94 protein-coding genes (2 of these 94 cut by a window edge) are annotated in these 115,343 nt (G+C 72.8%); 34 read left to right on the top strand and 60 right to left on the bottom strand.

Going from position 1 to position 115,343, the window contains the following annotated elements; genetic code table 11:
- A protein-coding gene (locus ABZ783_RS08995) for a multicopper oxidase domain-containing protein (RefSeq protein ID WP_357435568.1) crosses the window boundary here: on the top strand, positions 1–1,256 show its 3' portion. It extends 4 nt beyond the left edge of the window; only the last 1,256 of its 1,260 coding nucleotides appear in the window; its start codon lies off the left edge, out of view; its stop codon occupies positions 1,254–1,256.
- Positions 1,257–1,451: 195 nt separating this feature from the next.
- Positions 1,452–5,510 carry a ThuA domain-containing protein gene (locus ABZ783_RS08990; protein ID WP_357435566.1) on the top strand — a complete coding sequence of 1,353 codons (4,059 nt, stop codon included), beginning with the start codon at positions 1,452–1,454 and terminating at the stop codon, positions 5,508–5,510.
- Between the two features lie 412 nt (positions 5,511–5,922).
- Here ABZ783_RS08990 and ABZ783_RS08985 read toward each other — a convergent pair whose 3' ends face one another.
- Both ABZ783_RS08985 and ABZ783_RS08980 read right to left on the bottom strand, forming a co-directional pair.
- A complete protein-coding gene (locus ABZ783_RS08985) occupies positions 5,923–6,504 on the bottom strand; it encodes an HD domain-containing protein (RefSeq protein WP_357435564.1) in 582 nt (193 codons plus the stop codon).
- A complete protein-coding gene (locus ABZ783_RS08980; protein ID WP_357435562.1) occupies positions 6,501–7,631 on the bottom strand; it encodes a helix-turn-helix transcriptional regulator in 1,131 nt (376 codons plus the stop codon). Before ABZ783_RS08980 ends, ABZ783_RS08985 begins: the two co-directional genes overlap by 4 nt.
- 200 nt (positions 7,632–7,831) lie before the next feature.
- Between ABZ783_RS08980 and ABZ783_RS08975 the strand changes: the two genes are divergently transcribed.
- The 3 genes from ABZ783_RS08975 to ABZ783_RS08965 all read left to right on the top strand — a co-directional run bounded on the left by ABZ783_RS08975 (position 7,832) and on the right by ABZ783_RS08965 (position 8,599).
- Positions 7,832–8,038: a hypothetical protein gene (locus ABZ783_RS08975; RefSeq protein ID WP_357435560.1), complete on the top strand. Its 207-nt coding sequence runs from the start codon at positions 7,832–7,834 to the stop codon at positions 8,036–8,038.
- The gene (locus ABZ783_RS08970) at positions 8,035–8,214 is read left to right on the top strand and encodes a hypothetical protein (protein ID WP_357435558.1); all 180 of its coding nucleotides are present in this window, start codon (positions 8,035–8,037) and stop codon (positions 8,212–8,214) included. Before ABZ783_RS08975 ends, ABZ783_RS08970 begins: the two co-directional genes overlap by 4 nt.
- A 211-nt stretch (positions 8,215–8,425) precedes the next feature.
- A complete protein-coding gene (locus tag ABZ783_RS08965; protein WP_357435556.1) occupies positions 8,426–8,599 on the top strand; it encodes a hypothetical protein in 174 nt (57 codons plus the stop codon).
- Between the two features lie 81 nt (positions 8,600–8,680).
- On the opposite strand, the gene ABZ783_RS08960 is transcribed toward ABZ783_RS08965, so the two are convergent.
- Positions 8,681–11,107: a M14 family metallopeptidase gene (locus ABZ783_RS08960; protein WP_357435555.1), complete on the bottom strand. Its 2,427-nt coding sequence runs from the start codon at positions 11,105–11,107 to the stop codon at positions 8,681–8,683.
- A 450-nt stretch (positions 11,108–11,557) separates the two neighbouring features.
- On the opposite strand from ABZ783_RS08960, the gene ABZ783_RS08955 reads away from it, so the two are divergent.
- Positions 11,558–13,474, top strand: coding sequence for a Xaa-Pro dipeptidyl-peptidase (locus ABZ783_RS08955; RefSeq protein ID WP_357435553.1), 1,917 nt, complete (start codon positions 11,558–11,560; stop codon positions 13,472–13,474).
- 45 nt (positions 13,475–13,519) lie between these two features.
- On the opposite strand, the gene ABZ783_RS08950 is transcribed toward ABZ783_RS08955, so the two are convergent.
- Positions 13,520–14,752, bottom strand: a complete 1,233-nt coding sequence (locus ABZ783_RS08950; RefSeq protein WP_357435552.1) for a helix-turn-helix domain-containing protein — start codon at positions 14,750–14,752, stop codon at positions 13,520–13,522.
- A 290-nt stretch (positions 14,753–15,042) separates the two neighbouring features.
- Here ABZ783_RS08950 and ABZ783_RS08945 point away from each other — a divergent pair, with 290 nt between their 5' ends.
- The 4 genes from ABZ783_RS08945 (at position 15,043) to ABZ783_RS08930 (ending at position 19,330) form a co-directional block, all read left to right on the top strand.
- On the top strand, positions 15,043–15,933 hold the full coding sequence (locus ABZ783_RS08945; protein ID WP_357435550.1) for a dihydrodipicolinate synthase family protein: 891 nt from the start codon (positions 15,043–15,045) through the stop codon (positions 15,931–15,933).
- Positions 15,934–16,177: 244 nt separating this feature from the next.
- The gene (locus tag ABZ783_RS08940; protein ID WP_357435549.1) at positions 16,178–18,235 is read left to right on the top strand and encodes a M6 family metalloprotease domain-containing protein; all 2,058 of its coding nucleotides are present in this window, start codon (positions 16,178–16,180) and stop codon (positions 18,233–18,235) included.
- A gap of 67 nt (positions 18,236–18,302) precedes the next feature.
- The gene (locus ABZ783_RS08935; protein WP_357435547.1) at positions 18,303–18,734 is read left to right on the top strand and encodes a hypothetical protein; all 432 of its coding nucleotides are present in this window, start codon (positions 18,303–18,305) and stop codon (positions 18,732–18,734) included.
- Complete coding sequence (locus ABZ783_RS08930; RefSeq protein WP_357435545.1) at positions 18,731–19,330, top strand: TlpA disulfide reductase family protein; 600 nt, start codon at positions 18,731–18,733, stop codon at positions 19,328–19,330. Before ABZ783_RS08935 ends, ABZ783_RS08930 begins: the two co-directional genes overlap by 4 nt.
- A 14-nt stretch (positions 19,331–19,344) precedes the next feature.
- On the opposite strand, the gene ABZ783_RS08925 is transcribed toward ABZ783_RS08930, so the two are convergent.
- The 5 genes from ABZ783_RS08925 to ABZ783_RS08905 form a co-directional block, all read right to left on the bottom strand.
- Positions 19,345–20,013 (bottom strand): HAD family hydrolase, encoded by a 669-nt coding sequence (locus ABZ783_RS08925; protein ID WP_357435543.1) that lies wholly within the window; start codon positions 20,011–20,013, stop codon positions 19,345–19,347.
- Between the two features lie 27 nt (positions 20,014–20,040).
- On the bottom strand, positions 20,041–20,640 hold the full coding sequence (locus tag ABZ783_RS08920) for a YdeI/OmpD-associated family protein (RefSeq protein WP_357435541.1): 600 nt from the start codon (positions 20,638–20,640) through the stop codon (positions 20,041–20,043).
- Positions 20,637–22,970: a transglycosylase domain-containing protein gene (locus ABZ783_RS08915; protein ID WP_357435970.1), complete on the bottom strand. Its 2,334-nt coding sequence runs from the start codon at positions 22,968–22,970 to the stop codon at positions 20,637–20,639. The genes ABZ783_RS08920 and ABZ783_RS08915 overlap by 4 nt, the downstream gene beginning before the upstream one ends.
- A gap of 228 nt (positions 22,971–23,198) precedes the next feature.
- Positions 23,199–23,879, bottom strand: a complete 681-nt coding sequence (locus ABZ783_RS08910; protein WP_357435540.1) for a hypothetical protein — start codon at positions 23,877–23,879, stop codon at positions 23,199–23,201.
- Positions 23,880–24,028: 149 nt separating this feature from the next.
- A complete protein-coding gene (locus ABZ783_RS08905; protein ID WP_357435537.1) occupies positions 24,029–25,282 on the bottom strand; it encodes a hypothetical protein in 1,254 nt (417 codons plus the stop codon).
- A gap of 154 nt (positions 25,283–25,436) precedes the next feature.
- Here ABZ783_RS08905 and ABZ783_RS08900 point away from each other — a divergent pair, with 154 nt between their 5' ends.
- The 4 genes from ABZ783_RS08900 (at position 25,437) to ABZ783_RS08885 (ending at position 29,287) form a co-directional block, all read left to right on the top strand.
- Complete coding sequence (locus tag ABZ783_RS08900) at positions 25,437–26,372, top strand: diacylglycerol kinase family protein (RefSeq protein WP_357435535.1); 936 nt, start codon at positions 25,437–25,439, stop codon at positions 26,370–26,372.
- A gap of 42 nt (positions 26,373–26,414) precedes the next feature.
- Positions 26,415–27,218 (top strand): nucleotidyltransferase domain-containing protein, encoded by an 804-nt coding sequence (locus ABZ783_RS08895; protein WP_357435534.1) that lies wholly within the window; start codon positions 26,415–26,417, stop codon positions 27,216–27,218.
- A 54-nt stretch (positions 27,219–27,272) separates the two neighbouring features.
- Positions 27,273–28,376: a hypothetical protein gene (locus tag ABZ783_RS08890; RefSeq protein ID WP_357435533.1), complete on the top strand. Its 1,104-nt coding sequence runs from the start codon at positions 27,273–27,275 to the stop codon at positions 28,374–28,376.
- 98 nt (positions 28,377–28,474) lie between these two features.
- Positions 28,475–29,287, top strand: a complete 813-nt coding sequence (locus ABZ783_RS08885) for an SAM-dependent methyltransferase (RefSeq protein WP_357435531.1) — start codon at positions 28,475–28,477, stop codon at positions 29,285–29,287.
- Positions 29,288–29,394: 107 nt separating this feature from the next.
- Here the strand turns inward: ABZ783_RS08885 and ABZ783_RS08880 are convergent, their stop codons facing one another.
- Complete coding sequence (locus tag ABZ783_RS08880) at positions 29,395–30,252, bottom strand: peptidoglycan-binding protein (RefSeq protein ID WP_357435529.1); 858 nt, start codon at positions 30,250–30,252, stop codon at positions 29,395–29,397.
- 543 nt (positions 30,253–30,795) lie between these two features.
- Positions 30,796–31,617 carry a hypothetical protein gene (locus ABZ783_RS08875; protein ID WP_357435527.1) on the bottom strand — a complete coding sequence of 274 codons (822 nt, stop codon included), beginning with the start codon at positions 31,615–31,617 and terminating at the stop codon, positions 30,796–30,798.
- Between the two features lie 649 nt (positions 31,618–32,266).
- On the opposite strand from ABZ783_RS08875, the gene ABZ783_RS08870 reads away from it, so the two are divergent.
- Complete coding sequence (locus ABZ783_RS08870; protein ID WP_357435526.1) at positions 32,267–33,445, top strand: substrate-binding domain-containing protein; 1,179 nt, start codon at positions 32,267–32,269, stop codon at positions 33,443–33,445.
- Between the two features lie 59 nt (positions 33,446–33,504).
- Here the strand turns inward: ABZ783_RS08870 and ABZ783_RS08865 are convergent, their stop codons facing one another.
- Complete coding sequence (locus ABZ783_RS08865) at positions 33,505–34,359, bottom strand: S1 family peptidase (RefSeq protein ID WP_357435524.1); 855 nt, start codon at positions 34,357–34,359, stop codon at positions 33,505–33,507.
- Between the two features lie 185 nt (positions 34,360–34,544).
- Here ABZ783_RS08865 and ABZ783_RS08860 point away from each other — a divergent pair, with 185 nt between their 5' ends.
- From ABZ783_RS08860 to ABZ783_RS08850, 3 genes are all read left to right on the top strand, one after another.
- Entirely contained in the window at positions 34,545–37,340 is a 2,796-nt protein-coding gene (locus tag ABZ783_RS08860; RefSeq protein WP_357435523.1) for an FAD-binding and (Fe-S)-binding domain-containing protein, read from the top strand.
- A gap of 84 nt (positions 37,341–37,424) precedes the next feature.
- Positions 37,425–37,829, top strand: a complete 405-nt coding sequence (locus ABZ783_RS08855; RefSeq protein WP_357435521.1) for a glutaredoxin domain-containing protein — start codon at positions 37,425–37,427, stop codon at positions 37,827–37,829.
- Positions 37,830–38,043: 214 nt separating this feature from the next.
- The gene (locus ABZ783_RS08850) at positions 38,044–39,576 is read left to right on the top strand and encodes a hypothetical protein (protein WP_357435520.1); all 1,533 of its coding nucleotides are present in this window, start codon (positions 38,044–38,046) and stop codon (positions 39,574–39,576) included.
- Between the two features lie 49 nt (positions 39,577–39,625).
- On the opposite strand, the gene ABZ783_RS08845 is transcribed toward ABZ783_RS08850, so the two are convergent.
- The 7 genes from ABZ783_RS08845 to ABZ783_RS08815 all read right to left on the bottom strand — a co-directional run bounded on the left by ABZ783_RS08845 (position 39,626) and on the right by ABZ783_RS08815 (position 46,607).
- The gene (locus ABZ783_RS08845) at positions 39,626–40,843 is read right to left on the bottom strand and encodes an MFS transporter (protein ID WP_357435519.1); all 1,218 of its coding nucleotides are present in this window, start codon (positions 40,841–40,843) and stop codon (positions 39,626–39,628) included.
- A gap of 181 nt (positions 40,844–41,024) precedes the next feature.
- Positions 41,025–42,449 (bottom strand): M1 family metallopeptidase, encoded by a 1,425-nt coding sequence (locus ABZ783_RS08840; protein WP_357435518.1) that lies wholly within the window; start codon positions 42,447–42,449, stop codon positions 41,025–41,027.
- 338 nt (positions 42,450–42,787) lie between these two features.
- Positions 42,788–44,026, bottom strand: coding sequence for a styrene monooxygenase/indole monooxygenase family protein (locus ABZ783_RS08835; RefSeq protein WP_357435517.1), 1,239 nt, complete (start codon positions 44,024–44,026; stop codon positions 42,788–42,790).
- A 17-nt stretch (positions 44,027–44,043) separates the two neighbouring features.
- Positions 44,044–44,649, bottom strand: coding sequence for an ATP/GTP-binding protein (locus tag ABZ783_RS08830; protein ID WP_357435516.1), 606 nt, complete (start codon positions 44,647–44,649; stop codon positions 44,044–44,046).
- Positions 44,627–44,962 carry a DUF742 domain-containing protein gene (locus ABZ783_RS08825; protein ID WP_198940564.1) on the bottom strand — a complete coding sequence of 112 codons (336 nt, stop codon included), beginning with the start codon at positions 44,960–44,962 and terminating at the stop codon, positions 44,627–44,629. The genes ABZ783_RS08830 and ABZ783_RS08825 overlap by 23 nt, the downstream gene beginning before the upstream one ends.
- Before the next feature lie 23 nt (positions 44,963–44,985).
- A complete protein-coding gene (locus ABZ783_RS08820; RefSeq protein WP_357435514.1) occupies positions 44,986–45,444 on the bottom strand; it encodes a roadblock/LC7 domain-containing protein in 459 nt (152 codons plus the stop codon).
- The gene (locus tag ABZ783_RS08815) at positions 45,441–46,607 is read right to left on the bottom strand and encodes an ATP-binding protein (protein WP_357435512.1); all 1,167 of its coding nucleotides are present in this window, start codon (positions 46,605–46,607) and stop codon (positions 45,441–45,443) included. The genes ABZ783_RS08820 and ABZ783_RS08815 overlap by 4 nt, the downstream gene beginning before the upstream one ends.
- Before the next feature lie 342 nt (positions 46,608–46,949).
- On the opposite strand from ABZ783_RS08815, the gene ABZ783_RS08810 reads away from it, so the two are divergent.
- Positions 46,950–47,576: an SGNH/GDSL hydrolase family protein gene (locus tag ABZ783_RS08810; protein WP_357435510.1), complete on the top strand. Its 627-nt coding sequence runs from the start codon at positions 46,950–46,952 to the stop codon at positions 47,574–47,576.
- A 25-nt stretch (positions 47,577–47,601) separates the two neighbouring features.
- On the opposite strand, the gene ABZ783_RS08805 is transcribed toward ABZ783_RS08810, so the two are convergent.
- The 9 genes from ABZ783_RS08805 to ABZ783_RS08765 all read right to left on the bottom strand — a co-directional run bounded on the left by ABZ783_RS08805 (position 47,602) and on the right by ABZ783_RS08765 (position 58,891).
- Positions 47,602–50,382: a hypothetical protein gene (locus tag ABZ783_RS08805; RefSeq protein WP_357435508.1), complete on the bottom strand. Its 2,781-nt coding sequence runs from the start codon at positions 50,380–50,382 to the stop codon at positions 47,602–47,604.
- A complete protein-coding gene (locus ABZ783_RS08800) occupies positions 50,382–51,512 on the bottom strand; it encodes a Gfo/Idh/MocA family oxidoreductase (RefSeq protein WP_357435506.1) in 1,131 nt (376 codons plus the stop codon). Before ABZ783_RS08800 ends, ABZ783_RS08805 begins: the two co-directional genes overlap by 1 nt.
- On the bottom strand, positions 51,509–52,420 hold the full coding sequence (locus ABZ783_RS08795) for a sugar phosphate isomerase/epimerase (RefSeq protein ID WP_357435504.1): 912 nt from the start codon (positions 52,418–52,420) through the stop codon (positions 51,509–51,511). Before ABZ783_RS08795 ends, ABZ783_RS08800 begins: the two co-directional genes overlap by 4 nt.
- On the bottom strand, positions 52,411–53,619 hold the full coding sequence (locus tag ABZ783_RS08790) for a CehA/McbA family metallohydrolase (RefSeq protein WP_357435502.1): 1,209 nt from the start codon (positions 53,617–53,619) through the stop codon (positions 52,411–52,413). The genes ABZ783_RS08795 and ABZ783_RS08790 overlap by 10 nt, the downstream gene beginning before the upstream one ends.
- 1 nt (position 53,620) lies before the next feature.
- Positions 53,621–54,757, bottom strand: a complete 1,137-nt coding sequence (locus ABZ783_RS08785) for an ABC transporter ATP-binding protein (RefSeq protein WP_357435500.1) — start codon at positions 54,755–54,757, stop codon at positions 53,621–53,623.
- On the bottom strand, positions 54,757–55,626 hold the full coding sequence (locus ABZ783_RS08780) for a carbohydrate ABC transporter permease (protein ID WP_357435499.1): 870 nt from the start codon (positions 55,624–55,626) through the stop codon (positions 54,757–54,759). The genes ABZ783_RS08785 and ABZ783_RS08780 overlap by 1 nt, the downstream gene beginning before the upstream one ends.
- A gap of 55 nt (positions 55,627–55,681) precedes the next feature.
- Positions 55,682–56,629 (bottom strand): sugar ABC transporter permease, encoded by a 948-nt coding sequence (locus ABZ783_RS08775; RefSeq protein WP_357435497.1) that lies wholly within the window; start codon positions 56,627–56,629, stop codon positions 55,682–55,684.
- Positions 56,604–58,001, bottom strand: a complete 1,398-nt coding sequence (locus ABZ783_RS08770) for an extracellular solute-binding protein (protein WP_357435495.1) — start codon at positions 57,999–58,001, stop codon at positions 56,604–56,606. The genes ABZ783_RS08775 and ABZ783_RS08770 overlap by 26 nt, the downstream gene beginning before the upstream one ends.
- A gap of 152 nt (positions 58,002–58,153) precedes the next feature.
- On the bottom strand, positions 58,154–58,891 hold the full coding sequence (locus ABZ783_RS08765) for a GntR family transcriptional regulator (protein ID WP_357435493.1): 738 nt from the start codon (positions 58,889–58,891) through the stop codon (positions 58,154–58,156).
- 196 nt (positions 58,892–59,087) lie between these two features.
- Here ABZ783_RS08765 and ABZ783_RS08760 point away from each other — a divergent pair, with 196 nt between their 5' ends.
- Positions 59,088–59,624 (top strand): alpha/beta hydrolase, encoded by a 537-nt coding sequence (locus tag ABZ783_RS08760; RefSeq protein ID WP_357435491.1) that lies wholly within the window; start codon positions 59,088–59,090, stop codon positions 59,622–59,624.
- Positions 59,625–59,657: 33 nt separating this feature from the next.
- Here ABZ783_RS08760 and ABZ783_RS08755 read toward each other — a convergent pair whose 3' ends face one another.
- Complete coding sequence (locus tag ABZ783_RS08755; protein ID WP_357435489.1) at positions 59,658–59,999, bottom strand: hypothetical protein; 342 nt, start codon at positions 59,997–59,999, stop codon at positions 59,658–59,660.
- Positions 60,000–60,127: 128 nt separating this feature from the next.
- Here ABZ783_RS08755 and ABZ783_RS08750 point away from each other — a divergent pair, with 128 nt between their 5' ends.
- Positions 60,128–60,748: an L-threonylcarbamoyladenylate synthase gene (locus tag ABZ783_RS08750; RefSeq protein ID WP_357435487.1), complete on the top strand. Its 621-nt coding sequence runs from the start codon at positions 60,128–60,130 to the stop codon at positions 60,746–60,748.
- A gap of 124 nt (positions 60,749–60,872) precedes the next feature.
- Complete coding sequence (locus tag ABZ783_RS08745) at positions 60,873–62,447, top strand: Na+/H+ antiporter (protein ID WP_357435485.1); 1,575 nt, start codon at positions 60,873–60,875, stop codon at positions 62,445–62,447.
- A 7-nt stretch (positions 62,448–62,454) separates the two neighbouring features.
- Here ABZ783_RS08745 and ABZ783_RS08740 read toward each other — a convergent pair whose 3' ends face one another.
- From ABZ783_RS08740 to ABZ783_RS08730, 3 genes are all read right to left on the bottom strand, one after another.
- A complete protein-coding gene (locus ABZ783_RS08740) occupies positions 62,455–62,787 on the bottom strand; it encodes a putative quinol monooxygenase (RefSeq protein ID WP_357435484.1) in 333 nt (110 codons plus the stop codon).
- 64 nt (positions 62,788–62,851) lie between these two features.
- Entirely contained in the window at positions 62,852–64,081 is a 1,230-nt protein-coding gene (locus ABZ783_RS08735) for a M23 family metallopeptidase (protein ID WP_357435482.1), read from the bottom strand.
- A 32-nt stretch (positions 64,082–64,113) separates the two neighbouring features.
- Positions 64,114–64,779: a hypothetical protein gene (locus ABZ783_RS08730; protein WP_357435479.1), complete on the bottom strand. Its 666-nt coding sequence runs from the start codon at positions 64,777–64,779 to the stop codon at positions 64,114–64,116.
- A 207-nt stretch (positions 64,780–64,986) separates the two neighbouring features.
- Here ABZ783_RS08730 and ABZ783_RS08725 point away from each other — a divergent pair, with 207 nt between their 5' ends.
- From ABZ783_RS08725 to ABZ783_RS08710, 4 genes are all read left to right on the top strand, one after another.
- The gene (locus ABZ783_RS08725; RefSeq protein ID WP_357435478.1) at positions 64,987–66,327 is read left to right on the top strand and encodes a nicotinate phosphoribosyltransferase; all 1,341 of its coding nucleotides are present in this window, start codon (positions 64,987–64,989) and stop codon (positions 66,325–66,327) included.
- A 30-nt stretch (positions 66,328–66,357) separates the two neighbouring features.
- Positions 66,358–66,840 (top strand): SRPBCC family protein, encoded by a 483-nt coding sequence (locus ABZ783_RS08720; RefSeq protein WP_357435476.1) that lies wholly within the window; start codon positions 66,358–66,360, stop codon positions 66,838–66,840.
- Positions 66,830–67,399, top strand: a complete 570-nt coding sequence (locus ABZ783_RS08715; RefSeq protein WP_357435474.1) for a TetR/AcrR family transcriptional regulator — start codon at positions 66,830–66,832, stop codon at positions 67,397–67,399. Before ABZ783_RS08720 ends, ABZ783_RS08715 begins: the two co-directional genes overlap by 11 nt.
- Before the next feature lie 69 nt (positions 67,400–67,468).
- Complete coding sequence (locus ABZ783_RS08710) at positions 67,469–69,028, top strand: FAD-dependent monooxygenase (RefSeq protein ID WP_357435473.1); 1,560 nt, start codon at positions 67,469–67,471, stop codon at positions 69,026–69,028.
- A gap of 20 nt (positions 69,029–69,048) precedes the next feature.
- Here the strand turns inward: ABZ783_RS08710 and ABZ783_RS08705 are convergent, their stop codons facing one another.
- From ABZ783_RS08705 to ABZ783_RS08680, 6 genes are all read right to left on the bottom strand, one after another.
- Positions 69,049–71,883 carry a DUF5682 family protein gene (locus tag ABZ783_RS08705; protein WP_357435472.1) on the bottom strand — a complete coding sequence of 945 codons (2,835 nt, stop codon included), beginning with the start codon at positions 71,881–71,883 and terminating at the stop codon, positions 69,049–69,051.
- Positions 71,880–72,992 carry an AAA family ATPase gene (locus ABZ783_RS08700; protein ID WP_357435470.1) on the bottom strand — a complete coding sequence of 371 codons (1,113 nt, stop codon included), beginning with the start codon at positions 72,990–72,992 and terminating at the stop codon, positions 71,880–71,882. Before ABZ783_RS08700 ends, ABZ783_RS08705 begins: the two co-directional genes overlap by 4 nt.
- A 13-nt stretch (positions 72,993–73,005) precedes the next feature.
- Positions 73,006–74,346 (bottom strand): VWA domain-containing protein, encoded by a 1,341-nt coding sequence (locus tag ABZ783_RS08695; protein ID WP_357435469.1) that lies wholly within the window; start codon positions 74,344–74,346, stop codon positions 73,006–73,008.
- Positions 74,343–75,749, bottom strand: a complete 1,407-nt coding sequence (locus ABZ783_RS08690) for a hypothetical protein (RefSeq protein WP_357435468.1) — start codon at positions 75,747–75,749, stop codon at positions 74,343–74,345. The genes ABZ783_RS08695 and ABZ783_RS08690 overlap by 4 nt, the downstream gene beginning before the upstream one ends.
- Positions 75,749–76,255: a hypothetical protein gene (locus ABZ783_RS08685; RefSeq protein WP_357435466.1), complete on the bottom strand. Its 507-nt coding sequence runs from the start codon at positions 76,253–76,255 to the stop codon at positions 75,749–75,751. The genes ABZ783_RS08690 and ABZ783_RS08685 overlap by 1 nt, the downstream gene beginning before the upstream one ends.
- Before the next feature lie 124 nt (positions 76,256–76,379).
- Entirely contained in the window at positions 76,380–77,048 is a 669-nt protein-coding gene (locus ABZ783_RS08680) for a spermidine synthase (RefSeq protein WP_357435464.1), read from the bottom strand.
- Between the two features lie 112 nt (positions 77,049–77,160).
- Between ABZ783_RS08680 and ABZ783_RS08675 the strand changes: the two genes are divergently transcribed.
- Positions 77,161–79,629, top strand: a complete 2,469-nt coding sequence (locus ABZ783_RS08675; protein ID WP_357435462.1) for a glycosyl hydrolase family 65 protein — start codon at positions 77,161–77,163, stop codon at positions 79,627–79,629.
- A 39-nt stretch (positions 79,630–79,668) separates the two neighbouring features.
- Positions 79,669–80,001 (top strand): nuclear transport factor 2 family protein, encoded by a 333-nt coding sequence (locus ABZ783_RS08670; protein ID WP_148798803.1) that lies wholly within the window; start codon positions 79,669–79,671, stop codon positions 79,999–80,001.
- A gap of 103 nt (positions 80,002–80,104) precedes the next feature.
- Here ABZ783_RS08670 and ABZ783_RS08665 read toward each other — a convergent pair whose 3' ends face one another.
- The 4 genes from ABZ783_RS08665 to ABZ783_RS08650 all read right to left on the bottom strand — a co-directional run bounded on the left by ABZ783_RS08665 (position 80,105) and on the right by ABZ783_RS08650 (position 83,645).
- Positions 80,105–80,851 carry an N-acetyltransferase gene (locus ABZ783_RS08665; protein WP_357435461.1) on the bottom strand — a complete coding sequence of 249 codons (747 nt, stop codon included), beginning with the start codon at positions 80,849–80,851 and terminating at the stop codon, positions 80,105–80,107.
- Between the two features lie 77 nt (positions 80,852–80,928).
- Positions 80,929–81,804, bottom strand: a complete 876-nt coding sequence (locus tag ABZ783_RS08660) for a DMT family transporter (RefSeq protein ID WP_357435459.1) — start codon at positions 81,802–81,804, stop codon at positions 80,929–80,931.
- A complete protein-coding gene (locus ABZ783_RS08655) occupies positions 81,798–82,613 on the bottom strand; it encodes a phosphatase PAP2 family protein (RefSeq protein ID WP_357435457.1) in 816 nt (271 codons plus the stop codon). Before ABZ783_RS08655 ends, ABZ783_RS08660 begins: the two co-directional genes overlap by 7 nt.
- A 156-nt stretch (positions 82,614–82,769) precedes the next feature.
- Positions 82,770–83,645, bottom strand: a complete 876-nt coding sequence (locus ABZ783_RS08650; protein WP_357435455.1) for a hypothetical protein — start codon at positions 83,643–83,645, stop codon at positions 82,770–82,772.
- A 110-nt stretch (positions 83,646–83,755) separates the two neighbouring features.
- Between ABZ783_RS08650 and ABZ783_RS08645 the strand changes: the two genes are divergently transcribed.
- Together ABZ783_RS08645 and ABZ783_RS08640 are read left to right on the top strand one after the other, a co-directional pair.
- Entirely contained in the window at positions 83,756–86,386 is a 2,631-nt protein-coding gene (locus tag ABZ783_RS08645) for a wax ester/triacylglycerol synthase domain-containing protein (protein ID WP_357435453.1), read from the top strand.
- Positions 86,377–87,126: an SDR family NAD(P)-dependent oxidoreductase gene (locus tag ABZ783_RS08640; RefSeq protein WP_357435451.1), complete on the top strand. Its 750-nt coding sequence runs from the start codon at positions 86,377–86,379 to the stop codon at positions 87,124–87,126. Before ABZ783_RS08645 ends, ABZ783_RS08640 begins: the two co-directional genes overlap by 10 nt.
- 20 nt (positions 87,127–87,146) lie before the next feature.
- Here ABZ783_RS08640 and hpnH read toward each other — a convergent pair whose 3' ends face one another.
- From hpnH to ABZ783_RS08585, 11 genes are all read right to left on the bottom strand, one after another.
- The gene (gene hpnH, locus ABZ783_RS08635) at positions 87,147–88,145 is read right to left on the bottom strand and encodes an adenosyl-hopene transferase HpnH (RefSeq protein WP_357435968.1); all 999 of its coding nucleotides are present in this window, start codon (positions 88,143–88,145) and stop codon (positions 87,147–87,149) included.
- A gap of 2 nt (positions 88,146–88,147) precedes the next feature.
- Entirely contained in the window at positions 88,148–89,710 is a 1,563-nt protein-coding gene (ispH, locus tag ABZ783_RS08630) for a 4-hydroxy-3-methylbut-2-enyl diphosphate reductase (RefSeq protein WP_357435450.1), read from the bottom strand.
- A complete protein-coding gene (gene shc / locus ABZ783_RS08625; RefSeq protein WP_357435448.1) occupies positions 89,707–91,656 on the bottom strand; it encodes a squalene--hopene cyclase in 1,950 nt (649 codons plus the stop codon). The genes ispH and shc overlap by 4 nt, the downstream gene beginning before the upstream one ends.
- Positions 91,656–92,663, bottom strand: coding sequence for a polyprenyl synthetase family protein (locus ABZ783_RS08620; RefSeq protein ID WP_357435446.1), 1,008 nt, complete (start codon positions 92,661–92,663; stop codon positions 91,656–91,658). Before ABZ783_RS08620 ends, shc begins: the two co-directional genes overlap by 1 nt.
- Positions 92,660–94,039, bottom strand: a complete 1,380-nt coding sequence (gene hpnE, locus ABZ783_RS08615) for a hydroxysqualene dehydroxylase HpnE (protein WP_357435444.1) — start codon at positions 94,037–94,039, stop codon at positions 92,660–92,662. Before hpnE ends, ABZ783_RS08620 begins: the two co-directional genes overlap by 4 nt.
- A complete protein-coding gene (gene hpnD / locus ABZ783_RS08610) occupies positions 94,036–94,908 on the bottom strand; it encodes a presqualene diphosphate synthase HpnD (RefSeq protein ID WP_357435442.1) in 873 nt (290 codons plus the stop codon). The genes hpnE and hpnD overlap by 4 nt, the downstream gene beginning before the upstream one ends.
- Complete coding sequence (gene hpnC / locus ABZ783_RS08605; RefSeq protein ID WP_357435440.1) at positions 94,905–95,762, bottom strand: squalene synthase HpnC; 858 nt, start codon at positions 95,760–95,762, stop codon at positions 94,905–94,907. The genes hpnD and hpnC overlap by 4 nt, the downstream gene beginning before the upstream one ends.
- Positions 95,763–95,802: 40 nt before the next feature.
- The gene (locus ABZ783_RS08600; protein ID WP_357435439.1) at positions 95,803–97,656 is read right to left on the bottom strand and encodes a 1-deoxy-D-xylulose-5-phosphate synthase; all 1,854 of its coding nucleotides are present in this window, start codon (positions 97,654–97,656) and stop codon (positions 95,803–95,805) included.
- 274 nt (positions 97,657–97,930) lie between these two features.
- Positions 97,931–99,394 carry an MFS transporter gene (locus tag ABZ783_RS08595; protein ID WP_357435437.1) on the bottom strand — a complete coding sequence of 488 codons (1,464 nt, stop codon included), beginning with the start codon at positions 99,392–99,394 and terminating at the stop codon, positions 97,931–97,933.
- A 169-nt stretch (positions 99,395–99,563) separates the two neighbouring features.
- Complete coding sequence (locus tag ABZ783_RS08590) at positions 99,564–100,313, bottom strand: hypothetical protein (RefSeq protein WP_357435435.1); 750 nt, start codon at positions 100,311–100,313, stop codon at positions 99,564–99,566.
- Between the two features lie 158 nt (positions 100,314–100,471).
- Positions 100,472–102,913 carry a hypothetical protein gene (locus ABZ783_RS08585; protein ID WP_357435434.1) on the bottom strand — a complete coding sequence of 814 codons (2,442 nt, stop codon included), beginning with the start codon at positions 102,911–102,913 and terminating at the stop codon, positions 100,472–100,474.
- An 821-nt stretch (positions 102,914–103,734) separates the two neighbouring features.
- Between ABZ783_RS08585 and ABZ783_RS08580 the strand changes: the two genes are divergently transcribed.
- Together ABZ783_RS08580 and ABZ783_RS08575 are read left to right on the top strand one after the other, a co-directional pair.
- Entirely contained in the window at positions 103,735–104,808 is a 1,074-nt protein-coding gene (locus tag ABZ783_RS08580; protein ID WP_357435433.1) for a sporulation protein, read from the top strand.
- 133 nt (positions 104,809–104,941) lie between these two features.
- A complete protein-coding gene (locus tag ABZ783_RS08575; protein ID WP_357435966.1) occupies positions 104,942–105,208 on the top strand; it encodes a GlsB/YeaQ/YmgE family stress response membrane protein in 267 nt (88 codons plus the stop codon).
- A gap of 89 nt (positions 105,209–105,297) precedes the next feature.
- Here ABZ783_RS08575 and ABZ783_RS08570 read toward each other — a convergent pair whose 3' ends face one another.
- Together ABZ783_RS08570 and ABZ783_RS08565 are read right to left on the bottom strand one after the other, a co-directional pair.
- On the bottom strand, positions 105,298–105,639 hold the full coding sequence (locus ABZ783_RS08570) for a hypothetical protein (protein ID WP_357435431.1): 342 nt from the start codon (positions 105,637–105,639) through the stop codon (positions 105,298–105,300).
- A 97-nt stretch (positions 105,640–105,736) separates the two neighbouring features.
- Positions 105,737–110,077, bottom strand: a complete 4,341-nt coding sequence (locus ABZ783_RS08565; protein ID WP_357435430.1) for an ExeM/NucH family extracellular endonuclease — start codon at positions 110,075–110,077, stop codon at positions 105,737–105,739.
- A 289-nt stretch (positions 110,078–110,366) separates the two neighbouring features.
- Between ABZ783_RS08565 and ABZ783_RS08560 the strand changes: the two genes are divergently transcribed.
- Positions 110,367–110,555 (top strand): hypothetical protein, encoded by a 189-nt coding sequence (locus ABZ783_RS08560; RefSeq protein WP_357435429.1) that lies wholly within the window; start codon positions 110,367–110,369, stop codon positions 110,553–110,555.
- 8 nt (positions 110,556–110,563) lie between these two features.
- Here ABZ783_RS08560 and ABZ783_RS08555 read toward each other — a convergent pair whose 3' ends face one another.
- Positions 110,564–111,127 (bottom strand): histidine phosphatase family protein, encoded by a 564-nt coding sequence (locus ABZ783_RS08555; RefSeq protein ID WP_357435427.1) that lies wholly within the window; start codon positions 111,125–111,127, stop codon positions 110,564–110,566.
- 101 nt (positions 111,128–111,228) lie between these two features.
- Between ABZ783_RS08555 and ABZ783_RS08550 the strand changes: the two genes are divergently transcribed.
- Positions 111,229–112,248 (top strand): ornithine cyclodeaminase family protein, encoded by a 1,020-nt coding sequence (locus tag ABZ783_RS08550; protein WP_357435426.1) that lies wholly within the window; start codon positions 111,229–111,231, stop codon positions 112,246–112,248.
- Positions 112,249–112,331: 83 nt separating this feature from the next.
- Here ABZ783_RS08550 and ABZ783_RS08545 read toward each other — a convergent pair whose 3' ends face one another.
- The 4 genes from ABZ783_RS08545 to ABZ783_RS08530 form a co-directional block, all read right to left on the bottom strand.
- Positions 112,332–113,198 (bottom strand): MauE/DoxX family redox-associated membrane protein, encoded by an 867-nt coding sequence (locus ABZ783_RS08545; RefSeq protein WP_357435424.1) that lies wholly within the window; start codon positions 113,196–113,198, stop codon positions 112,332–112,334.
- A 74-nt stretch (positions 113,199–113,272) separates the two neighbouring features.
- Positions 113,273–113,869 (bottom strand): cell wall protein, encoded by a 597-nt coding sequence (locus tag ABZ783_RS08540; protein ID WP_357435423.1) that lies wholly within the window; start codon positions 113,867–113,869, stop codon positions 113,273–113,275.
- Between the two features lie 16 nt (positions 113,870–113,885).
- Positions 113,886–114,296, bottom strand: a complete 411-nt coding sequence (locus tag ABZ783_RS08535) for a hypothetical protein (RefSeq protein WP_357435421.1) — start codon at positions 114,294–114,296, stop codon at positions 113,886–113,888.
- 122 nt (positions 114,297–114,418) lie between these two features.
- Positions 114,419–115,343 carry the end of an SDR family oxidoreductase gene (locus ABZ783_RS08530; RefSeq protein WP_357435419.1) on the bottom strand. It continues 1,658 nt past the right edge of the window, so the window shows 925 of its 2,583 coding nt (coding positions 1,659–2,583); its start codon lies off the right edge, out of view; the stop codon is at positions 114,419–114,421.

The raw sequence follows: 115,343 nt of genomic DNA, 5'->3' as shown, positions 1-115,343 counted from the left end.
GCGCCTGGCGGCTGGTCGAGGACGGCAACCCGGCACCCGAGCCGGAGCCGGCCGCCGATCCGACGAGCGAGGCCACCGGGCCGCTGGGCGGCCGGACCGAGCGCCCGCGTAGCGGGGCCCGGCGGATGCTGGTGGTCGCGGCCGTCGTACTGCTCACCCTCGTCGGCGCCGGCGGGCTGGCCGCGGCCGGCACCGGGATGTTCGCCGAGAAGCCGGAGGGCTGCGGCAAGCCCGACCGCAGCATCCAGCTGTACGCGGTGGAGCTGCCCAAGGACGGCACGCAGATCCGGCTCGGCTACGGGCTCACTCCGCAGACGGCCTCCTACCCGGGCCCGCTCATGGAGATGATGGAGGGGGAGTGCCTTGCCATCACCCTGCACAACCAGGTGTCTGCCGAGACCCTGGCGGCGTTGCGCACCGACCCGGCCCACCCGCTGGGCGTCTCGCTGCACGTGCACGGGGTCAAGTACACCCAGCAGTCCGACGGCACGGTGCAGAGCGCGTCGTACGTCCCGCCGGGTGAATCGCGCACCTACACCTGGTACGCCCAGCCGCGCAACAACCGGACCGGGGCGCAGGGCACGGCCGGCTACTGGTGGTACCACGACCACGTGGTGGGCGGCCCGCACGGCACCCAGGGGCTCTCGTCCGGTCTCTTCGGCGGCCTGGTCGTCCGGCGTCCCGGCGACCCGAAGCCGGACCGGACCTACACGGTGGTCTTCGGTGACCGGCAGAGCATCAACCTACGCCGCGGCGCCGCCACGGACACCTGCACCGAGGTGAACCCGCAGCCGGGCCCGAGCTGCCTGGTCGCCCGCAAGGGCGAGCGGGTGGAGTTCGTCGTGGTCGGTATCGGCAACGACATGCACACCTTCCACCTGCACGGGCACTCCTGGGCGGACACCCGCACCGGGGTGATCAGCAACAACGGGCAGCCGTTCGTCGACTCCATACCGATCATCGACAACAAGACGCTCGGCCCCGGTGACTCCTTCGGCGTCCAGGTGGTGGCCGGCGACTCGGTCGGACCGGGGCACTGGATGCTGCACTGCCACATGCAGTTCCACTCCGACGCCGGCATGTCGACGATGCTGCACGTCCTCGACGAGAACGGGAACATGCCGCCCGGCATGGGCCACCAGCACGGCGCGGCCGGCGCCACCGGCACCACTGGCACGGCCGGCGCCACCAGCACCACTGGCGCCGCCGGCGCCGCCGCGGCGCCTGCCGACGGCGGCCAGCACCAGCACAAGTGACGGATCCGGGGGCTGCTGACCGCCGTCGGTCGGCCAGCAGCCCCCGGACCGGCACCACCACCAGCGACCCGCCGCACCGGCCGCCCGATCCGGGTGGCGCCGGCGGTCGCGCACCCAGTGCTCCGGTGAGCGCCTCACCTCACCGGCAGATGGACGACCCGGAAGAACCTGTCCCTCAAACCAGGAGGAGTCGAGATGGCCGACAGACGCCATTTCCGGTTCTCCCGATGGGTCGGACGCTCCCGCGCCGACTCGACGGGATCCACCACCACACCCACACCATTCACCCCGGCTGCAGCACGTCGTACCCGCGGGCGCCGGATCGGCGCCCTGGCGTCGAGCGCCGCCCTGGCGCTCGGTGTGCTGGCCCTGCCCGCCCAGGCGGTCACCCCCGCGGCGGCCGCCGCCGAGGCCGCCGCGGCGGTCAAGGTGCTGGTCTTCCATGGCCCGGTGGACAAGCAGGACGACCCGGTCGCCCGGGCCACCGCCACCATCCGTGAGCTGGGCGAGCAGCAGGGCTTCAGCGTCGACGACTCCGCCGACCCGGCGGTGTTCACCTTCGGCAACCTGGCCCGCTACCGCGCGGTGGTCTTCCTCTCCGCCAACGGCGTCACCCTCAACGAGGCCCAGGAGGCCGCCTTCCAGGCGTACGTGAAGGGCGGCGGCGGTTTCGTCGGCGTCCACGACGCGGCGCGCGCCCAGCCGGAGTCCTCCTGGTTCACCGGCCTGATCGGCACCCGCCCGGCCGCCAGCCTGCCGAACGCCGAGAAGCCCGTCTCGGCCACCGCGAGCGCGGAGAACCCGCCGAACGAGACCGCCGCGAAGGCCATCGACGGCTCGACCGGCACCAAGTGGCTGACGTTCAACCCGACTGGCTGGCTGGCGGCGAAGCTGGCCAAGCCGGTGGTGGTGAGCCGGTACGCGCTCACCTCGGCCAACGACTTCCCCGGCCGCGACCCGAAGAACTGGACCCTGCAGGGCTCGAACGACGGCTCCACCTGGACCGACCTGGACAGCCGCAGCAACGAGACCTTCCCGCAGCGGTTCCAGACCAAGCAGTACAGCTTCACCAACACGACGGCCTACCAGCACTACCGGCTGAACGTCACGGCGAACAGCGGCGAGCCGCTGGTGCAGCTGGCCGAGCTGTGGCTGATCGGGCCGGACGCCGGGCCCGCGCCGGACAGCACGGTGCAGAAGGCCACCATCGACCTCACCGACCGGCAGCACCCGGCCAACAAGGACCTGCCGCTGACCTGGACCCGCTCCGACCAGTGGATCAACTGGGACCCCAGCCCGATCGGCAAGGTCCACACCATCGCCCAGGTCGAGGAGAACACCTACAACCCGGGCCTGAGCGGTAACGGCGCCTTCCACCCGATCTCCTGGTGCCAGGACTACGAGGGTGGCCGGTCGTTCTACACCGGGATGGGCCGGACCGAGGCGAGCTGGACCAGCGACAAGCAGTTCCAGGGCCACCTGGCCGGGGCCATCAAGTGGTCGGCGGGCCTGGTCCGCGGCGACTGCCAGGCCACCATCGCCTCGAACTACCGGATCGAGCGGCTCACCACCACCAACCAGTCGGGGCAGCTCGACCAGATCGGTGAGCCGCACGGCCTCACCATCGCCCCCGACGGCAAGGTCTTCTACATCGGCAAGGCCGCCTGCCCGAGCGGGCCGATCGTCAGCTGGGACGACCCCAAGGTCGGTCTGGGCTGCGGCACCATCCACCAGTGGGACCCGAAGACCAAGCAGGTCAAGCTGCTGACCACCCTCGCCGTGATGGGCAACCGGGGCAGCGGCAGCGAGCTGGTGAAGAACGAGGAGGGCCTGGTCGGCATCACCCTGGACCCGAAGTTCGCCCAGAACGGCTGGGTCTACGTCTACTGGATGCCGCACGAGTCCATCGACCGGGACAAGCGGATCGGCAAGCGGACCGTCTCCCGGTTCACCTACGACGCCGCAAACCAGACGCTCGACCAGAGCACCCGCAAGGACCTGATCAGCTGGGACACCCAGATCCACAGCTGCTGCCACGCCGGTGGCGGGATGACGTTCGACGAGAGCGGCAACCTCTACATCGGCTCCGGTGACAGCAACTCCTCCGGCGGCTCCAGCGGCTACTCCGGCAACAACTGGACCCAGGACTACAAGGGCACCTCGTTCCAGGACGCCCGGCGTACCTCGGGCAACACCAACGACCTCAACGGCAAGATCATCCGGATCCACCCGGAGCCGGACGGCACCTACACCATCCCGGCCGGGAACCTGTTCACCGGCAAGGAGGAGGGCGGCGGCAAGACCCGCCCGGAGATCTACGTGATGGGCGTGCGCAACATCGCCCGGATCGCCTGGGACCCGGTCAACCACTGGCTGACCGCGGCCTGGGTCGGCCCGGACGCCGGCGCCCCGGACCCGCAGCTCGGCCCGGCGAAGTACGAGACCGCCACGATCATCACGTCGGCGGGCAACCAGGGCTGGCCGTACTGCATGGGTAACCGGCAGCCCTACCGGGACCGCAGCAACAGCGACGCCAACGTGCTGACCGGCTGGTACGACTGCGACAACCTGAAGAACGAGTCGCCGCGCAACACTGGCCTGGTCAACATCCCGCCCGCCCGGGACAACATGATCTGGTACTCGCCGCAGGGCGGTGGCCCGGTCTACCCGAAGCGGACCGACGGCAGCGGGCTGCCCTCGTACGTGGTGGGCGAGGAGACCTTCACCCAGCCGTACCTCAAGGGCGGCGGTCAGGCCATCATGGACGGCCCGACCTACCACCGGTCGAAGGTCGACACCGACAGCGGCGTCGCCTGGCCGGCGTACTGGGACAACAAGTGGTTCATCGGTGACGAGTCCAACGCCAACAACCGGATCGCCGTCACGGTCGACCCGGCCAAGGTCGCCAGCGCCGGCCCGCCGGCGTTCGCCGAGGACCTGCGCCAGATCATCCGCTCCGGCAGCGGCGGCACCCAGCTCCAGTCCTGGATGGACGCCAAGTTCGGCCCGGACGGGGCGCTGTACATGCTCGACTACGCCGGTGGTTTCTTCAGCCTCCACTCCAACCAGAAGCTGATCCGGATCGTGTACACCGGTGGCGAGGCGACGCCGCGGCCGAGCGACGCCACCTGGCGGGCGGTCACGCCGAGCCAGCCGAAGACGATCGCGTTCTCGTCGGCCCGGGCCGGCGGCGTGGCGTGGGAGTGGAACTTCGGTGACGGCAGCGCGCCGTCGCGGGAGGCCAACCCGACCCACACCTACGCGGGTTACGGCACCTACGAGGCCACCCTCAAGGTGACGTACGCCGACGGCCAGGTGTCCACCGCGAAGATCACCGTCACCACGGGCTGCCCCGCGCCGGACACCCGCAAGACGGTACAGCTGCTGGACACCGACACCGGCGTGGCCAACCACGTGGCCGGCGGCGGCTGCACGATCAACGACCTGATCGACGACGAGCGGAACTGGACGAACCACGGCCAGTTCGTCAGCCACGTCGCCGACGTGGTCAACGACCTGCGGGCCGGCAGCATCGTGGACAACAAGGAGGCGCAGAAGCTGCAGACCTCCGCGGCCCAGTCGAAGATCGGCAAGGTCGCCGGGTACCAGTCGCTCTTCGACGGCACCGCGGCGTCGCTCGCCGACTGGCGGCAGGCGCCCAGCGGATCGTTCACCCTCCAGCGAGACGGGACCATCCGCAGCTCGGGCGGGCTCGGCATGCTCTGGTACGCCAAGGACGAGTTCGCCGACTTCTCGCTTCGGCTGAAGTTCCGGGACGTGTCCGCCGGCACCACGTACGCCAACAGCGGGGTATTCACCCGCTTCCCGGACCCGCGGATCCCGCTGGACCAGCGGCCGGCCGGCAGTTGCGGCACGGTCGGCTCGGCCCGGAGCTCGCAGGCCTGGGTGGCGATCTACTGCGGCCATGAGATCCAGATCTACGACGGGCCGACCGGCGAGGTGCAAAAGACCGGGTCGATCTACAACTTCGACCCGCAGGGTCTGGACAAGGCCGGGGCGACCCCGAAGGGCCAATGGAACGACTACGAGGTCCGGGTGGTCGGGCAGCACTACACGATCATCCGGAACGGCGTGGTGATCAACGAGTTCGACAACACGCCCGGCAAGGCGTCGTCCCGTGCGGGTGACCCGCCGACCGACCTGCGGCAGTTCCTAAGCGGGTTCGTCGGGTTGCAGAACCACGGTACGAACGACCTGATCGAGTTCCGCGACGTGCGAGTCCGCTCGCTGTAGTCCAGTCGGCGCCGGGCACGGGTTCCACCCGTGCCCGGCGCCCTCGCCACGCGACTCTTCATGGATTCGTCGTCGATGTCGGCGCTGGCGGGCATCATGCGTCTCAGCGGATTTGAGCAAGCAGGAGATCCTCCGCTGCCTCAAGCGCTACATCGTCCGAGAGGTCTGCACCGCCCTATGCGCCGACTCGTCGCCCCCACCCCTTGACATGCAGTCGCCAGTGCGCTAACCCTCCCCATGCACTTGAGGGCAGTCCCGTTTCGCGTTCCGGAGAAACTGCTGGTACCTCTCAAACCGCTCGAACGCTGGCCTCAAAGCTTCGTGTGGCACGCCCAACTCTGCCAGCAGTCGAGCGGTCATAAGCCACACATGCCGATCAGCCGGTTGCAGTTCAACGCATAGTGAGGTGGGGCTACTCCGGCGACTCGGGTGGGTTGAGCCAGGCGAGGGGTTGTCCGTTGAGGGCGGCGTCGGCGAGGCGTTGGGCGGATGTGGTCTTGAGCGCCGCGCGTGAGCTGTCGATCCAACGTTGGACGTTGTCGATGCCTTGGTGGCGGTATTCGACAGCTTGGACGAGGCATTCGAGCTTGTCGGCGTCGCGGGCGACGGTGGCTTCGAGGGTCTCGCCGGCTTCGTATTCGGCGACGGCGGCGGTGATGACGTCGGCGACGGCCGGTGGGCAGTTGGCGACCTGGTCGGCGGTGACGGTGGTGTTGGGTGCGGCGGTGAGGTAGCGCTTGGCGATGTGGGGGATGTCGGTGATCCGGGTTTCCTGGGTGTCGTGCAGAACGCAGAGCATGGACACCCGGGCGGGATCGGCGCCCTCCATGGCGGCGAGCATCATGCCGATGAGCGCAGTCCGGAAGGAGTGTTCGGCGATGGATTCGGGGTGCTTGACGCCGGCGAACCACCAGCCGGTGCGCGCTGCGCGTTTGAGTACGCCCGCTTCGAAGATGAAGGTCATCGCTCCGGCGGCGTCATGGTCGTCGCTCATCTGCCCGTCCCTGTGCCGGTGAGTCCGTCTGCTCGCAGGCTGTAGACGATAGACGTTAGTTCCCGGCGGGACTGCGCGGAGATTCGGTCACTGTCCAGGAGCGTGGCGCTGCGGTCAACGAGGGCCCGCCCGGCGCCGGGATCGTCGAGCGCGAGGCCGCGTCGTACGGTGAGCAGGGCCCAGAGGTTGTGGATGTTGAGGTCCACGAACGGGTGCCCTGGCTCCAGGCGCTGGACCAGGTGCCTGAAGAGCAGAAAGCCACGCCAGTCGCGGAGGGTGGCAGGCATGAAGGAGTCGTCGCGCTGGCGATACGGGATCTCGCCGACCCAGTAGGCGGAGTAGTTGAGGGCCGCTCGTTCGCAGGCGTCGTCCGGGTGCGCGCGGGCGATGAAGTCTCGCAGGGGTTCCGGGTCGCCCTGGTTGGCCAGCGAGGTGACCACTGAGCGGGCGTCGGGCCACAACGGCGACCAGGTGTGGAAAGCGGTTGTCCGGCGGGCTGTTCGGGAGTTGCTCTGCGCGAGCCAGGCTGCGGAGGCCCCGGTGGGGTCCATCCCGGCGAGGAAGCAGGCTTGCCGGTGCAGCAGGACGTTCGGGTGACGCTCGGCGGCGCACCGGTCAGCGAGCACGTGAAGGTGGCCGAAGAAGATGGGTCGCTGGTCGGCGGGCAGGAGCGGCGCAGTGGCCACCGGGCCCCGTCGGTGGTGGGGTGTGGGGAGGTTCCTGAGGAAGGTGGGGGTCTGCCCGAGGACGGCCCAGAGGATCAGGTCGGCTAGGCGGTGCGTGAGCACAGACCAGCCGAGAGGCTGCTCGGCAACGTTTGTGCGCTCCACGTGGTCGTCGAGGACTGCGGTGAGGATGAAGTCTGCTTCGGCTGCGTCGTCGAGAGCCGCGAGCATGGCCGTGTTCGCGCCGAGCCGTCCGAGCCTTTGGCGGATCGCGATCGCCTGTCCGAACGACACGGCGGTGAAGGGTCGCCGTCCTGACTCCCAGCTCTGCACGGTCGCGCGGTCGAGGCCCAGTTCAACGGCGAGTTGCTCCTGGGTGAGCGGGATGGACTCGCGGATCAGCTTCAGCAGATAACCCGTTACCTCGCCGCGCTGGCGCCCTGATCGCCCGCGACCTGACATCTGGCATCCCTACGTTGACCGGTGGTCGACGTTCCCGCCTGAACCACCCTCGTGGCGGGAATCATGGCCTGCTCACTCGTACCGCTGGTGAGTCCAACCATCGTCGCCGTGATCGTAGCGTCGCAGTTACCGAACGTTCCACAGCCGGTCCCGTGGTGCGGGTCGGTCCTGTCGCGATGCCTGGCGAAGGGAAGACAGCGATGCGGTACAGAACACCGCCGTGGCGGCGGGTCACCTACGACCAGTACCTCAGCGCGGTCGCCATGACGCTGGCGCGGCGGCACCGACCGGCCTGGTCCTGGCGGAGGTGGAAGTGGGTCTGCCGATGTGGAGCGGATCTGCCGTGCCGCAGCCAGCACCGTATCCCGATCAACCGCGGCCACTGGCCCGCGGAGGAGGAGCAGTGAGCAACGACGATGAGCGGCGGATCCTGGCCGCACATCTGCCGGGGACCGACGGCCTGTGCACCGGGTGCCGCGCGTGGTGGGCGCGGCTCACTCCGTACCCGTGCTGGCAGGTCGAGTGGGCGACCAGCCGGCAGGCGCGGCACCTGACGGTGACGGTGCTCGGAGGCCAGGGGTGACCACGCACGGTCCTGTCCTCCCGATCTGGAGCTGCGGCGGCTGCGACGCGCCCTGGCCGTGTCGCACGCGGCAGCGGGAACTGCGCGCGGAGTTCGAAGGGGCGCCGGTGTCCCTGGCCCTTTATCTGGGTGCCCACTTGATCCGTGCCTCGGAGGATCTGGCCTGGCTCCCGGCGGGAGTGCTGCATCGACGCTTTCTCGGCTGGATCAGGTGAGCATCCTGCGGCCGGGTGATGAGAAGTTCCACTACAGCGACGGCTCCCACCGGTGGATCCCGCCCGACCCGGACTACGACCAGGAGGTCTGGCACGAGCAGGTCCGCCAGCATAAGCAAGCCCACCTGAGAAACAAGCGCCCAGAGGTTCGCATCCAACGGCTGGCCTGATGCCAGCAGCGATGTACGGCAACGGCCGGTTGCCGGGTACGGGGCGTGCGCCGCCGTACCCGGCACCCGGGTCGGTTTCCGTTAGCTGGTGGGCAGCACCGCGCTGCCCTTCAGGAAGTTCTTGCCCGTGCCGTCAGCGCGGTAGTTGTTCTCCACGTTGCCGGCCGCGTCCACCGAGAACCAATGGATCTTCGTACCGACGGGCAGGGTCAGCGTCTCTCCGCCTTCCCGGATCCCCGCCGACGCGTAGAGCTTGGACGCGTAGGTCGGTGCGCTGCCGTCGACGGTGTAGAACACCGCGGCCGGCTCGCTCACCGTGAACGTCACGTCCACCATGCCGGCCGTGGCGCTGGGCTTCACCGACAGGCCGCTCTTCGGCCGCTGGTAGTCGGTGTCGAAGTCCCGGGCCACCCGCATCAGCTCGACGAGGCCGTTGGAGAACTCCATCGTCTCCTGGTGCGCCTCGTCCCACCCTGGCTGGAACGACGTGCCGACCTCGAAGTTCCAGGCGTAGATGCCGTACTTGTACCAGAGCATGTCGCCGGAGTTGCCGGCCGCCGAGTACAGCACGTCGGAGATCGGGCCCGTCCGGGCCGGCGTCACCGCCATGTTGCGCTGCCGCTTGATCGCGGTGAGGATCCGCGACGAGGCCCCCCAGAAGAACGACTCCTCGGCGAGGGTCGGGCGGGGCGCCGAGATCCGGCCCGGGGTGGCGTACGCCCCCGGCGACCACATGAAGTAGTTGCCGGAGGAGTGCAGGTTCATCGAGAACTTGATGTTCTTGTGCTGGGCCAGCCAGTCGACGTTCTTGTCCTCCGGCTCGGACAGCTCACTCGGGCCGGCGTAGGTGTCGCTGGTGCAACTGCTGGACGCGCCCGAGTAGCCGTCGAAGAGGCTGTACTCGGTGTAGTTGCGGTTGTTGTCCACGCCCCACGAGTTGCGGGCCAGCGCGTCGGCCGACCCGGTCAACGGGCAGTGGTTGGTCATGTTCCGACGCTGCGAGTTGAAGTCGTAGAACGAGTAGTGCCCGCCGTCCGGGTTGACCGACGGGGCGATCCAGATGTCCAGGTTGTTGAGCAGCTGCTTGGTGTGGCCGTCGTGGCCGTAGTTGCGCAGCAGCCGCTCGGCGGTCTCGACGGCGACCAGCGGCGGCACCCACTCGCGGGCGTGCTCCTGGGCGTACGCGAGGACACCCGTCTTGGACCCGTCGCGGACCTTGCCGATCCGGATCGCGTACACCGGGTGAGGATCGCGGGAGACGCTGGCCGGCGCCTTCAGGTTGTCGGTGAGCACCGTCTTGGCGGCGGCCGCGACCACACCGGCACCGGCGTCACCGCGGTAGGTGTACGCCCGGACCAACGACCCGGCGTTGGCGTTCAACGCCGCGGCGACCTGGGCCGCCGTGCTGGTCAGTGCGCCGCTGGCGTTGGTCGCCAGGCTGACCCTGATGTCCTTGCCGGTCACGCTCACCGACAGCGGGCGGCTGGCGGCACCCGGGTTGACCAGTTCGACCGAGATGCCATTGCCGCCCTCGTGTCCCCAGGCCAGCGAGTCGACGGCCACCCGGTTGGCGTTCGTGGTGCCGAGCACCACCTGCGCCTTGCGGCGGTAGCCGTTCGTCTTGTACGGCAGCTCGACGATCTCGGCCAGGTCGGGGAACTCGGCGGCGAGCTGGTGGATCCGTGCGTACAGCTCGGTCGGGGTCAGGTAGCTGGTGACGAAGTCCTTCTGGTAGCCGGGGCCCTCCGGGTTGTCGGCCGGGATGGGCAGCCACTCCTTGACCTGGGCGATGGCGACCCCACCGGTCGGGCTGGTGATCCGGATCCGGTCCGGCCGGGTGGTCACCGTCGATGCGCCCCGGTGGTACAGGTAGACGCCGGCGTCCACGAAGCGGGAGATGGTCTGGCTGCCGCCCGAGCCGAGCTCCGTGCCGGGGCCGCTGTCCCGGACGACCGTGAGCGTGCTGGTCGAGGTCTGGCCCTGAGCCCACTTCGCCTCGACCGACAGGATCTGGTTGGTCCCCGAGGTGTAGTAGTCGGCGCGGATGATCTTGACGTCCGAGGTCTCGGAGGTCTGCAGGGCCGCGGTGAACGCACGGTTCTCGGCGACGTGCGCGGCGATGGTCGCTTCGCGTTCCTCGACGCGGTCCGCCGAGTCGCTGGGCCGGAGGAGGGTCTCGCCGAGCCGGTAGCCCCGGGCGCGGAGGGCCGCGGCCTCGGTCGAGGTGACCACCGCGTGGACGACGATGCCCTGTTCGCTCTGTTCGACGTGGTGGTCGAGGTCGACGCCGGTGGCGACGAGTTCGTCCAGCTCGTCGCGGTCGGCGAGCAGGACCTCCACCACGCTGGCCGCCTCGTCGGGCAGCCGGTTCAGTTCGGTGCTCGCGCCGGCGTCGTCGGCCGGTGGCGTGACGGCCGAGGCCGGGCTGACCAGGAGCACGGCCGAAACGGCCGCGATCGCGACGACCGGTGCTCGCCAGCGGCGGTCACCGGAGTTCGGCATTCGCATAGTTGCCCTTTCTGTCGTGGGTACGGAACTGCGAGCGACGGTCGGTGGAATCGGGGTCCCACGTGCTGCTGCGGAGGTTCGGCACGACCGACGGATGAGGGCCGGCGGAAATCGCCTACCGGCGCCGGTGCGGCAAGGCGGACCAGCGCCGGAAATTGAAACCGGACAGGTGTCCGGGGTGGACGATCGACCGGCGGGTGGGGCCAATCCTCAACTCACGTCACGCGCTGTGTCAATGACTGTTCGTCACGAAACGATGAATGCCGGAAGTCGTGCTTCCGCCCTGCGACAGGCGTAGGAGCCGAGGGCGGCCATCTTCCACAGGTGTCCGATGACCTGCGCATGCGGCGATCCGTAGGTTCGGTGCGACCGTCGGGGCGGTGGCGGGTGCCCGCCGAACGGAGGGGTTCAAAGCCGCTGGTCGACGGCACTGTGGGAGGAGGAGCACGGATGCAAAGAGGAAGACGCGCCTGGCGGGCGTCGGTGGTGGCCCTGGCGGTCGTGGCCACCGGCCTGCCGGCGAGCGGCGCACTGGCCCAACCGGGCGCCGACGAGCGCGCTGAGTTGGTGATTTCCAACGGCGTCACCCAACCGGCCTTCGGTTATGCCGACGCCATTCGGGAACGGATTTTCGTCACTTCTGATGTCGACACGGACGGCGACGGCAAGCTCGATGTCGTGGCCATGGACATCATGCGACCGAAGGCCAGTGAGAACGGGCTCAAGGTCCCGGTGGTGATGGACGCCAGCCCGTACTACTCGACGGTCTGCCGGGGCAACGAAAGCGAGTGCAAGGCTGACGTCGACGGGGACGGGCTGAACGACAAATGGCCCCTCTTCTACGACAACTACTTCGTCCCGCGCGGCTACGCGATGGTCCTGCTGGACATGATCGGCACGAACAACTCGACCGGCTGCCCGGTCACCGGTGGTCGGGCCGACAACATCAGCGCGCCGACGGCGATCGACTGGCTCAACGGGCGCCGGCCCGGGTACGACGCCGCCGGGCGGGAGGTCGTCGCCGACTGGCACAACGGCCGGACCGGCATGATCGGCAAGTCGTACGACGGCACCCTGGCCAACGCCGCCGCAGCGAGCGGGGTGGACGGGCTGACCACGATCGTGCCGATCTCGGCCATCTCGAGCTGGTACGACTACTCGCGCAGCAACGGCCTGGTCACCCGGGCGAACAACTACTCGGGCAGCCTCGCCAACACGGTCACCAACCCGGCCCGCCGGGCGTACTGCGCGCCGGTGCGGACGGCCCTCGGCCAGGGCGGCGACGACGTCACCGGGGACTACAACGACTTCTGGGCGGAGCGCGACTACGTGCCGCACGCCGACCGGGTCAAGGCCAGCGTATTCGTCGTGCACGGGATCAACGACGACAACGTCCGGCCGGACCACTTCAGCAAGTGGTGGGAGGCGCTCGGCGCGCAGGGCGTGCCGCGCAAGCTCTGGATGACCGGCACCGGCCACGTCGACCCGTTCGACTTCCGCCGGACGCAGTGGGTCGACACCCTGCACCGCTGGTTCGACTTCTGGCTGCAGGGCATCGACAACGGGATCATGCGGGAGCCGGCCGTCGACATCGAGCGGCTGCCGGACGTGTGGGAGACGGCCGCCACCTGGCCGCTGCCGAACACCCAGCCGACCCAGGTGTTCCTGCAGGCGCCGACCGCCGGTAACGCCGGCGGGCTGTCCGTCAAGTCCGGTCCGGGCAACGCGAAGGCGACCTTCCAGGACACGCCCACGATGAGCCAGACCAACGCGATCCGCCACCCGTCGGACCCGGCGGCGAACACCGAGAACCGGCTGGTGTTCCTCTCCGCGCCGCTGAAGGCGCCGCTGCACATCTCGGGCACCCCGATCGTCAAGATCAACGCCACCGTCGACGGCGAGGACACCAGCTTCGCCGGGCTGCTCGTCGACTACGGCACCCGCCAGCGCTTCAGCACCGCCGGCGACGGCGTCCGGACGCTGACGGAGGAGGACTGCTGGGGTGAGACGGCGACCTGGGGCGGCTTCGCCGAGGACGCCTGCTACAAGAAGGTGGAGAAGAACATCGCCACCAACCCGCAGGAGCTGGTGACCAAGGGCATCATCGACGGCCTCAACCTCGCCTCGCCGTCGGTGTCGACGCCGCTGGTGCCCGGCCAGAAGACCGAGGTCGACCTGAACCTGCTGCCCGAGGACTACGTCTTCGACGCCGGCCACCAGATCGGGGTGGTCCTGCTCGGGTCGTACTCCGGCTACAGCAGCCGGGCCAAGCAGAACCGGGCCCACATCACCGTCCACTTCGACCGCAGCCGGATCACCCTGCCGGTGGTCGGCGGTCGGACGGCGGCGGTGGCCGCCGGCCTGTAAGGATCGCGGGGCGGGGCACCGGGCAACCGGCGCCCCGCCCCGACGTCATCCACCCGGCTGGTACTGGCCGGTCAGCCGGCCCAGCTTCAGGGCCAGGTGCAGGCAGAGCCGTTCGTTGCCGTCCTTGAGGTCGGCCTCGGCGAGCAGTTCCACCCGCTGCAGCCGGTAGTAGAGCGTCGTCCGGTGCAGCCGCAGCCGTTCCGCCGTGGCATGCGCGTTGCCGGCCAGGTCGAGGTAGGTCTCCAGGGTCTCCAGCAGCACCTGGTGGGCCTCGTCGCCCAGCAGCCGGCCCAGCCCCGGATGCACTCGCGCGACGTCCAGATGGCGGGCATCCATGCCGGACAGCAGCCGGTAGATGCCCAGTTCGGGCCACGGCACCACCGGACCCAGGGCCGGCAGCTGGACACCCACCCGGGCCGCCTGGAACGCCTCCTGGTACGACAGCACGCTGTCGTACAGACGCGGTCGGGCGTCGCCGATCCCGAGGACCGTCCGGGCCACCGACGCCAGTCCCCGAATGGCCCCGCGCAACGCCTGGTCCAGGTGCGCCGCGGCGTCCTGTGCCGCCAGGCGGCCGGTGTTCCGCCCCCCGCACAGCAGCAGCACCCCGTGGTCGTGCCGGACCAGGTGCAGCGTCTCGCGCGACCCGACCCAGTGCCGGGTGGCGACGAGGGCGTGCTCCAGGGCGATCCGGGCGGTGTCGTCGAGCATCTCGTCCTCGGCCACGACCAGCTGGGCGACCAGTGCGGTGACCTGACCGTCGCTGGTGACCACGCCGTCGGTCAGCAGCGACCGGACAGCCTCCCGCCGGGCCTCCGGGGACTCCACCAGCAGCGTCCGGGTCGCCTCCGCCTCCCGCTGCGAGGCCAGCTCGCCGAGCAGGTTCTCCCGGTAGAGGGCCAGCGACAGGTCCGGCATCGCCTCGGCCACCGCCGAGATGTCCTCGTCGGTCATCCCCGTGTTCTCGTCGATGAACCACACGAAGCCCAGCAGCAGGTCCTGGTGCCGTATCGGCACGCACACCCGGGGCAGGAGATCCAGTTCGGGGCAGGCCGGGGTGCGGACCGGCTCCCGGGCGTCCATGATCCCGATCTCCCGGGCCCAGGCGATCACCTCCGGCGTGGTGTGCCGACGCAGGATCGAACTCCGGCGTACCCCGTCGAGCACCCCGGAGTGCTCGCTGTAGACGACCACCCGCTGACGCCGATCCTCGATCAGAGCCGGCCGCTTGACCCGCGCCGCGACCCGGTCGACGATGCGTTGCAGCTCCATGCGCATGCGCTTCCCCCGGCCAGCCCGAGGCCCGCGGTGTTGCCGCTCGGCTCCGGCTGGCTGTTGTGCTGGTAGGACCGTTGGCCTACCTTCCGATGATGTTGGCCGGCGCGCAATCCCCCGTGCCGGCAGCGCGACACCCGTATCCGGTACCGCCCGAGCAGTTTCGGCATCTGTCGGAAGACCGGCGGCCGGTGATGTACCTAACGTGTGCGTTTGCCGGCCCGACGGGGGCCAGGGCGGGCCGTCCTGCCGACTGGGTACGGCTGCGGAGTGTCCGAGAAGGGAACACCGTCGTGGCCAAGACCAGGCCCTGGCAGGGCGTCATCGTCGCCATTCCCACCCTGTTCCGGGCTGATCTGTCGGTCGACTACGACCGGCTTCAGGAGCACGTGCGGTGGCTCGCCGACGAGGGCTGCCAGGGGGTGACGCCGTGCGGCTCGCTGGGGGAGTACCGGGCCCTGTCCGACGGCGAGCGCACTGACGTGGTCCGCGCCGTCGTCGAGGCGGCACCGGCCGGCTGCGCGGTGGTGCCGGGCGTCGGCGGGTACGGCAGCCGGCAGTCCCGGCGCTGGGCCGAGCAGGCGCGGGCCGCGGGTGCGCAGGCGGTGCTCGCCCCACCACCGGTCGATTACCCGGCCGGTGCCGCCGAGGTCGTCGCCCACTACCGCGAGGTGGCCGCGGTCGGGCTGCCGGTGGTGGTGTCCGACGATCCGGTCGACGCGCGAACGGACCTGACGCCGGAACTGCTGGCCCGCGTCGCCGAGATCGACGGCGTGGTGGCCGTGCGGGAGTGCGACGTACGCCGGCTGCACCGCGTCCGTGACCTGTGCCCCCACCTCGACGTGTTGGCCGGCGCGGACGACGTGCTGCTGGAACTGACCGTGTGCGGGGCGACCGGGTGGATCGGGCACTGCGCGAACGCCCTGCCCCGGCTCAGCCGGCGCCTGCACCGGCTGTGCGCCGCCCGCGACCTAGCGGCGGCGCTGCCGCTGTACGCGCAGCTGCACCCCCTGCTCAGCTGGGGCTCCCGGCCGGAGGTGGTCCAGGCCGTGAAGCTGGCGATGCGGCTGGTCGGGCGGTACGGCGGGCCGTGCCGGCCGCCCCGCGGCGGGCTGTCGCCCGAGACCGAGACGCAGTTGTGCCGGGACGTGCGGCGGGCGCTGCGGGTCGATGCCGACGGGTAGCCGCGACGGGCATGCCCGCGATGCCGTCCTGCACGTGTCGGAAGTGGTCGGTCCACCTGCCGACATCTGCACGGTGACCGGTGCGCCGGCCGGCTCCTAGATTCGGATCGGGTGTGATCATGCGGGACGGCGACCCCGTCCGTCTCGCGACAACTCCGGCTCGGGCGCGTCTGACGCCGCCCGCGATCCGGAGCCGTCGCCCGATCGCCCCGCCGATTAAGCCCTCGACCTGAAAGGTGACCCGATGCACCTTCTACCCCCCAGGCGTGCGGTGTGGCGTTCGGTGCTGGCCGCCGCGGTCGCGTCCGTCGTGGTCGCGTCCGGCGCCACCGGGCCGGCCTCCGCCGCACCGGACGTGTCGCCGGACGGGCCAGGCCCGTTCCAGGCGATCGACGCACAGAACTGGCAGAACCCCGACAAGATGACCTGGGACGACTACGTCCAGGTGCCGAACAAGAACTGGAACGACCCCGCCGTGCGGGGGTCGATCCGCAACTTCAAGATCGCGCTGGTCACGCTCGACTACCCGGACCAGCCGTTCGTCGTCACCCAGCCGGCCAAGTCCTCGGTCTTCGGCAACCCCCAGGCGAGCGCCTCGAACATCCCGCGGGACCAGGTCCCGCAGTTCTACAGCGACTTCCTGAACAAGCCGAACGAGCTGAACCGCGGACACACCCTGCACGAGTACTGGATGCAGGACTCCAACGGCCGCTACGGCGTGGACCTCACCGGGTTCGGGCCGTACAAGATGCCGTCGAAGTCGTACCAGTACGGCATCGACAACGGCTTCAACCCCGGCGCCTGCCCGTCGGGGGACACGTGCGCCAAGAACATCCGCACCGACGGGCTGGGCGCCTGGCGCGCGGCGGTCGGTGACGAGGTGGCCAACAGCTACGAGCTGGTCTTCATCCTCTCCGCCGGTCAGGACGAGTCCTCGACCTGGCAGGAGTTCGGCCAGATGATGTTCCAGAACAAGGAGGACGTGCCGGACGCGTGGGGCCCGCCGGACCCCAACCTGCCCAACTACGCCAAGACCCGGTACGTCGACTGGACGTCCTGGAAGGCGGCCGCCACCATCTGGCCGAACGCCGGCGGTGGCTCGTCGACCCAGGCGGAGAGCTCGGGCATGGGCACGTACGCGCACGAGCTGAGCCACCTGCTGAGCATCGGCGACAACTACAACAACCCGTACGGCGTGCCGTTGCGCCGCGCGTACACCGGCATCTGGAGCATGATGTCGCGCGGCTCCTTCAACGGTCCGGGCGGCCCGCACACCCGCTGGCAGATCCCGCCGGTCAACGGCGGCGCGATGGGGTCGCTGCACACGCTGCGGGACAAGCTGAAGATCGGGCTGCTCGGTGAGGAGCACGCGCTGCGGCTGTCCCGGGAGGGGCTCGCCTCCTCCGGCCTGGTCGTCGCCGACGTCACCGCCCGCGCGGTGGACGCTGGCGAGGGCGGCCTGACCGGCATCAACATCGCCATGAACCAGGACCGCTCCCCGGCGTGCAGCACCACGACCGACCCGCTCTGCGACGGCGGCCGCTACAACAACTACACCGTCGAGGTCGTCCAGCGGATGGGTGCGGACTCGTTCACCCCGGACAACGGCGTGCTGATCAGCAAGACCAAGAACACCGACAGCGCGCCGTTCGTGTGGGTCGTCGACGCGAACCCGCAGGACATCGACATGGTGGACTTCTACCAGCCGAACGGCACCCCGCAGAAGATCACCATGGGCGACTACCGGCAGCTGTCCGACGCGCTGTTCCACGCCGGCGCCAACTCCGGCAGCGAGTACGAGTACTTGGACGAGGCCAACCGGCTGCACTTCTACGTGCTCAACCTCCGCCGGGACGCCGACGGGGTGCTGTCGTACACGGTGGCGGTCCAGTCGCTGGACGGCGCCGGCCCGAGCGAGCACGGCGTGGCCCTGTCCAAGGGCTCCCTGATCACCCGGGGCAAGCCGACCGACAAGGGCGCGTTCTGCACGTTCGACCTGACCAACACGGGCAAGTACGTGGCCGGCGAGCAGCAGCACCCGGAGGACGCCAGCAAGTACCTGCAGTCGGACGTGTACCGTCTCTCGGCGAGCGTGCCCGGCAAGGGCTGGCAGGTGGAGCTGCCGAACGAGCTGGCCACGGCCAAGTTCGGCGCCACCACCGGGGTCAACGTCTCGGTCGGCGCCACCGCCGACGCGGCCGCGACCACCCTGGTGACGCTCACCGCGACGTCGGTGAGTGACCCGAGCAAGACCGTGACCAGCCAGTGCCGGGTCGAACGACCCCGGGCGCTGATCAGCTGACCCACGAACGGCCCGGGGCGGTGGGCGTGTCCCGCCGCCCCGGGCCCCCCGACCGTCTGGAGGACAGATGCGGCGCCTGCTGGCAGCGCTGTTGCTGCCGTCGCTGCTCACCGGCGCAGTGGCCGGGTGCGGCGGGGCTGAGGAGGCCCGATCGGCGATGACCGTGCGGGTGCTGGTGCGGGACATCAACATCCGGCCGGTGGGCGTGGAGTGCGCGGGCACCGGCCCCTACACCCACTTCCACAACCGGGCGCCGTTCCAGGTGATCGACGCCGCCGGGCGGACCCTGGCCGAGGGCTCCCTGTCGTCCGGCACGTCCGTGGCCACGTTCGAGGAGGACCTGGAAGTGGAGCGCGTCCCGACGTACTGCGAGTTCTCGGTGCCGGTCAACCTGGCCGCCCGGGACGCCTACCGGCTCGTCGTCGACGGCCGCCCCCCGATCGATCTTACCCGGAACACCAGCGAGGGGCCGGCGCTGGTCGCCGTGGTGCCCTCGTGACCCGCACGTACGCCGTCCGGCTGGCGGCCGTCGCGCTCGCGTTCGGGGTGGTGTTGTCCTCGGCCGCCTGCTCGGGCGGCGACGAGGCGCCGGCGCGCACCGAGCCGGTTGTCGGTGGGGCGGCGGCGCTGCCCGGCCCGGTGCCGGCGGGTCTGGCGCTGCGCCCGGTCCCGTCCGGCGTGCCGGGCGCCCCGGCCGTTACCGGCCGGCTCACCGACGGCAGTCGGCTCGCCTTCGCCGACCTGTGGGCCGACCGCCCGGTCGTGCTGGTCTTCTTCAGCTCGTGGTGCAGCCTCTGCGCACAGCGGCAGGACGCCCTGAGCGAGCTGGCCCGCACCCACCGGGACAAGGTCGTCTTCGTCGGGGTGGCCACCGAGGACAAACCGGAGGACCTGCAGCGCTACCTGCGGGAGCACCGGGTGGAGTATCCGGTCGTGGTCGACGACGACGGTGCGATCTGGCGGTCGTACGCGGTCCGCGAGCCGCCGACCGTGGTGGTGGTCGCGAAGGGCGGTGCGCTGCTGCGGGGCTGGCCGGGCGGCGTGGACGGGCCGGCCCTCGACGGCAAGCTGCGCGAGCTGGTGCTGGCCCCCTGACCCGGGGCCCGTATTCAGGGGCGTCGCGCCGCGAGCCGCGCCACGGCGTCCACCACCTCGGGGAACGCCTCGATGAACAGGTCGACGTGGCGGGGCTCGAAATCCTCGCGCCGCCGTACGCCGCTCTGCAGGCAGCCGACGAAGGACAGCCCCGCCTTCCCGGCGGCCTCGGCGTCACCCGGCGAGTCGCCCACGTACACGCACTCGTGCGGGGCGAGCCCGGTGCGGGCGAGCAACTCGTCGAAAGCCCGAGGATCGGGTTTGCGGTACCGGGTGTTGCCGGCGTGGAAGACGGCACTGACCCGCTCGGCCAGGACGTGGTCCGGCGCGAGCAGGTGCGCCATCTCCGACTCGGTCCGCGAGGTCAGAAGCATCACCGTCCGCCCCGCCGCCACCAGCCGGTCCAACGCGTGCAGGTTCTCCGCCGGGATCACGTCGAGCCGGCCGGCCGCGACGTAGCGGCGCAGCACACCCGCGTACGCCGCCGCGAACTGGTCCAGGTCCACGCCGGGCGAGCGCTGCCGCATCGCCTCCAGCAGCGGCTGCCCCCAGGTCGCCAGGTGCACGGCGCGCGGCATCGGTGCGCGGCCGATGCGGCTCAGCACCTCGTTCTCGAGCTCGAAGCACGCCGCCTCGGTGAGGCACAGCGTGTCGTCCACGTCGACCACGACAGCCCGGATCACCCGACCAGGGTAGAGCGGTGGGGTCCGCTATTCGGCGAGTGTCCGGCGCTGCGGGTAGACGGTCTCGCCCCGGGCCAGCATGGCGACGAACTGGGCGATGCGGCGTTCGCGGGTGTCGGCGCGTTTGGCGCCGGTGAGGCGGTGGAGGATGGCGTACCGGTTCTGGGCGGTGAGGATGTCGAACATCGCGCGGGCCCGGGGCTCCGCGGCCAGCGCGGCGGCGAGGTCGGAAGGGACCTCCGCGGTGGCCGGCCCCGGGTACGCGGCGTCCCAGCGGCCGTCGGCCTTGGCCCGATCCACCTCGGCGATCCCGGCCGGGTGCATCCGCCCCTCGGCCAGCAGCCGGGCCACGATGCCGACGTTCCGGGCCGACCATGAGCTACGCGCCCGCCGCGGGGTGAACCGCTGCCGGTAGGTGCTCTCGTCGCGCCCCTTGACTTGGCCGTCGATCCAGCCGTGGCAGAGCGCCTCCTCGAGCGCCTGGTCGTAGCTGAGAGTGGTCGGCCGCTGGCTGTCACGTTTGGCCAGCACCAGCCACACCCCGGCGGGGTCGGCGTGGTGTTCGCCGAGCCACCGCCGCCAGGCGGCGGCATCCGGGACGATCAGCTCCGGCAGCTCACCCGTCACGCGGTACCTCCCGGTTTTCGGCTCTTCGACGGCGACAGGGTGGGCAGCGGGGGCAGCGACGGCGACCCCGTCGGATCCGGTGTCGGCGGCTCGGTCGGGCTGGGGCTGGCGTCCGAGGGCGTCGCGCTCGGCGTCGGGCGCACCGTCGGCCGGGGCGCGGAGGTGGTCGGCGCCGGCTGTGCCGGGCCGGTGGTCGACGGGGCGTCGTCCGGGAACTTCGGGTCCTCGAACCGGTACTTGTCCGGGTCGAGCTTGAGGGACGCGGTCGCCTGTGCCATGAACTGCCGCCAGATCGGCCCGGGGCCGCTGGAGCCGTACACCTCGTAGCTGCCGTCCTTCGTCCGTAGCGGCTTGCCGTCAGTGGTGCCGAGCCAGACGGCGGCCGCGAGGGGCCCGGTCCAGCCGACCATCCAGGTGTGCACGTTCTGCGTGGTGCTCTGCCCGGCCTGCCAGGTGCCGGTCTTGCCGGCGGAGTCCCAACCGTTGTCCAACTTGGCCGCCTTGACCCGGCGCAACGTCCAGTCGAGTTGGTTGAGCGCCTCCTCGTCCAGCCCGAGGTCCGTCGTCCTCAGCTGCTCGCTGTAGATCTTGTCCTCGCCCTTGGTCACCGACCGGACGAAGTGCGCCTCGGCGCGCTTGCCGCGGGCCGCGAAGGTGGCCATCCCGTTGGCGTGGTCCTGCACCGTGATGCCGTACTGGCCGATGCCGACCTCGGTGGAGAAGCGCTTCGCGACCTCGTCGGTCGGCTCGTCGCGCAGGTCCACCCGTTGCGGTTGCGGGTTGCCCTTCACCGTCTCCCACATCGAGTCGACGCCGGCGCGCTTGGCCATGTCCATGACCTTCGCGATGCCCAGCTTCTCGGTCAGCTCGAAGTAGGTGACGTTCAGCGACGCGACGGTGGCCTCCCAGAGGGCGCAGTTCGGCTGGCAGGGCGCGTGCTCGGCGTTGCGGATCGGGCCGGCCGGGCTGTCCTTGGTCCGCCCCGACTCGGGGAACTCCTTGGTGTCCGGCGAGTCGAAGTGCTGCTTCACGGAGATCTTGTTCTCGACGGCGGCAGCCAGGTCGTACACCTTGAACGACGAGCCCGGGGGGTGCTGGCCGAAGCCCCGCGCCTGCCCCTTCTCGTCGTAGTACCAGCCGGCGTAGTCGGCGCCGCCGGAGCCTCCGTTGCCGCCGTAGTAGCCGAGCACCCGGCCGCTGCCCGGCTCCACCGCGACGAGCGCGGCCTGCCAGTTCTTCGGCTGGTCGCGGACCGCCTCCGGGGCGGTGCCGCGGCGGATGTCGGCGGCCGCCTCGGCGGCGTCCTGGACCCGCTTGTCGATGGTGGTGACGATCTTGTAGCCGCCGTCGCGGATGACCTCGTCGCTCTTGCCCCGGAACTGCTCGGTCTGGCGCAACTCGCTGAGCACGTGCTCGACCACCAGGCCGGTCGGCCGGTCCAGCCCGGACTGGCCGGCGTTCGGGTCGATCGGCTTCACGTCGTCCGGGTACGCCAGGTTCGCCGCCTCGTCCCGGGTCAGGTAGCCGAGCTTCACCATGCCGTCGCGGATGTAGTTCCAGCGGTCCATCGAGTTCTGCCGGGCCTTCGCGTTGCGCCGCGGGTCGTAGCCGGGGGAGCCCTCGGGGTCGTTCGGGTCCGCCTCGGGTTGCTTCACCATCGCGCAGAGCACCATCGCCTCCGCCTGGGTGAGCTGCTGGGAGGCCGGCGCGTCGCGGCGCACCGTCTTGCCGAAGTAGGTCTGCGCGGCCGCCTCGATCCCGTACGCGCCCCGGCCGAACGGGACGGTGTTCAGGTAGAAGCCGAGGATTTCCTCCTTGCTGTACTTGTCGTCCAGCTTCCAGGCGATGACCGCCTCCCGCAGCTTCCGCGAGTAGGTGACCCCGCGCAGGTCCGCGGCGACGCGGGCGTACTGCTGGGTGATGGTGGAGGCGCCCTGCCGTTGCCCGCCGGTGAGGTTCGACCAGGCGGCCCGGAGCACGCCGCTGAAGTCGATGCCCTTGTTGGTCCAGAAGCTGCGGTCCTCGGCCGCCACGATGGCCTGCTTGGCCGAGTCGTTCATCTGGTCGTAAGGGACGATGGTGCGGTTCTCCGCGCCCAGCTTGGCCATCGGCGTGCGGCCGTCCGCGTAGTAGACGGTGGTCGACTCCGGGAGTTTGAGGTCGGTGGGCGTGGGCACGCTGTCGAAGTAGTAGCCGCCGGCCACCAGGCCGGAGCCGGCCAGCACCGCGAAGAGCGCCAGGAAGACCAGTATCCGCCGGCGTCGACGCGGCCGCCCCGGGCTCGGGGCGGTGGCACCGCCAGTGTTGCCGTTGTCACCGGTTGGAAGCATCCGCACCCGATACCCTCCGACTGCTCGGCCGAATCGTGTCCCTGCCTCGGGCCGCCAGGCTAGCGGACCTGCGCTGACCCCGCCGGCAGTCGCCGTCGCCGGGTGTGACATCAATCGCTGAGGAACGACTCGGCTACCCGGCGTGGCCACGGTGACGGCACCGAACGCCGCCGCGACGGTGACCGGGCCGGAGCGGCATCCCGGTCACCGTCGCGGATCCGGCCCTGCTCAGCCCAGCGTCCACCCGTGCACCGGGCCGTTACGTGGCAGGGCGAGTGGGCGCCGCGCCGACGGGCGGGCGTTGCGGCTTTCCCGGCCGCTCCAGAACGGCGGCAACCGCCACATCGAGTGCATGGTCGTGTGGCCGTCGAGCGGGAAGGCGTCCCGGTGGCGGTATCCGTGCCGCCAGAACAACTCACGGTCGTCGTCGGTGACGACGTCCGCGTACGTCGGCAGGCTCAGCGTGTCCATCCAGCGCTGCGCCGCGCTGAGGACGGCCGCGGCGCGATCCGACTCCGCCGGGCCCGGCGCAGCCAGCAGGGCCAGATGGTTGTGCGGCTCGGTGGGCCGCCGCGCCGCGAGGTTCCGGCCGAGCAGGAGGAAGCGGTCCGCGTGCGCACCGCACGCGTCGGCGAGCCGGTCGGCGTACCGGGCCGGGGGCGGGATCGGCCGGTAGCGGTGGAACCAGACGGTCGCGGCCGTGCCGTCCGGGAGCAGGAACGCGTCGCCGAAGAGCAGCGCGTGTTCGATCCAGATCCGGGCCACGGCGGTGAGGATGGTGGGCCGGCGCTGCTCGTCGGGGACGAGCCAGGCGCCGAGGTTGGTGGGCGCGAGGGCCTCGGTGACGAGATCGGCGATCCGGCCGATGTCGCACCACCGGGCCCGGACGACGGGCATGGTCACGTTCATGGGTAACTCCTGGTCACCATCGTGATCGGGTACGTCGATTGGGAGTGCCGGCGTCGTCGCGGGCCGGCACGGGCCACCAGGGGCCGGCAAGGCATACGGGTACGCGGAGGTCGCCGGTGCCGCACGGACGGCACGGAGCGGCCCGCCGGTCAGGCGGGCCGGGTGCCCGGGCGGGGCGAGCGGGAGGGGAGAGCGTCGCCGCCGGTCGGGTGGCAGCGGCGCCCGGTCAGGCTGGGCGGGGTCCATACCGACGTGGGGGCGTCGGCCGGGCTGCCGTGGACGGTGCCGGACGAGCCGGATCCGCTGGTGCCGGGGGTGGGCGTGGCTGGCGCGGAGTCCGCGTCCGGTCCGGGCGGGCGCGGCGCGTCCAACCCGGCGAGGTGCGGCAGGGACGAGAGCTGTGTCGTGGTGTGCCGGTCCGTCGGGGCGCTGGTGGGTGCGAATCCCGAGGCGGGTCTGGCCGGGGCGGCGACCAGCCCGGCGACCAGCCCGGCGACCGGCCCGGCGACCGGCCCGGCGACCGGCCCGGTAGCCGGCCCGACGCCGCCTGGGTTGGCGCCCGGCATCGGGTCGCCGACCGGGCCGCCCGGCGGCGTCGTCGCGGGCGGTGCCGTTGCTGGCGGATCCACGAGGTCGGTCACCGGTTCAAGGACCTCGAGTACGGGATCCAGCGGCTCGAGCACCGGATGCAGCCCTTGCCAGATGGGCGAGAGAACCGGGGCGAGTGGCTCGGTCACCGGACGGAGGGCGTCGGCCACCGGGGTGAGCACGCCGACCCGCACGGGATCGGTGACCGGCCGTAGCGCGTCGGCCACGGGGGTGAGCGCGCCGACCTGCACGGGGTCGGTAACCGGCCGTAGCGCGTCGGCCACCGGGCTGAGCACCCCGGTCCGGACCGGGTCGGCGACCTCGCCCAGGGCGTCACCCACGGGTGTCAGCACGTCCCCGCCGAGCAGCCCGGCGGCCGGGCGGGGCGCCTCGGCCGGCTTCGGCGTGCCTGCCGGTGCCGGTGGCTCCACCTGCCGGGCCGGCGGGGCGGATACCCGGCCCGGTCGGGCCGCGGCCCCGTCCGGGGCCGGATGGCTGGGCGCCGTCGGGGCCGGCGGCGGCGCCGGGCGGGAGCCGGGTGCCGCCGGCGGGGCGGGTGGGGCCGCGACGTCGGTCGGCGCTTCCGGTGCAGGTGGGGGTGTCACCGCTGCGAGGGCCGGGCGGAGGACGCCGGTGAGCAGGTCGACGGCGGTGTTCACCGGCGCGGCGTCCACCGGCGCGGCGGGCGGCCGGTCGGCGGCGTAGGCGGCTGCGGTGGTGGCGGCCTCGTGGGCGCCCCAGGCCGCGACGACTCCGCCGAGCAGGAGCCCGAGGCGCAGCGCGACGCACGTCCACCGCCCGCCTCGTCGACTCATCCCAGCGCCCCTCCGACCCCCGGCCATCGCCGGCGATCAACGTCCGTACTCTACCGAACGCGGTCGGCCGATCACAGTCTGCGGCTGATCGGAATCGGGCGCGACGCGGCGCGGTGAGGCGTGGACGATCCGGCCGTTGGGTACCACCGTGGCCATGAGCACGCGCACCGCTGACCGCCCCGGCATCGAACCGGCCACCCAGGTGGCCGGCGTCGTCGCGGTCGTCGCCCACCGCAAGAAGACTCTCGGCGGCGGCCTGGACGAGCTGCGCACCCGCCTGGTCGCCGCCGGAGTCGGCCGGCTCCTCTGGTACGAGGTGCCGAAGAGCCGCAAGGCACCGAAGAAGATCCGCAAGGCGCTCGACCAGGGCGCCGAACTGATCCTGGTGTGGGGCGGCGACGGGATGGTGCAGCGCTGCGCCGACACCCTGGCCGGAACGGACGTGCCGATGGGCATCCTGCCGGCCGGCACCGCCAACCTCTTCGCCAGCAATTTGGGCATCCCCAAGGAACTGCCCGAGGCGCTCCGAACCGCCCTGCACGGCCCACGACGCAAGCTCGACCTGGGCCGGATCAACGGCGAGCACTTCGCCGTGATGGCCGGAGCGGGCTTCGACGGCGACCTGATCCGCGACGCCGACCGCAAGCTCAAGGGCCGGCTGGGCCGGATCGCCTACGTCTGGACCGGCCTGCGGCACGTGCGCGGCGAGCTGATCCACACCCGGATCCGGGTGGACGGCGCCGACTGGTTCGACGGCGAGGCCAGCTGCGTGCTCTTCGGCAACGTCGGCACCATCACCGGCGGCATCCCCGCCTTCGACGACGCCCGCCCCGACGACGGCGCCCTGGAGATCGGCGTCGCCACCGCCAGCGGCGCCGTCGACTGGGCGCGGACGCTGGGCCGGATGGCCGCCGGACGTTCCGCCGACTCACCCCTGGTCCGGATCACCCGCGGTCGCCAGGTCCGGGTGCGCTTCGCCGCGCCCAAGACGTACGAGCTGGACGGCGGCGCGCGGGGCACGACGCGGCGGCTGAAGGTGAAGGCGGTGCCCGGGGCGTTGACCGTCTGCTGCCCCGACCCGCCGCGCTGACCCGACCGGCCCACCCCCGAACGGGCCGGGCAGGATGCGGGCATGGACGACGACGTACGCGGATACCTCGCCGGACTGGTGGACCGGGCCCGGGCGGTGCTCGGCGACAATCTGGTCGGCGCGTACGCGGCCGGCTCGGTCGGGCTGGGCGCGTACCAGCCGGGGCGCAGTGACGTGGACGTGGCGCTGGTGGTGGCCCGCCCGCTCGACGGCGCGACGAAGCGGGCGCTGGTGGACCGGCTGCGCCACGAGGCCCTGCCCTGTCCGGCGCGCGGCCTGGAACTGGTCGCCTACCGGCGGGACGTCGCCGCCTCCGGCACCCCCGAGCCAGGGTTCGAGGTCGAACTCAACACCGGCCAGACCATGCCGTTCCGCGCCACGTACGACCCGGCGGACCGGCCCGCCGCGGACGGGCGGTTCTGGTACGCCCTCGACCGCAGCATCCTGCGCCAGTCCGGGCTGAGTCTGGCCGGCCCGCCCGCGGCCGACGTGTTCGCCGATCCCACGCCGCAGGACCTGCGCCGGCTGCTGGTCGCGGCGCTGACCTGGTGGCTGGCGCTGCCGACCCCGCCCGGGGACGGTCCGGCCCCCGGTGCGGAGGATGCCGTGCTCGGGGCCTGCCGCTCCCTGGTCCGCTGCCGCGAGGGCGTCTGGCTCGCCAAGGCGGACGCCGGGCGGCGGCTCGCCGCGGGCCCGGTCCGGCCCGGCCCCGGTCGGGTCGGCCGCGAGGACGCCGACCTGATCGGGCGGTCGATCGAGGCCCGCCGGGGTGGGCCGCCGCCGAGCGGCCCCGAGGCCCGCGCCTTCCAGCGCCGGGTCCTCGACGAGATCGCCGCTACGCATTGACGGAGTTCGACTCCCTATTGTAAACAAGGTGTACCGCTGAGTCGGGGAGGCCGTATGCGACGCTCGGTACCGCTGGCCACGCTCCTGCTCGCGCTCGCCACCGCCACCCCCGCAACCGCCGCGCCGCCACCCCGGCCGGCGCCCGCACCCGCCGCGGCCACCCCGATCCAGGTCTACGGCGCCTGGCACTGCGGCAACGACTACTGCACCTGGGGCACGGCCCGCACCGTGGCCGAGTTCGACAGCCAGAACCACTGGCTGATCGACCGGGGCGACGGCCGACCGTCGGTCAACCTGGTGGTGCTCAGCTTCGTCAACCCGCTCGACCTGTTGCACCAGAGCACCGACGCCACCACCCTCGACGGCGTGCCGCGCGGCATGACCCCCGAGATCGTCGGCTGGTTCACCGCCCACGGCGTGCGGGTGATGCTCTCCGTCGGCGGGATCACCTACACCGACGACTGGAACGCCGCCCTCGCCGAGAACCCCACCCTGCTCGGCCAGCGGGCCGCCGCGGTCGCCGCCCGTCTCGGCGTCGGCATCGAGATCGACTACGAGCAGAACAGCGGCCCCAACCTCGCCGGCCTCCAGTCCTTCATCGACGCCTACCGGGCGGTCCACCCGTACGACGCCAGCGGCGCCCGGCCCGAGGCCCGGCTCACCATCGACGTGGCGGCCGGCGACCGGTGGTTGATCGAACTGAACCGCAAGGCCACCGCCGACTGGCTGCGCACCGACACCCCGGTCCTCGACTACGCCAACGCCATGGTGCCGGCCCGGCCCGCCTCCGCCAGCACCTCGCAGGCGAGTTGGCAGGAGCACGTCGACGGGAAGCCGCAGTACAGCCCACCCGTGCCGCCGCTGGCCCCGGCCAAGTTCACCGGCGGCGTCTACCTCGCCTACGGCGGCAAGCCGCTGCCCGAGTGCGTCGACTACGCCACCTCGGTGCAGCGCGCCGCCGCCCCGTATGTACAGAGCGTCGCCCCGCACGGCGCCGGCGCCACCCCGGGCATGCTCGGCTTCATGTTCTGGGCGGCGGAACGCCCCGCCACCCGGGGGATCGGCACGGTGCCGCCGAACACCTGCGAGCGCGGCGCCAGCGCTGGGGCGACGGCGTTGGCCGTCCCGGTGCCGATGCCGGCCCTGCGGCAGAGCTGACCCGGCGGCGCCCACCGGTCACCGCGACCATCCGACGTTGCCGCCGGTCCCCTGTGGCACCTACGCTGTCCGCGACCAGCAGACACAAAGGAGCGTCGGTGACCGAGAAGCCGCTTACCGCCCCGGCCCGCGCCGACGCGCTGGACACCAGCGTCCCGCACTCGGCCCGCCTGTGGAACTACCTCCTCGGCGGCAAGGACAACTTCGCGGCCGACCGGCAGGCCGCCGAGCAGGTCCTCACGTTCCTGCCGGAGCTCGTCCAGTCGGCCCGGTTCAACCGGGAGTTCCTCGGCCGCGCGGTCCGCCACCTCGCCGGTGAGGCCGGTGTCCGGCAGTTCCTCGACATCGGCACCGGCCTGCCGACGGCCAACAACACCCACGAGGTCGCCCAGGCCACCGCACCGGAGTCGCGCATCGTCTACGTCGACAACGACCCGATGGTGCTGGTGCACGCCCGCGCCCTGCTGACCAGCAGCCCCGAGGGCGCCACCGACTACATCGAGGCGGACCTGCGCGACCCGGAGCTGATCCTGGCCGAGGCCCGCCGGACGCTGGACTTCGACCAGCCGGTCGCCATCATGCTGCTCGGCATCGTCAACTTCATCGTCGACGACGAGGAGGCGATCCGCATCGTCCGGCGGCTGGTGGACGCCGTGCCGGCCGGCAGCTACCTGGTGCTGTCGCACCCGACCCGCGAGGTCAACGGGGAGGCGGTCGACCGGGCGCTCGCGATGTGGAACGACGGCGGCTCCGCCAAGATGGCCGTCCGGACCCCGGCGGCGATCGGGCGGTACTTCGCCGGGCTCGAACTCCTCGAACCCGGTCTGGTCACCTGTTCCCGGTGGCGTCCGGACGGCAACGACACCACCCCCACCTCCGAATACTGCGCGGTGGGCCGCAAGAACGGCTGAGCGCAGCTCCCGGCCCGAACTCGGGGCGGGCGCCGAGCCGGCCGCCCGGGCGCGGTGCCGGGGCGGCCGGGATCCGCGGATCAGTCCCGCACCCAGGTGAAGCCTGTTCAGTAGGTGACCCGGACGCCCATCTGCGCCCAAGTGAGCCGGCCGACAATGCCGTCGTCGGTGAGCCCGCGCATCCGCTGGTACCAGCGGACACCCGCGTCGGTGCGCTCGTCGAAGTCGACGCCCGGCGGGCCGCACCGGCGGGTGCCGACGAACCGCTTGACGAAGGCGACGTCGTCGCCGGTGCTGCCCCGCCGCACGGTGCGGGAGCCGGGCGCGCGCCCGGGCTGCGGCGGGGGCGGCGCGGTGGCCTTGCGCAGGGCGGCGAGGGTGGCCGGACCGACGAGACCGTCCACCGTGAGCGACCGGGCCCGTTGGAAGCTGCGGACCCAGGCGGTGGTCCGGGCGCCGAACGCCCCGTCGACCGTGAGTCGGGCGGCGAGCCGGTTGGCCAGCGTCTGCAACTCCCGTACGTCGCTGCCCTGGCACCCGGCGCGCAGCACCCGGTCGCCGAGCCGGGTCACCGCCGCGGTGGCGATGCCCCACGGCCGCTGGCTGTCCTCCAGCGCACGTTGGTGGCTGACGCTGACGTGCAGGTGTTTGTTGTGGGGATTGGTGCCGGTGTAGCGCGCCGGGGCGAAGCTACGCACGCGGCTCCAGATCACCCGGTTGTAGATCACGTACTGGCAGGACGGGTGGGTGATGCAGTGGCGGACCACGAGCAGCGGGTCGATGCCGTCGACGTCCACGTCGATGGCGTTGACCGAGCGGTCGTCACCGTCAGGGTTGTGGTCCGAGCTGCGCGCCTGGTGGGCGGCGTCGCCGATCCAGCCGTCGGAGCTGCGGTCGCGGTGCGGCCACCGGGTGTTGATCTCCTCGCGCAGCACCCGCAGGGTGGGTGCCAGATGAGCGCCCACGTCAGTGCTCCTCGTCCATGGCCAGGTCGTAGTCGACCTCGTCGCCGATCAGGGACTCCGGGTTGTCGTCCTCCTCGAAGACGGTCACCTGGTATTCCGGATCGACCGTGACGCTGTCCATTTCTGTGCCTCCGCTTTCCGTTAGGGCCGGCGCGGGCGGCGTCCACGCCGGCGGGTCGCCGCTGCGCCGCGGGCCGTCGGGGCTGGCCGGGCGAGGGCTGTGTCCACTGTCGAAAGCCCAGGTCAACGCGGCAAGGCATGAGTCGGCTTTCGGCGATGCGGCGACCCGAGCGGCGGCCGATCCGCGCCGATCGAGCAGCGTGGCCGCCGACCGGCGGGGCGGCGGCCGGTGATCGGGGGAGCCCCGGGCTCCGCCGGGCGGTGGTGTGCGGGCCCGATCGGCGGGGCGGCCCACCGGTTTGGTCGGGCCGCCCGCGCCGCTCGCCGACACGGCCTGCCCCCGTCGCCGCCCAGGCCGCACCAGCCGGTGGGCTTATGCGGGCACCTCCACGGCCAGCGGCTCCAGGTCGGCGCGGACCGCCTTCACCTCCAGTAGAAGGCGTGCGTGGCGGGCGAGCCGTCGACGGTGCGGACCCGGAACCTGCCGTCGCGGACTCGGCCGGCGGCGAGCGGGCAGACCAGCTCGTCGTCGTCGAAGACCGGGGTGAGGTGGACGGTCCGGCCCTCGGCGCGGGTCAGCGCCTCGAAGTACGCGGGCAGCTCGACCGTGGCCGCGCCGTCGGTGGGCCGGCCCTCGCCGCGGTAGTAGACGCCGTTCTCCGGTCCTTCGAGCGCGGCGTGGATGAGCTGGCGGCGCTCGGTGGCGTCCGGCGGGTCCAGCGGGTGGTCGATGGCGAACTGCTTGGGCGTCGCCGGACCGACCACCATCTTGCCGGTCACCCGCATGTCGCCGCCGAAGGAGCTGCGGTTCTCCACCCAGAGGCAGCCGCTGTCGTTGCCGGCGACCCCACCGAAGCCGACGTACACGCCGGCGGCGTTGAGCAGGTGCAGGCGTTCCGGACCGCCGATGTGCAGCCGGGTGCCGCCGTTGATCCAGCTCCAGTTGGGCAGGGTGAGGTTCCCGTTCACCCACGCGTTGCCCTGGACGGTCAGGTCCCCGTTGCCGGTGCCGTCCCTGAACACGGTGACCCCGCCGCTGGCCCGGACCGCGAGGTTGCCCTCGCCGGTCAGCGACAGGCCGCCGCGCCCGCGCAGGGCGCTCGCGCGCAGCTCCCGCACACCGAGGTCGGCGTACGGCTTGCTGCCCTCGGCGTAGCTGAGGTTCGGCCCGTCGGCGCTGCGGTCGACCAGCTCGAAGCCCTTGCCGGCGCGGAACGACAGCTGGGCGTGCTGTATCCCCCACAACCATGGGTCCGACGACGGGCGCCCCGACCCGTCTGGGGCGGTTGAACGTCTACTCAGGTCTTTCCGCCGACGGGGACCCGACGGTCGCTTGCCGGGGCCGACGGGCGGGCGCTAGTGCGCCGTCCACCAACGCTCGCCGGGTTGACCGCCGACTGCGGGCCTCTCGTTGGCCGCTGGCGTTGACACCTACGGCGGTCAGCGCGTGGACGTTGACCGGCCTACGGGCTCGCAGACCGTCAATGCGGGTGCTCGACGCGCCCCGACAGCAACCGCTACGAAATCTATGGCCATAAATTACACAAGGGATGCGCGGTGTCGGCATGCATGCATAGAGTCTGCGGTCAAGGTCATCCATAACATCTATGAAACACAATGGACATGATTGTCCATTCGGCCCCGCCCCGTCATGATTGCGCCGGCCGAGTGAACGGTGGACATCGACCGACCGTCGCATGGAAACGGGGTGATCGCCCAGGATCTTAATTGCCGGAGCTGTTGTTCCGTCCTGGCGAGGCATCGCACTCGCCAGGTGGCCGACCATTGGTCGACTGGCCAATGGTGTCGGTTCCTCGCGGAATCCGAGGCAAGCTGTGTCAGATTTCTCCGGAAAGTGAGTTGAGATCCCATCATGAACAGACTCTCACGGGGCGTGAGCGTCCTCGGTCTGGTCTCCGTCCTCGCAGTCAGTGGCGCAACCATCGTGCAGGCGACTGGTACCGACTCCTCGGCAGGGCTGGTCTCCTGGGGCGTTCCGCATCTGCCGACGAACATCCCACTCACCGAGGAGGAGAAGGCGAGGGGGCGGGAGCATGGCCGCGCCCTCCCGCAACCGGAGTTGCTTCAGCCGTCCCTTGACCCCGCCCTACCCACCTTTCAGCCCGCGTACCAGCGCAACGAACTCAGGGGTGATTTGAAATGCGCCTCGTCTGACGTCCTGCCTGGCCTGGCGAAGGCGTGGATCGCCAAGCTGAAGGAGTACTACCCGAAGGTCAACATCTCGGTCGACCCGCCCTACGCCGGCAGCCTGGGCGCCCTAGAGTTGATCGAGGGCAATCTGGACTGCGTCTTCGTGTCCCGGGAACTCAAGCCCACGGATGTCTCCGGCTTCCGTGAGGCCTTCGGCTACGACCCGTTCAGCGTGCCGATTTCAGGTGGCAGCTACCGGCATTATGGATTTCTGGACGCCATCGGCTTTGCGGTGCACAAGGAAAATCCGATCGGAAGGCTGTCATTCGACCAGCTCGACGCCATCCTGTCGACCACGCGTCACCGCGGCGGTGCGCCGATCCGGACCTGGGGCGATCTGGGGCTCACCGGCGAGTGGGCCGACAAGCCGATCCACATCTATGGCATTTCGCCATGGAACGGCTTCGAGGAATTCACCCGCCAGCGGGTGCTGAACTACAACGGTAACCGCGGTGAATGGCGTTCCGGCGTTGCCGCCCCGGGTGTCCCGAAGGATCCGGACGTCACCTGGGAGAGCACCGTCTTCAAGGTTGCCGAGCACATCGCCAACGACAGGTACGCCCTTGGCTACACCGGTTTGGCGTACGTGGATCAGCCGGTGAAGATGCTGGCCCTGTCCGATCACAACAACAGTCCGGTATACGCGCCGACCTATGAGAATGTCGCCACTGCAGAATACCCGCTGAGCCGGCTGATCTATCTGAACTTCAACCGTGACCCGCAGCGACCGGTGAACGCAATCTTCGCAGAGCTCCTCCGCCTGATCCTCAGCGAACAGGGCCAGCAGATCGTCAGAGCACAGGGAATTTACCTGCCGCTCCGGTCCGAGCAGGCAGTCCGAAGCAGAGAGATGCTCCGGTAATCGATCAACAATGGCCTTCCCGGCGTGCGGCAGCCGGGAAGGCCATTGTCGGGCGGTTGTCAGTAGACGGTCACGCCGTAGGCGCTGGCCGCCTCCGGGACGGGCTGGTAGAAGGTGGTGCCGCCGGACCGGCAGTCACCGCTGCCGCCGGAGGTGATGCCCAGCGCCTTGGTGCCGTCGTAGAGCGGGCCGCCGGAGTCGCCCGGCTCGGCGCAGACGGTGGTCTGGATCATGCCCTTCACGGTGCCGCTGCCGACGTAGCGGACCGTGACGTTCAGGGCGGTCACCGTGCCGCTGTGCGTGCCGGTGGTCGAGCCGGTGCGCTTGACCGCCTCACCGACGAACGCGTTCGCGGCCGTGTAGCCGCCCGGGTGGGTCAGCGACGTGTTGTCGTAGCGGACCAGGGCGTAGTCGTTGCCCGGGAAGCTGGAGCCGACGGTCGCGCCGATGAGTGTGGTCTGGCTCGAGTTGGTGTACCAGGTGTTGGCCACGTTGCCGCAGTGCCCGGCGGTGAGGAAGTAGTAGGTGCTCCCCTTGACCACGTTGAAGCCGAGCGAGCAACGGTAGCCGCCGCCGTAGATGGCGTTGCCGGCCGACAGCAGCGGGCGGAAGGTGCCCCGGGCCCGGTCGACCCGGATCGCGCCCGCCTGGGCGCCGGCGCTCTTCTTGACCGTGGCGAGTTCGGCGGCGGAGACGCTCTCGTCGGCGGTCACCACGACCCGGCCGGACGCCTTGTCCACATGCCAGGCGATGCCCTCCACTCCGGAGGCGCCGACGGCGGCCTCGACCCGGGCGAGCTGGTCGGCGGTGTAGGTCTGCGGGGCGGCGGAGGCGGCGCCCGGCACGGTGAACGCGCCGGCGGCCACCAGACCGACGGCCGCGGCGAGCAGTGGGGTGAGTCGGCGGATTCTCACGGTCTCCTCCTAGGAGGGTGCTGGCCGCCGGTTGCGTCGGCGCCCGGGGACGTCGCCGGGGAGCGCGTCGGGGTTGACCTCGGCGAACGCTTCAGCCGCGAGTATCCATCCATGTCGATGCAAATTGCAAGGGGTCGATCGCCGCCGGATCACCGCTGGTTAGGGTGGAACCGGGGAGGTGGGCGATGACGCCGGAGATGACTGGGACGCTGCTGGCCGGGCTGGAGGCGGCGGTCCCCGGCGGGGTGCGGACCCGGGCCGCCGACCGGCTCCGGCTGGCCCACGACGCCTCCCACTACCTGCTGCACCCTCGCGCGGTGGTCACCCCGACCGACGCCGACCAGATCGCCGCGCTGCTGCGACACAGCCGGCAGACCGGCACGCCGCTGACCTTCCGCTCCGGCGGCACCAGCCTCAGCGGGCAGGCGGTCAGCGACCAGCTCCTCGTCGACACCCGCCGGCACTTCCGCGGGCTGGCGGTGCTCGACGACGGCCGCCGGGTCCGGGTACAGCCCGGGGTGGTCCTGCGGCAGGTGAACAACCGGCTCGCCCCGTACGGCCGGCGGCTCGGGCCGGACCCGGCCAGCGAGTCCGCCTGCACGGTCGGCGGTGTGGTCGCCAACAACTCCAGCGGGATGACCTGCGGCACCGAGTTCAACACCTACCGGACGCTGGAGTCGCTGCTGCTGGTGCTGCCCAGCGGCACGGTGCTGGACACCGGCGCCCCCGACGCCGACGCCCGGCTCCGGGCCATCGAGCCGGAGCTGCACGCCGGCCTGCTGCGGCTGCGCGACCGGGTCCGCGACAACCCCGACTCGGTGCGCCGCATCCGCGCCCAGTACGCCATGAAGAACACCATGGGATACGGGGTGAACGCCTTCCTCGACCACGACTCACCCGCGGATCTGCTCACCCGCCTGGTGGTCGGCAGCGAGGGCACCCTCGCGTTCGTCGCGGCGGCCACCTTCCGCACGGTACCGGCGCACCGGCACGCCGCGACCGGCCTGCTGGTCTTCGACACCCTGGCCGCCGCGATGGCGGCGATGCCGGCGCTGGTGGCCGCCGGGCCGGCGGCGATCGAGCTGCTCGACGCCGCCGCGCTTCGGGTCGCCCAGCGCGACCCGAAGGCGGACGCCGCGCTGCGCGGCCTCGCGGTCCGCGACCACGCGGCGCTGCTGGTCGAGTGGCAGGAGTCCGACCCGGACGCCCTCGCCGAGCGGGTGGCGGCGGCCGGACCGGTGCTGGCCGAGCTGCCGCTGACCACCCCGGCCCGGCTCAGCGGCGAGGCGGCCGCCCGCGCCGCGCTCTGGCACATCCGCAAGGGCCTGTACGCGGCCGTCGCCGGCGCCCGCCCCTCGGGCACCACCGCCCTGTTGGAGGACATCGCCGTCCCGGTGGCGGCGCTCGCCGACACCTGCGCCGCGCTCGCCGACCTCTTCGACCGGCACCGGTACTCCGAGAGCGTGATCTTCGGCCACGCCAAGGACGGCAACCTGCATTTCATGCTCAACGAGCGGTTCGCGCACGGCGAGGCCCCGGCCCGGTACGCCGACTTCACCGAGGAGATGGTGGATCTGGTCCTCGGCCACGGCGGCACGCTCAAGGCCGAACACGGCACCGGCCGGGTGATGGCCCCGTACGTGCGGCGCCAGTTCGGCGACGAGTTGTACGCGGTGATGCGCGAGGTGAAGACGCTCTGCGACCCCGACGGGGTGCTCAACCCGGGGGTGCTGCTCAGCGACGACCCCGACGTCCACCTGCGGCACCTGAAGACCGTGCCCACGGTCGAACCCGAGGTGGACCGCTGCGTCGAGTGCGGCTACTGCGAGCCGGTCTGCCCCAGCCGCGACCTGACCACCACCCCACGACAGCGGATCGTGCTGCGCCGGGAGATCGCCGCCGCCCGCGCCGACGGCGACCTCGCGCTGGCCCGGGAGCTGGCGGACGCCTACGACTACGACGCGGTCGACACCTGCGCGGTCGACGGCATGTGCGCGACCGCCTGCCCGGTCCTCATCAACACCGGCGACCTGGTGAAACGGCTGCGCAGCGACCGCACCGGCAGCGTGGCGCAGGCCGGTTGGCGCGGGGCGGCCGACCGGTGGGGCGCGGCCACCCGGGGCATGGCCCGCGGCCTGGACCTGGCCGGCGCGCTGCCGCCCGCGCTCCCCGAGGCGGCCACCCGCGCCGCCCGCGCCGTGCTCGGCGCCGACCGGGTCCCGCAGTGGCGACGCGACCTGCCCCGCGGTGGCGAGGTCCGCCGGCCGCGCCCGGTCGACGAGCCGGACGCGGTCTTCGTCCCGTCCTGCCTGGGCACGCTCTTCGCACCCGCCGAGGGCGGGCCGGGTGTCGCCGCCGCCGTGCTCACCCTGGCCGAGCGGGCCGGGGTGCGCCTGCTCGTGCCGGACGGGGTGGCCGCCATGTGCTGTGGCACACCCTGGTCGTCCAAGGGCCTCACCGCCGGCTACCAGCGCGTCCACGACCGGGTGCCGCCGGCGCTGCGGGCGGCCAGCCGCGACGGGGCGCTGCCCGTGGCCAGCGACGCGGCCTCCTGCACCGAGGGCTTCGCCAAGCTGCTCGCCGACGCCGGCCCGCTGCGAGTGGTCGACGCCGTCGCGTACGCCGCCACGGAGCTGCTGCCCCGGCTCACCGTACGGCGCCGGCTCGGCGCCCTCGCCTTGCACCCGACCTGCTCGTCGACCCGGCTGGGGCTGGACGAGGCGCTGCTCACCGTGGCCCGGGCGATCGCCGACGAGGTCGTGGTTCCGGACGGCTGGCAGTGCTGCGGCTTCGCCGGGGACCGCGGGCTGCTGCACCCGGAGCTGACCGCCGCGGCCACCCGCGAGGAGGCGGCGGCCGTGTCCGCCCGGCCCTTCGACGGGTACGCCTCGGTCAACCGGACCTGTGAGATCGGGATGGCCCGGGCGACCGGGCAACCGTACCGCCACCTGCTCGAACTCCTGGCTGACGCGACGGCCTGAGAGTTCCGCCCCGCCGGGATCGGGGCGCGAGGGGCGACCGGCGGTGCCCGGGTAGCATTCCGCGGCGTGCTGCGGAGTTGGTGGATGGCCAGCGTGATGCTGGCGTGCGGGGTGCTCGTCGCGGTCACCCAGGACACGCCCGGGCTCGCGGTGGCCCAGTTCCTGATCTTCCTGGTGCTGGCGGCCCTGTTCTCCCCGCTGGTCTTCCCGCGGTCGCTGCCGGCCGGGCAGGCGCAGCAGCGCAGCGCCCGGGACGGCCGGCCGGTCGTCTACTGGCGGCCCGGCTGCCGGTACTGCCTGCGGCTGCGGCTCCGGCTCGGCCCCCGGGCCGGCGGGGCGTACTGGGTGAACATCTGGCGTGACCCGGCCGGCGCCGCGGCGGTCCGGGCGGTCACCGGCGGGGACGAGACGGTCCCGACGGTCGTGGTGCGTGGCGAGGCGGTGGTGAACCCGGAGCCGGCCTGGTTGCTGCGGCGGCTGACGCCGTAGCGGATCGTGGCAGCACCGGGTCAGGTCCGGCCGCCACCCGCCGGGCGCAGATTGACGCGGTGTCGGACGGGGCCGGTCAGGAGCCAGCCGGCGAGGACGGCGGCGGCGATTCCGGAGACCAGGAGGGGGAGGGTGCCTGAGCTACTTGCCGTGCGCCTGTTCGCATTGACCGTTCGAAATAGGGTTGAGGCCCGTCTTCTGGAGGAGGGTGTCGATGGGTCGAGCGCTGCGGGTGGGTCTGCCGGTTCTGCTGCTGGGCGCCGTCGGCTGGTACGCCTCGTACGCCACCACCATTCTCGTGTGGGAGCTGCGCAAACTCGTGCCCTGGCTGATCGCGCCAGCCCTGGTGGCCCTGCTCGCCGGGGCGCCGGCCCTGCTGCGACTGCTCACCCACCGGCTCGGCGGGCGCAAGACCAGGTTCGCCGCAACCGGCGGGATCGTCCTCGGCTGGCTGGGCGCCGCCGTCGGACTGGCCCTGGGGGTGTGCTGGCTGGTCTACGGCGAATACCTCCAGGACCGGGGGTACGTGACCACCATGCGGGTGGTGACCGATCCGGTCCCGGAGTTGACCGCACGCGCGCCGTACCTGGTCGGCAAGGCGCAGGCCGCGCCCAACCTGGGCGACGTCACCGGCGAGATCACCGACATCAGCTACCTGCCCGACTCCGACCGGTTCGGCGTCCTGGTCGAGCGGCGCGGCTGGTTGACCGGCTACGAGGTCGGCCTGGTGCAGGAGGTGCCGCTCGGCGGCAACAGCCGGGCGCAGCAGCGGTGCCGGTTCGACGCGTCGACCGCCGATGCGCGGATCGGCGGCTGGTTCACCCACAACCTGGCCCGGAAGATCTCCGCCGAGCGGCGCTGGGTCCGGTTCTCCGCCGACGACGCGTACGTCTACTGCCAGGGGGAGACCCCCGTCGTGGTGGTGCCGCTGAAGCGACAGACCGGAATCCTGGTGGTGACCGAACGGCCGGCCGGTGTGGCGCTGTACGACGGCCAGACCGGGAAGGTCACGATCACCGACGACTCGACGAAGGTGCCCGGACCGTCTTATCCGATCAGCCTGGCCGCCCGCCAGCGGGAGGGCACCGCCGCCGTCGGCGGTTTCGCCGACTGGTGGTTCGAGCGCAGCGGCTGGGACGCCTCCGAGGACGGCGCCAACGACGGCAACGAGTCGGAGTTCGCCCTGCGCTACCGCGACGGCAGTGGGCGCAGCGCGTACGTCACCCCGCTCACCCCGCAGGGCGAGGCCAGTTCGGTGGTGGCGGTGTCGACGGTCCCGACCCGGCACCCCGGCGGTCGTCTCGCTCCGCTGACCGTGCACCGGCTCAGCCCGACCTGGTCGTCGCCGCAGGCGATCGTCGCCCTGATCAAGTCGGAGTACCGGGATGTCTGCTGCTGGAACGACGACCAGGTGTTCGAGGTGGTGCCGACCGGCGGCAGCACGTGGACCGCCACGCTCGGCAGTGAGCAGAGCATCCGGTACCGGGTGGAGGGCCGGGGCCAGATCAACGGCCGGGAGGCGACCTGCCTGAAGAACGCCGACGGCACCCTGGTCCGCTGCGCGTACGCCGCCCCCGGCTCACCGGAGGAGCAGGAGTTGCAACGCCGGGAGCAGCAGAAGCAGCAGGAGCAGGCGGCGAACGGCGGCACGGACCCGGGCGACCTGACCAGGTACACCGACGAGCAGTTGGCCGACCTGAACCGGCGGGTCGCCGAGGAGGTCAACCGCCGCCTCAAGGAGCAGTAGCGGTCGGTGGCCGGGGCACGGTGGGCGGCAGCGGTCGGCATCTCTCCCCCTACCTCCGGCGCAACCTCAGGTTGCCGAGATGTCGGATGGGGCCGGTGAGGAGCCAGCCGGCGAGGACGGCGGCGGCGATTCCGGAGACCAGGAGGGGGAGGGTGCCGTCGTGACCCCAGGCGAATCCGGCCCAGAGGCCGGCGACCAGGATCGCCAGGCCGCTCAGTCCCTGGAACAGGCCCTGGCCGGTGCCCTGTTCGTGACGGGCCAGGAGTCCGGAGATCCAGGCTTTCCCGACGCCGTCGGTGAAGGCGGTGAATCCGCCGTAGGCGGCCAGGAGCACCCACGCGGCGGTGTGGGAGTGGGTCAGACCGAGCCCGGTGTAGGCGAGGGCGAAGAGAATCAGGCCGGCGCCGAAGACCGTGCGGGGTGACAGCCGATCGGCGACGACCCCGGCCGGGTAGCTGAGCACGGCGTAGACCGCGTTGTAGGTGACGTAGGCGCCGATGACCGCGGGGACGGAGAAACCGATCTCGTGCAGGCGGAGGAGCAGGAGTGCGTCGGGAAAGTTGACCAGGCTGAACAGCGCCAGTACGCCGACCACCCGCCAGTAGCGGCTGGGCAGGTGCCGCGGGTGCCAGCCGGCGGTGCGGTGGCGGCGGCGGGGTGGCTCGCGGACCGCGACGACGAGGATGGCGCTGGCCACCGCGGGCACCACGGCGATGACGAGCAGCGGCCGGATGTGGTGGTGCAGCAGTTCGTAGCCGGCGAGACCGATGAGCGGTCCGATCACCGCGCCGGCGGTGTCCATCGCCCGGTGGAAACCGAAGGCCCGCCCTTTTGCGGTCTCCGGCACACCGGTCGCGATCAACGCGTCCCGGGGTGCGCCCCTGATGCCCTTGCCCAACCGGTCGACGCTGCGACCGGCGAGGACGATCGGCCAGACGGTGGCGGCGGCGATGGCGACCTTGCCGAGCGCGGCGAGCCCGTACCCGAGGCCGATCATCGGGCGAGCCCGGAACCGGTCGGCGACCCGGCCGCTGACGACCTTGCTCAACGCGGCCGTGCCCTCGGCGATACCCTCCACCGCGCCCACCACGGCAGCGGGCGCCCCCAGCACAGTGGTCAGGAAGATCGGCAGGATCGGGTACAGCAGCTCCGACGCGGCGTCCTGCAGCAGCGACACCCCGGACAGGACCTTCAGGTTCCGGGTCAACCAGGAACCAGCGGGCTGACCAGCGGCGTTGGGCTCGACGGGCGGCTGCTGCTCAGTCACCCTGTCACCCCCGACCCGCGCGGACTCTGCCGTCAACGGTGGCAGACCGGGGACCGCGGCGGGGCCGATCCGGCACCCCGGCCCACCGCGTTCGCCGTGCCGGCCCTCGTCGTCGCGGCCGACGGTCAGCGCCCGGGGCGGGCTGGGCCCCGCGACCGACCGGTCGCGGGGCCCGCCGGCGTCACCAGCTGGTGGGCTTGCCTTTCTGGTAGAGCCACACGTCGAAGAAGGCGTCGAGATCCTGCCCGGACTCCTTCTCGGCCAGCGCGATGAAGTCGGCCGTGGTGGCGTGGCTGTAGCGGTTGCTCGCCGCCCACTCGCGCAGGATGCGGAAGAAGGTGTCGTCGCCGACCTTGCCGCGCAGCGCGTGCAGGGTCATCGCACCCCGGTTGTACGGGATGCTGCTGAACATGTCCACGGGGCCCGGGTCGGCGAGGACGGTCTGCCAGAACGACGACGAGGCGGCCCGCCCGTAGTTGCTGCTGCTGTTGAAGGTCTGGCTCACCGACGCGCCGCCGTTGTACTCGGTGTACATCCACTGCGCGTAGGTGGCGAAGCCCTCGTTGAGCCAGATGTCCGACCAGCGCTCCGGGGAGACGCTGTCGCCGTACCACTGGTGGGCCAGCTCGTGGGCCATGGTGCCGACGCTCGCCGTGCTGGAGAAGATCGGCTTGGTCTGGGTCTCCAGGGCGTAGCCCACGTTCGGGGCCCGGTCGATGATCGCCCCGGTCGAGGCGAACGGGTACGGGCCGAACTTCGAGGCGAAGAAGTCGATCATCTTGGGGATCTGCGCCACCGCGGGGGCCGAGCCGGCGACCAGGCGCGGGTCGACCGCGACGTACACCGGGATGCCGCTCGGCGTGGTCGACTCGGTGACCACGAAGTTGCCGATGGTGATGGTCGCCAGGTAGGTGGCCATCGGCTCGGTCGAGTCCCAGACGAAGGTGGTCCAGCCGTCCTTGGTCTCCTGGGAGAGGAGCTGGCCGTTGCCGACGGCGGTGAGGCCCTCCGGCACCTTCGCGGTGAAGCGGAAGGTGGCCTTGTCGGTCGGGTGGTCGTTGGTGGGCAGCCATGCCGGCGCGCCCTGCGGCTCCCCGGCCACGAAGACGCCGTCGTCGGTCGGCACCCAGCCCTCGATCGACCCGTCCGGGTCGGTGATCGGGCCCGGTACGCCGGCGTACTTCACCACCACGGTGAACGTCTGCCCGGCCTTGAGCTTCGGGCGCGGGGTGACGATCAGCTCCTGGCCCTCGCGGGTGAACTCGTGCGCGTGCCCGTTGACCGTCACCGAGGTGACGTCCGGACCGCGGAAGTCGAGGTTGAATCGGTCGAGGTCCTGGGTGGCGACCGCGGTGATCGTGGCGGTGGCGTCCATGAACCGGGTCGCCGGGTCGTAGGCGAAGTTGAGGTCGTAGTGCTGGACGTCGTACCCGCCGTTGCCCTGGTCAGGGAAGTACGGGTCGTGGACGCTCGCCGCACCGGCAGAGTAGCGCGGGGCACCGGGGTTGCCGGGTGCCGCGCCGGCCGCGTCCGGTGCCACCGCCGACCCGGCAGCCACCAGGGCGACCGTGGCCAGCGCGGCGCCGCGCAGGCGTGGGATTGTCATGGGGATCCTCTCTCCGGGAAAGCCAGGGCAGCGCTGGCCTTCAGTTGAGTAGGCCCTATCCATCCGCACCGACGCGAAGTCGTCAAGATCTACAGGCCAGCCTCGCCTTTCCGGCCCACCCGGTCTCGCCCGCCAGGAGGGCCCTTGGGACCGGGCGGGCCGGGATCTCTGGCGGAACCGGGGCTGTCGTCGCCCGCAGTCAGCCCTGGTCGCGGCGCCGCCGCAGGCCGCGCCGACGCCGCCAAGGCGGCGGCCAGGCGACGCCGGCGGCGGGAGCCGGTGCTGATCGGCCCCGCAGCCCGGATCCATCGGGGATGGGTGGATGCCGGCCCGCCCGGTCAGCCGGGGACGCTGGCCAGGTAACGCTCGGCGGCGTCCGGCGTCATGAACCAGTCCCGGAAGTCGTTCGGGTCGCTGAAGCCGTTGGCGAAGCGGCGGGCGACCACCGGGTTCCCCGCGGCGGCGCCCAGGATCTGCTGCACGTGCGGCGGCAACGGTTGCAGCATCGCGTTGGTCCAGCCGGTGACCGCCTCGCCGGCGGCCGTCCAGAACCGTTCGAAGGTCTGCGTCATCCACTCCCGGTCGAACGGCCGGTCGCCGCGCTCCATGATCGACCCCAGGTACGAGTACGCGCACTTGGCCGCGGTGTTGCTGCCCTGACCGGTGATCGGGTCGTTGGCGACCACCACGTCGGCCATACCGAGCACGAGCCCACCCGAGGGCAGTTCGGCGACCGGGCGGCGGACCGTCGGGGTGTACCGGCCGGAGAGGGTGGCCCGGCCGTCGGTCAGCTCCACGTCGCTGCACCGCTCGTAGACCCACGGGGTGTAGCGGCGGGTCAGGTCGAGGGTGAGCTTGAGGTGCTCGGCCGGGTCGCGCCGCTCGGTCCACAGGTCCAGCGGGCCGCCGGGCACCGCCTCCCAGAAGAGGATCTCGCAGGGGCCGGAGTGGGTCAGCGCCGGGATGACGAACAGCTCACCCAGCCCCGGAACGGCGTTGAAGCCGACGTGCGGCGTCGGCAGCAGCGGGTCCGGGGCCATCCCGTGCACGTACGCCACGGCCAGCCCCCGCTGCGGCGTGTCGTAGACCGAGCGCTGCGGGTCCCGGTCGAAGACGGCCACCAGGTCGCCCTTGCCGGCGGCCACGACGGTCAGGTCGTAACGGCCGAGCCGGGTCAGCCCGTCCAGGTCGGCGGTGGTCACCGTCTGGTAGAGCACGGTTCCGCCGCGCTGCTCGAACAGCTCCAGCCAGGCGGCCATCTTGATCCGCTGGTCGGTGCTCTGCGCCGGTTCGTCGATCGGGCACGGGATCCGCAGCGCCCGCTCGCCGGGCGGGGCGGACAGCGAGACCTGCAGCCCCTCGATCCGGGGGGCCAGGTCCTGCCACAGGTCCAGCCCGTACCGGCGTTCGGTGGCCAGCGCGGTGCCGAACATCGCCTGGGTGCTCATCACCCAGCCGCGGCGGATCTCGTCCGGCGTACGGGCGGACATGACGGTCACGTCGTAGCCCTCGGCGAGCAGGCTCAGGGCGAGCTGGAGCCCGGACTGTCCGGCCCCGACGATCAGGATTTTGCGCATCGTTCCTCCAGGTTGAGCTACCGGCCGGTGAGCGTGCCCGCGGTGGGCCGGGCGGTGCGGGACATGGTGTGTTCCACGACCGTCAGCAGCGCCCGCGCCACCGACGACGGGTCACGGGCGTCACAGGCGGTCAGCGGTACGCCCGCGGGCAGCGCGAGCGCCTCCCGTGCCTCCTCGAGCGGGTGGTGCAGCACCCCGTCGAAGAGGTTCACGCAGACCACGAACGGCAGGTCGCTGTCCTGCTCGAAGTAGTTGACCGCCGGGAACGCGGCGGCCAGGTTCCGGGTGTCGGCGAGCACCAGCGCGCCGACCGCGCCCCGGCACAGGTCGTCCCACATCGGCCAGAACCGGGGCTGGCCCGGCGTACCGAACAGGTACAGCACCAGGTCGGGGCCGATGGTCAGCCGGCCGAAGTCCATCGCCACCGTCGTGGTCTTCTTGTCGATCCCCGGGTCCATCCGGTCGACGGTCTCGCTGGCCGCGGTCATCCACGCCTCGGTGTTGATCGGCGGAATCTCCGAGATGGACGCGACGCAGGTGGTCTTGCCGACCCCGAAGCCGCCGGCGATGACGATCTTCGCCGAGGTCAGCAGGGGGGCGTCAGGCAAGCTTGCGGAGGCCATCGCGCAGTCTCTCCAGGAGGCGGAAGTCGACGTTGTGGTGGTCGGTGTGGATCAGCAGCCGGTCGGTGGCAGCCAGGTCGTCGACAACCACCCGGGTCACCCCCAGCGACATCCCGCAGACCGCCGAGAGTTCGGCCACGGAGCGGGCCGCCCGCCGGGCATGCTCGTACAGCGTCCGGGCCTCGGGCAGCAGCGCGGAGGCGAAGACGGCGTCGTAGTGCGGCACCGACACCAGGGTGTGCACCAGCAGCGGCTGCCGGGTGCGGGTCCGCCCGGCGGTCAGCACGTACGGCCGCACCTTCCAGTAGGTCATCGACATGATCTCCTTCGCCCCGGTCAGCCGGGCTGACTGGCGGTCATGCGGTGCAACTCGTGGCGGACCTGTGGGGTGAGGGCGTGCCACACCGCGCTGACGAACTGGGTCATCCGGTAGGAGACGACCCGCAGGTCGCAGCCGGGGGCGGCGGCGACCGCCAGGCCCGCCGATTCACCGACCCGCATGAACAGCAGGTGCCCGCGGGGCAGCCGGACGGTCAGGTACTCGGAGGCGCCGAGGTCCAGCAGGGACGCGCTGCGGTCGGCCATGCTCAGCAGGCCCGCGGCCAGCGCGGAGAGCTGATCCCCGAGGTCGCGGTTGACGCTGCGAGAGGCGGCGAGCTGGAGGCCGTCCAGGGACACCAGCATCGCGTGGGTGACCCCGGGTACGTCCTCGGCGAACTGACGGATCAGCCAGGCGCAGTCGGGCAGCCCCTGGCCGGTGGCCGCCGGGCCGGTGCGGCGGTGTGCGTGGGTCATCGCTGCTGTCCTTCGTCGCTGGTGGTTCGGGCGTCGCTGACGCCGGCGGCGAAGGCCGCCGTCTCGTCCGGCCACGCCTCGGGTGGGGATCCGGCGCCGGGGTCGGCCGGGGGCGGGGGCGCCGCCGCGGGGTCGTCCCGGACGCTCGCCGGTACCCGCCGGGGCAGGCCGCCGGACGGCTGCGGTTCGGCGGCCTGGCCACCCAGCGTGGCCAGGCGCACGGTCGGCGCGTGGGTGCTGTCCGGGGGCGTGGCCATCGGCGTACTCCAGGCTTCGGTGCCGCGTCCGGCAGGCGGGGGTGGCCAGGCCGGCGGCGGGGGGATGGGCACGCCGGCCTGGCCGGGTACCGGTCCGGGCGGGGGCGGCCAGACCGGCGACGGGGTGGCGGGGTCCGGGCCCGCCGGGGTGGGGATCTCGCAGAGCAGTGCGCCGGGGACCAGCACGGTCGCGGTGGTCCCGCCCGAGGGCCGGTTCGTCAGGGTGACCCGCAGCCGGTGGCTGCCGGCCAGGTGGGCGACGACGGCGAGCCCGAGGTGGGCCGCGGGGTCGAGGGTGGCCGGGCTGAGCGGCCGGCCGCCGAGCAACGCGTTGAGCTGGGCGACATGATCGGGGTGGAGGCCCACCCCGGCGTCCTCGATGCGCAGCAGGACGCTGCCGTCCTCGGTGATGAACGCCGACACGATCACCGGGGAGGTGGGCGGGGAGAACCGGGTGGCGTTGTCCAGCAGTTCGGTGAGCACGCGGATCACGTCGTCGGCGGCGAACTCGACCACCGCCAGGTCCAGCACGTGACCCATCCGGATGCGGGGGTAGTGCTCGACCGCCGAGCTGGCCGCCCGGACGACGTCGACCAGGGGGACGGTCTGCGGGTTGGCGTCCTCGACCCGGCGGCCCAGCAGGACCTGGAGGTTCTCCGCGTGCCGCCGGATCCGGGTGTTCGCGTGGTCGATCCGGTAGAGCCGCTCCAGCCGGTCGGGGTCCTGCTCGTCGGTCTCCATCGCCTCCAGGTGGGAGCCCATCTGGTACGCCGACGCCATGATCCGCATCGCGAACTGCTCGCAGATCGCCGGCCAGGGACTGGGTGGCGGTTCGTCCGGGGGCGGTGGGGGCGGCTCGGGCGTCTCCTGTGGTGCGACGTCCCACTGCGCGACGGTCGGATCCAACCAGCGCGCCGCTCGTTGTCGCCAGGTGACCCGGCGTCGACCAACTGTGGACACTGGGGTGATGTCGGCGCTTCTCACGAAATTACCGGCCTGTCCGTGGTCGTCGGCTCTGGCATGGTGCAGCAGTCAACCACCGTTTGTGTGTCGATTGCAACGGTCAAGGTCAACTTAGGGGGATTTTCCCGCCCGCCCCGCCGCGCTGCCACGAATGCTTGATCGGGTTCGAGGGCCGGAACGCAACAGCCGGATGGTGGATTTTCCCTCCCGTCTCGGCCGGAAGTCAGCCGTCGTACGGCTGCGGCATGATCATGGGCGGATCGTCGAGCGGGAGGAGACGGGTGGATGACGGTGGCGGTGCCGCCCAACGGGCGGGTGCTCTTCATCGGCGACAGCATCACCGACGCCGGACGGGACCGGTCCTGCGGTGAGGACCTCGGCACCGGGTACGCGATGATGGCCGCGGCCTGGTTCACCGCCCGGCACCCCGGGCACCGGGTCAGCTTCCGCAACCGGGGGATCAGCGGCGACCGGGTACGCGACCTGCGCGTCCGCTGGGAGACCGACTGCCTGGCCCTCGCCCCGCAGGTGGTGTCGGTGCTGATCGGGGTCAACGACACCTGGCGGCGGTACGACCGGGACGACCCGACCAGCGTCGCCGAGTTCGCCCGCGACTACCGGCACATCCTCCAGGAGACCCGCCGGCTGGGCGCCCGCATCATCCTCGTCGAGCCCTTCGTCATCCCGCTCGACGACGCCCAGCGCACCTGGCGGGAGGACCTCGACCCGAAGGTCGACGTGGTCCGCCGCCTCGCCGCCGAGTTCGACGCGACGCTGGTCGCCGTGGACGAGCTGTTCCAGGCCGCCGACGTCGACGACCGGGTGTGGACCCGCGACGGCGTGCACCCGACCCCGTTCGGCCACGCCCTGATCGCCCAGGCCTGGCTACGGGCGATCACGCCGACGGCCTGAGGGCCGGGCGCGCCCGGCCCTCGCCTCAGCTCGCCAGGTCCAGTTGGACGGTGGCGATCTCCCACGCCCGCAGCGGCAGTCGGACGAGGCCCTCCCCGTCGACCGGCAGGGCCTCGCCCGGCCGGCCGCGCAGGTCGGCCCGCCACGCGCCGCGTACGCGGCGGCCGGCTCCGATGACGGCGGCGGTGTCGCGGGTCGCCACCACCCGCAGCTCGACCCGGCCGTCCCGGTCCCGGACGCTGGTCAGCGTGACGCCGTCCCCGTCGACCGTCAGCCCGGTCACCGGCGCCGGCAGTCCGGCCGACGGGTCACCGGCGCCCGGGAACGCCAGCAGTTCGTGCCGGTACGCCTCGGCCGCCGCCGGCACCCGGGCGGAGTCCCAGTCGCCCCGGAACGGCAGCACCGCCAGCTCGACGCTGCGCTCGCCCCGGCACTGGGCCTGCGGCGTGGGCAGCTGCGGGCCGGCAGGTTCGTCCCGTAGCGCGTGCCGGTTGCGGGACAGCATCCCGATCGCCCGCAGCACGGTGATCGCCAACTCCCGGCCGGACTCGGTCAGCTCGTACTCGGTGGGCTGGGTCAGCAGCACCGCGAGCGAGCCGTCCGCACCCCCGGCCGCGACGAACCCGGAGGCGGGGAAGGTTGGCAGCGGGACCTCGCCGCCGCCGCCCTCGGCGGTCAACCCACGCTCGACGACCGCGAACTGGCCTTCGGCGTACGAGGTGCGGGCCGGCGTCGGCAGCGGCAGGTGCAGCCGGACCCGGTGGTCGTCGCAACGGTTGTCGAAGGCGAGCCGCAGCCGGGCGAACGGCTCGCCGGCGCGGACCTCCACGCGGGTGGTCACCGTGACCGTCTCCCGCTCCACCCGGCGCGAGCCGGCGTCCACGTCCGCGCCGACCGGCCACCGGTACTCCCGGATCACGTCGAGCACGGCGACCACCGGGCCGTCGTGCACGACGACGGTACGCACCGCCCGGGGCTTGTCGACCAGTTCGTCGGCGGCGGGTGGGGCGTAGTTGTAGCTGTCGCCCACGTCGCCGCCGTCGACGAGCCGGCCGACCCCGTTGACGCTCAGTCCGTCCGGGGTGGACAGTCGCAGCGTGCCGTCCTCGGCGACCTCCACCCGCAGCAGACCGTTGTCGACCGTCTGGCCGGCCACCGTGACCGGCGTGCTGCCATCCGGCGCCGAGCCCGCCGGGACCGCTGCGGCGGCCCGGGTGCCCGGCGGCAGGGCGACCGGGCGGACCGCGGCGTGTCCCAGCGCGGGGACGTCCACCAGCGCGGCGACGGTCATCCGCGGGGCGGCGACGATGCGTACCCACCACCGGTCCGGGCCGGTGGCCGCGGCCAGCGCGAGCCGGACGTCCTCGACGTCGAAGGCGGGGTCACCGTGCCGGGCCACCTGGAAGGTCAGGGTGGCGTCGGCGGGGGACACCGACCAGGCGGTGATCTCCTGTCCGTACAGCTCGGTGCCGTGCACCCGGGTGAGGATCGCGGGCAGGTCGGCGGCCGGCACCACGTCGTCGGCGAGCAGCGTCCGTGCCTGGTCGAGGACCTGGGCCGGCGCGACCCTGCCGTCCGCGCCGGCCAGCCCGACCGGCCCGTCCGCCGGGACCTCGACGTCCAGCCGGACCAGCGCCGTCCGGGCCGCCGGGGTCGGGTTGAACAGCAGGTACCCGTCGCGGGGCACCGCGCCGGCCAGGCGCGCCCCCACCAGGTCGCAGACCGCCCGCCCGAGCTGGTCCGCCTCGGCGAGCCGGGCCGCCACCTGCTCGGCGGTCTCGTCGCAGCCGCAGCCGGTCACCGAGTCGTGGCAGCTCGCGTCGATCAGCCGGGTCCAGGCCATGTCCAGGAACCGCTGCACGGACGGGTCGTGGTAAAGCGCGGCGAGCGGTTCGGCGTACCGCTCGACGCGCCGCTCGGCCCGGCCCATCGCCTGCTTGAGGTGGGCGCGTACCGAGATCACGCCGGGCAGGATGTTGGCCCGGGCGTGCGAACGCAGTTCGCCGGCCACCGTGGGCAGCCCGTCCACCGTGGTCGGCTGGGTGGCGAAGTACTCGGCGAGGGTGCCGAGCCGCAGTCGCACCCCGTCGACGGCTGCGGCGGCCAGCCGGTCCGGGGCGTCCGGGGCCGGCGCGGCGTGGTCGGTGCCGTACATCGCCAGGATCGGCGTGTCGTCGCCGGTGGACCGCCAGCCGCGCAGCCGCTCGGCCAGGTCGGTGGCCCGGCGGGTGACCAGCCGCGGGTCGTCCATCAGCCCGGCGGCGTTGCCGTAGCCGCCAGGCAGGTACTCGGTGCGGATCGTGGTGCCGTCCGGGGCCTGCCAGGCGAACGCGTGCGACCGGACCCGGTCCGGTACGCCCCGGAACACGCAGGCGTGGGCCAGCCCGGCGCCGGCGAGCAGCTGTGGCATCTGCGCGATGTGCCCGAACATGTCGGGCAGGTAGCCGACCGGCATGGCCCCGCCCAGCGCCCCGCTGCGGGCCAGTCCGCGCTCCAGGTTGCGGACGATGTTCTCCCCAGAGCAGAGGAACTCGTCGAGCAGGATCTGCCACGGCCCGACGGCCAGTCGGCCCGCCCGGACCAGCGCGATCACCTGCTCCCGGCGCTCCGGGCGTACCTCCAGGTAGTCGTCGACCGCGGCGAGTTGGCCGTCCAGGGTGAACCGCTGGCGTTCGTCGGTCGCCATCCGCTCGAACACGTCGTCGAGCAGCGCCACCAGCCGCAGCCGGAATCGCTGGAACGGCTCGTACCACTCCCGGTCCCAGTGGGTGTGCGGCACCACGATGATCTCGGTCGGCTTGTCCATCAGCTCGCCGCCTCTCCGCCGATCGCTGCCCCGGTCAGCTCGCCGTAGCGGCGTACCACCTGTTGGCTGGTGCGTAGGTCGGCCGCGCCCCCGGCGACGCCGGTCAGCGGGCGCGTACCCCCGGTCACCATCGCGTGGAAGGCGACCAGTTCCTGCTCGAACGCCTCGGTCACCGACCGGAACTGCGCTCGCCGCTCGCCGCCGGAGTGCCGGTCCACCGCGGTCAGCGTGGTCGGTGCGTTGAGCAGGTACGGCGACGGGAAGACCAGCTCCAGGGTGCCCCGGGCGTGGTGCAGGGTGACCGTCTCCCGGTAGGCCGGGCAGTCTGGCAGGTTGAGCCACCGGATGCCGTACCGGCCGCCGGCGGGCAGCCGGCCGGAGATCTCCACCGACGGCTCGGCCGGCCCGTCGGGCGTCAGCGGCCAGGTCGCCACGTGGTCCACCGTGGCCGGCGGCCCGGTGAACAACCGCAGCAGGGACAGGTCGTGCGAGATGCTGTTGATCAGGATCTGGTAGAGGGTGCGCGCCCCGGCGTCCCCGCCCACCGCGGCGTCGAGCAGCCGCGCGTCGGCCTCCCGCAGCCGCGCCTCCGCCGCGGCCGGCACGTCCCGCGGTGGCGGGGGCAGGTGGGCGAAGGCGAGCTGCTGCTCCCCGGCGGCGTGCAGAACGGTCACCTCGACCGCGTGCACCGCCGCCGCACCGCCGATCCCGTCCAGCAGACGGACGGCCTCGGCCACCGCCGGGTCGTACTGCTTCATGTAGCCCACCATCAGCGCCGCCCCGGTCAGCCGGTCAGTTTCGGCGAGGGCGTAGGCGAGCGGCTTCTCGCAGAGCACGGGCAGTCCCCGGTCCAGCGCCGCGGCGGCGAGTTCGCCGTGCGACCCGGAGGTCGCCAGCAGCACCGCGTCGCAGCCGCCGCCGTCCAGCAGGTCGGCCGCGTCCGCATACCTTCGGGCCGGTTCGACGCCGTACCGGTCGCCGAGTTCGGCCAGCCGCGCGGGGGACAGGTCGCTGAGCGCGATGACGTCGAACAGGTCGGCGCGGCGCTGTAGCAGGGGCAGGTGCACCGTACGGGCGATGACGCCCAGCCCGGCCACCGCGATCCGGATCCGCTTGCCCGGTTCGGTCATCGCCGCACCTCCGCCAACGAGCGCAGGTTGGCCCGCTGGTCGGCGCGGATCCGGTCCAGGTTCCGGCCCCGCTCGGGCGCGTCCTGCTCGATCACCAGCCAGCCGGTGTAGCCGGTCTCGTCCAGCCCGCGCAGCACCCCGGCGAGGTCGACGTCGCCGGCGCCCAGGGCGCAGAACCCGCCCGCGGCGACCACCTCGGCCAGGCCGCCGCCGGCGTCGCGGACCCGGCGGTGCGCGGCCAGGTCGGCGTCCTTGAGGTGTACCTGGCCGGTCCGGCCGGCCCAGCGGTGGACCGCCGCGACCGGGTCGCCGCCGGCCAGGGTCAGGTGCCCGGTGTCGAGGCAGATCGCCACGTCGGTCAGTTCCAGCAGCCGGTCGGCCTCCGCCTCGGTTTCCACGTCGGTGCCCAGATGGTAGTGGAACACCGGCTCCAAACCGCGGTCCCGGCACCGGTCGACGGCCTGCTGCACCCGGGCGGCGAAGCCCGGCCAGGCGGCGGCGGGCAGCGCCGAGGCCAGGTCCGGCGGGGTGCCGGGCCGGGCCATCCGGGCCGGGTTGGCGGAGCAGGCCAGGGTGGGCCGGGGCGCGAAGCGCGGGTCGTCGACCGGCGCGGCGGTGAACACATCCAGGGCCGCGTCGAGCTGGGCCAGGTCCGCGGTGAACCCGTCCGGGTCGGCGAAGCGCAGGTCGACCCAGCCGCCGGCGAGCCCGACGCCGGCCGCGGCCAGCCGGCGGGTGAGCACCTCGCCGGTCCCGAGGTAGCCGATCGGCCCGGAGTCCACGCCGGTGTAGCCGTCGGCGGCCAGCGACGCGAGCAGGTCCTCCGGACCGACGTCCGGGTCGGTCGCCTGGTAGATGCCGTAGTTGACCGGGGCTCCGGCCACTCTGGTGCGTCCGGTCAGCTGCACAGTGCGATCACCTCCATGCGGTGGGATTCCAGGACGTGCAGCCCGTCGGCGGCCGGCAGCAGGCACCGGTCGCCGCGGACGACCCGGTGCCGGCCGTCCGGGTAGCCGAGCAGCGCGCCGTCCGCGTCGAGCGCCAGCAGTTCGTCGCCGAGGCGCAGCAGCCGGGGCGCGTCGGGCCCGGCGGAGACGGCGGTGCGGCCGGCGGCCAGCGCGGCGCGGACGGCCGCCTCGTCGGCGGGGTCGCCGTCGACGAGCACCCAGGTGGTCGGCGCGCCGGGCAGCGCGTCCGCGCCGGGCCGATGGAAGTCGCTGCCTCCGATGGGTACGACGTCCGGCCGCCACGCCTGCGCCCAGGCGAGCGGGGCGCCCCAGGTGCGGTCCCACCAGCCGGAGTGCCACACCTCGGCGAGCCGGGTCCGGGTGGTGAGCGGCTGCCGCCAGGCGCAGTCGCCGCCGAGCGGGTGGTTGACCGACATCAGCCCGCCGGCCCGCTCCGCGGTGGCCAGCCACTCGTCCGGCGGCTGCCGAAAGTCGACCCAGCCGACCGGGCCGAAGACGTTGGCGTGCCCCCGGTCGGTGGTCACCTCCTGCCCCGGCACGAGCGTGATGCCGTAGCGGGCCGAGGCGGCGGGTAGCCAGGGGTGGTGGCTGACGGTGTTGTGGTCGGTGACGGCGAGGAAGTCCAGGCCCCGCGCGGTGGCGAGGGCGGCCAGTTCGTCGACGGTGTACGCGCCGTCGCTGTGCACGGTGTGCGCGTGCAGGTCACCGGCGAGCCACCGCCGCCCGTCCACCTCGGGCAGCGCGGCGCGGGGCGGGCGTTCCGGCCGGGGCGGCGGCGCGGGCGCGGCCGGCGGGGATGGGGAGCGGGTGCTGGTGGTGGCGGTGACCTCGTAGGGCAGCCCGTCGGGCGGGATGCGGTGCAGCCGGAGCAGCACCTGCCATTCGCCGGGCTCCAGCTCCCCGGGCAGATAGCCGGGGGTGGCCCAGTCGGCGGTGATGGTCCAGCCGTCGCGGGCGCCGCCCGACCAGCCGCGGAAGCCGGCCGGCCCGAGGCAGCCGAGGTCCAGCACGCCCGCGTCGCGGGGGTGGTCGAGGCGTACGGTGAGCGCGGCGGTGCCCGGGGCCACGGTGACCGGAAGGGCGCGCATGATGCTCTCGGCGCGGTCCCGCAGCGTCCACCTGCCCCGGTGCGTCACCATGTCAGGCGTCCGCCGCGACGCCGGTACGCGGCACCGGCACCGGTGGCGCCGCCGCGCCGGTGACCAGCTCGCCGTCCCGGTAGACCAGGGTGCGCCCGGGGCGCGGCACCACCCAGCCGGTGTCGCCGGGCGCCGGTTCCCGCCCCTCCGGCACCACGACCTGCACGCTGGTCGCCCCGTCGTCCCCGGCCGGCACGTCCAGCGACACCAGGGAGAAGCTGCCCAGGTTCTCCACCACCACGACCTGGCCGGTGAGGGCGTCGGGTACGGGCTCGGGGGAGTGGTCGAGGTATTCGGGGCGGACCCCGTAGACCACCTGTTCGCCGTCGGTCAGCCGGCCGCGGACGTCCTCGGGGACCGGCAGCCGCACCCCGGCGACGGCCAGCTCGTCGCCGTGCACCCGGGCCGGGACCAGGTTCATCGGGGTGGAGCCGATGAACCCGGCGACGAAGGTGTTGGCCGGCCGGCGGAACACCTCGGTCGGAGTGCCGACCTGCCGGATCCGGCCGCCTTCCATCACCGCGATCCGGTCCGCGAGGGCGAGGGCCTCGGCCTGGTCGTGGGTGACGAAGACGGTGGTGACGCCGAGTTCCCGTTGCAGCCGCTTGAGGAATGTCCGCGCCTCCAGCCGCAGCCGCGCGTCCAGGTTGGACAGCGGCTCGTCGAGCAGGAACACCTGCGGGTGGCAGGCCATCGCCCGGGCCAGCGCTACCCGCTGCTGCTGGCCGCCGGAGAGCTGCCCGGGCCGGCGGTCGAGCAGCGCCGACAGGCCCAGTTCCTCGGCGGTGCCCGCCGCCTTGTCGTGCCGGGCGGCCCGGCCGACCTTCTTGATCCGCAGCGGGTACGCGATGTTGTCCCGCACGGTCATGTGCGGGAAGAGCGCGTAGTCCTGGAAGACCATCGCCACGTCCCGCTGCCCCGGAGGCAGGTTGGTCACCGTCCGGTCGCCGATGCGTACGCTGCCGGCGGAGGCGAGCTCCAGGCCGGCGATGGTGCGCAGCAGGGTGGTCTTTCCGCAGCCGGACGGGCCGAGCAGGGCGAAGAACTCGCCGTCGGCGATCTCCAGGTCGAGGGCGTCCAGGGCGCGTACCCCGTTGGGGTAGACCTTGGTCAGCTCGCGCAGGGTGATGGCGGACATCAGCGCTTGATCCCTCCGTGGAAGCGGAACCCGTACCTGCTGCTCACGAAGACGAACATCAGCGCCACCGGCAGCGAGTAGAGCAGCGAGAAGGTGGAGAGCAGCCGCAGGTCGGCCTGCCCGCCCTCGGTGTAGAGGGTGTACATGATCACTGCGGCGGGGGCCTTGTCCGGGCCGCGCAGCAGCAGGAACGGCACGAGGAAGTTGCCCCACACGTTCGCCACCGCCCATACGCCGACGGTGGCCAGCCCGGGGCGGACGACCGGCACCACGATGTGCCGCATGATCTGCAGGGCGCTGGCGCCGAAGACCCGCGCCGACTCCTCGTACGACGTCGGCGTGGCGTCCATGAAGTCCTTGAGGATGAAGATCGCCGCGGGCAGCAGGCCGCCGGTGAGGACCAGGATCACCCCGAGCCGGGAGTCGATCAGGTTGAGCCGGAACGCCAGCTCGAACAGCGGCACCATGGTGGCCGTGCCGGTCACGATGGACGACAGCAGCAGCAGGCCGTAGAGCAGCGCGTCGCGCCCCGGCACCCGGACCCGGCTGAGCGCGTACGCGGCCAGCGCGGCGAAGACCACCACCAGCACGGCGGTGCCGCCGGCCAGCCACACCGAGTTGACCAGCGAGGTCAGCGCGTACGGGTTGTCCAGCAGGGTGCGGAAGTTGTCGAGGGTGAACCGCGGCAGCGAGGTGCCGATGGTCGGGGTGTCGTCGAACGGGGCGGTGGCCAGCCAGAGCAGCGGCAGGGCGAAGAAGGCGAGCACGAGGCAGAGGAAGACGTAGCGCCCGACGCGGGCCACCACGTGCCGCACCGCCGCCCGCGCCGCGAGGTCGGTCCGGGCCTCCTGCGCCAGGTCCGCGCTCACAGCAGCACCTTCGTTCGCGACTGCGGGGCTCGCAGAACCGGCTCACTCCTCGCGCTCACGCCCGCTCCCTTCGCCGGCCCAGCATGCGCAGGTAGATCAGCGCGATGACCAGGTTGATCAGCAGCATGATGAACGAGATCGCGGCGCCGAAGCCCAGCTCGCCGCCGGAGAGCGCCACCTTGTAGACGTAGACCGCCAGGATCTCGGAGCGCTGCTCGGGCCCGCCGGCGGTGATCAGGAACGGGGTGAAGTCGTTGAACGTCCAGAGGCTGATCAGCAGCAGGTTGGTCAGCACGTGGCCGCGGATGCGCGGGAACACCACGTCGCGCAGCTGCTGCCAGGTGGACGCGCCGGCCAGCCGGGCGGTCTCCAGGTGCGAGCGGGGCACGTTCTCCAGCGCGGCGGCGTAGAGCATCATCGAGAACGCGGTACCGCGCCAGGTGTTGAAGATGATGATCGACAGCATCGGGTGGTCGAGCAACCAGGCCATGCCGGGCGTGCCCAACAGGGCGTTGAGGGTGCCGGCGTCCCGGTCGAGCAGGGCGATCCAGAGGAACGCGACGACCGAGCTGGGCAGGATCCAGGACAGCAGGATGAACGCCTCGACCACCCGACGCAGTGGACCGCGCCGGTCGCGCAGCGCGAAGGCGATCGCGAAGCCGAGGCCGGCCTGACCGAGCACCGCCGAGCCGAGCACGAACTGCAGGGTCAGCAACAGCGACGTGCGGAAGCGCTCGTCGGTCAGCGCCTTGGTGTAGTTGTCCAGACCGACGACCTCCGGATGGGCCGCGGCCAACCCGGTGAGCCGGTAGTTGGTGACGCCGAGGTAGATCGTCCAGGCTGCCGGCACCACGAGGAAGAGCAGGATCAGCACCATGCTCGGGACGAGGAACCCGGCGGCGCGGGCCCGGCCCAGCCCGGCGGCGTCGGGGGCGGGGGAGGCGTCCGTCGCCGGGCGCGCTCCCCCGACCGTCTCGTCAGGACGAGACGTTACCCGGACCACCGACGATCCCCTCGACCTTCTTTCGGTACGCCGAGGCCGCCTCGTCGGCGCTCTTGCCCGACGCCGCAGCCGCGGTCGCCTCCTGCAGCGCGACCGACACCTGGGGGTAGACCGCCAGCGGCGGCCGGTACGCGGTCAACGGCAGCACCTTCTCGGCGACGAAGTTGAGCATCGGGTCGCCGGCCAGCACCTCCTTGTTGACGTCGGCCCGGGAGGTGATCCGCGCCGCGCCGGCGAGCTGGGCCTTGGTGGCCTCGGCCGAGTGCATGAACGCGAGCAGCTCGAACGCCTGCGACGGGTACTTCGAGTTCGGGTTGAGCACGTCGACGCCGCCGCCGGACATGCTGACGAAGTCCTGCCCCCGGATGCCCGCGCCGGGCTGCTTCGCCGGGATCATCGCGTACCCGACCGTGCTGTCCCGGTCGGGCATCTTCGCGGTGCCATCCTTCGGGTTGATGACGCTGCGCCAGAAGTAGTCGCCCTCGGCCAGGATGCCGATCTTTCCGGCGGCGAACTCCTCGAAGGACTTGTCCCGCCCCTTGGCCTCCTGCTGGAGCTTCGGGTCGCCGAGACCGCCACCGTAGACCTTGGTGTAGAAGTCGAGCATGTCCTTGACCGGCTGGTTGGCGCCGGCCCACTTGCCGTCCTTCCAGATCTCCCCGCCGGCGCCGACCAGCAGCGGCAGCGCGCCCTGCATGGTGGTCGCCTCGCCCATCGCCGTGCCGGCGTTGATCTGGATCGGGGTCACGCCGGGCAGCGCCTTGAGCTTGGTGCCGGCGTCGAGGATCTCCTGCCAGCTCTTCGGCTGCCAGTCGGCGGGCAGGCCGGCCTGGGCGAACAGCTTCTTGTTGAAGTAGAGCACCCGGCCGTCGGTGCCCTGCGGGATGCCGTAGCGCTTGTCCTCGAACGTGCCGAGGCCCTGCACGCTCTCCGGGATCTGCGACCAGCCGTCCCACGAGTCGGCCTGGCCACCGGCCACCTCGGACAGCGGCTTCAGGTAGCCGGCCTGCACGAACTCGCCGACCCAGATGCCGTCGACCGAGATGACGTCGGCACCGCCCTTGGACCGCAGGTCCAGGGCCAGTTTGGTCTTATACTGCTCGTCATCGACGCCGCTGGGCACGAACGACACCTTGGCGGTGACGCCCTTGGCTTTCTGGGCCTCGATGAACCGGGGGATGACCCACTTCTCGATCCACTCCGCACCAGTGGCGTTCTTGCCGCCGGCGATGGCGTTGGCGGCGATGGTGAGGGTGATGTTCTTGGCGTCCTTGCCGGCGGGCTCCGAGCCGCCACCGCAGGCCGTGGCGGCGAGGGTGATCGCGGTGAGCGTGGCGAGCACGGCCGGGACGCGTCTCGGCGTGACTGACATGGGCTGTTCCCTTCGCAAGAAGTGACTTCGAAGAGACTCGCGGGTCGCCCCGCCGGCCGCAGGTCCATGCCGGCGGTGCATGTCGGCCACAATGTCATGACAGCCTGACGACGTAAATACCTATCACTGGAAATGAGCGAGAAACCCGGGGTTCACCGCTCGGTGACAGCCACCTCCAGCGCATACCGGGAAGCCCGGTAGAGGTGCTCGCCGTACTCGACGTGCCGGCCCTGGTCGTCGTACGCGGTGCGGGTCATGGTCAGCAGCGGAGCGCCCCGCCGCTCGCCGAGCATCTGCGCCTCCGCGGCGGTCGCCGCCCGGGCCCCGATCCGCTGCTGGGCACTGCGGATCCGCACCCCGGCCGCGCGCAGGATGGCGTACAGGCCCCGGGCCTGCAGGACGTCCAGAGTGAGCCGGACCGGGTCGAGCGGAAGCCAGTTCTCCATCACCGCCAGGGGTTCCCCGTCGGCGAAGCGGAGCCGGCGCAGGTGCTGCACCGGGCTGTCGGCGTCCACCCCGAGCGCCGCCGCCACCTTGGCCGGGCAGCCCACAGTCGCCAGTTCCAACACCGACGTGGACGGTTGCCGTCCGGCCCGGGCGAGGTCGTCGTGCAGGCTGGTCAGCTCCACCGCCCGGCGGACCTCGCCCCGGACGACCTGGGTGCCCACGCCCCGCCGGCGCACGATCAACCCCTTGTCCACCAGGTGCTGGATGGCTTGCCGGACGGTGGGCCGGGACAGTCCCAGCCGGTCGGCGAGCTGCAACTCGCTGTCCAGCCGGTCGCCCGGTGCCAGGTCACCACGCTGAATCGCGGCGGCGAACTGCTCGGCGACCTGGAAGTAGAGCGGGATCGGGCTGCTCCGGTCGACGACGATCTCGGGGCTGGTCACGGGGGACCTCCTCGTCACGGCTGTCCAGGGGTCCGGGGATGGGCGCCACTGTACCGAAGCGGTCACCCGGTGAAGCCGGCGGATGTCAGGACAATACATTGACACGACTCGCGGTCACGGTTCCAAGTCAACGGCCAGCAGCGAGCCCACGATCGCTGACCCCGTCCCCGTCACAGGTCTGGGTAAGGTCGTCCGCATGGCTGACGCTGTCGTGATTCCCGGCGGTATGTTCGGACCGGGCGCACCCCTGCTCATGTATGCCGGCGACGTGGCGGAGCAGCGGGGCGCAACGGTGCACCGGTACTCGTGGTCTCAGGAGTTTCCGAGGCCTGACGAGCCAGCAATCGAGGGGTGGGTCAGCGGCGAGGTCGCCCCGCTGATCGACACTGTTGGCGGTCGCCCACTGCTGGTCGCCAAGTCCCTCGGCACGAATGCGGCAGCGATTGCCGCCGAGAGATCCCTGCCCGCCGTGTGGCTCACGCCATTGCTCACCCTGCCGTGGGTGGCTGACGCGTTGGGCCGTGCGACCGCACCGTTCCTCCTCGTGGGTGGCACCGCCGACAAGGTGTGGGACGGTGACCTCGCCCGCCGGCTGTCACCCCACGTGCTGGAGGTGGCAGGAGCGGATCACGGGATGTACGTGCCCGGCCCGCTCACGGAATCCATCGCGGTGCTCAGCCGAGTCGTGGTCGCCGTGGAAGAGTTCCTCGACGCGATCGGCTGGCCAGACTGACCAACTGGATTAAGCACCCCCGGGTGTGCCGGGTCAGGCGGCGGACGTGATCGCCAACGGCGACTGGTCGGGAAGCGGCTGCCACGGCGGACGCGGGGACGACTCGGCGGACCGTCCAGCCGGCGTCTCCGGTCCGTCCTGGTGGGCGGCCGGCTCGGCAGTGCCGGTACGAGGTGCGGCCTGCGCCGCGCGCAGACCCATCTGCGCGTTGTGCCACGGGGCGCAGGGCCAGGCCGCGCCGAAGCAGCTGCCGTTGTCGCAGGCGCCGTTCTCATCCGGCTGGTGGGTGTCGGCCACCGCGGCGGCGAGCCGCCACAGCAGCGGGTCGGTCACCTCGGCCGGACGGTCGTCGCGGTCTGTGCTGGCATCGGACATGGTCGGATCCCCCTCTTCGAGCGGGCCTCATCCTTTCCGGTCCGATCCTCCGCCAAACCTGCGAGCTGCAAATTTGTGCCGCGCCCCACCCCGCGCGGGTCCGCGCGGCGAGGCATAGGCTGGGCGCCGTGGCAAGGTACTACGACCTGCACCCGGACAATCCGCAGCCGCGGACCCTGCGGCAGGTGGTCGACCTGATCCGGGACGACGGGCTGATCGCCTACCCCACCGACTCCTGCTACGCCTTCGGCTGCCGGATCGGCAACCGAGGCGGCCTGGACCGGATCCGGGAGATCCGCCGGCTCGACGACCGGCACCACTTCACCCTGGTCTGCCGCGACTTCGCGCAGCTCGGCCAGTTCGTCAAGGTCAGCAACTCGGTCTTCCGCCTGGTGAAGGCCGCCATCCCGGGCAGCTACACGTTCATCCTGCCGGCCACCCACGAGGTGCCGCGCCGGCTCCAGGAACCGCGCAAGCGCACCGTCGGGGTGCGGGTACCGAAGCACACGGTCACCCAGGCGCTGCTGGCCGAGCTGGGCGAGCCGCTGCTGTCCAGCACGCTGCTGCTCCCCGACGAGGACGAACCGCTGACCCAGGGCTGGGAGATCAAGGAACGGCTCGACCACCAGCTCGACGCCGTCGTCGACGCGGGGGAGTGCGGGACCGAGCCGACCACCGTGGTCGACCTGTCCGGGCCCGAACCGGAGATCCTGCGCCGCGGCGCCGGGGATCCGTCACGGTTCGAGTAGCCGCCGCCCAAATTAGCCGATTTGTCCGCACGTCCTCGGTCGGCCGTACCACCATGTTGGGGCGGCGGCGTGCCCGCGATCCGCCCGCCGCCGCACCACGCCGATCGGGTGACGGGGGTACGACGTGGAACCGCTCGTGCTGATCGCGGTACTGGGCGCGACGGTGCTGATCGGCACCACGATCGGCGGCCGCTACAGTGTCGCGCCCCCGGTCCTGCTCATCGGCATGGGCGCGCTGCTCGGGCTGCTCCCGCCGTTCTCGCACGTGGTGCTCCCACCCGAGGTGGTGCTGGTGCTCTTCCTCCCGGCGATCCTCTACCGGGAGAGCCTCGTGATCAGCATCCGCGAGGTCCGGGCCAACCTCGCGGTGATCGCCCTGCTGGCCGTGGCGCTGGTGCTCCTCACGACGGTCGCGGTCGCGTACGCCGCAAAGGCCCTCGGCGTCGAGTCGCCGGCGGCCTGGGTACTCGGCGCGGTACTCGCGCCGACTGACGCCGCCGCCGTCGCTGGCCTGGCCAAACGGATGCCGCGCGGCATCCTCACCACCCTGCGCGCGGAGAGCCTGATCAACGACGGTACGGCGCTGGTGATCTTCGCCGTCGCGGTCGGGGTGATCGCCGGGGGAGCACTCCCTGGGCCAGCCGGACTGCTCGGGCGGTTCGTCGGCTCGGCCGCCGCCGGAGTTGCCGCCGGCCTGCTGGTCGGCGGGGTCGCCGTCCTGATCCGTAGCCACGTCGACGACCCGCTGCGCGAGGGCGGGATCAGCATCCTCACCCCGTTCGTGGCGTTCCTGCTCGCGGACGTCGTGCACGCCAGTGGCGTCCTCGCGGTGGTGGTCGCCGGGCTGCTCATCTCCTGGGCCGCGCCCCGGATCATCCGGGCCCGCTCGCGGATCACCGCGTTCGCGTTCTGGGACCTGTCCACCTTCATGGTCAACGGCAGCCTGTTCGTGCTGCTCGGCATGCAGGTCCCGCGATCCCTACGCGGCATCACCAGCCACTCGCCGGCGCAGTCGCTGGGCATCGCGGTGGTGGTGACCGTCGTCGTCGTGGTGACCCGGATGGCCTGGGTGCACCTGGGCGTGTCCACGCTGCAGAACCTCGACCGGCGTGAGTCCCGGCGCGGCCGCGGGTTCGACTGGCGGGTCCGCACCGCGGCCGGCTGGGCCGGGTTCCGGGGCGCGGTCTCGCTGGCCGCCGCCCTCGCCGTGCCGGTCGCGACCAGCGCCGGCACGCCCGTCCACGAACGGGACCTGATCATCTTCGTGACCGTCACGGTCATCGTGCTGACCATGCTGGTCCAGGGCACCACGCTGCCGGCCGTGGTGAGCTGGGCCGGTCTCAGCGGCGACCAGGAACGGGAGGACGAGGTCCGCTGGGCGCGCATCCGGGCCACCGAGGCCGCCCTCGACGCCCTGCCCCAGGTGGCCGCCGACGTGGGCGCAGCGCCGGACGCCGTCGAGCGGCTCCGCTCCGACTACCAGGAGCACCTCGACGACATCCGGTGCCCGGGGGACGAGCAGGCCGAGGAGGAGCGGGAACTCGCCCGGCGGCTGCGGCTGGGCGTCCTCGACCGCAAGCGGCAGGAGCTCACCCGGCTGCGGCGGACCAACCAGATCGACGACGCCGTGCTGCGCGAGGTGCAGGCGGCCCTGGACATCGAGGAGATCCGGCTGCTCGGCCCGACCGTCGAGGACTGACCGTCGACTACCTGCCCTCGGGGACGGCCATCTCACCGAGCAGCGACCAGTCCTGCTGCGGGACGGTCACGTTGACGATCCGGGGCGTCTCGACCAGGTGCGGCGGCAGCGTCCGCTGCGCCGTGCGGAAGTGCTCCGACTGCACGTGCGCGGCGCCGGCCTCGTCGTCGCGGAACGCCTCGACCAGCACGTACTCCGTCGGGTCGGCCACGCTGCGCGACCAGTCGAACCACAGGCAGCCCGGCTCGGCGCGGGTGGCCTCGGTGAACTCCGCGACGATCTGCGGCCAGCGGTCGGCGTCCTCCGGCCTCACCCGGAACTTTGCGGTAATGAAGATCATGGCGACCAGGCTATCCGGCCGGGCGCGCGAGGACACCGACGGTCCCGAGCGAGGGACGGCGCGCTCAGATCCAGGGCAGCGGGTCCACGGCCCGGCCACCGAGACGCACCTCGAAGTGCAGGTGTGGTCCGGTGGAGGCGCCGGTCGAGCCGACGAGGCCGATCACCTGGCCGGCGCGGACCCGCTGTCCGGGCGACACCAGCAGGCGGGACTGGTGGCCGTAGCAGGTGGACAGCCGCTGCCCGGACACCCGGCCGTGATCGACGCAGGTGTAGTTGCCGTATCCGCCGTACCATCCGGCGCGGGTGACCCGTCCGTCGGCGGCCGCCCTGATCTGGGTGCCGATCGGGGCGGCGAGATCGATCCCGGGATGCCGCTGCCAGACGTGGTAGTACGGGTCGAAGCGGACGCCGAACTCGCTGGTGAGCCGGCCCGCCAGCGGCCGGCCCAGCCGGCTCCCGCCGGGCGCGGCGACCCGGGTGGTCGGTGCCGCCGCGGCGGCGGTCACGGCGGCGGCGCGGGCCCGCCGGTCGATCTCCCGCCGGAGCGCGGCCTCCTCCCGCTGCCGGCCGGTGAGTTCGGCCTGGCCGGAGGTGATCGCGGCGGACAGGGCGGCGGCGCGGCCGGTGGGCGTGTCGAGCAGGTCCGCGGCGTCGACCACGGCCAGCGGCGGCGCCGGGTCACCCGCCGGCGCGGGGCCGCCGGTCCAGGCGGTCAGCAGTTGCAGCACCGGATCGGGTTGGCGCTGCACCGTGGCCAGGTCGTCGCGGGTGCGGGCCAGAATGTTGTGCAGGTACTGGATCCGGCGCTCGACGTCGGTGAGCGCGGCGACCTGACGGGCGTCGGGCGTGGTGGCGGCGTCCGTCGGTGGCTGCGGGTACAGGTCGGCGCCGGGGTCGGCGGCGATGAGTGCCGGGGCGGACTCGGGGTCGGCCATCGGCGGGGCCGTGGCCGGGGCGGCCGGTCCGCCGGCTCGCGACGGCGCGGTCGGCGAGGCCGGCGCCAGCCCGGGGGTGTGCCCGGTTGACGGGCCGGCCGACGAGGAGGCCGTCGGTCGGACGCTGGGCGGCTTCGGCGACGGCGGCGTGAGCGGGGGCAGTGTCACCGACGGCAGCGGCAGGGGCGGCAGCGACACGGAGGGCAGCGGCACGGGCAGGGAAAGGGTCGGCAGGGGCAGCGGCCCCTGCGCCGCCGCGGTGCCGGTCCCGGCGTCCAGCCAGGTGGACGTCGTGACCACAGTCGCCGTCCCGGCGACCGCCGCCAGCGTTGCCCGCCGCCACCACCGTCGGTTCATGCCGTTCTCCTGACGCCGCCTGCCTCCGCCTGCTACATCGGATCCGGCCGTCCGGTCGTAACACCTTCCGCGCGACGCTGCCGCAACCGTCGACGGGTTACCAGCGCCCCGGCCGCGGCCAAGCCCGCCACCACCACCGCCAGCACGGTGGGCACCCGCATCGACCGGGCCGGCGTCGGGTCGACCGTCGCCGCCTGCGGCTCGACTGGCGGATCAGTGGGCGTCGCGGTCGAGCCGGGCACCAGGTAGGCGTTGCTGGCGATCTGGGCCTCGTTCTCCGGCACCTGCTCGGAGGTGAGGCTGACCCGGTTACGGACCACGGTGCCGGGCGCCGCGCCCGGCCGGACCCGCCCCGTGATCGTGATCCGCGGCGCCGGCGAGCCGCTGGCCAGCCGTACGTCACCAAGGTCGCAGACCACCTCGCGGGCGGTCACCGCGCACCAACCCGGCTGGGCGCGCGCCGTGACCGTCTCCAGATCCGCGGTGGTGGTGAAGGTGATCCGCGCGGCGACGAGCGTCGCCGTACCGGCGATCGTGACGGTGTGGGTGACCTGCTGCCCGGGCAGCGCACCGAACGGGGTCGAGGTCAGCACGGGCGTCGCGTCCACCCGCAGGCTGGGCGTCGGTGTCGGCGTCGGGACGCCACCCATCACGGCAGCCATGATGGCCACCGCGGACGCGGCAACCGCTTCCCCCATCCCCACACTCTAAGCCCGCCGGTGCCCGTCCGCCCGCTGAACCGGACCCACGTCCCGATGGGTTCGTCAACGATGCGGGGGATCCCGCCTGGCCGTCAACGGATCCGTCGGCACCTTCGACGCGGTGCTGGGCTGCCGCAGGATCTCCGTTTCCCGTACGCGCCACCGCCGCGTCTACCACAGTGGTGGCGTGGTCGAGGGGGTGGCATGAGCGGACTGCGGACCGACCTGTACGAGCTGCGGATGGCGGCCAGCTACCTGCGCCGCGGCATGACCGAGCCGGCCACCTTCAGCCTCTTCGTCCGCCGCCTGCCGCACCGGCGCGGTTTCCTGGTCGCGGCCGGCCTGGCCGAGGCGCTGGACTTCCTAAAGAGTTTCACCTTCGACGACGACGAGCTGGGCTACCTGCGCGAGGTGGCCGGGCTCGACCCGGCGACCCTGGCGGCGCTCGCCGGGCTGCGGTTCACCGGCGACGTCTGGGCCGTACCCGAGGGTCGCGTGGTCTTCGCCGACGAGCCGCTGCTGGAGGTGACCGCGCCGATCGCGGAGGCGCAACTGGTGGAGACCGGGGTGCTGAACCTGATCACCTTCCACACCACGGTGGCCACCAAGGCGGCCCGCTGCCGGCTGGCCGCCGGCGACGCCCAGCTGATCGATTTCGCGTTCCGGCGCACGCACGGCATCGAGGCCGGGGCGGGCGTGGCACGGGCGTCGGCCATCGCCGGCTTCACCGCGACCAGCCATGTCGAGGCCGCCCGGCGCTACGGGCTCACCCCGTCCGGGACGATGGCCCACTCCTACGTCGAGGCGTTCCCCGACGAGCGGGCGGCGTTCCGCGCGTTCGCCGCCGACTTCCCGACGAACCCGATCTTCCTCGTGGACACCTACGACACGCCCGCCGGCGTCCGGGCCGCCGTGGACGTCGTCACCGAACTCGGGCTGACCGGCCCGATGGCCGTGCGGCTCGACTCCGGCGACCTGGCGGCGCTGGCCCGGCAGGCCCGCGCGATCCTGGACGAGGCCGGGCTGCGGCAGGCCCGGATCGTGGCCAGCGGCAGCCTGGACGAGGACGTCATCGCGGCGCTCGTCGCCCAGGGCGCCCCGATCGACGGGTACGGCGTTGGCACGAAGATGGGCGTCTCCTACGACGCGCCGTCGCTGGACAGCGCCTACAAACTGGTCGCCTACGGCGACCGGCCGGTGCTCAAGCTGTCGCCCGGCAAGGCCACGCTGCCCGGCCCCAAGCAGGTGTTCCGCGATCCCACCGGCGCCGACGGGGATCTGGTCGGGCTGCGCGACGAGCCGTCCCCGGCGGATCGCGAGCCGCTGCTGGCGCCGGTCATGCGTGATGGCCGGCGCCTCGAGAATGCCGACCCCGCCGCCGAGGTGCGAGCCGCCCGCCGCCGGTTCGACGCCGACCTCGCCTGGCTGCCGGCGGGGGCCCGGCGGTTGGCCGATCCCACGCCGCTCGCCGTCGCGGTCAGCCCGGCGCTGACCGCGCTGCGGGAGCGGGTCACCGCGCAGCTGGGCCGAGGTGGCAGCTATTGACGCTCGCCGCCGCTGTGTACCATCTGGTACATGAACTACGCGGAGACGATCACCACGGCGGCGGCTCCCGAGCACGCCTGGGCCGCGCTGGCGAACGTGACGAGCTATCCCCGGTGGACGGCGTCCATGTCGGCGGTGGAGCCGCTCGACGGCCCCGCCCTGGCGGTGGGCAACCGGTTCCGCATCCGGCAGCCCGGCCTGCCACCGACGGTGTGGCGGGTCGACGAGCTACGGCCGGGCGCCTCGTTCGCCTGGGATTCACACGTCCCCGGGGTGCACACCGTCGCCTACCACCGGGTGGAGACCGAGCCGGACGGGATGAGCCGGATCGACATCGGCATCCGGCAGACCGGCGCCCTCGCCTGGCTGGTCGCGTTGCTGACCGCGGCGCGGACGCGGCGGTACCTGCGGATGGAGGCGGCCGGGCTCCGAGCCGCCGCCGAGGCCGCAGCCACGGCGGCGCCGTCCGCCGGTGCGACGGACGACGGCGCGGCGTCCACCGGTGGCCGGTGACGCCCGCGAGGCGCTGCTCGACCGGTGCGTCAACTTCCTGAAGGAGGGCGGGTTCAGCCAGCTCAGCCTCCGCGAGATCGCCGCCGGTACGGGCACCAGCCACCGCATGCTGATCTACCACTTCGGCAGCCGGGAGGGCCTGCTCACGGAGGTCGTCCGGCGGGTCGAGGCCGAGCAGCGGGTCGCGCTCGCCACCCTCGCCACGGAGACCGATGATCCGGTCGAGGTGAGCCGCCGCTTCTGGCGGCGCCTCGCCGACCCGACGCTGGCCCCGGCGGAACGGCTGTTCTTCGAGATCTACGCGCACGCGCTGTACGGCCGATCCTGGACCGAGCCGTTCCGGGCCTCGGTCATCGCCGCCTGGGCGGCCCCCGTCGAGGAGCTGTTCGTCCAGCTCGGATACGACCGCGCGGAGGCCCGCCGCCGGGCCCGGCTGAGCCTCGCCGCGACCCGCGGCCTGCTGCTGGACCTGCTGATCACCGGTGACCGGGACGTTCTGGACGCCGCCGCCGACCTGTTCGCGCAGCTCGTTACCGCCCCGGCGCCGTCAGCGGCGTGAACTGCTGGAGGCGCCTCGATATCGTCATGCCCAGAGGGGCGGTCCCGCGATCCGAGCCAGGGGGTGCCGATGGACTCCGTCGAGGTGCTGGTGGTCGGGGCGGGCCCCACCGGGCTCGCCATGGCCGGGCAGCTGGCCATGTTCGGCGTGCGGGTACGCGTCGTCGACCGGGCGCTCGACCGGGTGCACGAGTCCCGGGCACTGGGCATCCAGCCCCGCACCCTGGAGGTCCTCGCCGGGCTCGGCGTGACCGACGAGCTGGTCTCTCTGGGCAACCGGGCGGTGCGCCTGTGCCTGCACGTACCCGGTCGGCAGCGGATGGTGCCGCTGTTCGACCTCGGTCTGCACGACACCGCGTACCCCTATCTGTTGTTCCTGTCGCAGGCCGAGACCGAGCGGATCCTGGGCGAACACCTGACGGCGGCGGGGATCGCCGTCGAGCGAGGGGTCGAGCTGGTCGGGCTGGACCGTACCGGGGACGACGCCGTGGCGACGCTGCGGCACCGGGACGGCCCTGCCGAACAGGTGTCCGCCCGGTACGTGGTGGGCTGCGACGGCGCGCACAGCACCGTCCGTCACCTGGCCGGGATCGGGTTCGAGGGCGCCGCGTACCCGCAGACGTTCGTCCTGGCCGACCTCGAGGCCGACGGCGTGGCCGCCGGCCCGGCGCACGCCTTCCTCGCCGAGCGGGGGCTGTTCCTCCTCTTTCCGCTCGGCCACCCGGCCACCTGGCGGCTGCTGGCCATCCGCCCACCCGGCGACCGGACACCGCCGGACGCCCCGGTCACCCTCGCCGAGGTGCAGGCCCTCGCCGACACCTACACCGGCGGGGCGGTACGGCTGCGCGACCCGGTCTGGATGACCAACTTCCGGCTGCACCACCGCGCCGCCACCCGCTACCGATCCGGGCCGTTCTTCCTGGCCGGCGACGCCGCGCACATCCACAGCCCGGCCGGAGGCCAGGGCATGAACACCGGCATCCAGGACGCGGTCAACCTTGGATGGAAGCTCGCCCACGCGCTGCAGAGCAGCCCGGACCCGGCGCTGCTGGACAGCTACGAGGCGGAGCGGGCGCCGGTCGGCCGGCTGGTGCTGCGCCTCACCGACCGGGCGTTCACCGCCGTCACCGCCACCAGCCCGCTGGCCCGCTTCGCCCGGACCCGGATCGCGCCCGCCGTGCTGCCTGCCGTGCTCGCCGCCCGGGGCGTGCGCGCCACCGCCTTCCGCACGGTGGCGGAGCTGAACATCCGCTACCGGCGCAGCCCGCTGTCCGTGCAGGGCCCGGGCGCACCGCGCCGGGGTCCGCGAGCCGGGGACCGGCTGCCCGACGCCCCGGTCGACGGCACCACGCTGCACCGGCTCACCGCCCCGCCCGGCTGGCACCTGCTGCTGGGCGGTCCGCCAGCGGCCTGGCCGGAGGAGGTCGTCGCGCCGCTGCGCCGGGCCGGTCAGGTCACCGTGCACCGGCTGACGAGCGCCGCCGACGACCGGGTGGCGCTGCGCCGGCTCGGCCTCGCCCCGGGCGTGGCCGGCCTGCTGCTGGTACGCCCCGACGGGCACCTCGGCTACCGCTCCGGCGGGGGTGACCTGACCGGGCTGGCGGCGTACCTGCGCCGCTGGCTCCGCTGACCGCCGCCGACGGTCCCGGCTCAGCCCGTGCCGGCCCCCAGCAGGCCGGCCACCGCTGCGGTCGACTCCGGGTGCTGGCTGAGCAGCGCCGCCACCTCGGTGTGCGCGGGCGCGTCGGGCCGCCGCCACTCGCCGGGGCAGCCGAGCAGCCCGGCGACCGCGTCGACGGCCTCGGGATGGTCTGCCAGCAAGCTGACCACCGGCCCCGCCGCCGCGACGGGCAGCGCCGCCGCCGAGACGGGGGCGGCTGCCGCCCAGGGTGGCACCCAGGCGTCCAGCGCGGCCAGGTTGTCGGGGAAGGTACGGCCCGCCTCGCGGATCAGCAACGGCACCAGCTCCGGCCCGTGCTCGCGCAGGGTGGTGATGAGGGAGGGCAGCCAGGGCAGCAGGATCGGGTCGGGCAGCTGGCCGAACGCCGCGGACATCAGCTCCACCACGAACGGCGCCAGCCCGGGCACCGGCTCCAGGGCCTGCACGAAGCCGGAAAGGTACTGCGGGAAGGTCGGCACCACCAGCGGGTTGGCCAGCAGGTCGGCGCAGCGAGCCCGCAGCTCGGCGAGGGGCAGCAGGCCCAACTGGTGGCGGGCCGCCCAGAGTAGCGCGGCCTTGGCGGGCGCCTCCGGGTGAGCCTGCGCGACGGCGAGTTCGAGCTGCGTGCGGTCGCAGCCGAGGGACAGCGCCAGGCTCTCCATGCTGAACAGGAAACCGAGCATGGCGCCGACCTGTCGGACGCCGGTCTGCTCGTCGACGACGGCGGTCGGCAGCAAGGTGCAGTAGTGCGCGTAGCCGGTGGTCACGAAGGCCGCGCACCAGGCCGGCAGGGCTGCAGCGCCGGCCCGGTGGTGGGCCAGCAGCCGGCGGATCCGGCGCAGCACCTCCGGCGCGTCGTCGACGGTGCGCTCGGCGGCGAGCAGCTCCACCGCCCGGGCGCCGAGCTCGTCGACCAGACGCGGGCTGTCGAGCAGCCGGATGGCCTCCTCGACGGCCGCCAGGGCGCCGGCCGCGGTGGCCTCCGAGCCCCGGACCGCCCGGCGCAGCCGCTGCTCCAGCACCTGCTCCACGGTGACGCCCTCGTAGCCCAGCTCGATCAACGCCCGCTGGTTGCGGCCGAGTGCGAGGTCCCAGCTCTCCTGGATGGATCGGTGTCCCAGCCGCCGTTCGCCCATGATGGGCCGGACCGCGTCGGGCGGGAGCAGGTAGCGCAGCATCCACAGCAGATCCGAGCACGGCGCCAGGTGCGGGTCGGCCCGCAGGTCCAGCAGGGCGCGCTGGACCGTACGCTTCTCCGGGTCCAGGCCAAGCGGTCGGAGCCGGTCGAGGACGTCGCGGGCCAGCGGCGGGAGGGCTTCGTAGCCCACCTGACCGACCCGGTCCCCGCCGAGGAGGATCTGGCAGAGCCGGCGCACGTCGCGCCGGCCGGGCACGACGTCCTTCTCGATGCAGGTGACCGCCGCGTCGGCGAAGTCGTACGGGGTGGGGCGGGCCCGGTTGCGCAGCCCGGCGAGGAGGATCGCGGTCTCGAAGACGGCGATGGCGTCGGCTGTGCTCGCCAGGTAGCCGTTGCGGCGGGCGAGCCGGACGATGTCGACGCACCAGCCGCGCAGCTCCGCCTCGTCGAGACCACCCGGCTCGGGTGGTGCCGCGAGGAACCCGGAGAGCCGGTCGGTGACCCCGGTGTCGGGGGCCGTGCCGGCAGCCGCCCGGCGGCGGCCCTTGGCGCTGGTGCGGCCGCCGTGCTGCCCGTCCAGCCGGTAGCCAGTGAGGCCGGCACGGGTCAGCGCCTTGCTCCACGTCGCCGCGGCGATGGAGACCGAGCCTGGGGCGAGGCCGAACTGCGCCTCGATGGCCGAGTGGCTGGACGGGATCAGCCCGTAGTGCCAGCGGGTGCCGGTGCGCGGGCTGATCTCGTACGTGGGCGCGCCGGCGGCGAGGCCGAACTGCTCGACGTGGCTGGCGGCGTGGAAGGCGCCGCAGACGTAGAGGCAGTCGGTGGGGTCGACGCCGGAGGCGGCGAGGTGTTCGCGCATCCGCGTCCACATGTAGCGTTCGCGGTCCTCGTCGCGGTCCAGGCGCGCGGAGCGGGCCGGGCGCAGCCGGCGGAACAGGCTGCCGATGAGCACCATCACCTGGCGGTAGGTGTCGTGATCGGCGTCGGCGAGCGGCTGCTCGACGTACTGGTCCCACCACTCCGACCAGTGCCGCACCTTGCCGTGGTGCAGCAGGTGCGCCTCCAGCTCGGCGAAGCCGGGGCGCAGGTCGCCGATCTCCACGCCGACCGCGTCGCCGTGCAGGGCGCCCTCGTCGCCGGGTCGCCCGCCGTCCTCGCCCGCGTCGCCGTCCCCGCCGCCTGGGCGGGTCGGCTCCGGTCGGTCGCGGGGCAGCCACTGGAAGACGTGGTCGGTGGAGCGGTCGACCAGCACCAGCTCCACGCCCGGCGTCTCCAGCGCGTACGCGATGGCCTGGTATTCGGCGGAGGCCTCGGTGATCGGCGCGACCACGCTGAGCGGGCCCCACTCGGCCGGGTGGCCGTCCAGCTCGGCGGCGAACGCCTGCACGGCCACCGGGAGGCGGCAGTTGCGCAGCTCGCCCAGGAGCGGTTGCAGATCCTCGCAGAGCTCCAGGTAGATCACCCGGGGCTGCTTCGCGCGCAGCCGGCGCAGCATCGCCAGCGCCGAGGCCGGCGAGTGGTGGCACACCGGGAAGATCTCCAGCGGCACGGCGAGGGCGCGGTCGACGTCGTCGACCATGCCGGCGAGGATGCCGGCGAGCGCGTCGGGGGAGTCGGCGAAGGCAACGGCGGCGTCGGTGAGCTGCTGGCGCAGGGCACCGAACGGGCCGGCGACGGCGGCGGTCATGAGAGGGCGGCGATGGCCTGGCGTCCGCCGTCGAGGAAGCCCTCCCAGCCGCCGCCGTCCTGCTTGGCCCGGGGTTCCACCACCCCGTGCAGGTACTTGTTGAGGATCGCGAGGTCCTCCGGGCTGCGCCGGGCCAGCGACCCCATCAGCGAGCCGGCCAACGTCTCGGCGCGCAGCATCCGGTCGCCGAAGAACTGGCTGTGCAGGATGGCGTCCTCCAGGACACCGATCTGCTCGGCGGTGGACAGCGCCGATTCGAGCTTCTCGTCGTCGCTGGTCGCCGCCGCGGCGGCGGTGCGCAGGTCGGCGAAGCTCTGCAGCAGGATGTCCAGCAGGGTGGGCGGGACCTCGAGTTCGATGCGGTGCCGGCGCAGCAGCTCCTCGGTGCGGAACCGGACGATCTCGGCCTCGCTGCGCTTGTTGGTCACCACCGGGATCCGGACGAAGTTGAATCGCCGTTTGAGCGCGGAGGAGAGGTCGTTGACGCCCCGGTCGCGGCTGTTCGCGGTGGCGATGACGGAGAAGCCGGGCTTGGCGAAGACGATGTTGTCGTCGTTCAGCTCGGGGATCGAGACGTACTTCTCCGACAGGATGGAGATGAGCGCGTCCTGCACGTCGCTGGTGGAGCGGGTCAGCTCCTCGAAGCGGCCGATCACGCCCTGCTCCATCGCGGTCATGATCGGCGACGGGATCATCGACTCGCGGGACTGCCCGCGGGCGATGACCATGGACACGTTCCACGAGTACTTGATGTGGTCCTCGGTGGTGCCGGCGGTGCCCTGCACGACGAGAGTGGAGTTGCGGCAGATCGCGGCGGCGAGCAGCTCGGCCAGCCAGCTCTTGCCGGTGCCCGGGTCACCGATCAGCAGCAGACCCCGGTCGGAGGCGAGCGTCACGATGCTGCGTTCGACGAAGGTGCGGTCGCCGAACCACTTCTGCGGGATCTCCCGGTCCAGGCCGTCGGCCCGTTCGGAACCGAGGACGAACAGCCGGACCATGCGCGGGCTGAGCCGCCAGGAGAACGGCTTCGGGTCGTTGTCGACCGACTCCAGGTAGTCGAGTTCGTCGGCGTACTTAACCTCGGCGGGGGCACGCAGCATCTCGGACATGAAGGGTGGACTCCTAGGTGAGGAAGCTCTTGAGCTCGAAGACGAGTTTGCGGATGTGACCGGAGATCACCGGGGTGCCCAGGTCCTTGAACCGTTGCCGGAACCAGGGGTTGACGCTCTGCTGGCCGGAGCTGTTGACCGAGCCGACCGGGATGAACCGCACGCCGGAGCGGTGCACGGCCTCGATGCCGTCGAACAACGGCTGCGAGCGGTCGAACTCGTAGAAGTCCGAGATCCAGACCAGCACCGTGTTGCGCGGTTCGGTGATCTTGGGACGGGCCATCGCCATGGCGACCGGTCCGTCGTTGCCGCCGCCCAGGTTGGTGCGCAGCAGCACCTCGAACGGGTCGTGCACCCACGGCGTTAGGTCCAACGCCCGGGTGTCGTACGCGATCAGGTGCACGTCCACCTTGGGCAGGCCGGCGAAGATCGACGCCAGGATGGTGCAGTTGACCATCGAGTCGACCATCGACCCGGACTGGTCCACCACCACGATCAGCCGCGCCGGAGTGGTCCGTCGGGCGGTCTGCCGGTAGTAGAGCCGGTCCACGTAGAGCCGCTGGTCCTCCGGGCTCCAGTTGGTCAGGTTCTGCCAGATGGTGCGGTCGAGGTCGAGGTTGCGGAACACCCGCTTCGGCGGCACCGACCGGTCGATGGTCCCGACGCTGGTCTGCTCCACCTGCGTACGCAGCACCTCGGCGACCTCGTCGACGAAACGGCGGATCAGCGCCTTGGCGTTGGCCAGGGCCACCCCGGACAGGTTGGCCTTGTCCCGCAGCAACTGCTCGATCAGCGACATGCTCGGCGTGAGCCGGCTGGCCAGCGCCGGGTCGGCGAGCACCTCGCGCAGGTGCATCCGGCGCACCAGGTCGCCTTCCAGCGCGGCGAGCGTGCCGCCGAGCCCGGTGCCGCCCTGCCGGCGCAGTTCGCCCGCCTCGGCGCCGAGCGCCTGCTCGAACCAGCCGGCGTCGGACTGCCACCGGGCCAACTGGCCGGCGCTGACCGGTCCGGCGCCGGTCGCGAACACGTTGAGCAGCACCTTCGACACCAGTGCTGCGCGGCGTACCTCGGCCGGCCCCGGCCGCCCGGTGGTGTCGTCGGACGTCGCCGCGTCCTCGGCAGTGGTCAGCAGGCCACGCAACTCGGCGGCGAGGGCTGGGAAACGCTGCACCACGGTGTCGACCGAGACCGCCGGGTCGAGCAGCGAGGCCGGCAGGCCCAGCTCCTCGACGACGGCCATGCTCGCCGATTCGAGGGTGGGCTGCTCGGTGGGGTCGAAGAGTCGGGCCAGCAGCCGCCAGTAGAGCACCTGCCGCCGGTTCTCGTCAGCGCGGTCGTGGATCTGCTCGGTCATCGGCGCAGCAACCGTCCCGCGCGTTCGCGCAGCACCGCCACGGCGTCGCCCGCCTTCGCCTCGGCCTTCGCGACCTTCGCGTCGCTGACGCCGCACGCCCAGTCCCCGGTGTGCACGTCGACCACCTTGCGCTTGACGTCGGCCCGCACCGCCAACGGTTGCAGCAGCCAGCGGCCGTCGTCCCAACGCAGCAGGCCGAGGCAGGCCGACGACGCGGCGACCAGTTCCGGGGTGAGCGGGCCGCAGGAGGGCAGCCGGTCGACCGCCACGGCGAGCGGGCGACCGTCCAGCTCCACCGCGAGGCCGCCGTCGTGGTCGCGGACGGCGTACCCCTCGAGCAGGACGGGTTCGGCGATCGCGGCCGGGTGCCGGTCCAGCGGCGCGATGGCCGCCGCCTGGGCACCGGGCAGCAGGACCCGCGCTGCGGCGAACGGATCGACCGGCTCGTCGAGCTGCGCCCGGTCGTCGTGCCAGTGCAGGTCCGCACCTCGCGCCGGCAGGTCGGTGACCGTCACGCCGCGCCGCTGCGCCAGCGCGGTCAGCAAGGTGGGATGGGTCTGCAGCAGGCGCCACAACGCCGGACCGACGATGGTGTCCACCTTCGCGGCGCCCACCGCGGTGCGTACCAGCCGGGGCGGCCCGCCGGCGGCCGGCTCGAAGAGCCCGTGCACCTGGATCTGCATCGCGGTGTCGTGTTCGTGCACGTCCACCCCGAGCGGCAGCAGCCGCCCGGCGACCCGGTCGACGACGTCGGCCGTGGGGTCGACGGCGGCGGCGTCCTGGGCGAGCAGCACTCCACGGGCCCACAGGTCGGCCCAGCGGCGTGCCGGCAGCTGCGGCATCGTGGCGACCGGCACACAGGCCCGCAGCTCGGCGGCGAGGCCGTCGAGCAGCACGGCGAGCCGGCGTGACTCCGGTGCGGCCAGGGCGGCCTCGACCGGCGTCCCGGCCGCGGCCACAAGCTCGTGGTCGACGCCGCGCCACCCGGTCACGGCCACCTCGTGCAACCAGGCCCGCACGGAGGCCAGCACGGGCGAGGGCCCGGCGGGTGGGGCCGGCGCCGCCGACCACGGGTCGCGGCCGCGGCCCAGCGCGGCGTCGAGCTGCCCGAGCAGCGCGTCGTGCGCGGCGCCGAGCAGCGCCGACCGGGCACCGGCGAGCGCGGCGAGATGCTCCGTCGTCACCGAGCCGGCGCAGATCTTGTCGATCGCCTCGGCGACCAGATCGGCCAGCGGGGTGGCCGCCAGCGCGCCGGCCAGGCCGGCGAGCGCCGTCGCGTCCGCCTCGCCGACCCGGGCCAGCCCGCGGGTCAGGGCGGCGTCGACGCCCGCCACCAGGTCGAGGGCGTAGGTCAGCGCGGCCGGGTGCCCGTCGGTCAGGGCGGTGAGCTGCGTGCCGAGCATCAGCGACCTGCCCCGGTGGCGGGGAACCAGTGCAGCTCGGGCAGCGGCGTGCTGCTGCCCGGCGCCTCCAGGTAGGACAGGTGGCGCAGGAACCGGCTGAACACCACCGCCGCCGGGGTCGGCTCGTGCCGCGCGTCCAGGCGGCTCAGCAGCTCCGCGCCGGTGGTCACCCCGTCGCCGGCGTCGGCCCGCAGGTAGCGGGCGACCCGGTCGAGGCCGTACTGCAGGACCGCCTCGTCGGCCAGGGCCGCCAGGTGCTTGCACGGGGTGCCGCGCAGGCCGCCGCAGGGCCGGTTGTTGTTAGTGCTGCAGTGGTAGGCGTGGGTGCCGGAGGTGAGCGACGAGACGTACACCCGCTCGATGTCCGACCCGCTGGACACCACGCCCTGCAGCCGTCCGTCGGCCAACTCCACGAAAGGCACCTTGGCCAGCTTCCGGGGCCGGGCGGGCGGCACCACCCGCACGCTGCTTCGCCGCGCCCATCCGGCGTCGTCCACGTCCGCCACCCTTCCGACCTCCCCGCCCGCCGCGACCCGGCGTCGCCCATGACGATGTCGACGCCGGAACGAGCCAGCGTCGCCGTGACGACAAGGATCATGGGCTACGGGTACGACAGGATCCGCGGGGCGGTCAGCGGCGGTCCGGGCCGGTACGGCGGGCCAGGTAGACCACGTCCGGTTCGCCGCGCGGCACCTCGACCAGGTGCGTGGTGACCGGACCGATCACCTCCGCCAGCCGGTCGGCGTACGCCGGTGCGGCCGAGGCGCTCCAGACGGCCAGTACGCCGTCGGCGGCGAGCCGGTCGCGCAGCAGTGCCGTGCCGTCCGCGTCGTACAGGGTGGCGTTGCCGGGGAACACGGTCCAGTCCGGGCCGTTGTCGATGTCGAGGCAGATGGCGTCGAAGGCCTCGTCGTTGCTCCGCAGCCAGGCCAGCATGTCCCGGTTCACGATCCGCACCCGGGGGTCGTGCAGGGCGTGCCCGCTGTGGGCGGCCAGCCGGTCGCGGTGCCACCCGATGAGCGTCTCCTCGATCTCCAGGACCACGATCTCCGCCGGCACGGCCGAGGCGGCCGCCTCGGCCAGCGAGAACCCCACCCCGAGCCCGCCGATCAGCACCCGCGCCCCCGGCCGTACCAGCTCGAGTGCCTTCCGGACGAGCAGCCGCTCCGACGCGCCGGCCCGGGTGTCCATCAGGAACACCCCGTTGCTGACGATCTCGAAGTGCCCGCCGCACTGCCGCAGGACGAGCTCGCCCCGCTCGGTCACCACCCGATCAACCACCGCAACCGCTTGATTCACCCGGCCAACCTATGCCGGCGCAATGTGCCTCTGCGCCCGATTTACCGGCGTCCGGGAGTTTGCCGCGCGGGAAACGGGGAAACGGCACCGCGCCGTGGAAGGGGAGTGCGGGGTGCCGGCGAACGTGGACCCTGGGTGTGAGCTGTGCAGCCGGCCTCCGCCGGCCGGCTGGGTGTTGGCGTACCAGGACGGTGCGGCACCGGCCGAGGAAGGCACCCGGGAGACGATGCTGACCCTCGGCAACGGCTACCTGGCCACCCGCGGGGCGGCCCCGGAGGCCTCCGCCGACGGCGTCCACTATCCCGGCACCTACCTCGCCGGTTTCCACAACCGGCTGTACGGGGCCGATCGGCCGGACAGCGACGAGGGCATCGTGAACCTGCCGAACTGGCTCCCGTTGACGTTCCGTCCCGCCGGCGGGGACTGGTTCGCGCCAGGGCAGGGGCGGCGGGAGCACGTGCACCAGATGCTGGATCTGCGGCGCGGGGTGTACCTGCGGGAGTTGCTGGTGGTCGACCGGGACGAGCGGCGTACCCGGGTCCGGCAGCGACGGCTGGTGTCGCTGGCGAGTCCCCACCTGGCGGCGCTGGAGACGAGCATCGTCGCGGAGAACTGGTCCGGCCGGTTGGAGATCAGGTCGGGCCTCGACGGTGGGGTGGTCAACGCGAACGCGCCGGCGGAGGCGGGTAGCTGCGGTCGGCATCTCACGGACGTGGCAACCGGCGGGGACGACGCCGAGACCGTCTGGCTGACGGCGGTGACGACCACGTCCCGACACCAGGTGGCCGTGGCGGCGCGTACCAGGGTCAGCGGCGCCGGCGTCGCCCACCTCAGGCTGGCGGCGGCCCACGGACCGAACGACGTGAGCCAGGTGATCGGCGTCGACGTGACTCCCGGAGACCGGGTGGTCGTGGAGAAGACCGTGACGATCTTCTCCAACCGCGACCGGGTGGTCTCGGAGCCGTTGACGGCCGCCCGCCGGGAACTGCGGCACGCGGGGACCTTCGACATGGTGCTGGCCGACCACGACACGGCGTGGACCCAGCTGTGGGAGCGGTTCCGGCTGGATGTCGGAGAGGAGCATGCCTGGCAGGTGCCGATCCGGGTGCAGACGTTCCATCTGCTGCAGACGCTGTCACCGCACGTGATCGACCTGGACGCCGGGGTGCCCGCCCGGGGACTGCACGGCGAGGGCTACCACGGGCACATCTTCTGGGATGAGCTGTTCGTCTACCCGTACCTGAATCTGCGGATGCCGGAGCTGACCCGGGCGCTGCTGGCCTATCGGTACCGGCGGTTGCCGGCGGCCCGGCGGCAGGCGGCCGCGGCGGGCATGGCCGGCGCGCTGTTTCCCTGGCAGAGCGGCGACAGCGGTCGGGACGACAGTCCGTCCCGGTCGCGTTCGCCGGTGACCGGGGAGTGGGTGGCGGACCACAGCGGCCGGCAGCAGCATGTCAACCTGGCCGTGGCCTACTGCGTGTGGCGGTACTGGGAGACGACGGGCGACCTGCCGTTCCTCGCCCACTCCGGGCTGGAGATGCTGGTCGAGACGGCACGGTTCTGGGCCGGCCTGGCCACCTACGACCCGGCCGACGACCGGTACGACATCCGCGGGGTGATGGGTCCGGACGAGTTCCACGACGGCTACCCGGGTCGGCCGGGGCAGGGGCTGGACAACTCCGCGTACGTCAACGTGATGGTCGCCTGGGTGCTCGGCCGCGCCGAGGAGGCCTGCGCGATCCTCAGCCGGCATCCGGGGGTGGCGCCGTGGCGGAAGGTCGCCCCGGCGGACGACGAGCGGCGCCGGTGGGCGCACATCCGGGGCCGGCTACGGCTGGCCTTCCTCGACGATGGCATCCTCGCCCAGTTCGAGGGCTACGGCGACCTGGCGGAGCTGGACTGGGACCGGTACCGGCGGCGGTACGGCGACCTGCGGCAGCTGGGTTCGCTGCTGCAGGCCGAGGGCGACGACGCGAACCGCTACAAGATCTCCAAGCAGGCCGACGTGCTGATGCTGCTGTACCTGTTCAGCGCCGAGGAGCTCACCGGGCTGGTGCGCGGCCTGGGGTACGAGTTCGCCCCGACCCGGATCCCCGCCGTCGTCGACTACTACCTGTCCCGCACCACCCACGGTTCCACGCTCAGCCGGGTCGCCCACGCGTGGGTGCTGGCCCGGACGGACCGTCGCCGCTCGTATGAGATGTTGACCACCGCCCTCGGTACCGACCTCACCGATCCGCAGCACAGCTCGACCCGCAACGGCATCCACCTCGGCGCCGCCGCCGGCACGCTGGACATCCTGCAACGGTGCTACACCGGCCTGGAGGTCCGCGGCGACGTCCTGCGGCTCAACCCGCTGCTGCCCGACGGGCTCGACGAACTCGACTGCGTGATCAGGTACCGCAACCAGTTGATCTTCCTGCACGTGGACCACGAGGGGCTGCGGATCTCCGCCGCCCCGGGGGCGGGCCAGCCCGTTCCGGTGGCCGTACGGGGGGAGTCCTTCCCGCTGCCGCCCGGGACGACCGTGGAGGTCGCGCTGCACGACGCCGCGACGCCTACCAACGCGCGTTCGTGGTAGTCAGCCACGACCAACGGGTCACGACCTGAGGAGAGCAGCATGACCGTCACGGTTCCCGAGGTGATCGTCCGCTACTACCAGCTGAGCGCCGAACCCGACATCGACGCCTTCGTCTCCTGCTTCACCGACGACGCAATCGTGGCCGACGAGGACCGGACCTACCAGGGCCCGGCGGCGATCCGGGCCTGGCGCGAGCGGACCGCGGCCGAGTTCGACTACAAGGCGATTCCCGAGGCGGTCGAGGAGGAGGCCGGTGGCAACGTGGTGGTCAGGACCCTGGTCTCGGGGACGTTCCCGGGCAGCCCGGTCCGGCTGCGGCACCGCTTCACGCTGCGGGACGGTCTGATCGGCGCCCTGGACATCCGGCCGTGAGCAGCGCCGGTCAGTGGTCGGCGAGGGGCAGAATGGTGCGGCTCTTTCCCGGGCGGGGGTAGGCCTCAGCCGCCGCGGCCAGCCGGCCGGCGGCCGCGCCGGCTCACTGGAGCCGGTGCCGGACCCAGACGTTGGGCTCGACGTAGACGGCGTGGTCGTGCGTCACGTCGCAGTGCACCGGCACGAGCGCGCCCGGCACGTGCACCGGGCCGCTGGTGTCGAACGGCAGGCCCGTCCAGGAGCGCCAGTCGGCGAGCGTCCCGCTGATCATCATGGACCGGGTGGCGACCCGCTCGATGCGCCCGCCGGCCCGGACGTGCACCCGCAGCCACGGGTCGACCGGCAGGCCGTCGGCGCGGACCTGCGCCGCGTAGTCGGTCATCGGCAGGTCGGGGTGGGTGTGCTTACCGCTGGGGCGGACCGGGGCGACCAGCGTGTCGTAGCCGAGCTTCGCGACGGCCTCCCGCATGGCGGTGAGCATCAGCGCGGACAGGCCGCGTCCGCGCTGGTCCGGCCGGATGCAGATCTCCAGGGCCGAGACGATGTTCGGGGTGGCCCCGGTGAGGCGGGTGATGGTGGCCCGCTGGATGACCCGGTCCCAGCCGCCGTCGGGCAGCTCCGCCTCCGTCCAGCGCAGCGGCACGGCGTACGCCCGGGCGACAGCGCGCCCCGGCTCGGCGGAGTCGACGGCGGCGAAGACGAACTCCGGGTAGAGGTCGTGGGCGACGCTGTAGTACACGGAAGCCATCGGGTCCCAGAGCATGAACTGGGGCCACGCCCCGTCGAAGTCCTCGTCCAGCAGCGGGGCGAGGTCGGGCCGTTCGGCGAGGCTCACGATGTCGAGGGTCACGGCGGAAACCTAGAGCGCCGGGCCGCGCCCGGGCACCTCAATTTCGCGCCCCGGCTCGGCCCGCCGCCGGCCGTCGGCTACTCCTTGTCCACGTGGGGGGCCCGCCGGGCGAGCAGGAACACGGCGCCGGCCAGCACGGCCAGGGCCAGGATCTCCCCGATCAGGTCCCCCGGTCCCGCCTGGATCCGCTCGTCCAGCCAGAGCAGGCCGACGGCGAGCGACACCAGTGGGTCGGCCACGATGATCGTGGCCAGGGCCGGCGCGCCCAGCGGACCGGCCTGGTAGGCGTTCTGGCTCAGCAGCACGCCGAACGGACCCAGGATCATGAGCCCGTACGTCTGCCAGTGCCCGAACACGCTCAGCGGGCTGCCGTTGTAGTGGAATGCGAGGCTGCTGATCAGGCCTGCGGTGACGCCGTAGCAGACGCCGGCGGCCAGGGCCAGCGGCAGCGGGCGCCACTTGCGGCCCAGCCCGACGGCGGCCACCAGGCACAACGCGACCGCCCCGACCACCGCGACGCCCAGCAGCAGGGCCGACGAGAGCGTTCCCAGCCCCTTGCCCTGTCCGGCGGTCGGCCGGGCGATCAGCAGGAACGCCGAGAGCGCGACCAGGCAGAGCACCGCTTCCAGCATGATCCTGAGGTCCGGGCGCCTGCGCTCGGTGAGCGAGTGCAGCAGGATGTACCAGACCAGCCCGGTGATCAGCAGCGGCTGCACCAGGATCAGCGGCATCAGGCTGAGTGCGCCGACCTGCAGGCCGAAGGCACCGGCGGCGAGCACCACCGACCAGCGCCATTCGGGTTGGCGGATCAGGTGCAGCAGCAGGGTGGGCCGCCCGGCCGGACTCTCGGGAGCGCGGTGCGAGGCGCGGAACTGCAGCACCGAGGACGCCCCGAACGCCGCGGCGGCGCCGAGGGCGAGTGGGGTTCCGGCCAGCACGTCGGCGGTCAGCATGGGCGTTCCGGCCCGATCATGCGGACCTGCGCCCAACGGTGGTGCGAGCCCGGCGGCCCTTCCCGGTACGCGTGCGAGTAGACCTGGTGGTCGCTGGGGGGTGGCCGGTCGAGTCGGCGGGGCAGGCGGAGGGTCCGCCACGGCACCCGCAGCAGGAACCGGATGATCAGCAGCCCGAGCAGGTAGCCGCCGATGCTGTCGGTGAGCCAGTGGTAGCCGAGGTAGGTGGTGCCGATGGCCACCAGCACACCGGGCAGCCACTGCAGCACGCGCCGGACCGGCACCGCCAGGTACGGCGCGAGCAGCATGGCCAGCACCCCGTAGTAGACGATGCCGTTGCTCACGTGCCCGGACGGGTAGAACTCCTCCCATCCCTGGCTGAACAACCCCACCGAACCGTGGTGCGGGGCGCCACGCGAGGTCCACTTCTTCAGGCCCACGATCAGGATGGTGCTCACGATCGGGGCCAGGCCGGCCGGGATGATCGGCCGGATCGTCCGGTGCCGCCAGGCGAGCCAGAACGACACCGCCACGGTCAGGGTGGTCAGCGGACCGCCCTGGCCCAGGTAGTCGAAGGCCAGCATCAGCTTGGCGACCGGTGGTGGCCGGTGCTGGTCGCACCAGTCCCGTATGGCGATGTCGACGTCGAGCAGCGGCGACCACCACACCAGCGCGGCGGTGAGCGCGGCGAGCGCGGCGACCAGCAGGCCGTCGAGCCACCAGCCGGCCGGTACCGGAGCCAGGGCGGGTTCACCGAGCGGGCGAGGCGGACGAACGTCGGGCTTCCGGGCGGACCTTCCCGCTGTCATCCGCCTCCTCCCTCGTCTGGTCGAACCGGCACTGGTGCTGCCGAGAGCCTGAAAGTACCTTAGATGGGGAGAAATCCGCCGGTAAGCTGCTATTCATCCCGAGGGGCGGCGGCTGGTGGCGCGCTCCGCCTTTCGTCGCTGGAGGCGTACGACATGTCAACGACCGCGACCCGGTGCCCGGCGCCCACGGTCCGCCGGTCTGTGGGTCCCCACCCGGTGCGGCTGGGCGTGCCGGGCGAGCGCGACCGCGCCGCTCACGGCGAGCAGGAAGCCCAGCACCGCCACCGGCTCGGCGCCGGGCCGCACCCGGTCGCCGAGCACCAGCCAGCCGGCCACCGCCGGGGCCACGGTCTGGCCGAGGATGGTGGAGGCGGAAGCGACCGTGACAGAGCCGCGCTGCAGGGCGGTGGCGTAGAGCAGCACGCCGGTCATCCCGGCCAGCACCAGCGTGTAGCTGACCGGGCTGGCCAGCACCATGCCCGGACTGCTGGCCCGGCCGAGCAACCGGGCGCCGACCGCCGCGGCGCCGAAGGAGAGCCCGGCCAGCACGCCGGGCAGGGCCGGGCCCCGCATCCGGGGGCTGCCCAGGTAGGCGCCGACGGCCAGCGCGAGCACCGCGCCGAGCAGCCACCAGCCGTCGTTCGGCGAGGCCTCGGCCGGCGGGCTGGTGCCGGCCGAGAAAACCAGCAGCAGCAGGCCGGCGACCACACCACCGATGGCCACCCAGTCCCGGAGGGCCAGCCGGACGCGCAGCACCAGCATGGCGATCAGCGCCACCAGGCTGAGGTTGGCCGCCCCGACCGCCTGCACCGCGAACAGCGGCACGGTACGCAGCGCGGTGAAGGTGAACCCGGAGGACGCGCCGTCCAGGGCCAGGCCGGCCGCGTACGGCCCGGTGCGCACCAGCCGCCACAGCAGCCTCGGGTCGAGGTGTGCCATGGCCGCCACCCGGCGCGCTCCGATCGACTGCAGGATCGCCGCGGTGGCGCTGCACAGTGCGGCGAGGAGCGCCAGCAGAAAACCGAAGGCCATGGAGAAGTCCCGAGATCGTCGGCGCCGGATCGGCCGGTCGATGCCCGCCTGGCATACCCACCAGCGCGCGGGTCTCGCACCCGGTGCCGCCCGAATCCGGCGGGCCTCCGGTGATCGCGCCCGACAACGGGCCGGGTCACCCGATCCGGCCGCCCGCCGAGTCGATCGCGCGGCGCGTGCTGATCGTCTCCGCCGACATCGGCGGCGGGCACGACGCCACCGGCCGGGCGCTCGAGGAACGCGTCCACGCGCTCTGGCCGGGCAGCCGGGTGGGCTGGGTGGACACCCTCGACGCGATGGGTCCGGGGGTCGGCCCGACCTTTCGTCGCACCTACCTCACCAATGTCGGGGCGACGCCCTGGTTGTACGAGTTCTTCTGGTCCTCGCTGTGGCGGCACCGGTGGTTCGCCGACGCCTCGAAGTGGTTCACCGGCTCCTGGGCCGGGCGGCGGCTCGCCCCGGTCATCGAGGCGTTCGACCCGGACGTGATCCTCTCCACCTACCCGCTGGGCAGTGCCGGGCTGGCCTGGCTACGCCAGCACCGCGGTCTCGGCGTACCGGTCGGGGCCTGGGTGTCCGATTTCGCCCCGCACCCGTTCTGGGTGTATTCCCAGCTGGATCTGGGGATGGTGGTGCACCCGGCGGCGCTGCCGGTGGCGGCGGTCGCCGCCCCGGGCGCGGCGCTCGGGGTCTGCGCGCCCCCGGTGCTCGAGCGGTTCCGGCCGGGTGACCGGGCCGAGGCCGCCCGGCGCTGCGGTCTCGACCCGGACCGGAAGGCGGTGGTGGTCGCCTGCGGCTCCTACAGCCTGGGCTCGGTCGAGGAGGCGATCGCCCCGCTGGTCGGCATCGGCGACGCGGTGCAGGTCGTCGCGGTCTGCGGACGCAACCAGCAGTTGGCCGACCGGCTGGCGCGCCTGGCCACCCCCGACGGGCGGCTGCTGGTGCGCGCCTGGGTCGACGACATGCCCACGCTGCTGCGGGCCGCGCACGTGCTGGTCACCAACGCCGGCGGAGCGACCGCACTCGAGGCGTGGGCCACCGGCACGCCGGTGGTGATGTACCGGCCGATCGCCGCGCATGGCGCGGCCAATGCGGCGTTGATGACCGCCGCGGGGCTGGCCGAGACGGTCCGCGAACCGGCCGCGCTGGTCGCGCTCGTCCGCTCCCGGCTGGTCGGGCCGCACCCACCTCACCCGGTGCAGGCGTCGGCCCACCCGCACCTGCCGGATCTCGGGCTGCCGGCCGTCGCCGGTGCGCGCTCTCCGGTCGAGGCACCGTCACCGGACGGGGCGCGCCCGACCGACCCGGCCCGCTGGGGGTCTCCCGCCGGGCCGGCCGGCGAACAGCCGGCCAGCTGGCCGCTACGCCCGCAGGACGCGTTCTTCCGGTACGTGCAGTCGGCCACGGTGGCGCAACAGATCGGTGTGGTGCTGGAGCTCGGGCCCCGACCCGACGGCACCGCCCTCACCCGCGAGGATCTGGCCGCGCTGCTGGCGCGGCGGCTACCCGCGATCACCACCCTGCGTCGCCGGCTGGTCAGCCGGGGGCAGGCGCGCCGGCCCGGCTGGGTGGTTGACCGGTACGTCGACCCCGCCGCCCACCTGACCGAGGTGCGGCTCGCGCCGGGCGACGACGGCAGCGCCGCGGTGGACCGGTTCTGGTCCCAGCCGCTGGCCCTGGACCGGCCACCGTGGCAGATTCTGCTGCTCGGCGGGCTCCCCGACGGGCGTACCCGGGTCGCGGTCAAACTGCACCACTGCCTCGGCGACGGTCTGTCGGCGATCGGCGTCCTGCAACGGCTGCTCGACCCGGCCACCACTCGGCCGGCGAAGCCGGCAGGGCAGGCGCCCGCCCGGCCAGGGCGGGACACCGTGGGGCTGGGCGGCCGGGTCCGGGACGCCGCCCGCCAGGTCGCGCTCACCGCACGCGGGCTGGCCCGCCTGGCCGCCCAGGGGCCGGCGCCGGCCACCGTGCTCAATCGTCCGCTCGGCTCACCGCGCCGGGTCCTGGTCACCGCCACGCTGCCCGCCGCCGAGGTGTTCCGCGCGGCCCGTGCCTGCGGGGCGCACGCCAGCGAACTCATGCTGGCGTTGACCGCCGGGGCGCTGGGTCGGGTCCATCCCGCGCCGGCACCGCCCCGATTGCGGGCCATGTTCGCGGTCTCCCGCGACCCCCGGCGGCGGGCGCCGACGCAGGGAAACTGGACCGGTGCGGTCAACCTCGACCTCCCGGTGCGGCGCATCCCGCCCCGGTTCCGGGTCGCCCTGGTCCGGCAGTCGCTGCGGACCGCGCTGCGGAGCGGGGAACCCGAAGCGGCCGGCCTGGTCATGCGGGCGATGGGCAACCTGCCCGCGCCGGTGCACGCCGCCCTGGCGCGACGGTTCTACAGCAGCCGGCACCTCAACGTGATCGTCTCCTACGTCCCGGCGCCGTTGCGTCCGCAGGCGCTGGCCGGCGCGCCGCTCAGGACGGCCACCCCGGTGGTCGCGCTCGCCGCGGGGGTGCCCGTCGGGGTCGGCGTGCTGCGCTGCGGCGACACCTTCGAGGTCGGTGCGCTGCTGGACGGGTCGCTGGCCGACGTCGGCCCCGCCTTCGTCGCCGCCCTGCACGCCGAACTGGCCCACCTGCTCGCCGAGGCCGACCGCGCGCCGGTCGCCGACGACCGGCCGGCCGAGGCGCCCGCGGCGTCCGGCCCGCCCCGGCGGGGTTCGGCGCCGCCGGAGCTGCCGCGGTGCGGCTGACCGGCGCGGTGGTGCTGGTCACCGGTGCCTCGTCGGGCATCGGCGCCGCCCTCGTCCGGCGGCTGGCCGGGGCCGGAAGTCAGGTCGTCGCCGCCGGCCGGGACGCCGACCGGCTGGCCCGGCTCGCCGCTGAGACCGGCGCCACCACACTGCTGGCCGACCTGACCCGGCCCGGCGCCGGCCGGGAGTTGGCCGAGCGGGCGCTGGCCCACCACGCCCGGGTGGACGTGCTGGTCAACAACGCCGGCACCGGCTGGGCCGGCCCGTTCGCCGGGATGGCCGACGCGCGCGCCGAGGAGCTGCTCGCGGTGAACCTGCGCGCCCCGATCGAGCTGACCCGGGCGCTGCTGCCCGGCATGTGCCACCACGGCGGCCATCTGGTCTTCGTCGGCTCGATCGCTGGGCGGCTCGGGGTGGGCGGGGAAGCCGTCTACGCGGCCAGCAAGGCCGGGCTGGACGCCTTCGCCGAGAGCCTGCGCCTGGAGCTGGCCGGGCGCGGCGTGACCGTCAGCACGATCGTGCCCGGGGTGGTGGACACCCCGTTCTTCGTCCGTCGGGGCCAGCCGTACCACCGTCGCCGTCCCCGCCCGCTGCCACCGGAGCGGGTGGCCGACGCGTTGGCCGCCGCGATCGTCCGGAACCGGGCCGAGGTGTACGTCCCGGGCTGGTTGCGCCTGCCGGTGGCGGTACGCGGGCTGCTGCCCGCGGTGTACCGCCGGCTGGCCAGCCGGTTCGGGTGAACCGGGGCCGGCGCCGGGCCTCAGCGGCCGCGTACCGCGCGCAGCGACTGCCGCAGCGAGGACATCGTGGCCAGCACGGCGGTCGGTTCGTGGCCGCAGTGCGCCATGCAGTTCGCGCAGCGGTCGTCGCGTCCCCGGCCGTAGCTGTCCCAGTCGGTGGAGTCGAGCAGCTCGCGGTAGCTGGCGGCGTACCCGTCGGCCATCAGGTAACAGGGTCGCTGCCAGCCGAGCAGCGAGTACGACGGGATGGCCCACGCGGTGCAGGGGAAGTCCACCCGGCCTTCGAGGAAGTCCAGGAACAGCGGCGAGTGGTTGAGCCGCCAGCGGGCCCGCCGGCCCCCGGCGAAGGCCTTGCGGAACAGCTCCCTGGTCTCCGTGACGCCCAGGAAGTGGTCCTGGTCCGGCGCCTTCTCGTAGGCGTACGCGGGCGAGAGCATCATCTCGTCCACCCGCAGGTCGTCGTTGAGGTAGTCGAGCACCTCGATCACGGTCTGCGGGGTGTCGGTGTTGAAGAACGTGGTGTTGGTGGTGACCCGGAAGCCGCGCTGCTGGGCGTCCCGCACGGCCGCCACGGCGGCGTCGAAGACCCCGTCCTTGCACACCGACGCGTCGTGCCGCTCGCGCAGCCCGTCGATGTGCACGGTGAAGGCGAAGTACGGCGACGGCCGGAACTTGTCGATCTTCTTGGGCAGCAGGACCGCGTTGGTGCAGAGGAAGACGTACTTCTTCCGGCGCACCAGTTCGGCGACCAGGGTGTCGATCTCGGGGTGCATCAGGGGCTCGCCGCCGGCGATGGAGATCATCGGTGCGCCGCACTCCTCCACGGCGGCCAGTGCCTGGTCCACCGGCATCCGGCGCTTCAGCAGGTGCGCCGGCTGTTGGATCTTGCCGCACCCGGCGCACTTGAGATTGCAGGCGAACAACGGCTCCAGTTCCAGCAACAGCGGGAACCGCTGCCGTCGGCGCAGTTTCTGTTCGACCAGGTACCTGGCGATCCGCAGGCTCTGGCGCATCGGCATGCTCACGGCTGACGTACCTCCTTGGGAAGGGTGAAGCTGACGTCCTCGACGGCTGCGGTGTGCTCGCTCACCTCCCTGGCACCGAGCGCGGTGAGTGCCGCGACGAGTTCGTCGACCAGGCCGGGCGGCGCCGACGCGCCGGCGGTCACCCCGACCGTCGTGGCGCCGGCCAGCCAGCGCGGGTCCACGCCGCCCACGTCGTCGACCAGGTGGGCCCGCGCGCCGGCCCGCTCGGCCACCTCGACCAGCCGGCGGGAGTTGGAGGAGTTGGTCGACCCGACCACCAGCACGACGTCGGCCCGTTCGGCGACGGCCGTGATCGCCCGCTGCCGGTTGGTGGTGGCGTAGCAGATGTCGTCGGAGCCGGGGCCGGTCAGCGCCGGGAATCGCCGGCGCAGCGCGTCGACGACGCCCGCCGCCTCGTCCACCGCCAGCGTGGTCTGCACCAGGTAGGACAGCCGGGACGGGTCGGTCACCTGCACCGTCTCGGCGGCGGCCGCGTCGGGCACCAGCCGGATCCGCTCGGGGGCCTCGCCGAGGGTGCCCTCGGTCTCCTCGTGGCCGGCGTGCCCGATCAGCAGCACGGTGTCGCCCCGGCCGGCGAACCGGCGCGCCTCGGCGTGCACCTTCGTCACCAGGGGGCAGGTGGCGTCGATGACCGGCAGTTGCCGGTCGGCGGCCTCCTGGCGTACCGCGGGCGACACCCCGTGCGCGGAGAAGATAGTGAGCGCGCCGTCGGGGACCTCGTCGAGTTCGTCCACGAAGACCGCGCCGCGGGAGCGCAGGTCGGCCACGACCCGGGCGTTGTGCACGATCTGCTTGCGGACGTAGACGGGCGGGCCGTGCCGGCGCAGCGCCTGCTCCACCACCGCGATCGCCCGTTCCACCCCGGCGCAGAACGAGCGGGGCGAGGCCAGCAGGACCTGCTGGACGCTGCCGGCGGCCGCCGCCCACTCGGCCAGCGCCGCCGCCACCGCGGGCAGCACCCGCAGCGCGGTGCGGATCCGGCGGAGCGTGGCCGGTCGGTACAGCGGTCCGGTCGCGGTGTCGGCGACCACCCGGACGCAGGCGGTCGGACGGTCGGCGCAGCCGGCCAGCAGCCACGCCGACTCCAGATCGGCGACCAGCGCTCCGGTCGCGGCCAGCCGGGCCCGGGTCGCGCCGTCGACCAGCCGGGTCGTGGTCACCACCGGTCCGAGGTGTACCCGCAGCCCACGGCGACGCAGTGCGGCGGCGAGCAGGGCGGCGGACGGCATCGGCACGACCTCCGGTCCCGGCTGCCCGGCCCGCGGGTCGGTGCGTACCTCGGTGGCCACCACGACGTCGCCCGGGGCCAGCCCGGGAGCCAGCCCGCCGCCGATCCCGGCGACCGCCACCGGGGTCGTCCCGGTCGGCCGGCCGGCGGCGACCGACCGGGCGCGCCGGGATCCTGCGCCGGTACGCCGCAGCGCCGGCCGCCGGCCCGGATCGAGACCGGTCAGCCCCCGCCGCAGCGCCGCCGCCTCCGGCCGCATCGGCGCGCACAGGGTCCACGCCGCAACGGCGGGCGCTGCTGACTCGGTCACGGCACCACCTCGGCGGTCAGGCCGCCCCGCGCGTTCAGGATCCGGCCGAGCGCGCTGATCGGGAAGACCAGCCGGTACATGCCGTAGTTGATGTAGAAGTCGCCGGGGAAGCCGGTCCCGGTGTAGTGCGGCTCGTCCCAGCCGCCGTCCGGCCGCTGGGTGTCGACCAGCCAGCGCACCCCGCGTTGGGCCGGCTCACCGGCGCCATGGCCGGCGGCGTGCAGCGCGAGCAGCGCCCAGGCGGTCTGCGACGCGGTGGACTCGCCCCGCCCGATCCAGGACGGGTCCCGGTAGGAGCGCATGTCCTCGCCCCATCCGCCGTCCGGGTTCTGGTGCGCGTGCAGCCAGTCGACGGCCGCCCGGATCGCCGGGTGGCCGGGCTTGACCCCGGCGGCGACCAGGGCGGGCACCACCGCCCCGGTGCCGTAGACGTGGTTGGCGCCCCAGCGGCCGAACCAGGAACCGTCCGGCTCCTGGGCCCGCAGCAGCCAGTGCACGCCGCGGCGGACCGGCGCGGTGCCGGCGAAGTTCTCCGCCGCCAGCGCCTCGACAATGTGCGCGGTCACGTCCGCGCTGGGCGGGTCGGTGACCTCGCCGAAGTCGCAGAACGGCAGGTCGCCGACGATCGCCCGGGTGTTGTCGGCGTCGAAGGCGCCCCAGCCGCCGTCGCGGCACTGCATGCCGAGCAGCCAGCGGGTGCCCCGCAGCACGGCGGCCTCCGCCGGTACGCCGGTCCGCCGCAACGCCATGATCACTTCGGCGGTGTCGTCGGTGTCGGCGTACCCGTCGTTCTCGAACTCGAAGGCCCAGCCGCCCACCGGGGTCTTCGGCCGGCGGACGGCCCAGTCACCGCGCACCCGGATCTCCTCCTTGAGCAGCCAGTTCCCGGCGCGTTCCAGGGCGGCATGCCCGGCCGGCAGCCCGGCGTCCGACAGCGCGGTGACCGCGAGCGCGGTGTCCCACACCGGCGACTGGCACGCCTCCAGCCACCGGACCGGGCCGTCCTCGGTCTGCTCACGCACCGTGAACCGCTCCAGCCCGTCCAGCCCGGCGCGGAGCACCGGGTGGTCCAGCGGGTAGCCGAGCAGGTGCAGCGCCATCAGCGAGTAGACCCACGGTGGCTGGATCCCGCCCCAGGAACCGTCGGCCTCCTGGCGGGCCACGATCCACTCGGCGGCCCGGCGCAGCGCGTGCCGGCGCACCGGTCCCCGGGCGATCCGCTCGTAGCCGCTGGCGACCCGGTCCAGCCGGTGCAGCACCCCGGCCCGCGACCGCAGCCGCGGCGGCCGCGGCGCCGCCGTCGGGATGCGCAGTTCGTCGACGCCGAAGCCGAGCTCCCGCACCGGGCGCAGCGCCCGGACGATGGACAGCGGAACGATGGTCTGCCGGGCCCAGCACGCGAAGTCGTAGACGTTGAACGGCATCCAGTGCGGCAGCAGCACCAGCTCGGGCGGGACCGCCGGCAGCTGTGACCAGGGCCAGTGGCCGAACAGGGCCAGCCAGAACCGGGTGAACACCCGGCTCGCCGCCAGCCCGCCGTGCGCGCGGACGAACCGGGCGGCGGCGGCGAGCTGCGGGGCGTCCGGCGTGTCGCCGGCCAGCCGCAGGGCCAGGTACGCCTCGATGGTGGTGGAGAGGTCGCCCGGCCCGCCGTGGAAGGTCGCCCACGAGCCGTCCGGGCGTTGCTGGGAGCGGATCCACCGCGCCGACTCGGCGGTTTGCTCGGCGGTCCGGATGCCGAGGAACTGCCGCAACAGCAGGTCCTCGGCGTCCATGGTGACGTTCGTGGCCAGGTTTCCCTTCCACCAGCCCGCGTCGTCCTGCAGCCCGAGCAGGTGGTCCCGGGCCCGGCGTAGCGCCGCCCAGGCCGGGTCGGTCGCGGTCCCACCGGCCTTGGTCGCCGGGCTGGTGGTGGGCTTCGGCTTCGAAGACAGCAGCTCAGTCATCAGTGGTCCCGTCCGGTGGTGAAGGTGGCGATATCGGCGAACTCATCACGTACGTCGTCGGGCAGGTCGAGCGCGTCCAGTTCCGCCCGCGCCCGCTCGGCCTCCTCCCACGCCCGCTGCGCGGTCCAGTCCCGGGCGCCGGTCGCCTCGATCAGCGCGCTCGCCCGGGTCACGTCCTCGTCGGTCAGTGGCTGCGGCGACCGGTACCGCTCGGCGAGCGCCCGGCCGGCCGCCTGACCGCTGGTCACCGCCCGTACGACCGGGATGCTCCGCTTGCGGGCCCGCAGGTCCGAACCGACCGGCTTGCCGGTCCGTCGCGGGTCCCCCCAGATGCCCAGCAGGTCGTCGACGAGCTGGAAGGCCAGTCCGAGGTGGCGGCCGAACCGGGACAGCCCGTCGACCAGGCCCGGCGGGCCGCCGCAGAGGATCGCGCCGAGGGCGCACGAGCCGGCGAGCAGCGCGGCGGTCTTCTGCTCCGCCATCCGCAGGCACTCGTCGAGGGTGACGTCGTCGCGCCGCTCGAAGTCCAGATCGGCTGCCTGCCCGGCGACCAGCGCGCGGATGTCCACGGCGAGCCGGCGGGCGGCCGGGCAGCCCCCGGGCGTCTCGACGAGCGCCTCGTACGCCAACCCGACCAGGGCGTCTCCGGCCAGGATGGCCGGGCCGACACCGAACACGGTCCACGCGGTCGGCCGGTGGCGGCGCTCGGTGTCGCCGTCCATCACGTCGTCGTGCAGCAGGGAGAAGTTGTGCGCCAGTTCCACCGCGGCGGCGGCCGGCACCCCGGCGTTCGGCTCGGCGCCGGTGGCCCGGGCCGACAGCAGCGCCAGCGCGGGGCGCAGTCCCTTGCCCTGTGAGGCGGCGGGTGACCCGTCGGCGTCCCAGTAGCCGAGCTGGTAGCCCCCGACCAGACGGTTGCCCGGGTCCAACCGGTCCAGCAGGGCACGGATCGCCGGCTCGACGTAGGTCTGGATCTGGTCCGTGCTGCGGCTGCGTGCGACGGTCATGATGCGGCCTCCGAGTGATGTCGGGGCCGGGACAGGAGTTGGCGGGCGACGATGTCGGCGGCGTCCTCGCCGCTGCGCACCGCGCCCTCCATCGTGTCCGGCCAGCCGGTGTCGGTCCATGCGCCGGCCAGTACCAGCCCCGGTAGGCGGGTGGCCGGAACCGGCCGGTACGCCCGCGTGCCGGGCGCCTGCCGGAAGGTGGCTTTCGGCTCCCGGGTCACGAACGCGTCGCGTACCGGGGTGTGCCGCGCGGCCGGGAACAGGTCGGCGAGAGCCTGCCGTTGTGCCGTCACCAGCTCCGCCGCCGGCCGCTCGAGTTCCGCGTCGGCGGCCGACAGCGACACCACCAGATGCTGCTCGCCGGCCATGCCCGGCACTGACCGATCGAAGATCCACTGTGCCGGGGATTCCACGGCGGCGGCCATGCCGAGGTCGGTGATCCGGGCGGCGTAGCGCAGGTGCACGTTGACGATCGGCGCCGCGCCCAGCCGTTGCCACTGCCCGGCGGCGGGCGCGGCGGCGGGCGGCACCAGCGACGCGGCGGCCTGGTGCGGCACGGCCAGCACCACGCCGTCGGCGTCCAGCTCGCTGTCGCCCACACCGATCCGGAATCCGGTCGGCTCCGGTCGGATCCACCGCACCTTCGCCCGGGTGTGGACCTTGGCACCGAGCCGGTCCAGCAGCCGACGGGCGGGCACGCCGTGCAGGTCGGTCAGCGGGACCAGGGGCCGGCCGATGTCACCGGCGTCCGCGGCCTCCAGCAGCCCGGTGCGGAACACCCGCGCCGCCAGCGCCAGCGACGCGTGGGTGCTGGGCAGGTTCAGCGCCGCCACGGTGATCAGGTCCCAGAGTCGCCGGACCGCCCGGCGGCTCTGGCCGTGCGCGGCGAGCCAGTCGCCGAAACTGCGCCCGTCGGTGGCGGGCAGGTCCGGGTCGACGTGCCGCAGCGCGGCGCAGGCCCGGACGGCGGCGACCCGCTCGGCCGGGCTGAGCAGCCGGTAGCCGGCCAGGGCCGGCAGCAGGTGCGCCGGGGCCGGCAGCCGGCGGCGGGCCAGCACGTGCGGCCGCTGACCCGGCAGCAGCACCGGCACCGTGAACCGCGGCTGCAGGTCGGTGCCGCCGGCCGTGCCGAGCCGGTCCAGCAGCCGCCGGTAGGTGTGGTAACAGCGCAGGAAGACGTGCTGGCCGGTGTCCACGCTGAGGCCGTCGCGGCGGAAGGAGTACGTCGCGCCACCCAGCTCCGGCCGGGTCTCCAGCAGCGTCACGGACAGGCCGAGATCGGCGAGCCGGACCGCCGCGGCGATCCCGGCCAACCCGCCGCCGATCACGCACACCGTGCCGGATCCGCCTCCCGGCTGCGCGGCCGGCCCGGTCATGCGGAACGGCCGACGAGAGCGCGCGCCGCGACCCAGGCCTTCTCCCGGCCCGGCAACGACACGCGACTGCGGGTGACCGCCAGCGGATCGGCCGCGATCCGGGTGAGCAGGCGGCGGTAGATGCCGGCCATCGCGGCCGTGCAGGCCGCGCTGCGCCGGTCCAGCAGCGGCAGCAGCCGCAGGCCGACGTCGTACCAGCGTGCGGCGCGCGCGGCCTCGAAGCGCACCAGCTCCACCAGCCGCTCGGGTGGATCGGCGAAACCGGCCCCGTCCAGGCGGAGGGTGCAGCCGAACCGGTCCAGGTCCTCGGCCGGCAGGTAGACGCGGCCGCCGACCCGGTCCTCGACCAGGTCGCGCAGGATGTTGGTCAGCTGCAGGGCCACGCCCAGCGCGTCGGCCAGTGGCGCGGCCCGGCCCGGCTGGGTGGCCCCGAACACGCCGAGGGAGAGCCGGCCGATCGACCCGGCCACGCAGCGGCAGTACCAGAGCAGGTCGTCGAAGCTGTCGTACCGCCGGCCGGTCACGTCGGCGGCGCACCCGTCGATGAGCTCGTCGAAGGCGGCCAGCGGGATCGGCATCCGCGCCGCGGCGTCGCCGAGGGCGGCGAGCACCGGGTCGGCGCCGCTGTCGCCGGGCAGCCGGTGCAGGGCCGCCCGGGTCCGGGCCAGCGCGTCCAACTTCTCGTCGGGAGGCAGCGTGCCGTCGCCGATGTCGTCGATGCGGCGGGCGGCCGCGTAGATGGCCGACAGCGCCCGCCGTTTCGGCGCCGGCAGCAGCCGGATACCGTACGCGAAGTTGGCCGCCTGGCTACGGGTGATCTGCTCGCAGTGCCGGTAGGCGGCCTCGGTCCGGGTGGTGGTCGTGGTCATCCGGCACTCCGGACGGTGGCGGCCAGCCAACTGCCGAGAATGTGCCGGCGGCGGGGCCGGGCGGTGACCGCCAGCGGGTCGTGGTCGGCGGCGGCCAGCGCGTCGAGCGTCGCCCGGCCGCCGGCCAGGTAGCCGCCGACCGCGAGCCGGCCCCACCCGTGCAGGGCCGACACCAGCGGGGCGCCCGCGTCGAGCCAGGCACGGGCCCGCGCCGCCTCGAACCCGATCAGCTCCCGCAGCTGGCGACTCGCGGTGCTGCGGGCGAGGTCCGCCTCGGTGACCTCGAACCGTTCCATGTCGGCCGCCGGCAGGTAGACCCGGCCGCGGCGGTGGTCCTCGGCCACGTCCTGCAGGTGCTCGACGAGTTGCAGGGCGGTGCAGATCCGATCGGACAACGCGACGGTCGCCGGATCGGCCTGCCCGAAGACGTGCAGGACGAGTTCGCCGACCGGGTTGGCGGACAGGGTGCAGTAGCCGACGAGCTGCTCGAAGGTGGCGTAGCGGGTGACGTGCTGGTCGACCCGGTTCGCCTCGATCAGCCGGACGAGCGCGTCCAGGGGCAGCCGGCACTCGGCCACGGTGGGCGCGAGGGCGCGCAGCACCGGGTTCGGCACGTCGGCGCCCGCGTGGAGGGCGCGCAGTTCGGCCTCGACGTCGTCCAGGGTGGCGAGCCGGTCGAGCCCGTCGGCCAGCGGTTCGTCGCCCAGGTCGTCGACGTGGCGGGCGTAGCCGTACACCGCGAGGAGGTGCCGGCGGTACCGCGCGGGTAGCACCCGGAGGGCGACCGGGAAGTTCTCCTGCGCCCGGGCCTGCTCCACCCGACGTATGTCAGGGGCGATGGCTGGTGGACTCATCCCTGGTTCTCTCCTTTCTCTGGGCACGGGCGGCGGCGGCTCAACCGGCGAGCGGGGTCAGCCGGCTGCGGACGCTCGCCCACACCCGCCGCGACGCGTCCCGGCTCCCGGTGCCGACCCACGACAACCGGCGCAGCACGTCCGCGCAGATGCCGTGGGCGTCCAGGCCGTACTCGGCGAGCAGGTCGGGCCGGTCGCCGTGCGGTACGAACGTCGTCGGCAGGCCGAGGGCACAGACCGGCGTGGCGACGGCGGCGTCGGCGAGGCTCTGGGCGACGGCGGCGCCCACGCCACCGTCGCGGACCCCGTCCTCGACGGTGACGACGAGGGCGTGGTCGGCGGCCAGCACGGCGAGCTCCGGGTTGACCGGGCGCACCCACCGGGGGTCCACCACGGTGCACTCGACGCCGCCCGCCGCCAGCAGTTCCGCCGCCCGCAGGGTCGGCCCGGCCATCGCCCCGACCGCCACCAGGAGCACCTGCGCAGCCGCCGCCCGACGCAGGACGTCGATCCCGGCGATCCGTTCCACCGCAGGGATGTCGCTGTCGACGCGGGCCTTGGGAAACCGCAGCACCGTGGGTCCCCGCCGCTCGTCGACCGCCTCCCGCAGTTCCTCGCGGAGCGATGCCGCGTCGCGCGGGGCGGCCACCCGCAGGCCGGGCACCGTGCCGAGCATGGCCAGGTCCCACATGCCGTGATGGCTCGGCCCGTCCGGGCCGGTGATCCCGGCCCGGTCGAGCACCAGGGTGACCGGCAGCCGGTGCAGCGCCACGTCGAGCAGGACCTGGTCGAACGCCCGGTTCAGGAAGGTGGCGTAGACCGCCACCACCGGGTGTTTGCCGCCGAACGCGAGCCCGGCCGCCGAGGTGACGGCGTGCTGTTCGGCGATGCCCACATCGACGGTCCGCTCGGGGTAGCGCGCCGCGAAGTCGGCGAGTCCGGTCGGGCCCAGCATCGCCGCGGAGACCGCCACGAGGTCCGGGCGGTGTCCGCCGATGGCGACGAGTTCCTCGGCGAAGACGTCCGTCCAGGTCCGGCCGGGGGACCCGACCGGCTGCCCGGTGCCCGGGTCGACCACGCCCACCGTGTGCAGCCGGTCGGCGTCGTCGGCCTCGGCCGGCGGGTGGCCGTGACCCTTCTGGGTGACACAGTGCACCACGACCGACTGGTCCGACGCCCGGGCCTGCTGCAGCGCCGCTTCGAGCTGGCCCACGTCGTGCCCGTCGACGGGGCCGAGGTAGCGCAGGCCCAGCGCCTGGAAGAAGTCCGAACCCGTCGCCTCTCCGGACCGCCCGCGCGGTGACCCGGCCGTGGCCCGTAGCGACGCGAGATGCGCGGCCAGGCCGCCCACGGTCGGCGCGTACGAGCGGCCGTTGTCGTTGAGCACGACCACCACCCGGCCGGGGGACCCGGCCAGGCTGTTCAGCGCCTCCCAGGCCAGGCCGCCGGTGAGGGCGCCGTCACCGATCACCGCGACCACGGCGCGGTCGGGGCCGTCGAGGGCGTACGCCCGGCACAGCCCGGTGGCGTAGGACAGGGCGGTGGAGGCGTGCGAGTTCTCCACCAGGTCGTGCGGCGACTCGGCTCGTCGGGGGTAGCCGGACAGGCCGCCCGACCCGCGGAGCTGGGCGAACCCGGCCCGGCGGCCGGTGAGCAGCTTGTGGACGTACGCCTGGTGCCCGGTGTCGAAGATGATCCGGTCATGCGGGGACCGGAACACCCGGTGCAGCGCGATGGTCAGCTCGACCATGCCGAGGTTCGGGCCGAGGTGCCCACCACGCCGGCAGATCGCCTCGACCAGGAACGCCCGGATCTCCCCGGCGAGCAGCCGCAGTTGCTCGTGGGTGAGCCGCCTGACGTCGTCGGGCTGGTTGACGGTGTCGAGCAGGGACATCATCTCTCCGTCCGGCCGGTCGTGCGCGAACCCAGCGGCCACAACCCCGTCCGCGGCGGCGGGCCGGGCGTCGATCGCCCCACGGCAGCGGGGCGACGCACAGCCTGCTGCGGATGCGGTGATCCGGCCGTGGGTGGTGCGGGTAGCGCCGTGGGCGATGGAGTCACCTGGAACATGTGCAAAACGAGCATAACCATGCTGATCACCCCTACCGCTTGAAATCGCTTCTAATGCCTCGCCCAGAGCGCGATGGCGCCGCCCGCCGAGCCTCCGGTCAGCCGTTCGACGCCCGGTCCGACTCCGTCGCGGTGGCCACGTCGATCGGATAGCTACGCCGCGCGGCGATCATGATCAGGCCGTTGGCCGCCAACGGCACCAGCATGATCAGGAAGGCATTGCGCAGGCCGACGCCGCTGGACCGTCCCGTCGCGCCGCCGAGCTGGTCGGCCAGCCAGCCGAAAATGGCCGGGGCGACCGCCTCGGCGGCGAGTCGCAGCACCGTCCGCAGGCTCTCCGCCCGCCCCCACAGCCGACCGGGAACGATGTCCAGCCGGGCGGCGTCCAGGGGCGGGTTGGCCACCGCGAGCGCGCCCGCGCCGAGCGCGATCAACGGCAGCGCCAACGCCACCGACGTGAACCACACTCCGGGTACGAACAGCACCGCGGCGGCGACGAAACCGACGGCCGGCACCACGATGCGGACGCTGGTGTGTCCGCGGCTCAGCGCCCGGTCGGTGAGCCGGCCGGCGAGCACCGTGCCGGCCAGCGCCACCACCCCGATGACCGGCACGAGAGCACCCAGCGCCGTCTGCGGGATGCCGAAATGACGCACGGCGAAGACGACGATGAACGTGCGCATCCCGGCGAAGAAGAAGTAGCCCATCGCCGAGGCCACGATCAGCAACCGGTTCGTGGGGATCGCGAGCAGGTAGACCGCCGCACGGCCCAGCGACCACCCCGCCGGATCAGCGGTCAGCACCCGGTCGCTCGCCGGCGCGACCCCGCGTGCGGCCACCACCGCCTGCGCCCGGCCGGTCGGCTGCTGCCCGGAATCCGGTCCGGGCTCGAACGCGCCCCAGCCGGCGCCACCCCGGGCGGGCTCGGGCAGCAGCCGCCACAGCGCCACCGACAGGACCGCGCTCGCCGCCGCGAGCAGGAAGAACGCGTACCGCCAGGAGTACGCCGCCGCGATCTCGCCACCGGCCAGCAGGCCGGCGCCGGCACCGATGAGCTCGCCGGCGAGGATCCAGCCCAGCACCCCCGCGCGCTCGGCGGGTGGGATGTAGTCGCCGGTCAGCGACACCACCACGGGGCCGGCTGCGGCCAGGGCGGCGCCGAGCAGCAGCCGGGACAGCAGCAGCCACTCGTAGCTGGGCGCGAGGCCGCCGACGGCCATGGCAGCGGCCCACAGCGCGGTGGTGATCACCAGCAGGCGTACCCGGTTGGTCCGGTCGGCGAGCACGCCCAGCGGCACCGAGGCGATGGCGCCGACCCCCGACGACGCCGTGGCCAGCAGGCCGAGCTGGGCGTGGCTGATGCCGAGATCCGCCTCCAACTGGTTCGCGGCCGCGCCGAGGGTGCCGGTGTCCGCACTGTTCAGCGCGAGCGCCCCGCCCAGCAGCAACACGACCCGGGCCCGGCCGGGCCCGCCGAGCAGCCGGGCCGCCTCCCGCGCGACCACCTGCCCCGGCCCGCCGCGCAGGCGCCTGCCGTGGCTGCCCTCAGCCGGTCTCGCCATGATCGCTCGATCCGCCCCCGCCCGGCACCCGGTCGGTGCCCACTCCGACTCTGGCCGACCAGCGGGCCGTCCGCGTCCGCATCACACGAACAGGCGGGGCGTGCCGCCGGCCGCACGCCGGATCTTCCGGCCCAGCGACGGTGCCGTTCGTCCGCGCAGCGGGTGGCGGCTACAGGCCGGCGCAGCCGGTCTCGTCGGGCAGCAGCGGGCGCGGTACCACCTGCCACACCTGACCGGCACTGCGCCAGCGGGTGTCGGCGCCGGCGGTGGCCGCCTCCCGGCGGACGGTGTCCAGGTCAGCGCCTCGCAGCACCAGGCAGGTGGCGCCGGCCGCCGTGCCGCCCAGGGGTTCGCCGGCCAACGCCGGCAGCGGCCAGGGCCGGGCCGGCTCGGCGGGATCGGCGGGCATGGCGACGATCGCCACGGCCGCCGGCTGGTACGGCACCGGCGAGCCGGCGGCATGACCGGCGAGTGCCGCCCGCAGTCGGGCGGCTGCCGGGTTGGCCCGGGGGAGGGTCACGGTGCGCGGCCCGCCGGGCGCGCCGACGACGATCCGGACGACCGGCTCGTCCGGTCCGCCGGCCGCCGCCTGGTCCGACAGCGCGGCCGCGTCACGGAACAATTCGCGTACCTCGTCCGGTGGGATCCGGTCCTCGCGTAGTTGCGGCCAGCCGGCGGAGGGTTGGGCCGGGACGCTGATCAGCCGGCCGTCACCGAACAGCGAGAAGCCCGGGAGCACGGCAGCGGTGCCGCCAGGTGGCAGCATGCCGGGCAGCTCGCTCAGCCGCAGCACCAAGGCCCCGCCACCGGTTGGCGGCTCCGGATCGGTGCCGCCCCGGCCGACGCAGCCGGTGCTTGTCGCCGCTGTGGCGAGCAGCGCTGGCACGGCGAGCAGCGCCAGGGCTCTGCCTCGGTGCATGGCGGCCTCCCGGGTCGCGGTGGTGCCGGTCGGACGCCGCAACGGCGCCGCCGGTTCCGTGCGGCGTTCGGGCCGGACCTTGGCCCGGTACGGACGGTGGTCCAGGGACGCCGTGGTCGGCGCCCCCGGACCGGTTCTCCAGGCAGTCGTCCGGACGGTCAGGACCGGGTGAGGGTGTAATTCCCCGAGCCCGCCTTGTTGATCACGACGACCCCGTACCAGGCGCTGCGGGCGGGGGTGAAGGTGATCGTCTCGGTCGCGCCGGCCCCGCCGCTCGTGGCGGCCGCCACCGCGGCGGACCGAGAGCGGATCCAGGTGCCGGCGTTGGCCGGGTCGCTGTCCAGAACGAACAGCTCCGCGTCCTGGCCGATGTTGGTGGTCGCCACCGAGATGGTGACCGGCACCCCGGCGGTCAGGTAGGTGTCCCGCACCGTGACCACGTTGTTCGTGCCCATGGCGATCGTGCTGCTGCCGGCGTTCAGGACCACGGCGCCCTGGGCGAGTTCGATCCGGTAGCCACCACCGCCGGAGTAGTTGACCACCCGCGGGTAGTAGTCACCCAGCGCACGGCGGTTGGAGTCCACCGCGACGAAGTCGACGTTGGTGCCGCCCTGGGCGCTGCCGGCCAGGTAGGCGCCCTGCCCCCGGTCGTCCCAGAGCTGCAGGTCGAGGTCGCCCGAGTTGGGCTTGAGCGCGACCACCGACCAGTAGGGCGACGAGGTCGAGTAGCCGAAGTTGTGCGGCGGAATCGGCGTCGGGCGGGTCAGCGGGGCGTAGTTGCCCAGCGGGTCCCGGAACTGGTAGTCGATCGTGTTCTGGTAAACCGACGCGAGGGCGCCGGAGTCGGCCACGTTGAACCCGTCGGCGGCGCGCTGGGCCCAGAAGTCCGCGAAGTTGACGGAGTTGTGCCGCCGGGAGGTGGTCCAGATGTTGAGCGGACCCTCCCCGTGCCGGTCCCAGGTCCCCTCGTTGGCGTAGTCGGTGATGTCGATCAGGGCGCCGGCGATCCGGCCCTCGGTCGTGTCACCCTCGCCCCAGCCGTTGCCCCAGCTCGGGTTCTCCAGGTTCAGCGAGGCACCGTTCGGCCAGCGGTAGAAAGGGTCGTTGTAGACCGTGGCCGGGAACCACTCGGCCCAACCCTCGGTCCAGGCGCAGCCCGCGGAGCTGGCGCCCGTGATGCTGTGCGGGCTGCAGTTGGGCGCGGACGGGAAGCTGTCGTTGTACAGGTCGTCCATCACCGCGTGGCCGATCTCGTGCACGACCGTTACCGGCGCGTTCGGGTCGTCGGCGGCCAGGTGGACCTGGTTGTCGCCGGTGCTGTAGTAGGTGCCGTCGGTCGAGTCCGGGGCCCAGTTGATGACCACCTGCCGGCAGCTCGTGTCGTCCTGGTCCCAGCAGAGGTTGTTCGGCTTCGGGATCCACAGCCAGGCGTCGTTCGCGGCGTCGAACGCGTGCAGGCCGCGCTGCAGCGCGCCGTCGCCGGCGGTGAGCGAACCGAGGTTCAGCGTGCTGCCGGTGGGCACGTCGTTGGTCGTGCCGGTCTGGAAGGACAGCGGGTTGCCGCCGCGCTGCACCCGCCACAGCGAGTTCGAGCTGATGAAGCGGAGGTAGATGTCCGCGGTGCCGCTGTCCGGCCAGCCCTCGACCTGCGAGTCGAAGCAGATGTTGTAGTTGCCGTTGGCGTCGGTCACGCCGGTGGCGAGCAGCGAGTCGCCGAAGGTGTCGTCGTCCCAGACCTGCACCTGGAAGTTCATCTGGTTGTGCCAGCTGCCGTTCTGGTCCTGGTAGCTCCAGTTCCCGGCGACCCGGGTGTCGCACGCCGCCAGCGGGCTGATCGAGGACAGGCCCTTGGCCGCGGCCTCCGCCCGCGCCTCGCCGGCCACCCGGTCCACGCCGACGCTGCGCGGCTTCTGCCCCGCCAACCGGGGCGCGCGTGCCGCGGTGGGCACCGGCTTGGTGGCGTTGTCGCCGGCCGGCGTGGCATGGCCGAGCCGAGACAGCCCGGGCTTCTCCCCGATGGTCAGGAAGACGTCGTCCTGACCGGCCTGGACGTCCTTGCCATGCGGCGCGGTGGCCCGCACCTGGATCTGCACCGGGCCCGCCTTGACCGCACGGACCACACCGCTGAACGCGAAGCGGTCACCGGCCCGCAGCGTGCGGGTGGTCCGGGCGACGGAGACCGTTCCGGACCGTTCGGGCAGGATGCTCTTGCGATCCTGGACGCCCAGCTCCGCCGGCGTCTGCACCCACTCCAGCTCGGCGGGAAGGGTCACGCTGATCTCGCTCGGTCCGATCTTGCCCTGACCGCGCACGGTGACCCGCAGGGTCGCCGTCTCGCCCACGGCGGGGGTGCGGTCCAGCTTGGCCTCGACGCCAAGGCAGCTCAGCGTTTCGTCCTTCAGGCTCTTGCTTGCCGACGGACGCAGCCCACACGTCTCGCCTCGCGCCAACTGGTAGGCGGGTGTGGCACGGGCCTTCGCGGCGTCGTTCGGGTCCGCGGCGTACGCGGGACCACTGCCGGCCGCGAGTGCCACCATCGCGCCCGACACGATCACGGCGAGCGCCGCTCGTGCGGGCCTGGTGGCCTTCGTGCTCAACATTCGTCTTCCTCTCCCTGATGCCGGGCCGTTGTCCGGCCCCACGTCGACGGGCCATTGTTTGGCCCCGAGTGAGCATCGATATCTCCGTGCCTTTCGGTAAAGCCTTTGACCGGTTGGTGACACGGTGACGGAAGACAATGGACAGAGCTGGTTTACAAACACGACGCATTCGACCAACCGGCGGCCGGGCTCCGTCCGAACGTCTGACTCGGTGGCGCGTACAAGGGACGTCCGGCGTCGTTTGTCATGTCCGGACAGTGGTGCGTCGACTCATAGCAGGCCGGCCCGACCTCGGCAGCCGCGCGGCCGGCCGTGGCGGTGTCGCTCATCGGACGGCGCTGTTCGCATCGGCGGGAAATGCGTGGTCGCAATTCGAGGGAGCTGCCGCCGAAAGGACTTCCGAACGGAAAGGCGGGCGTGGCGCCCGTCACATTCACGTGGGCTTCCGGAAGGTGTGGGGCAGTCGGGCGAGAAGCAGCACCGCCGTACAGGTTCGGACTATCAAACAGATAGATGGAAATCTAAGCCCATGTGGTCCGTCGGTCAGAGATGCGGCCCGCCCGACCGTTGGGCTGAGCAGCGATTGGTGCCAGCTGGCCACCGGGTGGGGTCGAGCGCGGTTGCTGGCGCGAATTCATGGACAAGAGAGTGCCTCGCAGTAACTGAGCGAACACACTCAGCTACTTTTCAGGTGGCGCTGCTACCTTCCTCGGCCAACGGCATCCATTATGGACGTCGGTGATCTTGTTGCGACACAAGGGTTCGGATGTGAGCACTTCACGTCCGGGTCGTGTCGTCCGCTGCCTGATGAGGGAGACGTAGTGGTGTTCAAGAAGATGCTGGGCGCGTTCGGGGTGGGCGGACCCAGCGTCGACACGGTCCTGTCCAATCCCAACACCCGCCCGGGACTGACGCTGGGCGGGCAGGTGAACCTCGTCGGCGGCAGCCATGACGTGCAGATCGACCAGGTCACCGTCGGGTTGGTCACCCGGGTGGAGATGCAGGGCGCGGGGGAGGAGTACGACGCGTTCGTCGAGTTCCATCGGGTTGGTGTCGCCGGCGGGCTGCTGCTGCGTGAGGGGCAGCACCTGTCGCTGCCGTTCCAGCTGGCGATGCCCTGGGAGACGCCGGTGACCAGCCTGTACGGGCAGCAGCTGCACGGCATGACCATGGGCCTGCGCACCGAGGTGGCCATCCGCGGCGCGGTGGACAAGGGCGACCTCGACCCGGTGTACGTACACCCGCTGCCGGTCCAGGAGCGCATCCTCGAGGCATTCGGTCGGCTCGGGTTCCAGTTCAAGGGCGCCGACCTGGAACGCGGCCACATCTATGGCCTGCACCAGAGCCTGCCCTTCTACCAGGAGATCGAGTACTTCCCGGCCCCGCAGTACGCGCAGGGCGTCAACGAGGTCGAGCTGACCTTCGTCACCAACGAACACGGCGTCGACGTCGTGCTGGAGTTCGACAAGCGCGGTGGCCTGTTCAGCGGCGGACACGACTCCTACGGCCGCTACCAGGTCGCCCACGCCGACGCCGACCGCGTCGACTGGACTGCCCAGGTCGACGGGTGGGTCCGCCAGGCCCAGGACCAGTACCGCAGCCTGCACGCCGGCCACGGATACGGCCAGCCCGCGCACGGGTACGGCATGCCCGGCGGCTACCCGCCGCCCCCGCCGCCGCCCGGCTACGGGCAGCCCACCTACGGCGCGCCCGGCTACGGCCACCCCGGCGGCCACTACAAGGAGGAGTACCACCACGAGCGGCGCGGCTCCGGCATGGGCGGTGTCGCCGCCGGCCTGGCCGGCGGCGCGGCGCTCGGCTTCGCCGGCGGCATGATCGCCGAGGAGGTCTTCGACTCGTTCGGCGACGACGAGGAAGGCGGCGACGAGGGCTGACCCCGGTGGTGCCCCGAACCGGTCGCCGGGTCGGGGCACCCGTCGGCGTCCTCCGACGGCCCGCCGGTGAGGCCACTTGACTGCCCCGGCGATGATCGAGGGCAGCGACAATCCGTCGGAAGGCAGGGCACTCGTGGAAGTCACCGGCATCCTCTCCGCGATCGTCATCGGTCTGATCATCGGCGCGCTGGGTCGGCTGGTCGTACCCGGCCGGCAGAGCATCCCGATCTGGCTCACGGTGCTCATCGGCGTGGTCGCCGCGGTCCTCGGCACCTTCGTTGCCACGGTGTTCGGCGTGGCGGAGACCCGGGGCATAGACTGGATCGAGTTGGCCCTGCAGGTCGTCTTCGCGGCGATCGGCGTCTCGATCGCGTCCAACGCCTACGGCCGCCGCCGCTAAATCACCCCACCCCGACGCGCGCTTACGGGTCTTCCACGGGACCGGCGACGGGCGCGCTGCTGATCTCTGGTAGCCCGTCGGTCGCCCACCTAGTCGCCGACGAATCGGAGCCGTAGCTTGGGATCGGCGAAACATTGTTCGGCGAGCCCTCGAACGGCGTCGAGGACCTGGCGCTCGCCGAGGTCCGTGACGATCGCGGCGAGAACGTCCAACTCGCCAAGGAACTGGGCCATCTCGGCGGGCGTGAGTTCTAGTGACCCGTAGGGGTCGATCCGGTCCAGCATCGGTGTCCGGCCAGCGTGTTGGACGTGCTGAAGAAGAGCGGCGAACTGGAAACCCGGGTCGCCGACCACGGCCACTTCGCGTTCCCGTCGGCGGCGTGGGCTCGTGCCCATCTGCTCGACCCTGACCAGTTCGACGTCCACGCCCATCGTGGCGAGCTTAGCAACGCCGGCATCGCGGCCCGCAAAACGGGTCAGCGGCCGGAGCCTGGCAGGCTCCGGCCGCTGACCGGGGATCACATCCGGACTACAGTCGCGCGCACTGGCCCGTGGCCGAGCCCTTGATCACGTTCGGCCGGCTGTCGTTCACCGGGGCCGGGGTGTTGCCCGAGCAGCCCAGCGACCCGCTGATGGTGTTCGCGGCGACCACCACCGGCTGGCTGCCGGTGTTGCTGTTGACGGTGACCGGACCGCTGACCGTGACCGTGTCGATCCGTACCCCACCGGTGCTGCCGGTGACCGACACCGGGCCGTTCACCTTGCCCTTGCTGATGCTCAGCCCGCCGGTCGCGCCGGACACCGTCACCGGGCCGGACACGGTGGCGCCGGAGAGGTCGAACAGCACCGGGCGGGTGGCGTACACCGGTCCGCTGATGGTGCCGCCGGTGACCACCAGCGAGGCACCCGGGTTGACCGTGACGGAGCCGGAGATCGTGGCGTTCTCCAGGCAGGTCAGGCCGGCGGTGACCACCAGCGCCTTGCTGTACTTGCCGGTGATCGTCGTGGTGCACTGCGGACCGGCCTGCCCGATCGCCGAGCGCGGCTGGGTGTCCGCGGTGACCGGCGAGTTGGCGGCGAAGTAGCTCACCAGCATGGTGAGGTCGTTGTCGCCGGTGGTGGCCCGGCTGGTGCCCTGGCCGAGGGTGGTGAAGTTGTCACCGCCGGCGGCGAGGAACGAGTTCACCGTGACCCGGTACGTGCCCGACGGGTCGAGCGGCGTGCCGTTGAGCTTGATCGAGGTGATCCGCGAGCCCTTGGGCGCGTCGGGGTTGTAGGTGTAGCTGAACCCCTTCGAGACACCCAGCCACAGCACCGGGCGGGACGCGCCGTCCGGCTGCCACTGCTCCTCCAGCACCTGCTTGATCTGGGCGCCGGTGTAGCTCTTGGTGACCACGTCGTTGGCGAACGGCTGGACGGCGAAGGCGTCGGCGTAGGTCACCGTGCCGTCGGTCCGGTACAGCAGGTCGGCCCGCAGGCCGCCCGGGTTCATGAACGCGATCTGCGCCCCGCCCCGGCCGGCGTCCTTGGTGCCGGCGAGCTGCACGTCGGCGATGAGGTTGCCCAGCGCCGACTCCTTGCCCCGGTCCTCGTTGCCGTTGGTGTAGGCCCGCTTGACGTCCGCGGTGATCGAACCGAGCTGCTGCTTGCCCAGCTCGGTGGCCTTGGCCTTGGCGGCGGCCACGATGTCGGCCACCGCCGCGTCCTGCGGCGCGCCGACCACGTCGACCAGCTGCGCGGCGGCGTCGGTCACCGAACCTGTGTTCGGGTCGAAGGTGAGCGTCACCTTGCCCAGTCGCTTGCCGTAGTCCTCGGCCTGCACCACCGGGCGCAGCTTGTCCGACCCCGGCACCGGGACCTTGAACGCGTACGGCTGGTGGGTGTGGCCGCTGAAGATCGCGTCGATGGTGGCGTTGACCCGGGTGAACTTGCCGAAGACCGGGTCGTTGGCCAGCGCGTCGGCGGAGTTGATGTTCTCCGTCGCCGCGCCCTCGTGCGCGAGCAGCACCACCACGTCGGCCTCGCCGTTGTCCGGGTTGCCGTCCTTGAGCTGCCCGGCGACCAGGTTGGCCTCGGCGACGGGGTCGCGGAAGGTCAGGCCGGCGATGCCGTCCGGGCTGACCAGCGACGCGGTCTGCTCGGTGACGACGCCGACGAAGCCGACCCGGACCCCACCCACGGTGCTGACCGAGTACGCCGGCAGCGCCCGGGTGTCGCCGCGGTAGACGTTGGCGCCGAGGTACGGGAAGTCGGCCCGATCGGACACCCGGCCGGTGAGGTCGGCGATGCCCTTGTCGAACTCGTGGTTACCGACCGCCGAGGCGGCCAGCCCGGCGGCGTTCAGCGCGTCGATCGTCGGGGTGTCCCCGTCGATCGCCGAGATAAACGTGGACGCGCCGATGTTGTCACCCGCGGAGACGAACGCCGTGTTCGGGTTCTGCGCCCGCAGCTGACCCACCAGGCCGGCGAGCTGAGCGGCGCCGCCGACCGGCTGACCACCGACGGTGGCCGGAGACTCCAGCCGGCCGTGGAAGTCGTTGATGCTCAGCAGCTGCAGGTTGACCGGCTTCGCGCTGGTGCTGATGCCCACCACGACCGGGTTGTGGTCGCTGGCCCGGTAGGGGTTCGCCTCGTAGAAGGCGGCCAGCCCGTCGTACTGGAAGGCGAACGACTCGACCGCGTTGATCTGCCACACGTCAACCCCGGTGACCCGCGACGCCAGCGACGGCGAGGCGAGGGCGTGGTCGAGCGAGCCGGACTCGCCACCGAAGACGTAGGTGGACTTGCCGGTGTCGTTCAGGTCCTTGTACTTGGCCTGGTAGAGGACCTGCATCGGGTCCTCCTGGGTGTAGGCGTTGAAGTCACCCAGCAGCAGCACGTCGTCGCTGCCGCTGTCGGCCTTGATCCGGTCCACGAAGGCGGTCAGCGCCGTGGCCTGCCGGACCCGGTCGCCGTTCCAGCTGCCCTGACCGTCACCGGAGTCGGCGTTGTCGCCGGTCCCGGTGCCGCTCTTGGACTTGAGGTGGTTGACGACCACGGTGAAGGAGATCTTCCCCGCGGTGAACGTCTGCGCGATCGGCTCGCGGGCGTTGAACCACACGCTCTCGTCGTTGACCGAGCGCGACGGCCCCTTCGGCTGGACCTTCGCCGGCTTGAAGATGATCGCCGTGGTGATGAAGTCCTGCTGGGTCGGGGCGGGCAGCTCGGCCGGGCTGCGGACGTAGTCCCAGGTGCCCGCGCCGTCCTTGGCGTTGAGCGCGTTGACCAGGCGCTTCAGCGCCTGCTGCGGGTCGCCTGCGTTGAACCGGACCGAGTTCTCGATCTCCTCGAGCCCCACCACGTCGGCACCCAGGGCGCTGATCGCCGCAACGATCTTCGCCTCCTGCTTGGCCAGCGCGGCCTCGTTCGCCGCGCCACGGGCGTCCCCGCCGAAGTGGACGAAGTAGTTGAGGACGTTGAAGCTGGCCACCCGCACGTCCCCGCCGACGTTCGCCGGGCCCGTGGTACGCGGGTTGGTGGCCTTGAAGGTGGTCCGGCCGACCGACGGAGTGTCCGAGCTGACCGGGGTGGTCGGCTGTAGCCGCCACTCGTTGAAGCCGTACGACAGCACCGACGGCCCGAACGCCTCGACCGAGTCGCCGACCCGCAGCGGGTTCTCCTTCGACAGGTACGGCGGCAGCTGCCCGGCGGTGGCCAGGTTGGTGGTCTTGCCGTCGTCGAGCAGGACCCGGCGGAGCTTGTTGTCGGCGATCACCTGCTTGGCGGCGTCCGAGCCCGGGCGGGCGACATCGGTCGCGTTCCGGGCCGGGCGGTCACCGGCGGCGAGCACGACCTCGCCGTACCGGTTGGTGTTGTACACCTCGGAGACGGTGTACTGGCCGACCGGCGCCACCAGCATCGACTCGACCGACTCGCGGGCGTCGTCGGCCAGCGGCAGGCTGACCGGCACCGGGGCCGGCAGGGTGGCGCCGTGCGCGCAGATCTGCACGTCGCTCTTGGCGGCGATGCTCAGCTGGGTGAGGCCGTTGAACTCGCTCGGGGTGCCGCTGACCCGCACCCGGTCGCCGATCGCGACCGACGGGTGGTTGGCGGTGTTGGTCGTCAGGTAGACGAAGATGCCGTCGGAGGCGGTGCCGGCGGCGACCGCACGGTCTCCGCCGCTGCCGGCGGTCTGGACGTACATGCCGTTGTAGCCACCGGTGCGGTGGTCGGCGGTCACCACGCCCTCGACGGTGACCCGGGTGCCCGCCAGCGGCGTGGCGGTGCCGGTGCCCTGGACCTCCGCGATGGTGCGGTCGACGGCGACGGTGCAGCCGATACCCGGGTCCGGGTCCGGGCCCGGGTCGGGGTCGCCGCCGCCGTTGCGGACACCGAAGGTGTTCGGCGCCTCGGCGTTCCAGGTTCCGTTGATCTTCTGCAGCGAGTGGCCGACGGGGGTGTTCGTGGTCTCCGCGACCCCGATGTCGGTCCCGGTCATCCCGTTGGCGGGGCCGCCGACCGCGGTGAACGTGCCCTCGTAGGTGAGGAACTCGGCCACCGTGCCGGTGGGGGAGACCAGCGCGACGCCGTCGGGGGAGCCGTTCTGGATGCCGTCGGTCGGGTAGTTGGCGACGACCACGCCGGCCGCCGGCACTGCCCCGCTCAGCGTGCGGGTGTTGTACGCCGCACTGTTCGCTCCGTTGTAGAGGACGATCTGCCAGCCGGTCAGGTCGAAGCCGGCCGGCGCCTCGATCTCGATGGCCTCGCCGGTGTCGGTACCGACGTTGTCGTAGTGGATTTCGCTGATGAAGGGGGTCGCCGCTTCGGCGGCGAGGACTGGAGCGCTGCTGGTCAGGGCCAGCGCACCGCTTGTGACGACTACGCCGAGCACACTGAGTGATCTGCGTTGGCTACGGAGCTTCAAAGCTGGGGCCTTCGATAGGGGGATGGACTGGTGCAACCTAACGGCAATCGGTGTCCGCGCAGGAGCCACCAGATGTACGGAGCACGTTAGCCTGTCGGCCGGAATGTCACGAAGATCGGACAAGAGTGTGCTAAGCGCCAAAGCGGGTGAACTGGGCGCCGGGCTGAGCCGGCCCCGCCCGGACGACGCAGGTCACGGCCTTCACCAGCCGCTGCGCCAGCGCTCGGGTCCGCCAGTTGCCCCGGCTGGAACCTCGATGCGCTGGTCGACTGCCTGTGCGGCGGGTGGGGTGCCGCACCGCCGCTCCGCCTGGTCTGGCACGACTCCGCAGTGGCGCGCGCGCCTGGTCGCCGGCTACGACCGGCGCAGCTGGGCACCGGCGGTCACCCTGGACGACCTTCTCGCGCTGTTGGCCGCCGGCGGCGTCGAGGTGGAGCTGCGCTGAGGGAGGACCTACGTCCGGTCGAGCCCGTCGTGAGCCTCGTCCAACCGGTACTCCCAGCCCTCCCGCCAGGCGAAATCGGCGTCGATCAGGTCCTCCAGCCGGACCCCGCCGATCCAGTGGTCGAGGCCCCACCGGGTGGCGACGTGCCCGATCACCAGGACCCGCCGGCCGGCCCACTGGAGGGGCAGGTCATCGAGGAAACGCCGAACCCGGTGTACGGCCTGCCGCCAGCTCTCGCCGCCGGGGTAGGGCTCGTCGAGGTACCGCCCACGGTGCTCGTGCAGCTCGGCGGCCGGCATGCCGTTGCGCTCCCCGTAGTCGCATTCCCGCAGGCGCCAGTCATGCAGCACCGGTATCGGGGTGCCCGAGAAGGCGATGGCGGCCGTCTCCGCAGCCCGATGCAGGTCCGAGGCGAAGACCGCGTCGATGCGGTCGTCCCGCCTGCGCCGGCCGAGTTCGGCCGCCAGTGCTCGTCCCTTGCCGGACAGCCGGCCGGGCAGCCAGCCCGTGGCAAGTCCCCGGTCGTTGTCCTCACTCCAGGAGTGCGTCTCGAAGACGATCTCGGTGGGCATGGGGCGAGGCTACCGGCGCGACGGGACCTGCGCGGGGCAGCCGCAACCGCGCGGAGCACTAACCTGCTGGGGTCCCGTCGTCCGTCCCACCGGAGGCCACCGTGACCGTGCCGACCCGCTCGCCCGGCTCCTTCGGTGGCCTGCAGTTGATTTCCGAAGAGGCTGTTGCGGAGACCTCGGTCCGGGTCGCGGTGGACGCCCTGGAGGCCGCGCTTCGCGCCGGGCTCGATCCGGAACGGGAGACACCCCGCTCGCGGGTGGCCACGCAGGCCGGCGAACTGCTGGTCATGCCCGCCACGCGAGGGGAGTACACCGGCTGCAAGCTGCTCACCAGCACCCCGGACAACGCTCGCCGGGGCCTGCCGCTGATCCAGGGCGCGTTCGTCCTCTTCGAGGGCCCGGGACAGCGGCCGGCGGCCCTCATCGACGGCACCGCGCTGACGAACCTGCGTACCCCCGCGGTGTCCGCGCTCGCGGTGCGGCACCTGCTGCCCGGGGCGCCTGGGGCCCCGCTGCGGCTGACGGTCTTCGGCACCGGTCCTCAGGCGCGTGCCCACGTCGAAGCGATGCTCGCGTTGTACGAGATCAGCGAGGTCGCGATCGTGGGCCGGGACGGCCCGCGGCGCGAACGGCTCGCGGCGCGGCTGGACGGCAGGGGGGTTCCGGTGCGGGCGTTCGATCCCGGCTCGTGCGCGGAGGCGGTGACGGGGGCGGACGTCATCTGCTGCTGTACCAGTGCGGCGGCGCCGCTTTTCGACGGCGCGCTGGTCAAGGGCGATGCCGTCGTCGTCGCGATCGGCTCGCACTCGCCGCACAGCCGGGAGGTGGACGACACGCTCGTCGCCCGCTCCCGGGTGGTCGTCGAGTCGCTCGCCAGCACCCGGCTCGAGGCGGGTGACATCGTCATACCGCTCTCCGCCGGCGTGGTCCGGGCGGAGGACCTGTATCCGCTGCGCGACGTGGTGACCGGCCGCGCGCGGCTGCCCGCCGGCGGGCAGCGGCTGTTCAAGGGGACCGGCATGCCGTGGCAGGACCTCGTCGTCGCCGTCGAGATCTACCGCACCCACCTCGCTGGGCGGTCCCCGATGCGGCCCGCCGACCCGGCCCCCGGCGTGGCCTAGGCGGATCGCCCGTCCGAACCAGGCGGGATCACCGGGCCCTGGTGATCCCGCCTGGTTCACGAGTTGGCCGCGCTGACCGCCTCCTAGGCTGGGACGACGGCGAGCCGGGGGCCGGCGGGCCGCGGCGTGCCGGCGAGGCTCAGCAGGGTCTGCCCGGTGGCGTCGTCCACCACGGCGACCCGTACCGCGTCCGGCTCCGGGTCCGCCAGTGGCACGGCGAACACCGCCGTCACCGGACGACCCTGGTAGAGCGCGGCGTGCCCGACGAAGCGCCAGTCGCCGTCGTCCCAGTGTTCCCGGACGTCGGAGCGGAGCAGCGGCGCTACCCGCCGGTAGGATTCGCTGAGCTGAAGCTGCTGCACGGTGGCGAGCAGCGGTACGCCGGAGCCGCCCCGCAGTGGGTGGGTGAGCTGGGCGCGCAGCCGGCGCAGCGGCAGCAGCCAGGCCGCGTCCAGCTCCGGCGAGAGCGCCACCACCGCCGCGAGTTCGGCGAGCAGCACGGCGGCGCCGGCCAGCGGCCGTGCGGCGAGCGCCGTCCACCAGCCGCCGGCGGCCAGCCCGGCGAGGGCGCCCGCCGCCACCAGGAGGCCGGCCCGGGCCAGGCTGCGGCCGGAGACGGGGGTCGATTGCGCGCTCAGGCAGCCGCAGGAGGAGGTCGGTGCCACGCGGCGGGCGTAGGTCAGGTAGGTGAGGAAGCCGACGGCCAGTCCGGTCGCGGCGATCGCCTCCAGCCGCAGCGCGGGTGGTAGTAGGAGCAGCGCGCCGAGGGTCAGTTCGATGCCGCCGAGCGCCCGGTACGCGGGCAGCGCCCGGCGTTGCCCGATCAGGCGGACGAGCGCCGACCGGTTGGCGATCGCGGCGGCGTGCCGGCTGAACAGCTTGATGCGCGCGGACCAGATCAGCACCGCACCGATGACCAGCGGTTGCAGCGCCGCGAGCACTTCGATCATGGGTTCCTCCATCGGGGTTGGCCGGCGGGCGGTGCCCGGGCGGTGCGCGGCGGCGCACCGCCCGGGGTTGCCGGTCAGGCGGCGGCGTAGACGGTGGCGATGTCGATCTCGTTGGTGTCCGGGTGCCAGGCGCCGAGCACCTGGACGTGCCGGCCGACCCGCAGCAGCGACATGTCGCTGATCGCGGGGGTGCCGTTGTAGACCGCGGCGGAGCGACCCGGCACGACGTGCCCCACGATCCGGTGGCCCTTGTGGTCGAGGTGCAGCATGTTGCGGCCGACCGACGCGATGTGTGCGTGCAGGTTGACGATGTTGACCCAGACGGAGTCCGCGGCGAGGGTGCCGTCGGGCAGGCGCAGGCCGCGGGCGTAGAGCCCGTCGCCGACGGCCATCTGGTCGAACGTGGTCGGGTGCAGTTTCCAGATGCTCGTGCCGTCGGTGATCCGGATCGAGTGCAGGACGGTGTCCGAGCCGGTTACCAGCAGCATGCTGCCGGAGATCTTGCTGATCCGGCCCTCCGCGAAGTTCGGATCCGGAGCGCCGGGCTCGACGGTCACGGCCTCGGCGGCGAAGGCTGCCTCGGGGGCGAGCGAGCCGAGGCCGGTGGCGCCGACCAGGCCACCGAGCGCGGCGGTGGCGAGCAGTCGGCGGCGGTCCAGGGTCTGCTTCATCGTGTTGCCCTCCCGTTCAGACCGTGTCGACCGAGCAGGGCCGCAGCCCGGTGGAGAGACTGGCGATCGCGCTGTACGCCGCGGGCGTCAGGTCGATGATCCGGTTGGTGCCGCAGGACGCGCCGCAGCAGCTGCGCTCGCCGCACCACAGGTCGGTCTGCGGGCCGCAGTCGGCGATCGTGGTGCCGACCCGCTTACCGCTGCACGGGTTGGTGGTGTAGTGCCGGAAGCCGCAGGTGCGGCGGGACATGCTGACGCCGCAGGCGTCCGGGCGGGTGATGGAGAAGCACGCGTCCGAGGCGTTGGGCCAGGCGTGCTGGTAGTTGCCGGATTTGCAGGTGCCGCAGGCGCCGCCGCCCGCGGTGCCGCAGGGACCCCAGGCGCTGCCGCAGCAGAACCACGACATCTCACCTACCAGAGCTGCCATGGAACCTCCTTCCCAAGTGGCCGATCGACAGCGATAGCTATCGATATTGATGGCGATTGTTGTGTTGAAAACCACCGAAGTCAACGGCCTAGGGGAAGATTTCCTACGGGCGCGGCAACGTCCTACCGCGGCTCCGGCTGGGAAAGCTGCTCGTGCTCGCTGCCGTCCCGCTGGCGAGGCGGTTGCTCATCACGCTGCCGGGGCGGACGGGGCGGCTGGCTCAGCACCGCGAGCCGCTCCGGGCTGCCCACCCGGACCGACTGCTCGGACGCCGCCAGCGCGGTCAGGCGCCGGCCAAGAACGGGCGCGCCGAGCAGGTCCAGCAGGCTGCGTACCGCCTGCCGCCGCGAAGGCATGAACCACAGGAAGAACCCGGCCCGCATCAACCAGCCCAGCCAGCCGGTGACCTGCACCCCGTACAGTTCGACGGCGCCCTTGCCGACGCCCAGGCTCGCCGCCTGCCCGAGCCCGCGGTAGGTGAACCGGCGCGGTGTCCGGCCGCGCAGCGTAGCCGCGATGTTCGCCCCGATCCATCCGCCGTGCTTGATCGCCCACAATGCGTTGGCCGGGCAGGGCTCCCCCTTGACCGGGTGCACCATGTGGGCATGGTCGCCACCGGACCAGACCCGCCCGCCGTCGCCGCGTACCCGCAGGTATTCGTCGGTGACCAGGCGGCCGTCGCGCGACTCCAGCGACTCCGTGCCCGGCACCGGGGCCACGGCCTGGCCCAACGTGGACACCACCAGGCGGCTGGCGAGCACCGACCCGTCATCGAGGTACGCGCCGTCCTCGTCGACCCGGGCCACCCGGGTGCCCAGGTGCACCCGCACGCCAGCCCGCACAAGCTGGCGGTGCGCGTAGCCGGTCAGCCGGCCGAACCGGGGACGCAGCTGCGGCAGCAGGTCGGGACCGCCGTGCACGAGGTGCACCTGCGGCTCGACCTCGCGCAGCACCCGGTAGCGAGGGCGCAGACTGCGGAAGATCTCGGCGATCGTGGCCGACATCTCCACGCCGGTGAAGCCGCCCCCGACCACGACCACGCTGAGC

This window comes from Micromonospora sp. NPDC047738 (assembly GCF_040642675.1).
Lineage (GTDB): Bacteria > Actinomycetota > Actinomycetes > Mycobacteriales > Micromonosporaceae > Micromonospora.
The sequence above is the reverse complement of the archived record's forward strand: the minus strand, read 5'-3'. Positions and strand labels throughout refer to the sequence as shown.

Coding starts and splice junctions, on each gene's coding strand:
- ABZ783_RS08990 (WP_357435566.1), top strand. CDS start 1,452: ATGGCCGACAGACGCCATTTCCGGTTCTCCCGATGGGTCGGACGCTCC.
- ABZ783_RS08985 (WP_357435564.1), bottom strand. CDS start 6,504: ATGAGCGACGACCATGACGCCGCCGGAGCGATGACCTTCATCTTCGAA.
- ABZ783_RS08980 (WP_357435562.1), bottom strand. CDS start 7,631: ATGTCAGGTCGCGGGCGATCAGGGCGCCAGCGCGGCGAGGTAACGGGT.
- ABZ783_RS08975 (WP_357435560.1), top strand. CDS start 7,832: ATGCGGTACAGAACACCGCCGTGGCGGCGGGTCACCTACGACCAGTAC.
- ABZ783_RS08960 (WP_357435555.1), bottom strand. CDS start 11,107: ATGCGAATGCCGAACTCCGGTGACCGCCGCTGGCGAGCACCGGTCGTC.
- ABZ783_RS08955 (WP_357435553.1), top strand. CDS start 11,558: ATGCAAAGAGGAAGACGCGCCTGGCGGGCGTCGGTGGTGGCCCTGGCG.
- ABZ783_RS08950 (WP_357435552.1), bottom strand. CDS start 14,752: ATGCGCATGGAGCTGCAACGCATCGTCGACCGGGTCGCGGCGCGGGTC.
- ABZ783_RS08940 (WP_357435549.1), top strand. CDS start 16,178: ATGCACCTTCTACCCCCCAGGCGTGCGGTGTGGCGTTCGGTGCTGGCC.
- ABZ783_RS08935 (WP_357435547.1), top strand. CDS start 18,303: ATGCGGCGCCTGCTGGCAGCGCTGTTGCTGCCGTCGCTGCTCACCGGC.
- ABZ783_RS08915 (WP_357435970.1), bottom strand. CDS start 22,970: ATGCTTCCAACCGGTGACAACGGCAACACTGGCGGTGCCACCGCCCCG.
- ABZ783_RS08910 (WP_357435540.1), bottom strand. CDS start 23,879: ATGAACGTGACCATGCCCGTCGTCCGGGCCCGGTGGTGCGACATCGGC.
- ABZ783_RS08905 (WP_357435537.1), bottom strand. CDS start 25,282: ATGAGTCGACGAGGCGGGCGGTGGACGTGCGTCGCGCTGCGCCTCGGG.
- ABZ783_RS08900 (WP_357435535.1), top strand. CDS start 25,437: ATGAGCACGCGCACCGCTGACCGCCCCGGCATCGAACCGGCCACCCAG.
- ABZ783_RS08895 (WP_357435534.1), top strand. CDS start 26,415: ATGGACGACGACGTACGCGGATACCTCGCCGGACTGGTGGACCGGGCC.
- ABZ783_RS08890 (WP_357435533.1), top strand. CDS start 27,273: ATGCGACGCTCGGTACCGCTGGCCACGCTCCTGCTCGCGCTCGCCACC.
- ABZ783_RS08860 (WP_357435523.1), top strand. CDS start 34,545: ATGACGCCGGAGATGACTGGGACGCTGCTGGCCGGGCTGGAGGCGGCG.
- ABZ783_RS08855 (WP_357435521.1), top strand. CDS start 37,425: ATGGCCAGCGTGATGCTGGCGTGCGGGGTGCTCGTCGCGGTCACCCAG.
- ABZ783_RS08850 (WP_357435520.1), top strand. CDS start 38,044: ATGGGTCGAGCGCTGCGGGTGGGTCTGCCGGTTCTGCTGCTGGGCGCC.
- ABZ783_RS08840 (WP_357435518.1), bottom strand. CDS start 42,449: ATGACAATCCCACGCCTGCGCGGCGCCGCGCTGGCCACGGTCGCCCTG.
- ABZ783_RS08835 (WP_357435517.1), bottom strand. CDS start 44,026: ATGCGCAAAATCCTGATCGTCGGGGCCGGACAGTCCGGGCTCCAGCTC.
- ABZ783_RS08830 (WP_357435516.1), bottom strand. CDS start 44,649: ATGGCCTCCGCAAGCTTGCCTGACGCCCCCCTGCTGACCTCGGCGAAG.
- ABZ783_RS08825 (WP_198940564.1), bottom strand. CDS start 44,962: ATGACCTACTGGAAGGTGCGGCCGTACGTGCTGACCGCCGGGCGGACC.
- ABZ783_RS08820 (WP_357435514.1), bottom strand. CDS start 45,444: ATGACCCACGCACACCGCCGCACCGGCCCGGCGGCCACCGGCCAGGGG.
- ABZ783_RS08810 (WP_357435510.1), top strand. CDS start 46,950: ATGACGGTGGCGGTGCCGCCCAACGGGCGGGTGCTCTTCATCGGCGAC.
- ABZ783_RS08805 (WP_357435508.1), bottom strand. CDS start 50,382: ATGGACAAGCCGACCGAGATCATCGTGGTGCCGCACACCCACTGGGAC.
- ABZ783_RS08800 (WP_357435506.1), bottom strand. CDS start 51,512: ATGACCGAACCGGGCAAGCGGATCCGGATCGCGGTGGCCGGGCTGGGC.
- ABZ783_RS08790 (WP_357435502.1), bottom strand. CDS start 53,619: ATGGTGACGCACCGGGGCAGGTGGACGCTGCGGGACCGCGCCGAGAGC.
- ABZ783_RS08785 (WP_357435500.1), bottom strand. CDS start 54,757: ATGTCCGCCATCACCCTGCGCGAGCTGACCAAGGTCTACCCCAACGGG.
- ABZ783_RS08770 (WP_357435495.1), bottom strand. CDS start 58,001: ATGTCAGTCACGCCGAGACGCGTCCCGGCCGTGCTCGCCACGCTCACC.
- ABZ783_RS08760 (WP_357435491.1), top strand. CDS start 59,088: ATGGCTGACGCTGTCGTGATTCCCGGCGGTATGTTCGGACCGGGCGCA.
- ABZ783_RS08755 (WP_357435489.1), bottom strand. CDS start 59,999: ATGTCCGATGCCAGCACAGACCGCGACGACCGTCCGGCCGAGGTGACC.
- ABZ783_RS08740 (WP_357435484.1), bottom strand. CDS start 62,787: ATGATCTTCATTACCGCAAAGTTCCGGGTGAGGCCGGAGGACGCCGAC.
- ABZ783_RS08735 (WP_357435482.1), bottom strand. CDS start 64,081: ATGAACCGACGGTGGTGGCGGCGGGCAACGCTGGCGGCGGTCGCCGGG.
- ABZ783_RS08730 (WP_357435479.1), bottom strand. CDS start 64,779: ATGGGGGAAGCGGTTGCCGCGTCCGCGGTGGCCATCATGGCTGCCGTG.
- ABZ783_RS08725 (WP_357435478.1), top strand. CDS start 64,987: ATGAGCGGACTGCGGACCGACCTGTACGAGCTGCGGATGGCGGCCAGC.
- ABZ783_RS08720 (WP_357435476.1), top strand. CDS start 66,358: ATGAACTACGCGGAGACGATCACCACGGCGGCGGCTCCCGAGCACGCC.
- ABZ783_RS08710 (WP_357435473.1), top strand. CDS start 67,469: ATGGACTCCGTCGAGGTGCTGGTGGTCGGGGCGGGCCCCACCGGGCTC.
- ABZ783_RS08705 (WP_357435472.1), bottom strand. CDS start 71,883: ATGACCGCCGCCGTCGCCGGCCCGTTCGGTGCCCTGCGCCAGCAGCTC.
- ABZ783_RS08700 (WP_357435470.1), bottom strand. CDS start 72,992: ATGTCCGAGATGCTGCGTGCCCCCGCCGAGGTTAAGTACGCCGACGAA.
- ABZ783_RS08695 (WP_357435469.1), bottom strand. CDS start 74,346: ATGACCGAGCAGATCCACGACCGCGCTGACGAGAACCGGCGGCAGGTG.
- ABZ783_RS08690 (WP_357435468.1), bottom strand. CDS start 75,749: ATGCTCGGCACGCAGCTCACCGCCCTGACCGACGGGCACCCGGCCGCG.
- ABZ783_RS08670 (WP_148798803.1), top strand. CDS start 79,669: ATGACCGTCACGGTTCCCGAGGTGATCGTCCGCTACTACCAGCTGAGC.
- ABZ783_RS08660 (WP_357435459.1), bottom strand. CDS start 81,804: ATGCTGACCGCCGACGTGCTGGCCGGAACCCCACTCGCCCTCGGCGCC.
- ABZ783_RS08655 (WP_357435457.1), bottom strand. CDS start 82,613: ATGACAGCGGGAAGGTCCGCCCGGAAGCCCGACGTTCGTCCGCCTCGC.
- ABZ783_RS08650 (WP_357435455.1), bottom strand. CDS start 83,645: ATGGCCTTCGGTTTTCTGCTGGCGCTCCTCGCCGCACTGTGCAGCGCC.
- hpnH (WP_357435968.1), bottom strand. CDS start 88,145: ATGCCGATGCGCCAGAGCCTGCGGATCGCCAGGTACCTGGTCGAACAG.
- shc (WP_357435448.1), bottom strand. CDS start 91,656: ATGACTGAGCTGCTGTCTTCGAAGCCGAAGCCCACCACCAGCCCGGCG.
- ABZ783_RS08620 (WP_357435446.1), bottom strand. CDS start 92,663: ATGACCGTCGCACGCAGCCGCAGCACGGACCAGATCCAGACCTACGTC.
- hpnE (WP_357435444.1), bottom strand. CDS start 94,039: ATGACCGGGCCGGCCGCGCAGCCGGGAGGCGGATCCGGCACGGTGTGC.
- hpnD (WP_357435442.1), bottom strand. CDS start 94,908: ATGACCACGACCACCACCCGGACCGAGGCCGCCTACCGGCACTGCGAG.
- hpnC (WP_357435440.1), bottom strand. CDS start 95,762: ATGAGTCCACCAGCCATCGCCCCTGACATACGTCGGGTGGAGCAGGCC.
- ABZ783_RS08600 (WP_357435439.1), bottom strand. CDS start 97,656: ATGTCCCTGCTCGACACCGTCAACCAGCCCGACGACGTCAGGCGGCTC.
- ABZ783_RS08595 (WP_357435437.1), bottom strand. CDS start 99,394: ATGGCGAGACCGGCTGAGGGCAGCCACGGCAGGCGCCTGCGCGGCGGG.
- ABZ783_RS08590 (WP_357435435.1), bottom strand. CDS start 100,313: ATGCACCGAGGCAGAGCCCTGGCGCTGCTCGCCGTGCCAGCGCTGCTC.
- ABZ783_RS08585 (WP_357435434.1), bottom strand. CDS start 102,913: ATGTTGAGCACGAAGGCCACCAGGCCCGCACGAGCGGCGCTCGCCGTG.
- ABZ783_RS08570 (WP_357435431.1), bottom strand. CDS start 105,639: ATGGGCGTGGACGTCGAACTGGTCAGGGTCGAGCAGATGGGCACGAGC.
- ABZ783_RS08560 (WP_357435429.1), top strand. CDS start 110,367: ATGCGCTGGTCGACTGCCTGTGCGGCGGGTGGGGTGCCGCACCGCCGC.
- ABZ783_RS08555 (WP_357435427.1), bottom strand. CDS start 111,127: ATGCCCACCGAGATCGTCTTCGAGACGCACTCCTGGAGTGAGGACAAC.
- ABZ783_RS08545 (WP_357435424.1), bottom strand. CDS start 113,198: ATGATCGAAGTGCTCGCGGCGCTGCAACCGCTGGTCATCGGTGCGGTG.
- ABZ783_RS08540 (WP_357435423.1), bottom strand. CDS start 113,869: ATGAAGCAGACCCTGGACCGCCGCCGACTGCTCGCCACCGCCGCGCTC.
- ABZ783_RS08535 (WP_357435421.1), bottom strand. CDS start 114,296: ATGGCAGCTCTGGTAGGTGAGATGTCGTGGTTCTGCTGCGGCAGCGCC.